The organism is Bradyrhizobium sp. CCBAU 51753, from assembly GCF_015291565.1.
GTDB classification, from domain to species: Bacteria; Pseudomonadota; Alphaproteobacteria; order Rhizobiales; family Xanthobacteraceae; genus Bradyrhizobium; species Bradyrhizobium ivorense.
This window is the reverse complement of sequence record NZ_CP030037.1, coordinates 855309-969069: the sequence shown is the minus strand read 5'-3', so window position 1 is coordinate 969069 and position 113761 is coordinate 855309. Positions and strand designations below refer to the sequence as shown.

Annotated in this window: 106 protein-coding genes (2 of these 106 only partly in view); 45 read left to right on the top strand and 61 right to left on the bottom strand. The window is 65.1% G+C overall.

Going from position 1 to position 113761, the window contains the following annotated elements; translation table 11 throughout:
* The 6 genes from XH93_RS04450 to XH93_RS04425 form a co-directional block, all read left to right on the top strand.
* A protein-coding gene (locus tag XH93_RS04450; RefSeq protein WP_194472597.1) for a branched-chain amino acid ABC transporter permease crosses the window boundary here: on the top strand, positions 1-772 show its 3' portion. It extends 248 nt beyond the left edge of the window; only the last 772 of its 1020 coding nucleotides appear in the window; the start codon falls outside the window, past its left edge; it ends in the stop codon at positions 770-772.
* A gap of 29 nt (positions 773-801) precedes the next feature.
* Positions 802-2028: an ABC transporter substrate-binding protein gene (locus tag XH93_RS04445; protein WP_194472596.1), complete on the top strand. Its 1227-nt coding sequence runs from the start codon at positions 802-804 to the stop codon at positions 2026-2028.
* A 118-nt stretch (positions 2029-2146) separates the two neighbouring features.
* Complete coding sequence (locus tag XH93_RS04440) at positions 2147-3373, top strand: ABC transporter substrate-binding protein (RefSeq protein WP_194472595.1); 1227 nt, start codon at positions 2147-2149, stop codon at positions 3371-3373.
* A 275-nt stretch (positions 3374-3648) separates the two neighbouring features.
* Positions 3649-4875: an ABC transporter substrate-binding protein gene (locus tag XH93_RS04435; RefSeq protein ID WP_194472594.1), complete on the top strand. Its 1227-nt coding sequence runs from the start codon at positions 3649-3651 to the stop codon at positions 4873-4875.
* 183 nt (positions 4876-5058) lie between these two features.
* The gene (locus tag XH93_RS04430) at positions 5059-6291 is read left to right on the top strand and encodes an ABC transporter substrate-binding protein (protein ID WP_194472593.1); all 1233 of its coding nucleotides are present in this window, start codon (positions 5059-5061) and stop codon (positions 6289-6291) included.
* A gap of 512 nt (positions 6292-6803) precedes the next feature.
* A complete protein-coding gene (locus XH93_RS04425) occupies positions 6804-8087 on the top strand; it encodes a glycerate kinase (protein WP_194472592.1) in 1284 nt (427 codons plus the stop codon).
* Between the two features lie 460 nt (positions 8088-8547).
* Here the strand turns inward: XH93_RS04425 and XH93_RS04420 are convergent, their stop codons facing one another.
* The gene (locus XH93_RS04420) at positions 8548-9078 is read right to left on the bottom strand and encodes a MarR family winged helix-turn-helix transcriptional regulator (protein WP_194472591.1); all 531 of its coding nucleotides are present in this window, start codon (positions 9076-9078) and stop codon (positions 8548-8550) included.
* 184 nt (positions 9079-9262) lie between these two features.
* Between XH93_RS04420 and XH93_RS04415 the strand changes: the two genes are divergently transcribed.
* From XH93_RS04415 to XH93_RS04405, 3 genes are read left to right on the top strand one after another with little or no spacing between them, the layout of a single operon-like run.
* The gene (locus XH93_RS04415) at positions 9263-10303 is read left to right on the top strand and encodes a branched-chain amino acid ABC transporter permease (protein WP_194472590.1); all 1041 of its coding nucleotides are present in this window, start codon (positions 9263-9265) and stop codon (positions 10301-10303) included.
* 3 nt (positions 10304-10306) lie between these two features.
* Positions 10307-12076, top strand: a complete 1770-nt coding sequence (locus XH93_RS04410; protein ID WP_194472589.1) for an ATP-binding cassette domain-containing protein — start codon at positions 10307-10309, stop codon at positions 12074-12076.
* Positions 12073-12804, top strand: a complete 732-nt coding sequence (locus tag XH93_RS04405; protein ID WP_194472588.1) for an ABC transporter ATP-binding protein — start codon at positions 12073-12075, stop codon at positions 12802-12804. Before XH93_RS04410 ends, XH93_RS04405 begins: the two co-directional genes overlap by 4 nt.
* 305 nt (positions 12805-13109) lie before the next feature.
* Here XH93_RS04405 and XH93_RS04400 read toward each other — a convergent pair whose 3' ends face one another.
* From XH93_RS04400 to XH93_RS04355, 10 genes are all read right to left on the bottom strand, one after another.
* A complete protein-coding gene (locus XH93_RS04400; protein ID WP_194472587.1) occupies positions 13110-14261 on the bottom strand; it encodes an ABC transporter substrate-binding protein in 1152 nt (383 codons plus the stop codon).
* An 86-nt stretch (positions 14262-14347) separates the two neighbouring features.
* The gene (locus XH93_RS04395) at positions 14348-14767 is read right to left on the bottom strand and encodes a thioesterase family protein (RefSeq protein WP_194472586.1); all 420 of its coding nucleotides are present in this window, start codon (positions 14765-14767) and stop codon (positions 14348-14350) included.
* Positions 14768-14985: 218 nt separating this feature from the next.
* A complete protein-coding gene (locus XH93_RS04390; protein ID WP_194472585.1) occupies positions 14986-15747 on the bottom strand; it encodes an SDR family NAD(P)-dependent oxidoreductase in 762 nt (253 codons plus the stop codon).
* A 34-nt stretch (positions 15748-15781) separates the two neighbouring features.
* Positions 15782-17653, bottom strand: a complete 1872-nt coding sequence (locus XH93_RS04385; protein ID WP_194472584.1) for a feruloyl-CoA synthase — start codon at positions 17651-17653, stop codon at positions 15782-15784.
* Positions 17650-18441, bottom strand: a complete 792-nt coding sequence (locus XH93_RS04380) for a crotonase/enoyl-CoA hydratase family protein (protein WP_194472583.1) — start codon at positions 18439-18441, stop codon at positions 17650-17652. Before XH93_RS04380 ends, XH93_RS04385 begins: the two co-directional genes overlap by 4 nt.
* Positions 18442-18767: 326 nt before the next feature.
* Entirely contained in the window at positions 18768-19121 is a 354-nt protein-coding gene (locus XH93_RS04375; protein ID WP_194472582.1) for a hypothetical protein, read from the bottom strand.
* Between the two features lie 100 nt (positions 19122-19221).
* A complete protein-coding gene (locus XH93_RS04370) occupies positions 19222-19683 on the bottom strand; it encodes a DUF3237 domain-containing protein (RefSeq protein ID WP_194472581.1) in 462 nt (153 codons plus the stop codon).
* A gap of 3 nt (positions 19684-19686) precedes the next feature.
* Positions 19687-21003, bottom strand: coding sequence for a TRAP transporter large permease (locus XH93_RS04365; RefSeq protein WP_371814924.1), 1317 nt, complete (start codon positions 21001-21003; stop codon positions 19687-19689).
* A 6-nt stretch (positions 21004-21009) separates the two neighbouring features.
* Complete coding sequence (locus tag XH93_RS04360; protein WP_194472580.1) at positions 21010-21576, bottom strand: TRAP transporter small permease; 567 nt, start codon at positions 21574-21576, stop codon at positions 21010-21012.
* A gap of 191 nt (positions 21577-21767) precedes the next feature.
* On the bottom strand, positions 21768-22802 hold the full coding sequence (locus XH93_RS04355) for a TRAP transporter substrate-binding protein (protein WP_194472579.1): 1035 nt from the start codon (positions 22800-22802) through the stop codon (positions 21768-21770).
* Between the two features lie 284 nt (positions 22803-23086).
* Here XH93_RS04355 and pobA point away from each other — a divergent pair, with 284 nt between their 5' ends.
* Positions 23087-24256 carry a 4-hydroxybenzoate 3-monooxygenase gene (gene pobA / locus XH93_RS04350; protein ID WP_194472578.1) on the top strand — a complete coding sequence of 390 codons (1170 nt, stop codon included), beginning with the start codon at positions 23087-23089 and terminating at the stop codon, positions 24254-24256.
* Positions 24257-24440: 184 nt separating this feature from the next.
* On the opposite strand, the gene XH93_RS04345 is transcribed toward pobA, so the two are convergent.
* The gene (locus XH93_RS04345) at positions 24441-24827 is read right to left on the bottom strand and encodes a DUF6632 domain-containing protein (protein ID WP_194472577.1); all 387 of its coding nucleotides are present in this window, start codon (positions 24825-24827) and stop codon (positions 24441-24443) included.
* A gap of 295 nt (positions 24828-25122) precedes the next feature.
* Here XH93_RS04345 and XH93_RS04340 point away from each other — a divergent pair, with 295 nt between their 5' ends.
* Entirely contained in the window at positions 25123-25590 is a 468-nt protein-coding gene (locus tag XH93_RS04340; RefSeq protein ID WP_139487026.1) for a PaaI family thioesterase, read from the top strand.
* Between the two features lie 63 nt (positions 25591-25653).
* Here XH93_RS04340 and XH93_RS04335 read toward each other — a convergent pair whose 3' ends face one another.
* Positions 25654-26547: a LysR family transcriptional regulator gene (locus tag XH93_RS04335; RefSeq protein ID WP_194474988.1), complete on the bottom strand. Its 894-nt coding sequence runs from the start codon at positions 26545-26547 to the stop codon at positions 25654-25656.
* Positions 26548-26667: 120 nt separating this feature from the next.
* Here XH93_RS04335 and XH93_RS04330 point away from each other — a divergent pair, with 120 nt between their 5' ends.
* Positions 26668-27297, top strand: a complete 630-nt coding sequence (locus XH93_RS04330) for a pyridoxamine 5'-phosphate oxidase family protein (RefSeq protein WP_194472576.1) — start codon at positions 26668-26670, stop codon at positions 27295-27297.
* 61 nt (positions 27298-27358) lie between these two features.
* Here the strand turns inward: XH93_RS04330 and XH93_RS04325 are convergent, their stop codons facing one another.
* Entirely contained in the window at positions 27359-28090 is a 732-nt protein-coding gene (locus XH93_RS04325) for a glutathione S-transferase family protein (RefSeq protein ID WP_139862064.1), read from the bottom strand.
* A 62-nt stretch (positions 28091-28152) separates the two neighbouring features.
* Positions 28153-28386 (bottom strand): hypothetical protein, encoded by a 234-nt coding sequence (locus XH93_RS04320; RefSeq protein WP_139487029.1) that lies wholly within the window; start codon positions 28384-28386, stop codon positions 28153-28155.
* 206 nt (positions 28387-28592) lie between these two features.
* On the opposite strand from XH93_RS04320, the gene XH93_RS04315 reads away from it, so the two are divergent.
* The 4 genes from XH93_RS04315 (at position 28593) to XH93_RS04300 (ending at position 30298) form a co-directional block, all read left to right on the top strand.
* Complete coding sequence (locus tag XH93_RS04315; protein WP_139487030.1) at positions 28593-29291, top strand: YafY family protein; 699 nt, start codon at positions 28593-28595, stop codon at positions 29289-29291.
* Entirely contained in the window at positions 29291-29608 is a 318-nt protein-coding gene (locus XH93_RS04310) for a YkgJ family cysteine cluster protein (RefSeq protein ID WP_194472575.1), read from the top strand. The genes XH93_RS04315 and XH93_RS04310 overlap by 1 nt, the downstream gene beginning before the upstream one ends.
* Before the next feature lie 157 nt (positions 29609-29765).
* Positions 29766-29909, top strand: a complete 144-nt coding sequence (locus XH93_RS04305) for a hypothetical protein (protein WP_172627190.1) — start codon at positions 29766-29768, stop codon at positions 29907-29909.
* Between the two features lie 65 nt (positions 29910-29974).
* Positions 29975-30298, top strand: coding sequence for a hypothetical protein (locus XH93_RS04300; protein ID WP_194472574.1), 324 nt, complete (start codon positions 29975-29977; stop codon positions 30296-30298).
* 40 nt (positions 30299-30338) lie between these two features.
* Here the strand turns inward: XH93_RS04300 and XH93_RS04295 are convergent, their stop codons facing one another.
* From XH93_RS04295 to XH93_RS04285, 3 genes are all read right to left on the bottom strand, one after another.
* On the bottom strand, positions 30339-31247 hold the full coding sequence (locus XH93_RS04295) for a LysR family transcriptional regulator (RefSeq protein WP_194472573.1): 909 nt from the start codon (positions 31245-31247) through the stop codon (positions 30339-30341).
* A 203-nt stretch (positions 31248-31450) separates the two neighbouring features.
* Complete coding sequence (locus XH93_RS04290) at positions 31451-31849, bottom strand: hypothetical protein (protein ID WP_139487034.1); 399 nt, start codon at positions 31847-31849, stop codon at positions 31451-31453.
* 304 nt (positions 31850-32153) lie between these two features.
* Positions 32154-32507 (bottom strand): DUF3307 domain-containing protein, encoded by a 354-nt coding sequence (locus XH93_RS04285; protein ID WP_172627191.1) that lies wholly within the window; start codon positions 32505-32507, stop codon positions 32154-32156.
* A gap of 422 nt (positions 32508-32929) precedes the next feature.
* On the opposite strand from XH93_RS04285, the gene XH93_RS04280 reads away from it, so the two are divergent.
* The 5 genes from XH93_RS04280 (at position 32930) to XH93_RS04260 (ending at position 36482) form a co-directional block, all read left to right on the top strand.
* A complete protein-coding gene (locus XH93_RS04280; RefSeq protein WP_194472572.1) occupies positions 32930-34327 on the top strand; it encodes a TAXI family TRAP transporter solute-binding subunit in 1398 nt (465 codons plus the stop codon).
* 226 nt (positions 34328-34553) lie between these two features.
* Complete coding sequence (locus XH93_RS04275) at positions 34554-34898, top strand: helix-turn-helix transcriptional regulator (RefSeq protein WP_194472571.1); 345 nt, start codon at positions 34554-34556, stop codon at positions 34896-34898.
* 11 nt (positions 34899-34909) lie between these two features.
* Positions 34910-35380, top strand: coding sequence for an ArsI/CadI family heavy metal resistance metalloenzyme (locus XH93_RS04270; protein WP_194472570.1), 471 nt, complete (start codon positions 34910-34912; stop codon positions 35378-35380).
* Positions 35381-35391: 11 nt separating this feature from the next.
* Positions 35392-35802, top strand: a complete 411-nt coding sequence (gene arsC, locus XH93_RS04265; protein WP_194472569.1) for an arsenate reductase (glutaredoxin) — start codon at positions 35392-35394, stop codon at positions 35800-35802.
* Positions 35802-36482 (top strand): MIP/aquaporin family protein, encoded by a 681-nt coding sequence (locus tag XH93_RS04260; protein ID WP_194472568.1) that lies wholly within the window; start codon positions 35802-35804, stop codon positions 36480-36482. The genes arsC and XH93_RS04260 overlap by 1 nt, the downstream gene beginning before the upstream one ends.
* A gap of 11 nt (positions 36483-36493) precedes the next feature.
* Here the strand turns inward: XH93_RS04260 and chrA are convergent, their stop codons facing one another.
* On the bottom strand, positions 36494-37693 hold the full coding sequence (gene chrA, locus XH93_RS04255; protein WP_246799481.1) for a chromate efflux transporter: 1200 nt from the start codon (positions 37691-37693) through the stop codon (positions 36494-36496).
* Between the two features lie 111 nt (positions 37694-37804).
* On the opposite strand from chrA, the gene XH93_RS04250 reads away from it, so the two are divergent.
* Entirely contained in the window at positions 37805-38620 is an 816-nt protein-coding gene (locus XH93_RS04250) for a substrate-binding domain-containing protein (RefSeq protein WP_246799480.1), read from the top strand.
* Here the strand turns inward: XH93_RS04250 and XH93_RS04245 are convergent.
* From XH93_RS04245 to XH93_RS04225, 5 genes are all read right to left on the bottom strand, one after another.
* A complete protein-coding gene (locus tag XH93_RS04245) occupies positions 38591-39289 on the bottom strand; it encodes an ABC transporter permease (protein WP_194472566.1) in 699 nt (232 codons plus the stop codon). The genes XH93_RS04250 and XH93_RS04245 overlap by 30 nt on opposite strands.
* Positions 39286-39933 (bottom strand): cysteine hydrolase family protein, encoded by a 648-nt coding sequence (locus tag XH93_RS04240; protein WP_194472565.1) that lies wholly within the window; start codon positions 39931-39933, stop codon positions 39286-39288. Before XH93_RS04240 ends, XH93_RS04245 begins: the two co-directional genes overlap by 4 nt.
* Positions 39934-40109: 176 nt before the next feature.
* On the bottom strand, positions 40110-40865 hold the full coding sequence (locus XH93_RS04235) for a Crp/Fnr family transcriptional regulator (RefSeq protein WP_194472564.1): 756 nt from the start codon (positions 40863-40865) through the stop codon (positions 40110-40112).
* 183 nt (positions 40866-41048) lie between these two features.
* On the bottom strand, positions 41049-41411 hold the full coding sequence (locus XH93_RS04230; RefSeq protein WP_139487052.1) for a PRC-barrel domain-containing protein: 363 nt from the start codon (positions 41409-41411) through the stop codon (positions 41049-41051).
* Positions 41412-41483: 72 nt separating this feature from the next.
* Positions 41484-41690 carry a hypothetical protein gene (locus XH93_RS04225; RefSeq protein WP_139858617.1) on the bottom strand — a complete coding sequence of 69 codons (207 nt, stop codon included), beginning with the start codon at positions 41688-41690 and terminating at the stop codon, positions 41484-41486.
* A 245-nt stretch (positions 41691-41935) separates the two neighbouring features.
* On the opposite strand from XH93_RS04225, the gene XH93_RS04220 reads away from it, so the two are divergent.
* Genes XH93_RS04220 through XH93_RS04210 form a run of 3 tightly spaced genes read left to right on the top strand, consistent with a single transcriptional unit; the run spans position 41936 to position 42648 of the window.
* On the top strand, positions 41936-42127 hold the full coding sequence (locus XH93_RS04220; protein WP_139858618.1) for a hypothetical protein: 192 nt from the start codon (positions 41936-41938) through the stop codon (positions 42125-42127).
* A 32-nt stretch (positions 42128-42159) separates the two neighbouring features.
* Complete coding sequence (locus tag XH93_RS04215) at positions 42160-42375, top strand: hypothetical protein (RefSeq protein ID WP_194472563.1); 216 nt, start codon at positions 42160-42162, stop codon at positions 42373-42375.
* Positions 42376-42426: 51 nt separating this feature from the next.
* Positions 42427-42648, top strand: a complete 222-nt coding sequence (locus XH93_RS04210) for a hypothetical protein (RefSeq protein ID WP_194472562.1) — start codon at positions 42427-42429, stop codon at positions 42646-42648.
* Between the two features lie 164 nt (positions 42649-42812).
* On the opposite strand, the gene XH93_RS04205 is transcribed toward XH93_RS04210, so the two are convergent.
* Together XH93_RS04205 and XH93_RS04200 are read right to left on the bottom strand one after the other, a co-directional pair.
* A complete protein-coding gene (locus XH93_RS04205; protein WP_194474986.1) occupies positions 42813-43685 on the bottom strand; it encodes a DUF6537 domain-containing protein in 873 nt (290 codons plus the stop codon).
* A gap of 31 nt (positions 43686-43716) precedes the next feature.
* Positions 43717-44385 (bottom strand): Crp/Fnr family transcriptional regulator, encoded by a 669-nt coding sequence (locus XH93_RS04200; RefSeq protein WP_139487057.1) that lies wholly within the window; start codon positions 44383-44385, stop codon positions 43717-43719.
* A 314-nt stretch (positions 44386-44699) separates the two neighbouring features.
* On the opposite strand from XH93_RS04200, the gene XH93_RS04195 reads away from it, so the two are divergent.
* Together XH93_RS04195 and XH93_RS04190 are read left to right on the top strand one after the other, a co-directional pair.
* Positions 44700-45812 carry a cyclic nucleotide-gated ion channel gene (locus XH93_RS04195; RefSeq protein WP_194472561.1) on the top strand — a complete coding sequence of 371 codons (1113 nt, stop codon included), beginning with the start codon at positions 44700-44702 and terminating at the stop codon, positions 45810-45812.
* A gap of 11 nt (positions 45813-45823) precedes the next feature.
* On the top strand, positions 45824-46609 hold the full coding sequence (locus XH93_RS04190; RefSeq protein WP_194472560.1) for an enoyl-CoA hydratase/isomerase family protein: 786 nt from the start codon (positions 45824-45826) through the stop codon (positions 46607-46609).
* A gap of 216 nt (positions 46610-46825) precedes the next feature.
* Here the strand turns inward: XH93_RS04190 and XH93_RS04185 are convergent, their stop codons facing one another.
* Together XH93_RS04185 and XH93_RS04180 are read right to left on the bottom strand one after the other, a co-directional pair.
* Positions 46826-47260, bottom strand: coding sequence for a DUF6157 family protein (locus XH93_RS04185; protein WP_139487060.1), 435 nt, complete (start codon positions 47258-47260; stop codon positions 46826-46828).
* A 12-nt stretch (positions 47261-47272) separates the two neighbouring features.
* Positions 47273-47917, bottom strand: coding sequence for a glutathione S-transferase family protein (locus tag XH93_RS04180; protein WP_194472559.1), 645 nt, complete (start codon positions 47915-47917; stop codon positions 47273-47275).
* Between the two features lie 84 nt (positions 47918-48001).
* On the opposite strand from XH93_RS04180, the gene XH93_RS04175 reads away from it, so the two are divergent.
* Positions 48002-49000, top strand: coding sequence for a YafY family protein (locus XH93_RS04175; RefSeq protein ID WP_194472558.1), 999 nt, complete (start codon positions 48002-48004; stop codon positions 48998-49000).
* Positions 49001-49188: 188 nt separating this feature from the next.
* Here XH93_RS04175 and XH93_RS04170 read toward each other — a convergent pair whose 3' ends face one another.
* From XH93_RS04170 to XH93_RS04135, 8 genes are all read right to left on the bottom strand, one after another.
* Positions 49189-49884 carry a nitroreductase gene (locus tag XH93_RS04170; protein ID WP_194472557.1) on the bottom strand — a complete coding sequence of 232 codons (696 nt, stop codon included), beginning with the start codon at positions 49882-49884 and terminating at the stop codon, positions 49189-49191.
* A gap of 2 nt (positions 49885-49886) precedes the next feature.
* Positions 49887-51131, bottom strand: coding sequence for an acyl-CoA dehydrogenase (locus XH93_RS04165; protein ID WP_194472556.1), 1245 nt, complete (start codon positions 51129-51131; stop codon positions 49887-49889).
* Positions 51132-51250: 119 nt separating this feature from the next.
* A complete protein-coding gene (locus XH93_RS04160) occupies positions 51251-52498 on the bottom strand; it encodes an acyl-CoA dehydrogenase (RefSeq protein ID WP_194472555.1) in 1248 nt (415 codons plus the stop codon).
* Positions 52499-52617: 119 nt separating this feature from the next.
* Positions 52618-53745 (bottom strand): acyl-CoA dehydrogenase family protein, encoded by a 1128-nt coding sequence (locus tag XH93_RS04155; protein ID WP_194472554.1) that lies wholly within the window; start codon positions 53743-53745, stop codon positions 52618-52620.
* 117 nt (positions 53746-53862) lie between these two features.
* The gene (locus XH93_RS04150) at positions 53863-55731 is read right to left on the bottom strand and encodes an AMP-binding protein (RefSeq protein ID WP_194472553.1); all 1869 of its coding nucleotides are present in this window, start codon (positions 55729-55731) and stop codon (positions 53863-53865) included.
* Between the two features lie 41 nt (positions 55732-55772).
* Positions 55773-56579, bottom strand: a complete 807-nt coding sequence (locus XH93_RS04145; protein ID WP_194472552.1) for an enoyl-CoA hydratase/isomerase family protein — start codon at positions 56577-56579, stop codon at positions 55773-55775.
* Positions 56580-56753: 174 nt separating this feature from the next.
* The gene (locus XH93_RS04140; protein WP_194472551.1) at positions 56754-57512 is read right to left on the bottom strand and encodes an SDR family NAD(P)-dependent oxidoreductase; all 759 of its coding nucleotides are present in this window, start codon (positions 57510-57512) and stop codon (positions 56754-56756) included.
* A 46-nt stretch (positions 57513-57558) separates the two neighbouring features.
* Entirely contained in the window at positions 57559-58224 is a 666-nt protein-coding gene (locus XH93_RS04135) for a TetR family transcriptional regulator (RefSeq protein ID WP_371814921.1), read from the bottom strand.
* Between the two features lie 157 nt (positions 58225-58381).
* Here XH93_RS04135 and XH93_RS04130 point away from each other — a divergent pair, with 157 nt between their 5' ends.
* Both XH93_RS04130 and XH93_RS04125 read left to right on the top strand, forming a co-directional pair.
* Positions 58382-59554, top strand: a complete 1173-nt coding sequence (locus tag XH93_RS04130; RefSeq protein ID WP_194472549.1) for an acetyl-CoA C-acetyltransferase — start codon at positions 58382-58384, stop codon at positions 59552-59554.
* Between the two features lie 144 nt (positions 59555-59698).
* Positions 59699-61243, top strand: a complete 1545-nt coding sequence (locus XH93_RS04125; RefSeq protein ID WP_194472548.1) for an acyl-CoA synthetase — start codon at positions 59699-59701, stop codon at positions 61241-61243.
* Between the two features lie 259 nt (positions 61244-61502).
* On the opposite strand, the gene XH93_RS04120 is transcribed toward XH93_RS04125, so the two are convergent.
* Positions 61503-62000 (bottom strand): hypothetical protein, encoded by a 498-nt coding sequence (locus XH93_RS04120; RefSeq protein ID WP_194472547.1) that lies wholly within the window; start codon positions 61998-62000, stop codon positions 61503-61505.
* Between the two features lie 169 nt (positions 62001-62169).
* Between XH93_RS04120 and XH93_RS04115 the strand changes: the two genes are divergently transcribed.
* The 4 genes from XH93_RS04115 to XH93_RS04100 all read left to right on the top strand — a co-directional run bounded on the left by XH93_RS04115 (position 62170) and on the right by XH93_RS04100 (position 66596).
* Positions 62170-63321, top strand: a complete 1152-nt coding sequence (locus tag XH93_RS04115; RefSeq protein ID WP_194472546.1) for an alpha/beta hydrolase — start codon at positions 62170-62172, stop codon at positions 63319-63321.
* Between the two features lie 70 nt (positions 63322-63391).
* A complete protein-coding gene (gene mbfA, locus XH93_RS04110; protein WP_139858638.1) occupies positions 63392-64363 on the top strand; it encodes an iron exporter MbfA in 972 nt (323 codons plus the stop codon).
* A 291-nt stretch (positions 64364-64654) separates the two neighbouring features.
* Positions 64655-66127, top strand: coding sequence for an amidase (locus tag XH93_RS04105; RefSeq protein WP_194472545.1), 1473 nt, complete (start codon positions 64655-64657; stop codon positions 66125-66127).
* Positions 66128-66242: 115 nt separating this feature from the next.
* Complete coding sequence (locus XH93_RS04100) at positions 66243-66596, top strand: nuclear transport factor 2 family protein (RefSeq protein ID WP_194472544.1); 354 nt, start codon at positions 66243-66245, stop codon at positions 66594-66596.
* Positions 66597-66859: 263 nt separating this feature from the next.
* Here the strand turns inward: XH93_RS04100 and XH93_RS04095 are convergent, their stop codons facing one another.
* On the bottom strand, positions 66860-67948 hold the full coding sequence (locus XH93_RS04095; RefSeq protein WP_194472543.1) for a Zn-dependent alcohol dehydrogenase: 1089 nt from the start codon (positions 67946-67948) through the stop codon (positions 66860-66862).
* Between the two features lie 295 nt (positions 67949-68243).
* On the bottom strand, positions 68244-70022 hold the full coding sequence (locus tag XH93_RS04090) for an acyl-CoA dehydrogenase family protein (protein WP_194472542.1): 1779 nt from the start codon (positions 70020-70022) through the stop codon (positions 68244-68246).
* 71 nt (positions 70023-70093) lie between these two features.
* Between XH93_RS04090 and XH93_RS04085 the strand changes: the two genes are divergently transcribed.
* Entirely contained in the window at positions 70094-70795 is a 702-nt protein-coding gene (locus tag XH93_RS04085; RefSeq protein WP_194472541.1) for an SDR family NAD(P)-dependent oxidoreductase, read from the top strand.
* Positions 70796-70945: 150 nt separating this feature from the next.
* The gene (locus XH93_RS04080) at positions 70946-71776 is read left to right on the top strand and encodes an enoyl-CoA hydratase (RefSeq protein ID WP_194472540.1); all 831 of its coding nucleotides are present in this window, start codon (positions 70946-70948) and stop codon (positions 71774-71776) included.
* A 324-nt stretch (positions 71777-72100) separates the two neighbouring features.
* Here the strand turns inward: XH93_RS04080 and XH93_RS04075 are convergent, their stop codons facing one another.
* Together XH93_RS04075 and XH93_RS04070 are read right to left on the bottom strand one after the other, a co-directional pair.
* Positions 72101-72724: a GNAT family N-acetyltransferase gene (locus XH93_RS04075; RefSeq protein ID WP_194472539.1), complete on the bottom strand. Its 624-nt coding sequence runs from the start codon at positions 72722-72724 to the stop codon at positions 72101-72103.
* A gap of 68 nt (positions 72725-72792) precedes the next feature.
* Positions 72793-73011 (bottom strand): DUF1127 domain-containing protein, encoded by a 219-nt coding sequence (locus XH93_RS04070; RefSeq protein WP_172627194.1) that lies wholly within the window; start codon positions 73009-73011, stop codon positions 72793-72795.
* Between the two features lie 116 nt (positions 73012-73127).
* Between XH93_RS04070 and XH93_RS04065 the strand changes: the two genes are divergently transcribed.
* From XH93_RS04065 to tcuB, 5 genes are all read left to right on the top strand, one after another.
* Entirely contained in the window at positions 73128-74027 is a 900-nt protein-coding gene (locus XH93_RS04065; protein ID WP_194472538.1) for a transcriptional regulator GcvA, read from the top strand.
* A gap of 184 nt (positions 74028-74211) precedes the next feature.
* Complete coding sequence (locus tag XH93_RS04060) at positions 74212-75522, top strand: MFS transporter (protein ID WP_194472537.1); 1311 nt, start codon at positions 74212-74214, stop codon at positions 75520-75522.
* A gap of 80 nt (positions 75523-75602) precedes the next feature.
* Positions 75603-77003, top strand: a complete 1401-nt coding sequence (gene tcuA / locus XH93_RS04055; protein ID WP_194472536.1) for an FAD-dependent tricarballylate dehydrogenase TcuA — start codon at positions 75603-75605, stop codon at positions 77001-77003.
* Between the two features lie 181 nt (positions 77004-77184).
* The gene (locus tag XH93_RS04050; protein WP_194472535.1) at positions 77185-78213 is read left to right on the top strand and encodes an esterase; all 1029 of its coding nucleotides are present in this window, start codon (positions 77185-77187) and stop codon (positions 78211-78213) included.
* Positions 78214-78229: 16 nt separating this feature from the next.
* A complete protein-coding gene (tcuB, locus tag XH93_RS04045) occupies positions 78230-79333 on the top strand; it encodes a tricarballylate utilization 4Fe-4S protein TcuB (protein ID WP_194472534.1) in 1104 nt (367 codons plus the stop codon).
* A gap of 239 nt (positions 79334-79572) precedes the next feature.
* Here tcuB and XH93_RS04040 read toward each other — a convergent pair whose 3' ends face one another.
* The 3 genes from XH93_RS04040 to XH93_RS04030 are packed head-to-tail and all read right to left on the bottom strand — an operon-like array spanning position 79573 to position 82222.
* A complete protein-coding gene (locus tag XH93_RS04040; RefSeq protein WP_139858649.1) occupies positions 79573-79986 on the bottom strand; it encodes a Rieske (2Fe-2S) protein in 414 nt (137 codons plus the stop codon).
* Positions 79987-80039: 53 nt separating this feature from the next.
* Positions 80040-81149: an amidohydrolase family protein gene (locus tag XH93_RS04035; protein ID WP_194472533.1), complete on the bottom strand. Its 1110-nt coding sequence runs from the start codon at positions 81147-81149 to the stop codon at positions 80040-80042.
* The gene (locus tag XH93_RS04030; protein WP_194472532.1) at positions 81146-82222 is read right to left on the bottom strand and encodes an amidohydrolase family protein; all 1077 of its coding nucleotides are present in this window, start codon (positions 82220-82222) and stop codon (positions 81146-81148) included. The genes XH93_RS04035 and XH93_RS04030 overlap by 4 nt, the downstream gene beginning before the upstream one ends.
* Before the next feature lie 223 nt (positions 82223-82445).
* Between XH93_RS04030 and XH93_RS04025 the strand changes: the two genes are divergently transcribed.
* Positions 82446-82928, top strand: a complete 483-nt coding sequence (locus tag XH93_RS04025; protein ID WP_194472531.1) for a CinA family protein — start codon at positions 82446-82448, stop codon at positions 82926-82928.
* Positions 82929-83380: 452 nt separating this feature from the next.
* Here XH93_RS04025 and XH93_RS04020 read toward each other — a convergent pair whose 3' ends face one another.
* The 9 genes from XH93_RS04020 to XH93_RS03980 all read right to left on the bottom strand — a co-directional run bounded on the left by XH93_RS04020 (position 83381) and on the right by XH93_RS03980 (position 94088).
* Entirely contained in the window at positions 83381-84691 is a 1311-nt protein-coding gene (locus XH93_RS04020; protein WP_194472530.1) for an HlyD family type I secretion periplasmic adaptor subunit, read from the bottom strand.
* Positions 84688-86436 (bottom strand): type I secretion system permease/ATPase, encoded by a 1749-nt coding sequence (locus XH93_RS04015; RefSeq protein WP_139487092.1) that lies wholly within the window; start codon positions 86434-86436, stop codon positions 84688-84690. The genes XH93_RS04020 and XH93_RS04015 overlap by 4 nt, the downstream gene beginning before the upstream one ends.
* A gap of 320 nt (positions 86437-86756) precedes the next feature.
* Positions 86757-87734 carry an ABC transporter ATP-binding protein gene (locus XH93_RS04010; protein WP_139487093.1) on the bottom strand — a complete coding sequence of 326 codons (978 nt, stop codon included), beginning with the start codon at positions 87732-87734 and terminating at the stop codon, positions 86757-86759.
* Between the two features lie 8 nt (positions 87735-87742).
* Positions 87743-89155 (bottom strand): amidase, encoded by a 1413-nt coding sequence (locus XH93_RS04005; protein ID WP_194472528.1) that lies wholly within the window; start codon positions 89153-89155, stop codon positions 87743-87745.
* Positions 89152-89349, bottom strand: coding sequence for a hypothetical protein (locus XH93_RS04000; protein ID WP_139487095.1), 198 nt, complete (start codon positions 89347-89349; stop codon positions 89152-89154). Before XH93_RS04000 ends, XH93_RS04005 begins: the two co-directional genes overlap by 4 nt.
* Positions 89346-90419 (bottom strand): ABC transporter ATP-binding protein, encoded by a 1074-nt coding sequence (locus tag XH93_RS03995; protein ID WP_194472526.1) that lies wholly within the window; start codon positions 90417-90419, stop codon positions 89346-89348. The genes XH93_RS04000 and XH93_RS03995 overlap by 4 nt, the downstream gene beginning before the upstream one ends.
* A 2-nt stretch (positions 90420-90421) precedes the next feature.
* Entirely contained in the window at positions 90422-91300 is an 879-nt protein-coding gene (locus XH93_RS03990; protein WP_194474985.1) for an ABC transporter permease, read from the bottom strand.
* A gap of 12 nt (positions 91301-91312) precedes the next feature.
* A complete protein-coding gene (locus XH93_RS03985) occupies positions 91313-92266 on the bottom strand; it encodes an ABC transporter permease (RefSeq protein WP_194472522.1) in 954 nt (317 codons plus the stop codon).
* Between the two features lie 199 nt (positions 92267-92465).
* A complete protein-coding gene (locus tag XH93_RS03980) occupies positions 92466-94088 on the bottom strand; it encodes an ABC transporter substrate-binding protein (protein ID WP_246799672.1) in 1623 nt (540 codons plus the stop codon).
* A gap of 238 nt (positions 94089-94326) precedes the next feature.
* Here XH93_RS03980 and XH93_RS03975 point away from each other — a divergent pair, with 238 nt between their 5' ends.
* Positions 94327-95934: an ABC transporter substrate-binding protein gene (locus tag XH93_RS03975; protein WP_194472519.1), complete on the top strand. Its 1608-nt coding sequence runs from the start codon at positions 94327-94329 to the stop codon at positions 95932-95934.
* 260 nt (positions 95935-96194) lie between these two features.
* On the opposite strand, the gene XH93_RS03970 is transcribed toward XH93_RS03975, so the two are convergent.
* Positions 96195-98423 carry a CHASE2 domain-containing protein gene (locus tag XH93_RS03970; RefSeq protein ID WP_194472517.1) on the bottom strand — a complete coding sequence of 743 codons (2229 nt, stop codon included), beginning with the start codon at positions 98421-98423 and terminating at the stop codon, positions 96195-96197.
* A 177-nt stretch (positions 98424-98600) separates the two neighbouring features.
* Here XH93_RS03970 and XH93_RS03965 point away from each other — a divergent pair, with 177 nt between their 5' ends.
* Positions 98601-99767 carry a M48 family metallopeptidase gene (locus tag XH93_RS03965; protein ID WP_194472515.1) on the top strand — a complete coding sequence of 389 codons (1167 nt, stop codon included), beginning with the start codon at positions 98601-98603 and terminating at the stop codon, positions 99765-99767.
* Positions 99768-99769: 2 nt separating this feature from the next.
* Here XH93_RS03965 and XH93_RS03960 read toward each other — a convergent pair whose 3' ends face one another.
* Positions 99770-105169 carry a VCBS domain-containing protein gene (locus tag XH93_RS03960; RefSeq protein ID WP_194472513.1) on the bottom strand — a complete coding sequence of 1800 codons (5400 nt, stop codon included), beginning with the start codon at positions 105167-105169 and terminating at the stop codon, positions 99770-99772.
* A gap of 623 nt (positions 105170-105792) precedes the next feature.
* On the opposite strand from XH93_RS03960, the gene XH93_RS03955 reads away from it, so the two are divergent.
* Positions 105793-106545: a transglutaminase-like cysteine peptidase gene (locus XH93_RS03955; protein WP_194472511.1), complete on the top strand. Its 753-nt coding sequence runs from the start codon at positions 105793-105795 to the stop codon at positions 106543-106545.
* Between the two features lie 200 nt (positions 106546-106745).
* Here XH93_RS03955 and XH93_RS03950 read toward each other — a convergent pair whose 3' ends face one another.
* The 6 genes from XH93_RS03950 to XH93_RS03925 form a co-directional block, all read right to left on the bottom strand.
* Positions 106746-107945 (bottom strand): ABC transporter substrate-binding protein, encoded by a 1200-nt coding sequence (locus XH93_RS03950; RefSeq protein ID WP_194472509.1) that lies wholly within the window; start codon positions 107943-107945, stop codon positions 106746-106748.
* A 178-nt stretch (positions 107946-108123) separates the two neighbouring features.
* Positions 108124-109962, bottom strand: coding sequence for a long-chain fatty acid--CoA ligase (locus XH93_RS03945; RefSeq protein ID WP_194472507.1), 1839 nt, complete (start codon positions 109960-109962; stop codon positions 108124-108126).
* Positions 109963-110194: 232 nt separating this feature from the next.
* Complete coding sequence (locus XH93_RS03940; protein WP_194472506.1) at positions 110195-110974, bottom strand: ABC transporter ATP-binding protein; 780 nt, start codon at positions 110972-110974, stop codon at positions 110195-110197.
* A gap of 10 nt (positions 110975-110984) precedes the next feature.
* Positions 110985-111743: an ABC transporter ATP-binding protein gene (locus tag XH93_RS03935; protein WP_194472504.1), complete on the bottom strand. Its 759-nt coding sequence runs from the start codon at positions 111741-111743 to the stop codon at positions 110985-110987.
* Positions 111740-112891 (bottom strand): branched-chain amino acid ABC transporter permease, encoded by a 1152-nt coding sequence (locus XH93_RS03930; RefSeq protein ID WP_194472502.1) that lies wholly within the window; start codon positions 112889-112891, stop codon positions 111740-111742. Before XH93_RS03930 ends, XH93_RS03935 begins: the two co-directional genes overlap by 4 nt.
* A gap of 2 nt (positions 112892-112893) precedes the next feature.
* On the bottom strand, positions 112894-113761 hold the 3' portion of the coding sequence (locus tag XH93_RS03925; RefSeq protein WP_194472500.1) for a branched-chain amino acid ABC transporter permease. 8 nt of this gene lie beyond the right edge of the window; only the last 868 of its 876 coding nucleotides appear in the window; its start codon lies off the right edge, out of view — the gene reads right to left on this strand; the stop codon is at positions 112894-112896.

The window sequence follows — 113761 nt, the reverse complement described above, 5'->3', positions numbered from 1 at the left end:
CGCGGTCGGCGCCTACACCTCGGCGATCCTGATGGAGCATGTGGGCATGAACTATGCCCTGACGCTGCCGATCGCCGGCGTCATCTGCTTCGGCTTCGGCTTCCTGTTCGGCCAGCCGGCGCTGCGGCTGTCCGGCGTCTATCTGGCGCTGGCGACCTTTGCGCTCGCCACGGCGATGCCGCAGCTTTTGAAGCTCGGCTATTTCGAGCACTGGACCGGCGGCGTGCAGGGCCTCGTGGTCACCAAGCCGGATGCGCCGTTCGGCCTGCCGATGTCGCAGGACATGTGGCTGTATTACTTCACGCTGGCCATCACCATCGCGATCTACGTCACTTCGGTGAACCTGCTGCGCTCGCGCTCGGGCCGCGCCTTCATGGCGATCCGCGACAACGAGATCGCGGCCTCCGCGATGGGCGTCGACGTCGCGCTGTACAAGACGCTGGCGTTCGGCGTCTCGGCCGGCATCACCGGCGTTGCCGGCGGTCTCGGCGCCATCGCGGTGCAGTTCGTGGCGCCCGACGGCTACACCATCCAGCTCGCGATTTCGCTGTTCCTCGGCATGGTCGTGGGCGGCGTCGGCTGGCTGCCCGGCTCGATCGTGGGAAGCGCCTTCATCATCTTCGTGCCCAACATCGCCGAAGGCATCTCCAAGGGCCTGTCCGGGGCGGTGTTCGGCGTGCTGCTGTTCCTCGTCATCTTCCTCGTGCCGCATGGCGCGAGGCAAGTTGCGATCGTTGCCCAGCAACTGGCCGCAAAGCTCAAGAAAAACTGACAATCAATAGAACAAGACCAGGAGAAATTATGCTTTCTACCCTACGGATCGCCGCGATGTCTGCGGCGATCGTCGCGGTTGCCGCGACGTCCACGACCGCTTTCGCCCAGAAGAAATACGACACCGGCGCGACCGACACCGAGATCAAGATCGGCAACATCATGCCGTATTCGGGGCCGGCATCCGCCTACGGCGTGATCGGCAAGACCGAAGAAGCCTTTTTCAAGATGATCAACGATCAGGGCGGCATCAACGGCCGCAAGGTCAATTTCGTCACCTATGACGACGCCTACTCGCCGCCGAAGGCGGTCGAGCAGGTTCGCAAGCTGGTCGAGAGCGACGAGGTGCTGCTGGTCTTCAATCCGCTCGGCACGCCGTCGAACACCGCGATCCAGAAGTATCTCAACTCCAAGAAGATCCCGCAGCTGTTCGTCGCCACCGGCGCCACCAAGTGGAACGATCCGAAGAACTTCCCGTGGACCATGGGCTGGCAGCCGAGCTACCAGAGCGAGGCGCACATCTATGCCAAGTGGCTGTTGAAGGAGAAGCCCGACGCCAAGGTCGCGATCCTCTATCAGAACGACGATTTCGGCAAAGACTACCTGAAGGGCACCAAGGACGGTTTCGGCGCCAAGGCCTCCAACATCATCATGGAGGAGAGCTATGAGGTCTCCGAGCCGTCGATCGACGGCCATATCGTCAAGATCAAGGCCGCCAATCCCGACGTGCTCTTGATCTACACCACGCCGAAGTTCGGCGCGCAGACCATCAAGAAGACCGCCGAGCTCGGCTGGAAGCCGCTGCAGATCATCACCAACGTGTCGATCTCGGTCGGCAGCGTGATGCAGCCGGCCGGCTTCGAGAACGCCCAGAACGTGCTGTCGGCCGCCTATGCCAAGGACGGCTCCGACCCGCAATGGGCCAACGATGCCGGCATGAAGAAGTGGAATGCGTTCCTCGACAAGTACATGCCGGGCGTCGACAAGACCGACAACGGCGTCGTCTACGGTTACGGCGCCGCGCAGACCCTGGCCAAGGTGCTCGAAATGTGCGGCGACGACCTCACCCGCGCCAACGTCATGAAGCAGGCGGCGAGCCTGAAGGATTTTGCGCCCGACACGCTGCTGCCCGGCGTCAAGATCAACACCTCGGCCACCGACTTCGCCCCGATCTCGCAGCTGCAGATGCAGCGCTTCAAGGGCCAGAAGTGGGAGCTGTTCGGCGAGATCATCTCGGGTGACGTCCCCACCCAGTAACGCTGCACTGCAGAAACAAAACCATGCGCCCCCGCGACTAATGTCGCGGGGGCTTTTTGTTGACGGCTCATGCCGATCGTATTGAATAGACAGACCAAAACACCGAGGTGGGGAAACCATGACGGCAGCACGCCAGTCCCTGACGGCGCTCTCGATGATGCTCGCGCTGATCGTGACAAGCTGCAATCTCGCATTGGCGCAGAAGGCCTACGACACCGGGGCCAGCGACACCGAGATCAGGATCGGCAACATCATGCCCTACAGCGGTCCCGCCTCGGCCTATGGCGTGATCGGCAAGACCGAGGCCGCCTATTTCAAGATGATCAACGCGTCCGGCGGCATCCGCGGCCGCAAGATCACCTTCATCTCCTATGACGACGCCTATTCGCCGCCGAAGACGGTGGAGCAGGCCCGCAAGCTGGTCGAAAGCGACGACGTGTTGCTGGTGTTCAACTCGCTCGGCACCGCGACCAATGTCGCGATCCGCAAATACATGAACGAGAAGCAGGTGCCGCAGCTGTTCGTCGCCTCCGGCGCTTCGAAGTGGAACGACCCGAAGGACTATCCATGGACCATGGGCTGGCAGCCGTCCTACCAGGACGAGGCGCGGGTCTACGCAAAATACATCATGAAGCACAACCCGGATGCCAAGATCGCCGTGCTCTACCAGAACGACGATTTCGGCAAGGACTACCTCAAGGGGCTGAAGGAGGCCTTCGGCGACAAGGCCGCGATGATCGTCGCCGAGGAGGCCTACGAGACGTCGGAGCCCACCATCGACAACCACATCGTCAAGCTGAAGGCCGCCGGCGCCGACACCTTCATCAGCATCACCACGCCGAAATTCGCCGCGCAGGCAATCAAGAAGGCGGCCGAGATCGCCTGGACGCCGATGCAGATCCTCACCAATGTCTCGGCCTCGGTCGGTGGCGTGATGCAGCCGGCGGGCTTCGAGAACTCGCAGGGCATCCTGTCGGCCGCCTATCTCAAGGACGGCGCCGATCCGCAATGGGACAAGGATCCCGGCATGCAGAAGTTCATCGCCTTCCTCAAGAAGGACTACCCGGAAGGCAACCGGCTCGATGGCGCCACCGCCTTCGGCTACGCCGCCGCGCAGACCCTGGTGAAGGTGCTGGAGCTGTGCGGTGACGATCTCACCCGCGCCAACGTCATGAAGCAGGCCGCAAACCTGAAGGGCTTCGTCCCCGACACCCTGCTGCCGGGCATCACGATCAACACCTCGCCGACCGATTTCGCGCCGATCAAGCAGCTCCGCCTGATGCGCTTCAAGGGCGAGAAGTGGGAGCTGTTCGGCGACATCATCTCGAGCAGCCTGAGCAACTGACCGGCGGCGCCGCGCAACTCAACGGTGCTCTTCTGATTGACCGCAATCCTTGCGGAATTCGCGCAGGCCTACGCGACACATTGATGAATGATTGAGCAGTATATTTACGGCAGCTGCCCGCCAAACTGTCGACTAAAGACGCAGCCCGTGCCGCAACGCGGCAGGGGCTTTTCATTGAGACCACCTGGGTAAGATGATAGCGTCGCCGATTAACAAAAGAGCCTTCGCAACAGAGGGCCGCGACACATCAGTCCGACAACAGGGAGAGAGACGTCATGTCCACAGGACGGCAACTGGCAGTGCTTGCCGCAGCATTGGCGATCGTCGCCACATCGGGTAGCGCGGCGCTGGCCCAAAAAAAATACGACACCGGCGCCACCGACACCGAGATCAAGGTCGGCAACATCATGCCCTACAGCGGCCCGGCATCCGCCTACGGCGTGATCGGCCGCACCGAGGCCGCCTATTTCAAGATGATCAACGATCAGGGCGGCATCAACGGCCGCAAGATCAACTTCATCTCCTATGACGACAACTACTCGCCGCCGAAGACGGTGGAGCAGGCCCGCAAGCTGGTCGAGAGCGACGAGGTGCTGCTGGTCTTCAATTCGCTCGGCACGCCGCCGAATACGGCGATCCAGAAGTACATGAACCAAAAGAAGGTGCCGCAGCTGTTCGTCGCCACCGGCGCCACCAAGTGGAATGATCCGCAGAATTTCCCCTGGACCATGGGCTGGCAGCCCAACTACCAGAGCGAGACCATCATCTACGCAAGGTACATTCTCAAGAATCATCCGAACGCCAAGATCGCGGTGCTCTATCAGAACGACGATTACGGCAAGGACTACCTGAAGGGCTTGAAGGACGGGCTCGGCGCCAAGGCCGCCTCGATGATCGTCGCCGAGGACAGCTACGAGGTGTCGGAGCCGACCATCGATTCCCACATCGTACGGCTGAAGGCCACGGGCGCCGACGTCTTCATCAACATCACCACGCCGAAATTCGCGGCGCAGGCGATCAAGAAGAACGCCGAGCTCGGCTGGAAGCCGCTGCACTTCCTCAACAACGTCTCGGGCTCGATCGGCAGCGTGATCAAGCCGGCGGGCTTCGAGAACGCTCAGGACATCATCTCGTCGCAGTATTTCAAGGATCCGACCGACGCGCAGTGGAAGAGTGACAAGGCGATGATCGCCTGGAACGAGTTTTTGGATAAGTACTATCCGGAAGCCAACCGCGCCGACGCCTCCGTGATGTACGCCTACATCGTCTCGCAGGGCCTGGTGCACGTGCTCAAGGCCTGCGGCGACAATCTGACGCGCGAGAACATCATAAAGCAGGCGGCCAGCATCCGCGATTACGAGCCCCTCGGCCTGCTGCCCGGCGTCAAGGTCAACACCTCGGCGACCGACTTCGCGCCTCTCTCGCAGCTGCAGCTGATCCGCTTCAAGGGCGAGACCTGGGAGCGCTTTGGTGAAGTCCTGAGCGGCGACGTCGGCGGTTAGCTCCGCCGCTTCCAACCGAAGAACAAAGCCCCCGCGGCCCGGCCGCGGGGGCTTTTCGTTGGCCGGGGCCTCGACCGCGTCCTGCTTACACTTTGGCCGGCGATGCGCTAGGGAGATCGGCGGCAGATCAAGAACAAGCCGACGCCTCTTTGAGGCGGCAACAACGAAGGGAGTATCAAGAAAATGCCGATGCCGATCCGACACCGCGTCGCAACCGCCCTGCTCGGCCTCACCGTCGCAGCCGCCACCGGCAGCGCCGCGCTGGCGCAGAAGAAGTACGATACCGGTGCGAGCGACACCGAGATCAAGATCGGCAACATCGTGCCCTATAGCGGCCCGGCCTCGGCCTATGGCGTGGTCGGCAAGGCGATGGCCGCGGTGTTCAAGAAGACGAACGACGAAGGCGGCATCAACGGCCGCAAGATCAACTTCATCTCCTATGACGACGCCTATTCGCCGCCGAAGGCGGTCGAGCAGGTGCGCAAGCTGGTCGAGAGCGACGAGGTGCTGCTGCTGTTCGGCACGCTCGGCACCGCCTCCAACACCGCGATCCAGAAATACCTCAACGCCAAGAAGGTGCCGCAGCTGTTCGTTGCGACCGGCGCCACCAAGTGGAACGACCCGAAGACCTTCCCGTGGACCATGGGCTGGCTGCCGAGCTATCAGAGCGAATCGCGGATCTACGCAAAATACCTGATCAAGGAGAAGCCGGCGGCCAAGGTCGCGGTGCTCTACCAGAACGACGACATGGGCAAGGACTATCTCAAGGGCCTCGAGGACGGCTTCGCCAGCGATCCCAACCGCATCGTCGCCAAGGAGAGCTACGAGGTCGCCGAGCCGACCATCGATTCGCATGTGGTGCGGCTGAAGTCCTCCAATCCCGACGTCATCGTCTTCTTCACCACGCCGAAATTCGGCGCGCAGGCGATCAAGAAGCTCGGCGAGATGAGCTGGAAGCCGGTCACCATCGTCTCCAACGTCTCGGCGTCGACCGCGACCGTGATGCGGCCGGCGGGGATGGACAACTCGCAGGGCGTGATCTCGGCGGCCTACGCCAAGGACGCCAGCGACCCGCAGTGGAAGGACGACGCCGGCATGAAGGCGTTCGACGAGCTGATCGCCAAATACATGCCCGACACCAACCGCGTCGATTCCTCGGCGATGACCGGCTACAACATGGCGACCACCATGGTCGAGGTGCTGCGCCGCTGCGGCGACGACCTGACCCGCGCCAATGTGATGAAGCAGGCGGCGAGCCTGAAGCAATTCGCGCAGGGCGGCCTCTTGCCGGGCGTGACGCTGTCGACCGGGCCTGACGACTTCCAGCCGATCGAGCAGCTGCAGCTGATGCAGTTCAAGGGCGAGCGCTGGCAGCTGTTCGGCGACGTCATCTCCGGCGAAGCCGGCGGCAATTAGGGGATGATGATTCTGCGTCGGATGGCGACGGCGCCAGCTCCCTCTCCCCGTTCTTACGGGGAGAGGGTTGGGGTGAGGGGCCCTCTTCGCGCATACGGTAACAGCTGCGCTCGCGGAGGCTCCCCCTCACCCGGAACGCATCTGACGATGCGTCATAGCCGAGGCTTTGCCTCGGCGTTCTAAACGTCGGCCGCCAAAGGCGGCCTGTGCCTCTCCCCGCAAGCGGGGCGAGGTGGGGCGGAGTGCGCCGCTCGGCTCGAAGTATTGGTGCGCCTCCGCTCCTCCTTCCCGCTTGCAGGCCTGCCGAACCAAAACCCAAAAAACAACCCCATGCAAAGTAGCCGGCGGCGGCCGGCGCTCGACAGGCGGCTTGACACGTCGGGCAAGTCAGGGATAATCTTCCAATATTCCGAAATTGCGCCCGAGCGCGCCCTCCCCCGCAAAGCGGGAAAGGGAACCCTGCAGCTCGCAATTCAGCCCTCGCCGTGCCTCCGCCTCTCGTGAGTATTGCCATGACCGACCGACGTCCCCTGCTGCGTTCGATCTTCGATGCCGCGGTTGCGGCCGCGCACCCCGATGTCGTGCTGGCGTCACGGCTGCGCCCGGTGCCGAAGGGCCGCATCATCTGCCTCGCCGCCGGCAAGGGCGCCGGCGCGATGGCGGCGGCGGCCGAGCGGCACTATCTCGACGCGCTCGGCCTCGAACCGTCGCGGCTGGTCGGCATCGCCACCACGCGCCACGGCCACGGCGTGCCGACCCGGCGCATCAAGGTGGTCGAGGCCGGCCACCCGGTGCCGGACGAGGCCGGCCTGCGCGCCGCCGACGATACGCTGCGGCTCGCCGCCGAGGCGACGCCCGACGATCTTCTGCTGGTGCTCTTGACCGGCGGCGGCTCGGCGAACTGGATCGCGCCGGTCGACGGCGTGACGTTCGCCCAGAAGCAGCAGGTCAACCGCGCGCTGCTGCGCTCCGGCGCCCCGATCGGCGAGATGAACACGGTGCGCAAGCATCTGTCGCGCATCAAGGGCGGCCGGCTGGCCCGCGCCGGCCAGCGTGCCGCCGAGATCGTCACGCTCGCGATCTCGGACGTGCCGCATGACGATCCCTCCGCGATCGCTTCGGGGCCGACGGTGCCTGATACGACCACGCTCGCCGACGCCCGCGCGCTGGTCGCCAGATACAATCTCTCGATCGACGACGCCGTCCGCCGCGCGCTCGACGATCCCGGCAATGAGAGCTGCAAGCCCGGCGACCCGGCGTTTGCGCGCGCGACCTTCGAGCTGCTGGCGAGGCCGAAGGCCTCGATCGATGCCGCGGTCAAGGTCGCGCAGGATGCGGGTTACGAGACGATCGCGCTCGGCGCCGATCTCGAAGGCGAGGCGCGCGACGTCGCCGCCGCGCACGCACGCCTCGCACTGCAGGCCCGCAGCGAAGGCCGGCGGGTCGCGATCATCTCCGGCGGCGAGCTCACCGTGACGGTGCGCGGCAACGGCCGCGGCGGCCCCAACCAGGAATACGCTTTGGCGCTCGCCGGCCTGCTCAGGGACACGCCGGACATTTCGGCGCTCGCCGCCGACACCGATGGCGCCGACGGCGGCGCCGGCAGCGCCACCGATCCCGCCGGCGCTGTCATCGACAAGGCGACATTCGCGAAGATGAAATCGCTCGGGCTGGATCCGAAGGCCTATCTGGAGAACAACGACGCCACGGGATTTTTCGCGCAGACCGGCGATTTGCTGCTGACGGGACCGACGCTGACCAACGTCAACGACGTGCGCGTGATTTTGGTGGACTGACGCGCTATCTCCACGTCATTGCGAGCAAAGCGAAGCAATCCATGCTTCCGCGCAAGCGGTGGAATGGATTGCTTCGCTGGCGCTCGCAATGACGTGGAGAGGCCTGCGCGACGCCCCGGAATGACGAGCAGATATACTTCCGTCATTGCGAGCGAAGCGAAGCAATCCATTCCACCGCATATGCGGAGCGATGGATTGCTTCGTCGGTAGAGCGTGATGAAGTTAGGTTGAGTGGAAGCCGCGTCGGAAGTTCACCTCTCCCTTGGGAGAGGTCGGCGCGCAGCGCCGGGTGAGGGGTGACGGTCTCTCGTTGGAGCTGCGGCCCCTCACCCGATTTGCTGCGCAAATCGACCTCTCCCCGTCGGGGAGAGGTGGACCGAACCCGAGGCCAATCGATTCAACCTAACTTCATCCTGCTTTGGGCCTCTCCAAAGACGTGGAAAGGCCCGCCTGCGTCGCCTCAAAACTCCTGCGCGAGCTTGGCCAGCATCTCCAGCAGCGCGGCGTGGTTGGCTGGGCCGAGCACCTCGATCAGCCGCGCCTCGTGCTTGTTGGCGACCAGCTTCTTGGCGCGCGCCAGCACCGCGCGGCCCCGGTCGGTCAGCACCAGAATGTGCGAGCGGCGGTCGTTGGCCGAGCGCATCCGCGCGCAAAGGTCGCGGCTCTCCAGCGCGTCGAGCATGGCGACGAAGTTCGGCCTGAGGATGCCGAGCGTATTGGCGATCTCGGTCTGGTTGCGGCCGGGGTTCTTGTCGAGCAGCAGCAGCACGGAGAACTGCGCCGGCGTCAGCTGCAGCGGCGCGACGCAGCGCAGAAAGTCCTCGAACACCTTGAGCTGCGCGCGCTTCAGCGAATAGCCCAGCAAGCCGGACAGTTCGCCCAGTTGCAGCATGCTCTCGTCCCCGGCAGGATCGACCGGTTCCCGGCGCAGGGAGCGCTGTGGCCGGACGGCATCGGAGGCGGTCTTGAAGCCGTTCTTGGAAACTGTCATTCGCTCGAGGCTCGCAATCCCGCTAGAAGGATTCCCCGTGCGCGACGTTTGGGGACCTTGAGATTATATTCGATAATTGTTATCAACTATACCAAATATCGGCAGCTTTCAACAGCCGATATCGGCCGGCCCGGCCGCCACAACCGGTGGCGGCGGTCCGACGCTGAAGGGGGAGCGCTCGGCCTTGAACACAACCATCATGCTGTTCCTGCTGCAGGACGGCATCACCAACGGCGCAGTCTACGCGCTGCTCGGACTGGCCCTGGTGCTGGTGTTCGCGGTCACGCGCGTGATCCTGATCCCGCAGGGCGAGTTCGTCACCTATGGCGCGCTGAGCTACGCCATGCTGGCCACCGGGCAGGTGCCCGGCACGGTGAAGCTCGCGGTGGCGATGGGCGTCGTCGCCTTCGGCCTCGACCTGTTCTTCGCGCGCAAGGCGCTGCATGCGCGGCTGGTGCTGCGCTCAGTCGCGCTCAACATCGTCTTCCCGGTCGCGCTGCTCGCCCTCACCTATGCGCTGGTTGGCCCCAAGACGCCGATCGCGGTCAACATCGCGCTGGCACTGTCGATCGTGGCGGCGATCGGGCTGTTCCTCTATCGCATCGCGTTCCAGCCGATCGCGCACACCTCGGTGCTGGTGCTGCTGATCGCCTCGGTCGGCTGCCATCTCGCGCTGCAGGGCCTTGGCCTCGTGTTCTTCGGCGCCGAAGGCCTGCGCGGCCCCGCGCTGTCGAACGCGGCGGTGTCGGCGGGTCCGCTGCGCTTCACCGGCCAGAGCCTTGCGGTGTACGGCCTGACGATCGCCTTCATCGTCGCGCTGTGGCTGTTCTTCGGCTACACCAAGACCGGCAAGGCGCTGCGCGCCACCGCGGTCAACCGCCTCGGCGCCCGCCTGGTCGGCATCCGCACCACGCTGTCGGGCCAGATCGCATTCCTGCTCGCCTCCGTCATCGGCGCGATCTCCGGCATCCTGATCGTGCCGATCACGACGCTCTATTACGACACCGGCTTTTTGATCGGCCTGAAGGGTTTTATTGCCGCCATCATCGGCGGCCTCGTCAGCTATCCCCTCACCGCGGTCGCCGCCATCCTGGTCGGCATCGTCGAGGCCTTCTCCTCGTTCTACGCCAGCAATTTCAAGGAAGTCATCGTGTTCTTCCTGATTATTCCGGTCCTGGTGCTGCGCTCGCTCGCGGCGCCCGCGGTTGAAGAAGAGAAGGACTGAGCGGTGTCGCAGCGGCTTCCTCTCATCGTCTTCACGCTCGCGATGGCGGTAATCCCGCTGATCCCGGGCATCCCGCCGTTCTGGATCGTGCTGCTCGACAATATCGGGCTTGCCGCGCTGGTCGCGATGGGGCTGGTGCTGCTCACCGGCGTCGGCGGCCTCACCTCGTTCGGCCAGGCCGCGTTCTGCGGCTTCGGCGCCTACACCACGGCGGTGTTGACCACCGCCTACGGCGTTTCGCCCTGGCTGACGCTGCCGGCCTCGCTCTTGGTCAGCGGCATCGCCGCGGTTCTGCTCGGCATCGTCACGGTGCGATTGTCCGGGCACTATCTGCCGCTCGGTACCATCGCCTGGGGCATCGGCCTGTTCTATTTGTTCAGCAAGCTCGAATTCCTCGGCCGCAACGACGGCATCTCCGGCATCCCGCCGCTCTCGATCGGCGCGTTCAAGATGCTGAGCCCGGATACGATCTACTACGCGATCTGGATCGCGGTGCTGGTCTCGGCGCTGCTGACCATGAACCTGCTGGACTCCCGCACCGGCCGCGCCATCCGCGCGCTGCGGCGCGGCCATGTCGCGGCCGAGGCGTTCGGCGTGCAGACGCCGCGCGCCAAGCTCCTGGTGTTCATCTATGCCGCGGTGCTGGCCGGCCTGTCCGGCTGGCTCTATGCGCATTTCCAGCGCGCCGCCAATCCGACGCCGTTCGGCGCCCAGGCCGGCATCGAATATCTGTTCATCGCCGTGGTCGGCGGCGCCGGCTATGTCTGGGGCGCGGTGCTCGGCGCCGGCATCGTCGTGGTGCTGAAGGAGGTGCTGCAGAGCTATCTCCCCTTCATCTTCGGCGGCCAGAGCCAGCTCGAGACCATCGTGTTCGGCATCATGCTGGTGCTGCTGCTGCAGCTCGCGCCGTCAGGCGTCTGGCCGTGGCTGATGTCGCTGCTGCCGTTCAAGCCGGCCCGCAAGACGCCCGACACCTCGCTGAAGCTGGAGCATCCGGCGCGGGCCTCCGGCTCGTCGACGGTGCTGCTGCACATCGAGAAAGCGCGAAAACAGTTCGGCGGCGTGAGCGCGGTCAACGACGTCTCGTTCGACGTCAACGCCCGCGAGATCGTCGCGCTGATCGGCCCGAACGGCGCCGGCAAGAGCACGACCTTCAACCTGATCACCGGCGTGCTGACCGCCACCAGCGGCAAGATCTCGGTGCTCGGCAAGGAGGTCGAGAACGCGCCGCCGCAGGAGGTGGTCAAGCTCGGCGTCTCCAGGACGTTCCAGCACGTCAAGCTGGTGCCCGACATGACCGTGCTGGAGAACGTCGCGATCGGCGCACATCTGCGCGGCTCGTCGGGTGCGATCTCCAGCATGCTGCGGCTCGACCGCACTGATGAGGCGCGGCTGCTGGCGGAAGCCGCGCGGCAGATCGAACGCGTCGGGCTGTCCGACCAGATCGACCAGCTCGCGGGTTCGCTCTCGCTTGGCCAGCAGCGCATCGTCGAGATCGCCCGCGCGCTGTGCGTCGACCCTCAGCTGCTGCTGCTCGACGAACCGGCCGCCGGCTTGCGCCACATGGAGAAGCAGCGGCTCGCCGCGCTGCTGCGCCAGCTCCGCGACGGCGGCATGTCGGTGCTGCTGGTCGAGCACGACATGGGGTTCGTGATGGATCTCGCCGACCGCATCGTGGTGCTCGATTTCGGCACCAAGATCGCGGAGGGCACGCCGGCCGCGATCAAGCGCAACCCCGACGTCATCAAGGCCTATCTCGGAGCCGCCGCATGAGTGCGCTGTTGTCGGTTGCCGACGTCCACATCTCCTACGGCAAGGTCGAGGCCGTCCGCGGCGTCTCGCTCGAGGTCAGCGAGAACGAGATCGTCACCATCATCGGCGCCAACGGCGCCGGCAAGACCACCTTGCTCAACGCCATCATGGGCGTACTGCCGCTGAAGGGCCGCACCAGCTTTGCCGGCATCGACATGGCGCCATCAGACATCGAGGACCGTGTCGCCACCGGGCTCAGCCTGGTGCCGGAGCATCGCGAGCTGTTCGGCACCATGAATGTCGAGGACAATCTCGAGCTCGGCGCCTTCCGCATCGCGAAGGCGGTCGCGGCGCGCTCGCTGGAGCGGGTCTACGCGCTGTTCCCGCGGCTCAAGGAGCGCCGCAAGCAGCTCGCCGGCACGCTCTCGGGCGGCGAGCAGCAGATGCTGGCGATGGGCCGTGCGCTGATGGGCGCGCCAAAACTGCTGATGCTGGACGAGCCAAGCCTCGGCCTCGCCCCGATCATCGTCGCCGACATCTTCCGCACCGTCGGCGAACTCCGCGCCGCCGGTGTCTCGGTGCTCTTGGTCGAGCAGAACGCCCAGGCCGCACTGCAGATCGCCGACCGCGCCTATGTGATGGAGCTCGGCGAGTTCGTGCTGCAAGGCTCGGCGAAGGAGATCGCGTCCAACACGCGGGTCGCCGCGAGCTATCTCGGTTTTCAGCACGAAGGCGAGAGCGCGATCTGAGCTGAGAACGATTCCGGCTGCACTCATGTGAGGAAGCCGCCGGCGGCAGGGTTCCCTCCCCCCTTGCGGGGGAGGGTTAGGGAGAGGGGTGCCGCACGGCGTGCTTTCGCGATGTGCGTTTCTACGACGCGACAAAAATTGCAAGAGCAACTCCTCCGTTGGACATCCAGCCCGGGGCTTACCCCTCTCCCCAACCCTCCCCCGCAAGGGGGGAGGGAGCCCGAACAGTGTGCTCTCCTCACTGGTGGAATTAAAAAGCCGGCCACCTTGCGGAGGCCGGCTCGTCTGTCTCGATCCGTGATCGTCTACATCGCCGGGACGTACTTCCCGTCCTTCACCGTCAGCAGGATGCGCGAGCGGTCGTCGAGGCCGTAGCGGTCTTTTTCGGTCCAGTTGTAGACGCCTTGGGTGGCGGCGATTTCCTTTTCCGAGATGAAGGCCTGGCGGATCGCCTCGCGGAATTCCGGCGTGCCGGGTTTTGCGGTCTTCAGCGCCGTCGGAACGACGCGCTTCAGCACCTCGAAGGCGTCGTAGGAATGGCCGGCGAACTGGCTGCGGCTGTTCGGGCCGTACTTCGCTTCATAGGCGGTGTTGAGCGCAAGGCCCGGCTTCTTGGTCAGCGCGCTGTCCGGCTGGGTTTCCGGCGACATCACCGGGCCCGAGGCCATGATCACGCCTTCCGCGGCCGCGCCGGCGATGCGGATGAAGTCCATGCTGGCGGCGCCGTGGGTCTGGTAGATCAGGCCCTTGTAGCCGCGCTCACGCAGCGCCGACTGCGGCAGCGCCGCGGCGGTGCCGGAGGCGCCGACCAGGATGGCGTCGGGATTGGCGGCGACCAGCTTCAGCACCTGGCCCGCGACCGAGGTGTCGGGACGCGCAAAGCGCTCCTCGTCGATCATGGTGAGGCCCATCGGCACCGCCTGCGCCTTGAAGTCGTTGACCCAGAGGTCGCCGTAGGAATCGGAGTAGCCGATATAGCCGACGGTCTTGATGTTGTGCGCCTTCATGTGCTCGTACAGCACCTTGCCCATGATCGGAATCGACTGCGGCAGGTCGACCGACCACTTCATGCGCGCCTCGTTGATCGGAAACGGCGCCAGGCCGAAATGCGGGATGCCGGCCTCGTTGGCGACCGTCGACACCGCAATGGTCGGCGGCGTGGTGCAGGAGCCCATGATGATGTCGGCCTTCGACTCGGTGACGAAGCGCCGCGCGTTGGTGGTCGCCGCGGTCGGATCGCCGCCGTCATCGAGCACGATCAGTTTTAGCGGCACGCCGCCGATCTCCTTCGGCACGAAATCGAGCGCGTTGCGCTCGGGGATGCCGAGCGCCGCGGCCGGCCCTGTGGTCGAGATCGAGATGCCGATGGTGATTTCGTTGGTCTGCGCCTTGGCGGGCGCGCCCGGCAGCGCGACGATGGCTGCGAGCGCCGCTGCGGCGAGAGTAGACTTCTTCATACATTCCTCCCTGCGGATATGTTTTTGGGTTTAAGCGGTTTTTGCGGGCCAATTCAGCCCCTTCTTTAGGTCATGAGGGGCGCGATTTATCCCTTCGTGAAGCGGTCGATCATCTCCTGCGGAAACGGTGCCGATTTCAACTTGTCGGGATCGTCGGGATGACGGCCGACCAGCACCCGCGTCTCGAATGCCTCGATCGCAAGCGCCTCGCCCTTGAACACGCGGTGCGTCACCTCGAAGCTCGAGCGCTTGATGCTCTCGATCCGCGTTTCGATGGTGATCCAGTCGCCATGGGTTGACGGGATGTGGAATTTCGCCCTTGTGTCGACCATGGGAATGCCGACCAGGCCGTATTTGTGCACGAGGTCCTGCTTCGAGAAGCCGGCGGCCTCGAACATGATCGAGGTCGAATCGTCGAACATCGCGAAATAGCGCGGGTAGTAGACGATGTTGGCGGGGTCGCAATCGCCCCACTGGATCTGCACATCGCGCCGATGAACGAACATGAGTTACCCAGCTCCGATGGTGCCGCAACGGCGGTAGGCTCCCTCTCCCATGGGGAGAGGGCTGGGGTGAGGGGGTACGGTCTTCATTGTTGAGCGTAACCCCTCACCCGGATCGCGCCGGACGATGCTGCGCATCGCCGGGGGCGATCCGACCTCTCCCAATGGGAGAGGTGGGCGCGAGTTCGCGGGACGCTCTCGATTCATACTCACGACCATAGTTACCGCGGCGCCATTCGAAGCGCGGCATCGAGCCGCACCACTTCGCCGTTCAGATAGGGGTTGTCAATCATGTGCAGCGCCAGCGAGGCAAACTCCTCGGCCTGGCCGAGCCGGCGCGGGAACGGGATCGCGGCGGCGAGCGAATCCTGCGCCTCCTGCGGCAGGCCGGCGAGCAGCGGCGTCATGAACAGGCCGGGCGCGATGGTCAGCACGCGGATACCGAACTGCGCGAGCTCGCGCGCGATCGGCAGCGTCATCGCGACGATGCCGCCCTTCGATGCCGAGTATGCCGCCTGCCCGATCTGGCCGTCATAGGCGGCAATCGAGGCGGTGCAGATCACGACGCCGCGCTCGCCGGTCGCCAGCGGCTCCAGCTTGGACATCTCGGCACTTGTCAGCCGCAGCATGTTGAACGAGCCGATCAAATTGACCTTGATCACCTTGTCGAAATCGGCGAGCGCCATCGGTCCCTCGCGGCCGATCACCCGTTTTGCCACGCCGATGCCGGCGCAATTCACCAGCACGCGCGCCGGGCCGTGTGCCTTGGCGGCCTGCGCGACCGCGGCCTCTGCCGCTGCGGCATCGGCGACGTCGCAGACCAGCGCAATGCCGCCGATCTCGGCAGCGACGCTCTCGGCAAGTTTTGCGTTGAGGTCGCAGACCGCGACCTTGGCGCCCTGTGCGGCGAGCCGGCGCGCGGTCGCAGCTCCCAATCCCGATGCGCCTCCGGTGACGATGGCGGCCTGGTCCTTCAACTGCATGACGCTCTCCTCTCAATTCGGTTCAGTTCAAATTTCAGTCCAGTGTGATCACGGATGGCGGCGGTGCCGGCGCATACAGCATCTCGACCACATCAGCGCGATGCTCCAGCACCGCGCGCTGATTGATCGAGCCCTTGTCCGTGACCTCGCCGCGGTCGATCGACAGCGGCGTGTCGAGCAGCATCGCCCGCCTGATCCGGTTCGACGAGCCGGTGGCCCCAGTGAGCACGCGCGCGAAGCGTTCGCGGAAAGCCGCGCGCACCAAGGGATCATTGGCCGCGGCGGCGATGTCGCCGGCCGGAAGCGCTGGATTGATCAGGCGGCAACCGTCGAGATCGAGGATCACGATCGCGGCGAGTTCATCGCGGTTGAGGCCCGCGATCACGACGTCGCGCACCAGCGGCGCGCAGGTGCCGACAAAGCGCGCGCGCAGCGGGCCGACGCTGACCCAGGTGCCGCTCGCCAGCTTGAAATCCTCGGCAATGCGGCCATCGAAATCGAACCCGGCGTCGAGGTCGCCGGCATTGGCGGGTTTTAGCGCGTCGCCGAACTTGTAAAAGCCCTCTTCGTCGAACGCTCTCGCGGTCAATTCGGGCTGCCGCCAGTAGCCGGGCGTGACGTTCGGCCCCCTGGCGCGCACTTCGAGCTTGCCATTGTTCGGCACCAGTTTCGCATCGTTGCCGGACACCGGCAGCCCGACATGGCCGGAGCGGCTGGTCTCGGGGCGCACCGACATGAAGAACGGCGAGGTCTCGGTGGCGCCGAGCCCGGTCAGCATGGGCACGCGATAGCCCTTCTCCTGCACCGCGAGCGCATCGAGGCTGTTCCAGATAAACGGCGATAGCGCCGCGCCGGAGAAGAACATCGCATGCAGCCGGCCGAAGAATTTTGCGCGCAAGCCTGCGTCGTCGCGCAGATAAGGCAGCAGCGATTCATAGCCTTTGGGCACGTTGAAATAGACCGTCGGCGAAATCTCCCGCAGGTTGCGCACGGTCTCCTCGATGCCGCCGGGCATCGGCTTGCCCTCGTCGAGATACATCGAGCCGCCGTTGTACAGCGTCAGCCCGATATTGTGGTTGCCGCCAAAAGTGTGATTCCACGGCAGCCAGTCGACGATGACAGGCGGCTCGTCCTTCAGGAACGCCAGCGTCTCGCGCAGCATCACCTGGTTGGCGCAGATCATGCGCTGGGTGTTGATGACCGCCTTCGGGTTGCCTGTTGACCCCGAGGTCAGCAGGAATTTGGCGATCGTGTCGGGGCCGATGCCGTCATGCACGGCATCGAGGCGCGGATGCTCCGGCGTTGCCATGAGGTCGGCGAGCCGCGTCACCGCGCGGCCAGGCACGGCGCCACGGCTGGCGGCAATCTCGACATCGGCAGCCACATTGGCGCGGAGCGCGTCGGCGAATTTGTCGGCGTCATCGGCAAACACCAGGCCCGGCGTCAGCAGCTTGATGACAAAATTGAGCTTGCCGTAGTCGCGCGACACCAGCGAATAGGCCGGCGACACCGGGCAGAACGGCACACCGGCATAGAGCGCGCCGAACGCGGCCAGCGCGTGGTCGATCGAATTGCCCGACAGGATCACCAGCGGCCGCTCGGCCGACAGGTTGCGCGCGATCAGCGCCGAGGCGATCCGCCGCGTGGTCTGCAGCAGCTGCGCGTAGCTGACCTGACGCCAGCCGCCGCCGGCGGCGCGCTCGGCCATGAACACGCGGTTGGGCTCGGCCGCCGCCCAGTGATGCAGCCGATCGGTGATGCGGACGGGATAGTCGGCGAGCTTGGTCTTCGGCCGCAGATAGATCGTGCCGTCGGCGCGGCGCTCGACCGTGACGGCGGGATTGCCGAACGAGATCGGGCGTAGCGGATGCTCGCCGGTGGCGGAGGCGGACGGCGCGGCGCTCATGTCGGCTTCACCTTGGCGGTCTTGCGGTCGAGGAAGGCGCGAATGCGCTTCTTGGCTTCCTTGTCGCTCTGCGCCACCGTCGCCATCAGCGACTCCATCAACAGGCCGGTCTGTGGATTGGCCTCGGCAATCATCGGCAGCGCCTGCAGCACCGCAAAATTCGTCAGCGGCGCGTTGGCGGCGACGCGCTCGGCGAGCTCCAGCGCCTTCGGCAGCGCGCCGCCATCGGCGGTGAGATATTGCGAGAAGCCGTAGGCCGCGCCCTCGGTGGCGGAATAGACCCGGCCGGTCAGCATCATGTCGATCATCCTGGGCACACCGATCAGCCGCGGCAGCCGCACCGATCCGCCGCCGCCGACGAAGATACCGCGCTGTCCCTCGGGCAATGCGAAGTACGCCGACGGCTCGGCGACCCTGATATGCGCGGCGCAGGCGAGCTCCAGCCCGCCGCCGATCACCGCGCCCTTCAGCGCGGCGATCACAGGCACGCGGCAATACTGCACGCGATCGAACACCCGGTGCCACATCTGGGAATGCACCAGGCCCTCGGTGGCGTCGCGCTCGCTCAGTTCGGACAGATCGAGGCCGGAGGAAAAATGGTCGCCGATGCCATGGATCACCACCGCGCCGATTTCGTCGGGAAGGTTGGAAAAGCAATCCTGCAGCGCCAGGATGATGCCGTCGTTCAGCGCATTGCGCTTGGCGGGACGGTTCAGCCCCACCATCAGCACCGCACCCCGCGTCTCGACCTGGAGCAGCGAGGCGTCACTGGCGGCGGCGTTTCCCATGGCGTTATTGCTTCCTGTTCAGAATAGTTATGTTTTATAACTATTGGGAGCAAAGTCAATACGGGCGACGCTCTCAGACCCGTCATCCCCGCGCAAAGGCTCCGCCTTTGTCGCTGGAGGCGCGAGCGCTTGCGAGCCTCGAAGGATGAATCGGCCACCAGCCGGGCCGATTCATCCTTCGAGGCTCGCCGAAGAGGCTCGCACCTCAGGATGACGGGGTCGGGATCACGCAACAGACAGGGCGTCGTCCCGGCCTTCGCCGGGACGACATCGAATTTGTTGCGCCGCTGTTCGTCCCGTTGGTCTGATTCGGATCGACGGCTCGTTCAGTGCGGCTTCTCGCACGGATACGTGTCCTGCAGCCCCCACAGCAGCAGGGAGGCGACCAGCCAGTCGCCTTTGGCCGAGCGCTTTTCGGCGGACTTGAGCATGATCTCTTCGGTCTGCTCGGTCGACAGCGCGAGGGTCTCGGGCATGCAGAACATCTGCTGGCCGCCATGGCTCTTCAGCCACGCGTTGGTGGCCATCATGCCGCCGCGTGCGCCATCCAGGTACATGTGATTGAAGATGCGGAAAGTCTCGTTCTTCGGATTGCGATAGGACTCCAGGCGCACATCGGCGGCCGCCGCGGGGGCTGCCGCCAGCGCCAGGAAGCACGCCGACACTATCCATTTGGTCATCGCAATGGTTTCCTCGCATCGTCCTTGCTGATGGCCAACAGTACACAATCTCCCCGCGACGCGGGAGAGCAGTTTCGGCGACGGACGGAAGGCTGAACGCTCACAACACCTGATGCACGTCGATCACGACGCGGTCGGCGTGGCGGGCGGCGGAGGCGATGAAGATGTGCTGCATCAGCCAGCGATAGTTTTCGGCGCCGGTCTCGAATTTCGGCACGGTGCGGAAATAGATCAGGTTCGGGTCGACCGGCTCGCCGCGCTTCAGCTTCTGCAGCAGATCCAGCGGCCCGAAGCGGATGCCGCGGTTTTCGACATAGACCACGGCGCCGTCGTCGGTCTCGAAAGCGTATTTCGCCTCGAGTTCGATCAGCTCGTTGGGCCGGATGATCTGGAAGTCCGCGCCGAACGGCAGCACCTTGCCGTTGACCCCCTCGCCCCTCACCTCGCCGCCGATGATCGGGATGATGCGGCGGACGCCGCTGCCGATGTCGCCGGCGGACGTCACCTCCGCGATGCGCGCCGTGATCGTGAAGACGTATTTCGTCTGGATCTCTGAAACCATGATCTAGCCTATCATGCGCTGCGGCAGCCAGGTCGCGAGCAGCGGGAACAGGATCAGGATCACCAGGCGGATCAGGTCGGTGATCACGAAGGGCAGCACGCCGACGAAGATCGTCGACATGTTGACGTCCTTGATCACGCTCTTGATCACGAACACGTTCATGCCGACCGGCGGATGGATCAGGCCGAGCTCGACGGTCATCACGATGATGATGCCGAACCAGATCGGGTCGAAGCCGAGCGCGGTGACCACCGGAAACACGATCGGCACGGTGAGGATCACCATCGCCATCGCATCCATCAGGCAGCCGAGCACGAGATACATCAACAGGATCAGCGCCAGCACGCCATAGGGGCCGATGCCGAGCCCGGTAAGGAACGCCGTGACGTTCTGCGGGGTCTGGGTAATGGTAAGGAAATAGCCGAAGCAGAGTGCGCCGATCAGCACGGTGAACACCGCGGCGGCGGTGCGTGTCGCCTGCAAGAGCGACTGCAAAATGCCGTCCTTGCTGAGCTTGCGGCGCAAAATGCCGATGATGAAGGCGCCGACCGCGCCGACCGCGCCGGCCTCGGTCGGGATGAAGAAGCCGCCATAGAGGCCGCCGATCACGAACAGGAACAGCAATAGCGGCGACCAGACGTCGCGCAACGCGACCAGGCGCTCGCCCCACGACGCTTTCTTGCCGGCCGGCAAAAAGCCCGGCCGCGCCACGCCGATGATGCCGATCGTGATCATGTGCATCAGGATCGCGAGCAGGCCCGGCACCACGCCGGCGATGAACAGCTTTCCGATGTCCTGCTGGGTGATGATGCCGTAGACCGCGAGCACGGTGGACGGCGGCAGCATCGCACCCAGCGTGCCGCCGACCGCGATCACGCCGGTCGCAAACGACTGCGGATAGCCGAAGCGGCGCATCTCGGGATAGGCGACCGCCGAGAAGGTCGCGGCGGTGGCCACCGAAGAGCCGGAGATCGCGGCAAAGCCGCCGCAGGCGCCGATGGTGGCGATGCCGAGCCCGCCCTTCCAGTGGCCGACAAAGGTGTTGGCGGCGCGGAACAGCTCGCGGCTGATGCCGGAGACCGACACGAACGCGCCCATCAGCAGGAACATCGGGATCACGCCGAACGAATAATCCGTCACCGTGCGCATCGTGGTCTGGCCGACCAGTTTGAGCGCCGGCGCGAAGCCGGTGAGGTAGCCGAAGCCGGTGATGCCGACGAGGCCCATCGCCATGCCGACCGGCACGCGCAGCAGCATCAACACGAACAGGCTGACGAAGCCGACGACGGCGACGGTCTCGGGGCTCAGGTCAAGACTCATCGCCGTCTACTCCGCGGTCTTGATCTTGGCATCGTGGATCTCTTCCGGATGGAAGATCAGGCGGTAGGTGCGGATCGCGATCAAGAGCACCGCTGAGACGTCGCCGATCCACGACACCAGGAAGAACGGCCAGATCGGCACACCGAGATCCATGGTGACAATGTGGCCGTTTTTGGTGTCGATCACCTTGTCGATCAGCGTGTAGGTCTGCACCGACACCACGAACAGCAGCACCAGCGTCGCAAAGATGTCGATCCAGCGCTGGTAGCGCGGCGAGGCGTTGGCCCAGACCAGGTCGACGGTGATGTGGGTGCCGCGATAGCTGGTCGCGGCGATGCCCCAGAAGATCAGGATGCCGAGCAGGAACTGGCCGAAATTGTAATAGTCGGGAATCGTCACCGCGAAGAATTTGCGCATGAACACCGCGGTGAAGGTGTTGAGCGCGACCACGCCGACGAAGAACGCCGCGACCCATTCGATCGAATCGATGAAGCGATCCATGAAATTCTTGCGCGCCGGCTCCGGTGGGCCGGTGATCACGCCGTCTTGCGAGACTTCGTCAGATTGCGTCATGTGTTGCTTCGGCGAGCCCCCTCTCCCCGCGCGCGGGGAGAGGGTTGGGGTGAGGGGGGCTATCCGCGAAACTGGTGCGAGTTGGAGAGACCTGTATCCCCCTCACCCGGATCGCGCCGGACGATGCTGCGCATCGCCGGGGCGATCCGACCTCTCCCGCAAGCGGGGAGAGGTGAAGGGAAAACGCGATATCAGATCCCCGCCTCGAACTTCTTCAGCGTGGCCTGCAGATCGGCGTCGACCTTGGCGGCGTCGCCGCCGGCCTTCTTCACCGCCTCGGCCCAGCTGTCGCGCAGCGGCTTGACTGCCTTCTTCCACTCGGCGAGCTGGTCGGCGGTGAGCTGATAGACCTCATGGCCTTCCAGCGCCTTCATCTTGGTGCGGCCATTGGCCTCGAAATCGGTCCAGGGATCGGTGACCTTGGAGGCCCATTCCGGCGAGCAATGCGCGTCGATCACCTTCTTCTGGGGGTCCGACATCGAATTGTATTTGGCGAGGTTCATGTTGTAGGTGAACACCGTCGAATACAGCGGCACGTCCATGTGGTACTTCACCACCTTGTCGATGCCGAACAGGAAGATCGAGCCCCAGGGGAAGGTGATCTCGTCGGCGACGCCGCGCTCGATCGCATCGCGCGATTCCGGCGCCGAGGCCTGCACGTTGGTGCCGCCGAACATCTTCACCATCTCGCCGATCGTGCTCTGCGCCGGGCGCACCTTGACGCCGGAGAGGTCGTTCGGCAGCACGATCTTCTTCTTGCCGTGCAGCGCGCCCGGATCGTGGATGAAGGCGAAGCACAGCTTGGTGTCCTTCATTTCGGTCGGCGCGTATTTGCGATACCATTCGTCGAGCGCCAGCGTGCCCTTCTTGCCGTCGGAGAAGGTGAACGGCAGCTGGCCCGCGGCTGCGATCGGGAAGCGGCCGGGCTGATAGCCGGGATTGACGTAGGTGACGTCGGCGATGCCATCGCGCGCCATGTCGTAATGGTCGAACGCCTTGCCGAGCTGCTCGGAGGGGAACACGGTGACCTTGATGGTGCCGCCCGAGGCCTTCTCGATGTCGGCGGCCCAGGCCTGCGTCGCCGGCACCAGCGGATGCGCCGGCGGCACCCACAGCGATACCTTCAGATTGACGGTCTTGTCCTGCGCCAAAGCCGGCGTGAAGACCGGGCCGGCGGCCGGCACGACCGAAGCGGCCACGAGCAGCGCCAACAACGATTTCCTCATCGCATCTCCTCCCTCTCCAGTGACGTCGGGCTTCGCGCCCGCTTTAGTTAGTTAACATGTTATCTAATTCGCCCGCGCGATCAAGCCGGAATCTGCCGGACGGACGCCTGGTCGCACCCCGGCCCCCGCCGACTTGCCCCCTGCATCTTGCGCTGCGGCGAACGCATTTCACCCAGCAAATGCGCCTTGCCAAAACTGTTATATGATATAGTTGCCATAGCAAGTTTGACGGTGGCGGGCGGCGGTCATCCGCCGCGAGCCTATCGCATCGGGAGGAGCGGGTATTGCGGACAAAAGTAGCAATCATCGGCGCAGGTCCGTCCGGACTGTTGCTTGGGCAACTACTTCATACTTTCGGCGTAGACAACATTATTCTGGAGCGGCAGACCCCGGATTATGTGCTGGGGCGGATTCGCGCCGGCCTGCTCGAGGAGGGCACGGTGTCGCTGCTCGACCAGGTCGGCGCCGGCGCCCGGCTGCACCAGGAGGGCCTGGTCCATCACGGCGTCGAGCTGGCGTTCGGCGGGGCGCGGCACCGCATCGACATGCATGCGGCGACCGGCAAGACGGTCACGATCTACGGCCAGACCGAGGTGACGCTCGATCTGATGAACGCCCGCAAGGCCGCCGGCCTGACCTCGGTGTATTCGGCGAGCGACGTCAAGCCGCATGATTTCGACACCGATCATCCCCGTGTCACTTATGTGAAGGACGGCGTTGCCCACGAAATCGCCTGCGATTTCATCGCCGGCTGCGACGGGTTCCACGGCGTCAGCCGCGCCAGCGTGCCGGCCTCCGCGATCACGAGCTACGAGCGGGTCTATCCGTTCGGCTGGCTCGGCATCCTCTCGGAGACGCCGCCGGTCTCGCCGGAACTGATCTACAACAACCACGAGCGCGGCTTTGCGCTCTGCACCATGCGCTCGAGCCATCGCAGCCGCTACTATGTGCAGTGCCCGCTCGACGATCATGTCGACCAGTGGTCGGACGACCGGTTCTGGGACGAATTGAAGCGCCGGCTTGACCAGAAGGCCGCCGACGAGCTCGTCACCGGCCCCTCGATCGAGAAGAGCATCGCGCCCTTGCGCAGCTTCGTCGCCGAGCCGATGCGGTTCGGCAGGATGTTCCTGGCCGGCGACGCCTCGCACATCGTGCCGCCGACCGGCGCCAAGGGGCTGAACCTCGCCGCCAGCGACGTGCATTATCTGTCGCAGGCGCTGCGCGAATATTACGACGAGAAATCATCGGCCGGGCTCGACGGCTATTCGGCCCGCGCGCTGGCGCGGGTCTGGAAGGCGGTGCGGTTCTCCTGGTGGATGACCTCGATGCTGCACAAATTCCCCGACGAAGGCGAATTCGCCGCGCGCATCCAGATCGCCGAGCTGGACTATCTGGTGAGCTCGAAGGCGGCCTCGACCTCGCTGTCGGAGAATTATGTGGGGCTGCCGTTTTAGGGTTGAGCGGCTCTGATGCCCGACCCGTCATCCCCGCGCAAAGGCTTCGCCTTTGTCGCTGGAGGTGCGAGCCTCTTCGGCGAGCCTCGAAGGATGAATCGGCCACCAGCGGGGCTGTCGACCCTTCGAGGGCCGCTGAAGAAGCGGCCACCTCAGGGTGACGGTGTCAGGAAGCGTGCCCGCTTCACGCCGCAGCCGCCGCCTGCCTCGGCATCAGCCAGCCCAGCACCAGTGCGATCAGGAACAGCGCCGGGACGTCGCCGACGAGATGGCCGCGCTCGGCGTCGTCAGTGATCGCCTGCACCGCCATGATGCCGCCATGCACGATGCTCGACCATACCGTGAACCAGATCAGGCTGCGGTGCCCGAGCGGATTGCGCGCGGCGAGCAGCAAGAACACACCGAGCGTGGCGTAGATGCCGACGATCATCATCGGGTAGTGCGAATGGCCATGCCCCCACGACCAGCCCGACGGCCAGAGCTGGAACAGCGGATAAACCGCGAAGATCATGATCAGGCCGACCGCGACCAGCGCGATGCGAAGACAGGCCAGGCGGGTCTCGGCGGACATGATCTGCTCCAAGGATACGATAGACGGGTGCAATAGACGCTGCGCGGAGGATGTCACAAACGGCGGGCGGAGCCAGTGAATTGCATCACGATTTGCGAGTGCACGGCCACCGGCCGGGCCGTCGACCCTTCGAGGCTCGCAAGGGCTCGCACCTCAGGGTGACGGTGATAGAGCGTGACGGTGATACCGTGCTTTCAAACACCCGCGCGAATCCCGTTTAAAACTTTGTAGGCGGTGAAAACGTCATCGACATCGCGTTCAATGGCAGCAACGCAACGCCATTCGTGAGATCGAGATGAGCACCGATGCACCTATCGCCGCCGACGTCCCGCAGGACGTCCCTCAAGGCTTCGAGCCGCTGTTTCGCAAGAGCCCGCTCACCGAGCCGTGGGAGCCGCTTTACGCCAGGAAGACCGACAGGGCCGTGATCATCGGCGTGCGGCTGGCGCGGCCGCACACCAACGGGCGCGGGCTGATCCATGGCGGGCTGATCGCAGCGCTTGCCGACAACGCGATGGGCTATAGCTGCGCGCAGGCAACCGGCTGGCGCACCACCTTCGTTACGATTTCGCTGGCGGTCGATTTCGTCGGCACCGCCAATATCGGGCAGTGGCTCACGGTGGAGAGCGACGTGATCAAGACCGGCAGCACGATCTGCTTTGCGCAGAGCCTGATCAAGGCCGACGACGTCACCATCGCCCGCGCCAACGGCACCTTTCGCGTGGTGCCGAAGAAGGACGTTGTCGTTCCGGGGCGCGAGTGAAACGAGCGAACCCGGAACCTCGAGATTCCGGGTTCGATGCTGCGCATCGCCCCGGAATGACACTTACCCAAAGTGCCAGTCGGTGATCTCGGTGACGAGATCGATGAAGGTGCGCACCTTGGCAGAGAGCAACCGCGTCGTCGGATAGACGATGTGGATCGGCATCGCAGGCTCCTCGAATGCGGCGAGCACGATTTGCAGCCGCCCGGCTTTCAGCGATTCGGCGGCCTGATAGGCCATCACCCGGGTCAGCCCGCCGTCCTGCTCGGCGTACTGGATCGCGGCATCCGAAGAGTTGCTGGCAAAGCGCGGCGTGCTGGCGATGCGGATCTCGCGGCCGTCCTCGACAAAGCGCCAGTCGGGCCCGGCGGCCATCGCGCCGAACTGGATCGTGTCATGATCGGCAATATCCGCCGGCCGCCGCGGCTCGCCGCGCGCCTTGAGATAGCCGGGCGAGGCCACCACGATGCGCCGCATCTCGCCGACATGGCGCGCCACCAGCGTCGAGTCGGGCAGATGGCCGATCCTGACCGCGACATCGACGCCGTCCTCGACCAAATTGATGGTGCGATCGGAGAGGCGCAGGTCGACGCCGACGCCGCCATAGCGCTTGAGATAGGCCGTCACGACCGGGCTGACATGCAACCGGCCGAAGCCGACCGGGGCCGAGATCACCAGCCGGCCCTCTGGGCGGGTGCGCTCGCCCTCGACCGCATCCTCCGCCTCCTCGACATCGGACAGGATCCGGCGCGCCCGCTCCAGATAGCGCGCGCCGGCATCGGTCAGCGTCACCTGCCGCGTGGTCCGCTGCAGCAGCCGCGCGCCCAGCCGCTCCTCCAGCGCTGCGATCAGCCGGGTCACGGCGGATGGCGAGACGCCGAGCTTGCGCGCGGCGGGGGCAAAGCCCTGCTGGTCGGCCACGGCGACGAAGGCCTGCATGGCATCGAGGCGGTCCATGGACATTATTGCATAATCGGCAACAGTGCAGTGTCAATTCACAAGATTGATTAGAGTATGGAAACGGCCATTTTAGAGACCCAAGGACGACCGTTGTGGCGCCCGGGACGGGAGGCTCAGATGTCAGACGTTCACGCCATTTCCAGCGATATCGCATTCAGCCCGACCGTGAAGGCGATCCAGAGCCGCAAGGGCTCGCGCGACGGCTATGCCGAGATGGAGGTGCGCGGCGGTTTTCGTACCGAGATCGACGAGAACCTTGGGGCTTTCCTCGCGGACGCCAACAGCTTCTATCTCGCGACCGCCTCCGCCGACGGCCAGCCCTACATCCAGCACCGCGGCGGGCCGGCGGGGTTCATCAAGATCGTCGACAAGAACACGATCGCGTTCGCCGACTATGCCGGCAACCGGCAATACATCACCCAGGGCAATCTCGCCGAGAATCCCAAGGCCTACATCTTCGTGATGGACTATGCGCACCGCCGCCGCGTCAAGCTGTGGGGCGAGGCGCGCGTGGTCGAGGACGATCCGGCGCTGACGCGCTCGCTGATGCCGCACGGTTACCGGGCGCGGCCCGAGCAGGTGATCCTGTTCAAGATCGCGGCGTGGGACACCAACTGCCCGCAGCACATTCCGCAGAAGTTCGATGCGGCCGACGTGGCTGCGGCGCTGGCGACACGCGATGCGCGCATCGCCGAGCTCGAGGCCGAGCTGGCCGCATTGAAGGGCCAGCCCGCGCCTCTTGTTTGACGCGTTTTCTTCACGCGAACCGGCATCCACTTCGCTCGAAAACGCTCTGGTCGCCAGCGAGCTAGGCTGCTTCCTGCTGCAGCGGCGCCCAGCCGAATTCCGGATAATATTGCAGCATCATCCGGTCGACATAGGCGGTGAGGTTGTCGAATTTTTCGACCCGCGCGCGCAGCGGCGAATCGAAGAACGGCGTCAAAATTCCGGCGACCGCGCCGAACGCGGTGGCGTCGGTGCCGCAGGGCGTGTTGCCCATCAGATAGGGCTTGTCGCCGAGCTGCACCGACAGCGCGAACAGCGATCGCACCGCGAGGTCGACATCCTCGTCGGGCGCATGGCGGCCGAGGCCGCTGAGCAGATAGTTCTCGGCGACGCGGAACTGGGCGTCCTCGCGCATCTTGTCGCGCAAATGATCGGGCGCACCGTCGAAGAAATGCGCCGGGCCCTTGGCGAAATTCGCATCGTCGACCCAGCGTGCGCCGACCAGCGCCCAATAGACGTGATGCTCGATCATGCGCTCGAAGGCCCAGGCCTGGGCGCGCGCCTGCAGGCTGAGCGGCGCGTCGAAATCGAAACCGTATTTGCCCTCGATATGGGCGCGGATGAAGGTCGAATCGGCGACGGTCTCGCCGTCATCGGTGATGAACGGCAGCTGGCCCTTGGGCGACGCCGGCGGCCTCGCCTGTTCCTTCCGGTAGTCGAGCCCGGCCATCTTGAGCTGAACCTCGGTCTTGGTCACGAAAGGGCTGATCTCGGGCAAGCCGAAACCCGGGCCAAAACCAAAAAGCGTAATCATTTGAAGCTCCTGATTGCCTGGTCGTGAAATGAGGCTAGCGTGCCCCTGCTGCCACCATGGTGTCAGCAGTAGTGGCATTCACTGCCATAGGCGCGGACCGGAGCGAGGCGGCGAACCGCCTCGCGAACCCGTTTCACCACCCGCGCCCGTCCGTACGCAAAGGCCGCGGCGACCGACCGTGCGAGCAGCACAACCAGGGCCCAGCGCATGTCGCCGGAGGTGGAGTAGACCGTGATCATTTGTTCCAGCGCAAAACCCTGCGCCCGCCGGAAACCGAGTTCATCAAGATTGGTCATGGACAAATTCCCTTCATTTGAGGTGTTGTCCTGGTATAGCCCCCGCCTGCTGCCAACATGCTGTCAGCAGCAGCGCGGCCGGGTGTAAAAAGGCGACGCGCCGCGAGGCCAAAAAGCCTGCCAAGAGGCTCGCCAAAGAGACCCGTCAACAGACCTGCCAGAGCTTGCTGCAAGAGCTTGCTGAAAGATTTGCGAAGAGAAATGCCATGAGACGCGCCGACCGGCTGTTTCAAATCATCCAGGTGCTTCGCCGCACCCGTAAACCTTTGACCGCGGACGCGATCGCGGCCGAGCTCGAGACCTCGAAGCGCACGATCTATCGTGACATCGCGAGCCTGATCGAGCAGCGGGTGCCGATCCGCGGCGAGGCCGGCATGGGCTACATCCTGGAAAAGGGATTCGACCTGCCGCCCTTGATGCTGACACCCGACGAGATCGAGGCCTGCGTGCTCGGCGCGCAATGGGTGGTCGGCCATGCCGACCCGGCGCTGGCGCGCGCCGCCGAAGACCTGATGGCCAAGATCGCCGAGACCGTGCCGGACCGGCTGCGGCCGTTCGTGCTGGAGCCGGCGAGCCGCGCCCGCTCGGCCTGGAATCGCGAGCCCGACCGCATCGACATGGTGAAGACGCGCAGCCAGATCCACGAGGGCAAGAAGATCACGCTGAACTACCGCGACGAGCACGGCCGCGATAGCGAACGCACGATCTGGCCGATCGCGGTCGGCTATCACGAGGCGGTGCGGCTGCTGGCGGCCTGGTGCGAGCTGCGCAAGGACTTTCGCAGCTTCCGCACCGACCGCGTGGTCGCCGCGACCTATCACGACGACAAATATCCTGAACGGCGCGACCTGCTCCGGGCGCGCTGGCGGCGCAGCCTGGTCTGGGAAGCGCCGAAGGTGACCTGATGGCGGCAGACGTGACCGAAGCCGCGGAGCCGAGCCCCTGCCAGTCCTGCGGCGCCTGCTGCAGCTATTCGGAGAACTGGCCGCGCTTCACCATCGAGGACGACGACCAGCTCGACCTGATCCCGGCGCAATTCGTCAACGCGCGGCTGTCAGGCATGCGCTGCGACGGCGACCGCTGCTCGGCGCTGTCGGGCAAGATCGGCGAGGCGACGCGCTGCGACGTCTACGCAGTGCGCCCGGAAGTGTGCCGCACCTGCATGCCCGGCGATGCCGAATGCGCGATGGCCCGGCGCCGCCATGGACTGCCGGTGATTTAAGGGCCTCGCGACCGCGCCCATCAGCCCGCCCCAAACCGGCCCCAGCCTTCCACAATTGGAAGGGAGCCTTCCGATTGCGCCTCTGTTGGCGGGCGCGCCTCGGCCCATTTTCACCGGGAAGACGCCGCATCGCGGCAGGTCACAAACGGAGGAGAACATGGGTGAGGTTGTCAGATTCATCTCAAAGGCCGAGCGCGAACGCATTCGCCTGATCCAGGAGGCGCGTGCGCACTATGACAGTGTGTTCCCGCCGTCCAATCCGACCGGCCAGCATCGGGGTCAGGACGAAGACCATTCATAGTCGCTGCGGACCGATGCTCGGCACGCGCCCGCAGCACATCCGTCGAAAAACCAGAGGAGAGTGTCATGTCTATTCGCAAGGTGGCGATCGCCACCGCGTTCATTGTTGCGTCGCTAACGGCCGCCCGTGCCGAAGGCGTGCGTCCGATCGAGGCCAAGAGCATCGGGCTCGGCGCGGTATCCGGAGTCGCCTACTACACCGCCGAGCGTGACGGGCTTCACGTCGTCACCACCCTTGCCGAGGGCAAGGACGGAATGCCAATCCGTGTCGTGTCCGTTCTCGCGCCGGGTCAGCGCGTGGTGCTCTCGACGCCGCTGACGGGTGCGGTCGAGATCAGCCGGCAAGGCGACAGCGTGGTTGTCCGCAAGGCCACCACCGCCACCAACTGAACATGCGAGGCGCGCCCGCATCGAGCGGCGTCACCAGGTGTCAGCCGCTCTCGTAGCCCAGCCGTTTCCTCAATCGCGGCACCGCGAAATCGAGAAAGGCACGCAGCTTCAGCGGAATCTGGCGTTGAGCGGGATAGATGACGCTGACCGGAATTGGCAGCGACCAATACGTCTCCAGCAGCGGCAGCAAAGCGCGCGATTTCAGCAGATCCTCGACGAGGTACGAGAACACGCGGACAATTCCGGCTCCAGCGACCGCGGCGGCAACCTCCGCCTCACTCAGGTTCAGGGTGAGACGATACGGCACCGCGACGGACTGCGTGGCCTTGTTGGCGACGAACTCCCAATCGTAGAACGTCCGCGTATGCCCCTCGTGGATGACACAGTCGTGCCTCGCCAGATCGGCCGGCGTTTTCGGCGTTCCGCGCCGCTTCAGATACGCAGGGCTGGCGCAGAGGACATGTCGAATGAGCCCGACGCGCGTTGCGATCATGCTGCTGTCGGGCAATTCGCCGACGCGCACCGCGACGTCGACTTGTTCCTCGGTCAGGCTCACCATTCGATCGGTCAGCTGCAGGCGGATGCTGACGTCCGGGAAGGCGTGCTGAAACTCCACGACGATGGGCAGAACATGGGTTCGGCCTAGCACCGCGGGAACGCTGATCGTCAGCTCGCCCTGCGGCGCGCGAAATTCACCCGACGCGGTGCGCTCGACTTCGGCGATCTCCTCGATGATCCGCCGGCACGACGTGACGTAGCCGCGCCCGGCGTCAGTCAGGACCAGCTTGCGCGGCCCTCGATGCAGCAGGCGGACGTTCAGATGCTCCTCGAGCTCGGAAATGCGGCGGCTGACCGTCGCCAGCGGAATGCGGAGATGGCGGCTGGCGGCAGAGAGGCTCCCGGTGTCCGCCGCGGTCAGCAGGATGCTCATCGCCTCTAGACGGTCCACGGGCCTTCCTTCCAGCAATGAAAGGGTTATTGCCCAAACCTACTCGATCCTTGGCCGATCTGAGAGGCCAAAATGGCGCGGCGCGTGGGTCCCCGCTCCGTGCGCAATAGCGCACCAGTCAGGGACGACGGCGATGATGTTGGAAAAGCCGGCGATGTGCGGCTGGTTAGCCGCTGCACCAATCCGGCCCGGCATCAGCTCCGTTAAACCGTCACCGCGTCGCTGACGTCCTCGTCGTCGAACTCGTCGACGATCGGCGCAAAACTCGCGAGCGGCTTGGTCGACAGCGTGATCGGCTTGCGGTGGCCATGCGAGGCGGCGGTGGTGCGGGCCGGCTCGCGCGACAATGCGTAAAGGGTCGAGCCGACGCGGCCGCCGAAATAGATCAGGTCGCGCTCGCTGCAGCTCGACGCAATCGCGAGCGCGAGCGCATGCAGGTGGCTGCGCTTGTAGCAGAACAGCGCCAGCCGCGCCCGATCGTCGGACGCGACATTGGCGACCAAGAGCGAAAGGCCGTTGGGGTTGGCGCGATACATCTGGCCGAGCAGGTCGTCGGCAACCGGGCAGGCATCGTTCTCGAAGGCGTCGCGGCTTGAAAACATTTGCAAATCCCCCTCGATCGGGAAGATGCCGCGCAATCCTCTAACGAAAGGTTAACCACGGCCTCCGGTCGTCTCCGGGGATGCTTGCGCGTTGCACGCGAATTACATTCGCGGGCGGCGGACGCTCGGTGATTCGGCGGTCTGCGTGACTGGACTGGGATCACGCGCTTCCCACCGTCATTGCGAGCGAAGCGAAGCAATCCATCTCTCCACAGCCGAGGATGGATGGATTGCTTCGCTTCGCTCGCAATGACGGGTGGAGGGGTCCCGGCCTCTCAACAGGGAGTGGCGTCCATGGACGGGTTCAGTTCGCGGCCATGTAGATCGACAGCGCAAAGCCGGTGAGGTGGTGCAGCGCCTGGTCGACGCCGATCAGCGTCCAGAACCAGGGATGGCCGGACTCCAGCGTGACGTGGAAATGCGAGGCGCAGATGCCCTTGGCGCGGTCGACGATGATGTGGATCACGAAATCGACGAAGGCGACGTACCAGAAGCGGGGCGCCACCAGGAGGATCAGCACCAATGCAACCGCGAGATGCACCAGGCAGTGCGCGAGCAGCGGCAGACCCCAGCCGGTCTTCTGGTCCTTGCCGATCGCCATCCAGGCGTTCTGCAGCATGAAGTCGGCGATGATGTGCTTGGCCGTGAGCAGCAGCATCCATCCGACCAGGGCACCAACCGACACCGACGATGACAGGGAGGGAAACAACAAGCTGACGCCCTTTGACGTGAATGAATGTGATCGCAGGAAATCCGGGTCAGGCCGTCAGCACAATCTCGCAAACCAAAGCTTGTCTCATTTATGACATCTCCGGCGGCGGATTGCACCAGCGATGCGCTGAAAATCACATGTGTGTTCGCCCCCCGATAGTGGCGATCGTCATGCGGCATCGCGGCGCAGGTCCGCCGGTTAAGGTTACGGCCGGCCGCCGGTTTGCATTCCCCCAAGGGAGGTATATCGTCATGGAACGTGCGAAATTTTCTTTCTTTTGTAGCCATTTACAAGTTCGCCGGGCAGCGCCGGTTCGGCTATGGCATACCGCATTCCCGGATGGGTGATGAGCCAAGAGTGCTTGGGCCATGAGTGCTGAAGCTCCCTCGCCTGCGCCGGCCTTGCCGCCGGCTCGCGCCACGGTTGTGAAGAACAACCGCGCCCAGATCGTGATCTTTTCCGCCCTGACCCTGCTGCTGACCGCCGCGACGGTGTGGGGCGGCCAGATCTGGCTGCGCAATTCGGAGACCCTGGTGTTCGCGGTCGGCGACCAGAACGGCCCCGAGGCGAAGTTCGCCGCCAAGCTGGCGACGGTGCTGAAGAACAACTCGTCGCGGCTGCGCCTGAAGATCGCGACCAACCCCGACAACGCCAAGGCGCTGGCGCAGTTCGACCGCCGCGACGCCAACCTCGCGATCCTGCGCACCGACGCCAAGGTGCCGCCGCGCGCCCGCGCGCTCGCTATCCTCGAGCATGACGTGGTGCTGGTGCTGAGCCCCGGCGACAAGAAGATCAAGTCGTTCGCCGAGCTGAAGAAAAAGCGGATCGCCGTGGTCGGCGACGGCGACAACAGCGTCAACTTCGTGCGCAGCGCGCTCGAGATTGCCGACAACCCCGATGCGGCGCAGCGGGTGCAGCCGGCGCCGCCGGGCACGCCGATCGACCGGCTGTTCGCGTCCGCCTTCGGCGCCGTGATCGCGATCGAGCACGCCTCCAAGTTCATCAAGGACAAGAGCTACGAGCAATTTGCGCGGCGCAGCGGCTTCACGCTGAACGCGATCGATGCCGCCAAGGCGCTCGCCCGCAAGTATCCGGCGATCTCCGAGGAGACGGTCTCCAAGGGCATGCTGTCGGCCTCGCCGGCGATTCCCGACGACGACGTCGATACCATCGGGCTGGAGTGGCTGCTGGTCGCGCAATCGCGGATGTCGAGCACGACGGCGGCCGAGCTGGCGCGCCTGATCTATGAGAACAAGTCCGAACTCGTGCTCGCCGACGGCTTCGCCTCCAAGATCGAGCCGGCGGAGACCGACAAGGACGCCTTCATCGTCGCCCATCAGGGCGCCGCCGAATACATCAATGACGACACCAAATCGTTCATGGATCGCTACAGCGACGTGCTGTATCTCGCCGCCGCCGCGCTCAGCATCATCGGCTCGATCTTCGCCGCGATCTACACCAAGATCACCCGCGTCGCGCCGAGGAAGGCCAGCGAGCTTGCGGCGGCGATCCTCGAGATCGGCGAGCGGATGCAGCACGCCACCTGCATCGACCATCTCGATCAGCTGCAGGACGAGCTCGAGGCGATCCTGCGCCGCGCCGTGGTCGGCTTGCGCGACGGCAGCGTCTCCAGCGACGGGCTCGACACCTTCAAGCTCGGCTACGAGCTGGTGCGCGACGAAATCGCGCTGCGCCGCGACCACTTCAAGCGCCACCCGCCGGCGCAGGACGACAACGTCGTGGTGGTGAAGGCGGCGAACGCGTGAACGGCCGTTTGCTGTGAACCGTCATCCCCGCGCAAAGGCTCCGCCTTTGTCGCTGGAGGAGCGCGCACTTGCGCGCGTCTCGAAGGATGAATCGGCCCGGCCGGTGGCCGTCGACCCTTCGAGGCTCGCAAGAGCTCGCACCTCAGGGTGACGGTGACGCATAGGTGCTCGCGGCGATGCCGAATGCGCCTTGACGGCCAGCCATCATTTCAATATTCGTTGAAATATGGAAAAGACAGACGCCGTCAGCGCGCTTGGCGCGCTGGCGCAGGACAATCGGCTGGACGTGTTCCGCCTGCTGGTGCAGGCCGGACCCGACGGGCTGTCCGCCGGCGCGGTGGCCGACGCATTGGGACTTGCCCCCAACAGCCTGACCTTCCATTTCGACAGGCTGCGCGCCGCCGGGCTGATCGCGGTGCGCCGCGACGGACGCTCGATGATCTACACGGCGCAATACGAGCAGATGAACGCGCTGCTCGCCTTCCTCACCGAAAACTGCTGCGGGGGCGTTTCATGCGCGCCCGCGGCCGAGTGCAAGCCCGCGCGGAAGCGCAAGAGCGAGATCGCCTGAAAGGACAGACCATGAAGCGCATGCATGTTCACGTCTCCGTCGAAGACCTGTCCCGCTCGATCGGCTTCTACTCGGCGCTGTTCGCGGCGCAGCCTGCGGTGGTAAAGGCGGACTACGCGAAATGGATGCTCGACGATCCCCGCGTGAACTTTGCGATCTCGACCCGCGGCCGGCAACCTGGCCTCGATCACCTCGGCATCCAGGTCGAGAGCGCGGACGAGTTGCACGAGGTCTATGACCGGCTACGCCAGGCCGGCGGCGAGATCATCGAGCAGGGCCAGACCACCTGCTGCTATGCCAAGTCGGAAAAATCCTGGATCGACGATCCCGCCGGGATCGCCTGGGAGACCTTTCACACCACCGGCGAAAGCACCGACTATGGCGACGGCAGCGGCGAGAACCGCGCCCGCGTCGCGCAGGAGAAGCAGAGCGCCTGCTGCGCCCCGCAGGCGGCGGCGAAGCCGTCGTCGGCGTGCTGCTGAGGCGCATGAAGATGGATGTGATCATCTACCATAATCCGGACTGCGGCACGTCGCGCAACACGCTGGCGATGATCCGCCACGCCGGCATCGAGCCGCATGTCGTCGAATATCTGAAGACGCCGCCGGCCCGCGCCATGCTGCAGCAGCTGGTCGCGCGCATGGGGATCGCGGTGCGCGATCTGCTGCGCGAAAAGGGCACGCCATACGCCGAACTCGGGCTCGCCAACACGGCCCTGACCGACGACGAACTGCTCGATGTGATGCTGGCCCATCCGATCCTGATCAACCGGCCGATCGTCGTGACGCCCAACGGCGTGCGGCTGTGCCGGCCGTCCGAGACGGTGCTGGAGCTGCTTCCCCCACAGCGCGGCGAGTTCGTCAAGGAGGACGGCGAACGGGTACGGCTGGACCGCGGCGCCTGATGCGGCCGCTCGCCCAGCGCGCGTTCGCCGAGTGGCTCGGAACGGCCTTCCTGCTGGCGGCCGTGGTCGGCTCCGGAATCATGGCCGAACGGCTCGCCGGCGGCAACGCGGCGCTGGCCCTGCTCTGCAACACGATCCCGACCGGCGCCATTCTGGTCGTGCTGATCCTGGCGCTCGGCCCGGTCTCGGGCGCGCATTTCAACCCCGCGGTCTCGCTCGCCTTCGCGATCCGCCAGCAGGCACGCTGGACCGACACCGCAGTCTACGTCGCCGCGCAGATCGCGGGGGCGATCGCCGGGGTATGGATCGCGCATCTGATGTTCGACCTTGCGGTCTGGCAGGTGTCGACGACCGCGCGCACCGGGACCGGGCAGTGGATCGCCGAAACCGTAGCGACGTTCGGCCTGCTGACGACGATCTTCGGGGTCGCGGCGCGAACGCCGCAGGCGACGGCCTATGCGGTCGGGCTCTACATCACCTCGGCCTACTGGTTCACGGCCTCGACATCGTTCGCCAATCCCGCCGTGACCATCGCCCGCGCGCTGTCCAACACCTTTGCCGGTATCGCGCCCGACGGGGTGGTGCCGTTCATTGCCGCCCAGCTTGCCGGCGCCTGCCTCGCGATCCCGGTGGCGCGCGTGCTGTGGCGGCCGCAGATCGACGCCGCGGTCAAAGCCTGAGGAAAGCTGCCTCAGCCTGAAGCGGCCAGCACGCCGGCGATCGCGCTGAACACCACCACCACGAGCGGCGGCGCGCGCCAGACCGTGAGCAGCGCGAAGCCGACCAGCGCGATGCCGAAATCGCGCGGCCCAAGCACCGTACTGGTCCACACCGGCTGATACAGCGCCGCGCCGAGAATGCCGACCACCGCCGCGTTGACGCCGCGCATCATCGCCTGGGCGCCGGCGCGCTTGCGAAACTCGTCCCAGAACGGCAGCGCCGCCAGCAGGATCAGGACGCCGGGCAGGAAGATGCCGAGCAATCCGATGATCGCCCCGGCAACGCCATGCGGCGCGATACCGACCACCGCACCGAGATAGGCTGCGAAGGTGAACAGCGGGCCGGGCACCGCTTGCGCGGCGCCGTAGCCGGTGAGGAACGCGCTGTCATTGACCCAGCCCGGAGTGACCACGGCCTCGCGCAGCAGCGGCAGCACCACATGGCCGCCGCCGAACACCAGCGCGCCGGAACGGTAGAACGCCTCGAACAGCGCGATGCCGCCATCGCCCGACAGCCGCGCCAGCACCGGCAGACCGATCAGCAGGATCGAAAAGGCGGCCAGCGCGGCAAGCCCGACGCGCCGCGACACCGGCACGGCGAAGTGGGTGGCGCCGCCGCCCTGCCCGGCGCGGCACAGCACAAGGCCGGCGAGGCCGCCGAGCAGGATGGCGCCGACCTGGACGACCGGCGAGGTGCTGAACAGGATCAGCAGCGCGGCGAGGACCGCGATCGAGGCGCGGGTCCGATCCGGGCACAGCGTGCGCGCCATGCCCCACACCGCCTGCGCGACGATCGCGACCGCGACGAGTTTCAGCCCGTGCACCAGTCCGCTGCCCACCGGACCACTGAGCGCGCTGGCGCCATAGGCAAACAGCACGAGCACGATCGCCGACGGCAACGTGAATCCGGTCCACGCCGCCAGCGCGCCGGCATAACCCGCGCGCATCAGGCCGAGCGAAAAGCCGACCTGGCTGCTCGCCGGGCCCGGCAGGAATTGGCACAACGCCACGAGATCGGCGTAGGCCTGCTCGTCGAGCCATTTGCGGCGCTCGACGAATTCATGCCGGAAGTAGCCGATATGGGCGATCGGCCCGCCGAACGAGGTCAGGCCAAGCCGCAGAAACACGCGAAACACCTCGGCGGCGCGGCCCACTGGTTGCTCGACTGTCATCATTGACCTTGCCCACGCTGTTTGCCGGCGAAAATGTCGCGGACGGCATCAGATGAATTTCACGCCCGTGTTGCAAGGGCTACACTGGCGGCGACGTCGGGGAGAAGACAAATGCGAAAATTCTTCATCGCCCTTGTGGGCATGCTGGCCTGGTGCGCGCCGGCAGCAGCGCAGGAGCGAACGATCACCGTGGCTTCGACTACGTCGACGGAGCAGTCGGGCCTGTTCGGCCATCTGCTGCCGCAATTCACCAAGGCCTCGGGAATCGGAGTCAGGGTCGTCGCCGTCGGCACCGGTCAGGCCCTCGATATCGGACGACGGGGCGATGCCGACGTGGTGTTCGTTCACGACAAGCCGGCCGAGGACAAATTCATGTCCGAGGGCCAGGGCGTGAAGCGCTTTGACGTCATGTACAACGATTTCGTCATCGTCGGACCAAAGGCCGACCCGGCGCACATCGCCGGCGACAAGGACGTCGCCGCGGCGCTGCGCAAGATCGCGGCAGCGAAGGCGCCCTTCATCTCGCGCGGCGACCGCTCCGGAACGCACCAGGCCGAGTTGCGGCTCTGGAAGGATGCCGGCATCGACCTCGCGGCGGTGAAAGGCGACTGGTATCGCGAAATCGGACAGGGCATGGGGCCGGCGCTCAACATGGCGGCGTCGACCGGCGGCTATGTGCTGTCGGATCGCGGCACCTGGCTGTCGTTCAAGAATCGCGGCGATCTGACGATCCTGACTAAAGGCGACAAGCGGCTGTTCAATCAGTACGGCGTGATGCTGGTCAACCCGGCCAACCATCCGAACGTCAAGGCACAGGACGGGCAGGCCTTCGTCGACTGGCTGATCTCGCCGGCCGGACAGCAAGCCATCGCCGGCTACAAGGTCGGCAGCGAGCAGCTATTTTTCCCCAACGCGACCCACGAGTAGGAACGCGATGGTCGAGACGGCCACACTCAGGGCCAGCAGGATCAGCCCAAGCCCGAGCGCCAAGGGCAGCTCGCCCTTGCTGGTCTCGAGCGCGATCGCCGTCGTCATAGTCCGCGTATAGCCGCGAATATTGCCGCCGACGATGATGATGGCGCCGACCTCGGCGATGGCGCGGCCGAAGGCAGCGAGAAAGGCGGTCAACAGCGACGCGCGTCCCAGCGCGAACAGCAGGGCGATGCTGCGCACATAGGACAGCCCGTCGGTCCGCGCCAGATCGCGATATTCCATCCACAGCAGCGATGACGGCCGATGCACCAGCGCAACCACGATCGGGGTGGCAAGCAGTGTCTGGGCAATCACCATGGCGGCCGGCGTGAACAGCAGGCCGGCCGGACCCAGCGGTCCGGAGCGCGACAGCAGCAGATAGAGCGCGAGACCAACCACCACCGGGGGAAGACCGAGCAGTGCATTAGTCAGCACGATGACGACCTGGCGGCCGCGAAATTTTGCAATGGCCAGCCAGGCGCCGATCGGCGCTCCGATCAGCAAGGCAAGGATGCTCGCCATCAGGCTGACGCGCAACGACAGCATGACGATGCCGAGCAGCTCGGCATCCGCATCGGCGATCAGCGACAGCGCCGCACTGACGGATCGTGCGAAATCGCTCATCCGCCGGTGCGCTGCAGCGTCCGGCAGAAGGTCTCCACATCGGTGAACACCGCGTCGCCGGCGAATTTCAGCGACTCGATGGAGCGCTGCGCCGCCTCGGCGTGTCCGCTGCCGCAGGCGTCCTCCACGATGACAGGGACGATGCCGAGATCGGCGGCGTGCCGCGCCGTCGGCTCGATCCCGATCTCCATCGCGACGCCGACCAGCGCCATCGAGGTGATGCCGCAATCGCGCAGCGCGATCGCGAGCGGCGTACCCTCCAGTGCCGACATCGTCAGCTTGTCGAAGATCGCCTCGCTCGGCCGCGGCGCCAGCTCCGGCGTGATCTGGAAGCCCGGCGAGTCCCGCAGAAACCACGGGCTGACCTGCTCCGGATCGTCGGTGCGCTGCCAGGCCATCGCCATCCGATAGCAGAACGCGCCCATCAGCTCCCGCGGCAGCGACATGTGTCGCATGAAGAAGATTCTGACGCCGGCGGCGCGGGCGGCGTCGAGCACGCGCGCCACCTTCGCCACCACAGCCTCGGGATTCTTGATCTGCTTCAGGATGCCGATCTGCATGTCGTAGACCACCAGCGCCATGCGCTGGGGGCTGCAGATCTCGTCAAGGGTGTGGGGAATATCGAGGCCGAAGACGGTTTTCATTTGCCGATACCTGCGGAGTTTGACGGGCGGGACGCGTCAGCGGGGTCAGCCGCGTCTTGCCCGCGCGCGCCGGGCGCTGACCGGCCGGCGCGACGAGCGCCGCCGCCGACCGCGGGGAGCATAGTGTGAATCCGGCAAGGAAGGTCAAGACATCAGGTCGCCGTACCGGGCAGCCGTTATCCGGCCGCGATGTCCGCGCTCCCGGCATCGAGCTGCCGTCCTTCGCGATCCATATGCAGGTAGTTCGGGTTGAACAGGCCTGCGCGCATCAGGCGTGCGAGATCGGGCACGGCAAGGGTCTTGCTCTTGAGCACGATCAGGCCCGCGGCACGCAGCTCCTGCAATATGCGGTTGACGTGCACCTTGGAGAGACCGGTGGCGTCGGCGAGATCGGCCTGGGTCAGCGGAAAATCGCAGTTATCGCCCCTGGTCAGCTCGGCCATGCTCAAGCGCAGCCAGATCTCGCAGAGCAAATGCGCGGTACGCTCCAGGGCGGTGCGCTGACCGAGGTTCATCGTCCATTCGCGCTGGATCGCAGCGTTGACCAGGGTCTCCCACCAGAACGCCGTGGCGATGCGCGGATGCCGCGCGCCGACCTCATCGAAGAACTCGCGGGAGAGATCGGCGATCGTGACCTGCGTGATGCTGCCGATCGAATGATCCATCTCGCGCAGGATGAAGCCGTTGACGTCGCAGATGTCGCCCGGCAGGAGGAACGACACCACCTGCCGCCGGCCGTCCTCGAGCTGCTTGTAGCGGCAGGCCCAGCCGGACAGGATCAGATGCACGTCCCTCGGCTTCTCGCCCTCGCGGACGAGGTCGACGCGCGGACCGAGCTTGCGCACCCGCTCGGTGGCCGCGCGATTGAGGATGGCATGCTCCGCCGGCGAGAGGCGTACGAAGTGCTCCAATTTCCGGATCAGCGATGCCAACGACAGAGGTCCCCCGCATGTTCATCGGGTAACCGCCGGGTCGGTTTCAATAACGTATGTTACATTGCACAGGTATTGGCGAATGTTCACTTGTGTACATTCACGCCAACTGATTTTGGCGGCGCCGGCCACGATGTCTCGCGGCGGACACGCGGCCGCGCCGCGAGACGGGCCGATGTCTGCTTACACGAACGGCACGCCGTAATAGTCGTTGACCGCGCGCGTGGTGCCGATGTCGGCCCAATTCCAATCGCGCTCGCTGCCGTATTTCGGCGCGCCGCGCAGCTGGGCCTCGGTCACGCCGGTGACGTAGCCGCCGAGCCGCGTATCGTATTTCAGCGATTGCCAGGGCAGCGGATAGTGGTCATTGCCAAGTCCCAAAATTCCGCCGAAGCCGAGCACGGCATAGGAGACGCGCCCGCTCTTCTTGTCGATCATGACGCGCTCGATCGAGCCGATCTTGCGCTCATCGGCGCCATAAACCGCGGTGCCCTCGACCTTGTCGCTGCCGATCAGATTTCCGATTTCCTTATCGTCGACTGTCATGCGTTGCTCCGTTCAATCCTTGCATCGGCAACCCCCGATAGAGGTCGCCGTTCCCGCGACAATGTCGCGCGCTCAGCCGGTCGGCGCGTCGCCCTTGTCGTCGGGCGCCATGCCCGATCCCGGCGTCTTGTCGGCGTCGTTCAATTTCGGATCGCGCGTCGCTTCGCGCTGATGCGATGACCCGGCCTTGGTCTTGTGCGCGGTCTGAGCGCGCTGCTTGTCGGCAGGCTGCTCCTGACCCTTGGCGTCCCTGACGATGCCCTGGTTGGAATGTGCCATTTGTCGAGCTCCTTGAAGCCTAATCTCTAAAAGTCATGCGGGCCCCGGCGATGAAATTCGCCGAGGCCCGTCACCGGAATGGTCCACTGCTCTCGGGGAGCAAAGCAGCGAACGCACCGGGCTTACGCATGGCCCGCGAGATCGTTCCTGGTTTTCGGGGCGCATTTTTTTGATCCGCCGGATGTCATGGGTTAACGACGCCCTTTAGGAACCTGCCCTAAGGTTTGGTTCCAGGGTGGAGACAGATGAGCAAGAAGAAGCGCAACAGAGGCCGGCCTGCAGGATCGTTTGAGGACCGGCTCGGGAAGTTTGCCGAGGACGCCCGCATTGCAGCACGCAAATTGCCACCGGGGCGGGAACGCGACGCGTTAATGAAGAAAGCCAGACAGACCGAGACGGTGATGGAGGTCAGCGAGTGGCTGGTACCCCGTAAATAGCCACGCCGCTGAGCCCGACAGGGAGGGCCGCGATGATCGAGGAGAGGTTCGACTCACGTACGCTCGCCAACATGAATGTGGCGCTCGACCGTGTCTGCGATGGAACCCCGCACGGCGAGGAACACCCCACCCGCAGGCGCGTTGCCCGATACATCATCAAGTGCGCGAGGAGCGGCAGGACGACGCTCACCGAGTTGACCCGGGCCGGGCAACAGGCGCTGGCCAAGGTCACCACCGCGGCGGAATAGCCATCGCACGGAGCGCCTGCGGCTCTCGGCCTTCAGCAGAGGCAGACACGCATGCGCATCGCAATCAGCGTCGGCCTGCTGACCCTTCTGCTCGCGGTCGGCGCCTACGCCTATCAGGGCCTGATGGTCCCGGACGCACCGGTGCCGACCAATGGCATTATCCTGTTCACGGTCGGACTTGCGCTGATGGTCGTTGTCGGCGTCGGCTTGATGGGCCTGCTGTTCTATTCCAGCCGCCGCGGCTACGACGAACCGCCGCATATCGAGCGGTAGCGAGCGGGGACGTAGCGCGCTCCGCCCTCAGACCCGTCATCCTGAGGTGCGAGCCCTTGCGAGCCTCGAAGGATGAATCGGCCACCAGCCGGGCCGTCGATCCTTCGAGACGCGCGCAAGAGCGCGCTCCTCAGGATGACGGGGATAGATCTGATCTCACGTCGCTACGACGCAGCCTGCGGCACCCGGGCGCGGATCTCCGCGATCTTGCGCTTCAGCGCGGCCTGGCGCGGGTCGGGCATGATGGCGGCGCGGGCCTCGGTGATGGCGGCGGCGAGATCGGGCAGCGCAAGCACGCCGTCGAAGGTCGGCTTGGCGAGCCCGTCGATGATCGCGTGCCAGTCCGCGATGCCCTGGCGATAGGGATCGCCGTAGCCGCTGATCATGGTCGCGGTCTGGATCACGGCCGTCGCCGCCGCCGGCTGCTTGGTCAGGCTGCGGTCGATCATGTGCAGCCAGCGCTCGACCCAGACCCGCTCCTTGGCATAGCGGATCGAGAACAGCCGCCAGCGCTTCAGGCCCGCCTCGATCCGCAGCCGGCGGACGCTGAAGCGGCTGTTGGCGGAAAAGCGGATCGAGACCCGACGGTGCCGCCAGCCGAACCAGTCGAGCATGCCGAGAATCGGATCGGCGATCACCGCCGGCAGCGCGTCGATCAGCTCGTCGAGCCGGAATTTCTTGACGTCGTCGGCGGAGCGCGCCGTCAACCCGCCGGCGGCATTGACCTCGCCGAGCTTGAGCTGCGCGATCCGGATCGGATCCTCATAGGCCATGCGCTGCGCCAGCAGTTGCGCGATATCCGCGAGCATCGCGTCATCGACGCCGCGGCGGCCGACGAAGCGGTTGAGCCGGTCGACATAGAGCTGGGCGTAGCTCGTGCTCTGATATTCGATCATCAGGTGGATCGCGGCGCTGACCGCGGGGCCGAGATGCGCCGGACAGGCGTCGGGCAGCACCGGCGGCCCCTCGTCCTCGTCGCCGATGATGTCGGCGAACAGGTAACGGAGCGAAGCCAGGAGACCGTCGTCATCCGGCACTGCGGCGCCTCCAGAACTGCTCACAACGCGCTCATGCCGGCTTCGGCTCCGCCACCTTCGGTGCGGTGTACTGCGCCAGCTGCTGCTCCAGCGTCGAAATGTTCTGGAACAGGCGGGCGCTGGCAAGCCGCAGGAAGTAGAAGCCGAACGCCGGGTTCTGCACGTAGAGCTGCTCGACCTGGTCGTAGGTCACCGACAGCACGGTGCCGCTCTCGACGCATTCCAGCGTCTGGGTTCGGGTGTTCGACGGCGACAGCATGCCGAACTCGCCGACCAGGGCGCCGACCGGCAACTCGATGCCCGACTCGACCAGGCGGTAACGGCCGCTGACGATGTAGAAAATGCTGTCGGCCTTTTCGTCCTTGTAGAACAGGACGTCGCCGACGTTGAATTTCCGCTCGGTCGTGAACGGCCGCAGCCAGTCCATCGACAGATCGCTATTGACCGATTTCTTCACGCTGCGGACCAGCTGCAGCATCTGGTGCAGGCGATAGGTGTTCACCGGCAGCAGCACGGCGTGCAGGATCAACACTGCGTAATTGTGGGTCGGGATCGCGGTCGCGATCAGAATGATGTTGGTCAGGATGGCGAAGACGCGCAGCGGGATCATGGTGCGCATCGACAGCGTGGCGACCACGAAGATCGATGCAAACAGGCTGCCGGCCGCTCCGGCGTGCTCCGCGAGGTGTGAGGTATCCATCGGAAACCAACCAATTCTCAAGAAGTGAACAGACCACCTTATTAGTCGCTGCAGTGCGGTCGAGGTCGCATCAGCCGGACAGCATTTGCTGATATACGGGGAAAAGGCGACGAATTGTCTGATTTCTCACATTTGCCGGGGCAAAATTGGGACAAGATGCCTAGGCTATTCGTCCAACGGTTCGACGTCATACCGCCGAACGCCTGCGCGTTGACGGCCTCAGCCGAGGCAGGCACGTTGTGGCAGCGGCCCCGCCTCCTGCAGGGCCTCCCTTGCAAACAGCGCATCAAACCCAGGCAGGCAATCCAGCTCCGATGTCCAAGCCGCTCGTTGTTCCGGCTCTGACGCGTTTCGTGTCGGCCACTGCCGGCCGCAACATGACCACGGCGGCGTATGTGGCCGTGGCCGTCGGCGTCGCCATGATGGTGCTGCTGACGGTCGAGCCGGCCTATGACGCCGTGGGGCGCTGGGTCGACGCGCTGCTGTGGGCATGCCTGTTCTATTTCGTGTTCGAATGGCTGGTGCGGCTGCGCCATATGGGGCGGCAGGGCAAGTTCTGGTTCTACGCGCTGTCGAGCGCCGGCATCGTCGACGCGATCGGCGCGCTGGCGGTGCCGGTCGCCCTGCTCGCCGGCATCGCACCGAAGACGGCGTGGCTGCTCGGCGTGCTCTGGGTGCTCAAGGTGGTGCCGGGCATTCCGGGCCTGCGCCAGTTGCGGCGCGTGCTGGTGGTCGAGTCAGGCCCGCTCGCCAGCGTGCTGGTGATCTTCCTGATGGTGGTGTTCCTCGCCTCGGTCGCCGAATACTATCTGGAGCGTGACGTGCAGCCGCAAACCTTCGGCAGCGTCCCGGCGGCGCTGTGGTGGGCGGTGGTGACGCTGACCACCACCGGCTATGGCGACGTGGTGCCGATCACCCCGCTCGGCCGCATCGTCGCGGCAATGGTGATGATCTCGGGACTCGGCGTGTTCGGGCTGTGGACCGGCATTCTCGCCACCGGCTTTGCCGCCGAGACCCGCCGCGACAATTTTCTGAAAACCTGGGAGACCGTCAGCAAGGTACCGTTCTTCGCCCATCTCGGCCCCGCCGCGATCGCCGACGTCACCCAGGTGCTGCGGACCATGGACCTGCCGCCGCGCACCATGATCATCCGCAAGGACACCAACGGCGACTGCATGTATTTCGTCGCCGCCGGCGAGGTCGAGGTCGACCTGCCCGGCCGCAAGGTGCCGCTCGGCGAAGGCTCGTTCTTCGGCGAGATGGCGCTGCTCGGCAACGCCAAGCGCGCCGCCAGCGTCGCCACCACCAAGGTGACGCGGCTGTTGGTGCTTGACCTCGTCGATTTCCGCCTGTTGATGGCACGGCATCCCGAACTCGCCGAGACCATCGACGCCGAGGCGAAGCGGCGCGAGCGCGAAAATCAATGATGGAGACCACAATGGCCGATGCGGCCGACACCGGAAGCGGACCCGTGCTCGAGATCGCAGGGCCGCGCGCCACCATCCGCCTCAACCGGCCCAAGCATCTCAACCGCCTGCAGGCCGAGGACCTCGGCGAGCTGGTGAAACTGTTCGAGCGGATCGAGGCCGATCCCGCGATCCGCGTGCTGGTGCTGACCGGGACCGGGCGCGCGTTCTCGGCCGGCTACGACCTCAACTCGGTGGCCGAGCGGGCGGTGAGCGCGAACGAGCAGCAGAGCGCGGGCTCGGCGTTCGAGGTCGTGGTCAACCGGCTCGAGGATCTCGCGGTGCCGACGATCTGCCGGCTCAATGGCGGCGTCTATGGCGGCTCGACCGACCTGGCGCTGGCCTGCGATTTCCGGATCGGCGTCGACACCGCCGAGATGTTCATGCCGGCGGCGCGGCTCGGGCTGCATTACTACACCAGCGGCATCAAGCGCTACGTGACGCGGCTCGGCGTCGACAACGCCAAGATGCTGTTTCTGACTGCGCAGAAGATCACCGCGCCGGAGATGCTGCGGATCGGCTACCTCACCGCCATGGTGCCGCTCGAAATGCTGGACGAGGAAGTCGACAAGCTCGCGGCGATCCTGGCCGGCAACGCGCCGAAAGCGATGGCCGGCATGAAGCGCGCCGTCAACGAATTCGCCCGCGGCGCCCTGAATGAGGCCGCCGCCGACGCCCGCCACCGCGACAGCATGCGCGGCGACGAGATCAAGGAAGGCATCAAGGCGTTTGCCGAGAAGCGCGCGCCAAGGTTTTAGCTGGCCGCTTCGCACCCCTCTCAGTCCCGTCACCCTGAGGTGGCCGCTTCTTCAGCGGCCCTCGAAGGGTCGACGGCCCGGCTTTCCCCCTCACGGAGGCATCGTGGCCGTGCATCCTTCGAGGCTCGCCGAAGAGGCTCGCACCTCCAGCGACAAAGGCGAAGCCTTTGCGCGGGGATGACGGGACTAACAAGTGCGCACCCTGTTTCGCCGACCTCACCCCCGCTTTGACCGCATCGCACGCGTTTGCGCGATCTCCGGGTCCGCCGCCAGCGCCTGATAGCGCTTGCTGTCGACGGCGTAGATTGCGATGCGGCCTTTCGCGTCGGCGTGAACCCCCCAGCCAAAGCGTTTGCCGAGCGGCGAGGCACGCATGCAGGCTTGGCCCTTCGAGAAGAACGCCTCGCGCGCCAGGCTGCGCTCCTGCTTCGTTGCCTTCGCATCGAGCGCACGGCCGACCGCCGACGTCGCGAACACCACGTCGTCGGAGGTGTATTTGTACGGCGCGCTTGCGAGCATCGCGTATTGCAGCGTCGCGACGGTCGGCTGGCCGCCGCGCGGCTGCGGCGCTTCACCGCCGCGCGCGGGGCAATCCTCCGCGACGCGGATCAGGGTGTTGACGACATTGGTGCTGTGCAGCGCTTTCGCCATGGCGCCGTCTTATCACACGCCGGCCGCCGCGGCATGCGCCGCAGCCATCTCCTGGTCGGCGGCCGTGACACGCTGGTAGGCCGGGCGCGACGTGATGCGTTCAGCATGGCGGACGAAGACATCCCGCTTCGGCACGATGCCGAAGGTCATGGTCCAGTTGAAGGCGATGCCCCAAAGAATATCGGCCGCCGTGATCTCGTCGCCGAACAGATAGGGTCCCTTGGCGAGTTGCGCTTCGAGCGCGCCCAGCATGGTGTCGTAATCGGCATAGGGCGACATCGTGATCGGCGCCGGCTCGCGCTTCATGAAATGGTCGATCACGGCCGGCTCGAACGAGGAACCGTAATAGGCGATCCAGCGCAGATAGGGACCGCGGCGCGGGTCGTTCAGCGCCGGGGTCAAACCGGCCCGCGGGAATAAATCGGACAGGTAGATGTAGATCGCGACCTGCTCGGTCACCAGCGCCTCGCCGTGGCGGATCGCCGGCACCTTGCCGAGCGGATTGATCGCGAGATAGGCGTCCTTGCGCTGCTCGCCGGCCTTCGCGTTGAGGACGTGCAGATCGTAGGGCGCGCCCAGTTCCTCCAGCAGCACCCGCGCGCCGGTGGCGCGGGTCTGCGGCGAGTAATACAGCGTGATGCGGTCGGTGGTGGTCATGGGGTGGCTCCTTTGCGCCATCAGGGGTCGCGGCCCCCTTATGCTCGCCTATACCTGACACCCTGTGTCAGGTATGATCGGTGCATGCGCGCAAGCCGGCTGCTTTCGATCCTCACCACCCTGCAGGCGCGGGGACGGGTCACCGCGCCTGAGTTGGCCGAGGCCTGCGAGGTCTCAGTGCGGACGATCTACCGCGACATCGATGCGCTCGCCGCCGCCGGCGTCCCCGTTTATGCCGACCGCGGCGCGGAGGGCGGCTATCGCCTGCTCGACGGCTACCGGGTGCGGCTGAACGGCTTCTCGCAGTGCGAGGCCGAGGCGCTGTTCATGACGGGGCTGCCGGGACCCGCCGCCGCGCTCGGCCTCCAGCCTGCGATGGCGGCGGCGCAGACCAAGCTGATGGCGGCACTGCCGGCGAACCTGCGCCCCAACGCCAACCGGGTACGGCAGCTCTTCCATCTCGATGCGCCAGGCTGGTTCGGCGAGGCCGAGGAGCCAAAGCACCTGCGCGCCATCGCCGGCGCGGTGCTGCGCGAAAACCTGATCGAGATCCGCTACCAGAGCTGGAAGGCCGAGAAGCGCCGCCGCGTCGCGCCGCTCGGCCTCGTGCTGAAGGGCGGCAGCTGGTACCTCGCGGGTCTCGTCGACGGCAGCGTCCGCAGCTATCGCGTCGCGCGCGTGCTCGACTGCGTAGCCCTCGACGAGGCGTTCGCGCGGCCGGCCGATTTCGACCTCGCCGCCTATTGGCGCGCCTCCACCGAACGGCTCGAGGCCGAACTGCATCCGAACCACGCCACCGTGCGGCTGTCGCCGCTCGGGCAAAAGCTGTTCGAGGTGCTGGCGCATCCCTACGTCAAGGCGCGCATGCGGTTGGCCGAGACCACCGACGCCGACGGCTGGCGGATCGCCACCATGCCGGTCGGCAAGACGGTGTGGCACGCCGCGACCGAGCTGCTGCGGCTCGGCACCGAGGCCGAGGTGCTGGAGCCGCGCGAGCTGCGCGAGAAGATGGCCGAGATGACGGCTGCCATGGCCGAGCGCTATGTGGAGGCGCCGCCGCGGCAGGTGGCGCGGAGGGCGTGAGATTCCTTACCCTCCCCTGGAGGGGGAGGGTCGGATCGCATGCAGCGCAGCGGAATGCGAGACGGGGCGGGGTGATTCTCAACACGGGCAGCGCTTAGGTGGAGAGACCGTCACCCCACCTCGCCGCTCATTTCATTCGCGTCGATCCTCCCCCTCCAGGGGAGGATGGGCGCGCCCCAGCGACTGGACTATTCGTCGACGAACGTCACCGTGTCGGCCAGCGCCGCGCGCGACGTCCGGTAGCTGTTCACCTTGTGCGCATGATCGGCATAGCCGAACGAGATGCCGCAGACGACGCGGCGATCCTCGGCGAGATCGAAATGGCGGCGGATCAGGCTGGAATGGCGCGCCAGCGCGGCCTGCGGGATGGTGCCGAGCCCGAGCGCCTGGGCCGCCAGGATGAAGTTCGAGACATAGGCGCCGCAATCGATCGCGCCGTAGATGCCGAGCGGCTCGTTGGTGTGGATCACGGCGACATGCGGCGCGCCGAAGAAATTGTAATTCTCCAGCGCCTGTTTTGCATACGCGGCCCTGTCGCCCCTGGCGATGCCAAGCGTGTTATAGAGCTGAAACCCGCTTTCGCGACGGCGCTCAAGATAAACGCCGACATATTCCCGCGGCGGCGTGAAGTCGTAATCCTCGCCGATGCCGCGCGACGCCTCGGCATAGATCGCCTTGCGAAAGCTCTCCTTCGCCTCGCCGGAGACGATCAGCACCTGCCAGGGCTGGCTGTTGCACCAGGACGCGGTGCGCTGCGCCGTGGTGAGCACGTGCTCGATGGTCTCGCGCGGCACTTCGCGCGGCAGGAAGGCGCGCACCGAATAGCGCTCGTTGAGCAGGCTTTCGAGCGCGCCGATGCGGTCTTGATTGACGATGGCGTCCATGCTCAGCGCCCCTTGGTCGGAATCTTGTTGTACGGCACGTCCTTGTCGACCCTGATGTCACCGGGCAGGCCGAGCACGCGCTCGGCGATGATGTTGCGCAAGATCTCGTCGGTGCCGCCGGCGATGCGCATCGAGGGCGACGATAGCAGCATCTGCTGGAACTGGCCGTGCACCAGCTCCTCGCTCTCTCCGGTCAACCCGCCCGAGGCGCCCTGCAGGTCCATCGCGTAGGTTGCGATATCCTGCAGCATCATGCCGGAGACCAGCTTGCCGATGGAGTTTTCCGGTCCCGGACGCTCGCCCTTCGACAGCGCCGAGATCGCGCGGTAGCTGGTGTATTTCAGCCCGCTCGATTTCACCGCCCAGCTCGCGAGTTTCGAGCGCACCGCGGGATCGTCGATCGCGAGGCCATCCTCCAGCATCAGGTTCGAGCAGAACTCGAACATTTCGGGGACGCCGGTCGCAAGCCGCGCGCCGATCGACATGCGTTCGTTCATCAGCGTGGTCAGCGACACGTTCCAGCCTTCGCCGACGGCGCCGAGACGCTGGCTGTCCGGGATCACGACGTCGGTGAAATAGACCTCGTTGAACTCCTGCATGCCGTTGGCCTGCTTGATCGGCCGCACCTCGACGCCGGGGCTCTTCATGTCGAGGAAGAACATCGTCAGCCCCTTGTGCTTGGGCACGTTCGGATCGGTGCGCGCGATCAACAGGCCGTAGTCGGAATAATGCGCGCCCGAGGTCCAGATCTTCTGGCCGTTGACGACCCAGTTGTCGCCCTGCTTCTCGGCGCGGGTGCGCAGGCCCGCGACGTCGGAGCCGGCCGACGGCTCGGAGAACAGCTGGCACCAGATCTCCTCGCCCGAGGCGAGCTTCGGCAGATAGCGGCGTTTTGCCTCTTCGCTGCCCCAGGCCATCACGGTCGGGCCGCACATGCCCTCGCCGATCTGGAACGGCTGGGTCAGCTTGCCGTAGACGCCCTCCTCCTGCTGCCAGATCACGCGGTCGATCGGCGTCGCGCCGCGGCCGCCATATTCCTTCGGCCAGTGCAGGCAGGCCCAGCCGCCCTCCGCCTTCTTCTTCTGCCAGGCCTTGCCGACATCGACCATGTCGTGCTTCGCAAGCCTGATGCGGCCGAGCGAGGACTTTGACAGCTCCGCCTCGAACTCCTTCGGCGCGTTGGCCTCGACCCATTTGCGGGCGGTGGCGCGAAACTCGGCTTCCTGCGGCGTATCGTCGAAATTCATGGCGGCTCCCTTTTTCTTTGTCATTCCGGGGCGCGCAACGCGCGAACCCGGAATCTGGAGATTTGTTACGCGGCTCGAGGTTCCGGGTTCGTCGCTTCGCAACGCCCCGGAACGACGGACTAGGCTCTTCCCTTGGTCGGGATCTGGTTGAACGGCACGTCCTTGTCGACCCTGATATCGCCGGGCAGGCCGAGCACGCGTTCGGCGATGATGTTGCGCATGATCTCGTCGGTGCCGCCCTCGACACGGGTGCCCGGCGCGCGCAGCAACATTGCCTGGAATTTGCCGGCGACCTCGGCGTCCTCAGGACCGTTCAGCGCACCGGCGGCGCCCTGCAGATCGAGCGCATAGGCTGCGACGTCCTGGATCATCGAGCCCGCCACCAGCTTGCCGATCGAATTCTCCGGCCCCGGGCGCTCGCCCTTCGACAGCGCCGAGATCGCGCGCATGCTGGTGTATTTCAGCCCGCTCGCCTTCACCGCCCAGTTCGCCAGCTTCGAGCGCACCGCGCAGTTCTCGATCGCGGGACCGTCCTCCAGCATCAGATTGTTGCAGTACTCGAACAGCTCCGGAAAGCCGGTCGAGACGCCGGCGCCGATCGACATCCGCTCGTTCATCAGCGTGGTCAGCGACACGTTCCAGCCGTCATTGACATTGCCGAGCCGCTGCGAGTCCGGAATGCGGACGTCGGTGAAATAGACCTCGTTGAAGTCGGAGGCGCCGCTCGCCTGCTTGATCGGCCGCACCTCGACACCCGGGCTCTTCATGTCCAGGAAGAACATGGTGAGGCCCTTGTGCTTCGGCACGGTCGGATCGGTGCGGGTGAGCAGAATGCCGTAATCGGAATAATGCGCGCCCGAGGTCCAGATCTTCTGGCCGTTGATCACCCACTCGTCGCCGCGCTTCTCGGCGCGGGTGCGCAGGCCGGCAACGTCGGAGCCGCCGGCCGGCTCGGAGAACAGCTGGCACCAGATCTTTTCGCCGGAAGCGAGCGGCGGCAGATAGCTGCGCTTCTGCTCCTCGCCGGCAAACGCCATCATGGTCGGGCCGCACATGCCGTGGCCGATGATGAACATCGCGCTGAGGCGGCCGAACGGGCCCTCCTCCTGCTGCCAGATCACGCGCTCGATCGGAGACGCGCCGCGGCCGCCATACTCCTTCGGCCAGTGCAGGCAAGCCCAGCCGGCGTCAGCCTTCTTCTTCTGCCAGGCCTTTGCCACTTCGAGAATGTTGGCGCCCTTGAGCTGGACGCGGCCCAGCGAGGCCTTGCGCAGCTCGTCCTCATATTGCTTCGGCGCGTTCGCCGCGATCCAGGCTTTCGCCTCGGCGCGGAATGCGGCCTCTTGCGGGGTGTCGTCGAAATTCATGGTCTCTCATCCTTCGCCGGCGTCGTAGGATGGGTAGAGCGAAGCGAAACCCATCTCTTGGACGACCCGCGTCATGATGGGTTTCGCTGCGCTCTACCCATCCTACAAATCACCAATGGCTACGCCGCGTTCTTCTTGCGCATGCGATCGATCAGCGCATCTTCCCAATAGGACAGGCTGCCGAGGCCGACCGCGACCGCGTTGGCGCGGCGGTAGTACATGTGGCAGTCGAACTCCCAGGTAAAACCCATGCCGCCGTGAACCTGGATGTTGTTCTTGGCGCAGTGCTGGAATGCCTGCGTCGCGCTGATGCGCGCGGCGGCGGCGGCCTCCCGCAGCTCACCGGCATCGGTCGAAAGCGCCCAGGCGCCGTAGTAGCAGTTGGAGCGCGCCAGCGTCGCCGAGACGTACATGTCGGCGAGCATGTGCTTGATCGCCTGGAACGAGCCGATCGGCCGGCCGAACGCGATACGGTCGAGCGCGTAATCGCGGCCCATCTCCAGCGCGCGGTCGGCGCCGCCGACCTGCTCGAACGCCATCAACACCGCGGCGCGATCGAGCACCTGGGTGATGACGCCCCAGCCTTCGCCGGCCGCACCGAGCGGCTCGCCCTTGGCGTCCTTGAAGCTGATCTCGGCCTGGCCGCGGGTCAGGTCGATATTGGTCAGCGGCTTGACCTCGACGCCGCTCCCCTTGAGGTCGACGATGAACAGTGAGATGTCGGATTCGCGGCCGCTGGAGCCGGTGCGCGCGGCAACCACGGCGAAGTCGGCGATCGCGCCGTCGGCGACCGGCTTCTTGACGCCGTTGAGCACGCCGCCATTGGCGGTGACGTTGATCGCCTTCGGCGACGGATTGCCCTTGCCCTCGAACAGCGCCAGCGTGCCGATCGCATCGCCCGCGGCGATCTTCGGCAGCCACTTCTGCTTCTGCGCGTCACTGCCGGCGATCAGGATCGCTTCGGCGGCGAGGTAGACGGTCGACGAGAACGGCACCGGCGCCAGCGCGCGGCCCATTTCCTCGGCGATCACGCAGAGCTCGAGATGGCCCGCACCCGCACCGCCGAATTTTTCGGGGATGGCGACGCCGAGAAAGCCCATCTCCGCGAGGCCCTTCCACAGCGCCTTGTCGTAGGGCGCCTTGCCATCGAGCACCTCGCGCACCGCCTTCGGCGGGCACTGTTCGCTCAGGAATTTCCGCGCCTCGTCGCGCATTTGCTTCTGTTCGTCGGAGAAATCGAAATTCATGGCGCTTACCCGCGTTGCTGTTGTTGCTTTGCTTCGTAGGATGGGTGGAGCGAAGCGATACCCATCAAGATCTTGATTACGAATGATGGGTTTCGCTGCGCTCTACCCATCCTACGGTCAGTTCAAAATGATCACCTCGTCGCAGGGCGTATCGGCGTAGAGCTTCTCGACCAGATCGGCGCGGCGCTCGAGGCCGGCGCGCTGGTTGATGTAGCCCTTGTCGGTGAGTTCGTTGCCGTCGATCGACGGCGGCTCGACCATCAGCATCGCGCGCGCGATACGCATGCTGCTGCCGGTCGCGGACGCATTGTGGGCCTGCAGACCCTTTTTGAGGCAGTCGATCACGGCCGGATGCCGGATCACGTCCTCATAGGTCGCGTTGGCGTTGCCGACGAGCTGGCGGCAGGCATGCAAATTGGGCCAGCACAACAGGCCGATCGAGCAGCGGTCCTGGCCCGCCACCAGCGCGTCGTGCACCACCGGCGTCGCGGCCGCGATCGCGTCGGTGCGCAGCGAGCCGACGTGAACAAAGGTGCCGGTGGTCAGCTTGAAGTCCTCGACCACGCGGCCGGCGAAGATGATGCCCTGGAGCGGGTCCTCGGGATCGACGAACACGCCGGCATCGCCGATGCAGTAAAACCCCTCCTCATCAAACATCTTTGCGGTGAGGTCAGGCTGGCCGAAATAGCCCGGCGTGACGTTGACGCCGCGCAGCCGCAATTCGTATTTCGCGCCGCAGGGCACCATCTTCAATTCGACGCCGGGGAACGGCAGACCGATCAGCCCGACGCGCTCGGTGTCCCAATAGGTGCCGGTCGAGGTCGGCGCGGTCTCGGTCGAGCCCCAGCCGGTGTAGAACACGACGCGCTCGCCCGTGGTCTTCACCGCCAGCGCCTGCATGCGGTCGTAGAGATCGTCGGGCAGCCGCGCGCCGCCATAAGCCATGATCGAGAGGTTCTTGAAAAAACTCCGGCAGAGCCCCTCGTCCTTCTCCATCGCCGCGGCGAGCGCGGCATAGCCAGCGGGCACGTTGGCGTAATAGGTCGGCGACACCTCGTGCAGGTTTTTGATGGTCTCCTCGAACTGGCCCGGCATCGGCCGGCCGTCGTCGATGTAAAGCGTGCCGCCGTCGACCAGCACCGGATTGAACGCGGCATTGCCGCCCATGGTGTGATTCCACGGCATCCAGTCGAGCACGGTCGAGATCGGACCGCCCGGCTCACGCGGCCGCACCTGCGTCATCATCGCCGCGTTGGCGCACATCATTTCCTGGGTGTTGATGACGGCCTTGGGCATGCCGGTCGAGCCCGACGTGAACAGCAGCTTGCCTACGGTCTTTGGCGTGATCTTCGCAATCGACTGCTCGACCGCTGAAGTCACCGGAGTCGCTGCGAGCTCGTCAAAGGATACGCTCGCGATGCCGTCGCAGGGCCGCAGCACGTGGATAACCGTGATGCCGGTGAGATCAAGCGCTTTCAGCGCCTTCTCGAAAGTCGGGCCGTCCTGCACCATCACGACGGCCGGCTTGATCAGGTTGAACAGATATTTGAGCTTGAGATGGTCCTGGCTCATCAGCGAATAGGCCGGCGACACCGGCGCGGCCGGCAGCCGCGCCTGCATCGCGGCCTGCGTCAGCAGCGCATGTTCGATCGAATTGCCGGAGAGGATTGCGACCGGTCGGCCTTCGTCGAGGCCGAGATCGAGCAGGCCCTGGGTCAGCGCATCGACGGTGCGCTTGGCTTCGCCATAGGACACTTTGCGCCACTGCCGCTCGGGGCCGCCGCGCTGCGCCAGCCAGATCCGCTCCGGCGCCTCATCAGCCCATTTCGCAAGCGAGGCCGGAATATGCGTCGCATAGGCCTGCAGCGGAATCCGCGACTTCAGCACCACCGTGCCGTCGGCGCGCCGCTCCACCGCGATGTCGCGTGCGAGCCAGTCCACCTTGCGAAAGGCCGGCTTCGTCAGCATCGCCGCGTCCCCATCCATTTTGCGTCTCCCGGAATTCTTGTCCTTTTGAGGATCTGTTCTCAGCGCCTGATATAGACAGGCTTTCGTTTCTCAAGGAAGGCCCTGATGCCTTCCTGGAAATCTTCCGAGCGGCTGCACAGCACCTGATTGCGATCCTCCATCGCAATCACCGCCTCGATCGAGCCGGCATCGACGCTCATGTTGATGCATTCCTTCGAGAGGCGGAGGCCGACCGGCGAGGCCGTCATCATCGCATCGACGTAAGGGTTCGCGGCGGCATCGAGATCGGCGGCTTCGACCACCTCGGACACGAGGCCGACGGCAAGCGCGCGCTCGGCGTTGATGAAGCGCCCGGTCAGGATCAGCTCCGAAGCGACCGACACGCCGACGAGGCGCGGCAGAAAGTAGCTGGTGCCGATGTCGCAGCCGCCGAGGCCGAGCTTGATGAAGGCGCAGTTCATCCGCGCATTTTTCGCGGCGATCCGGATGTCGGCGGCGAGCGCCAGCGCAAAGCCGCCGCCGGCCGCCGCGCCCTGCACCAGCGCGATGATCGGCTGCGGAGCGCGCCGCATCAGCATCACGATGTCGGCAATGCGGCGCTGCGAATCCAGCGACTCGGTGACGCCGGGCGGCTCGGTCTGGGTGCCGCGGCGCGCCATCGCATGCTTGAGGTCGAGCCCGGCGCAGAAATTGGCGCCGGCGCCCCTCAGCACCACGACGCGGGTGTCGCGGTTGCGCTGCAGCCCCTGGAAATAAACATTGAGTGCATCGATCAGCGACGGATCGAGTGCGTTGAGGCTGTCCGGTCGATTGAGGGTGACCCAATCGACCCCGTCGTGATGTTCGATCAGCAGCGGACTAGTCACATCATGCTCCCGCCAGTTCAGCGAACGCGACGCTCGTTGCTGCGCCCTCTCCCCTTGTGGGAGAGGGCATGTTCGCTGTTAGCCCTGCATTCGATCGGGTGAGGGGTCTGTCTCCGCGGAGAGAACCCCTCATCCGGCGCTTCGCGCCACCTTCTCCCACAAGGGGAGAAGGTACTAACGAGGCGCCATGCGGATGGCGCCGTCGAGGCGGATGGTTTCGCCGTTGAGCATCGCGTTCTCGACGATGTGCACGGCGAGCGCGCCGTATTCGTCGGGCTCGCCGAGGCGGGCCGGGTGCGGCACCTGGGCCCCTAAGCTCTTGCGGGCCTCCTCGTTCAAGCCCATCAGCAGCGGCGTGAAGAAGATGCCGGGCGCGATGGTGTTGACGCGGATCTTCAGGCTGGCGAGGTCGCGCGCCGCCGGCAGCGTGAGGCCGACGATGCCGCCCTTCGAGGCGGAGTAGGCGATCTGGCCGATCTGGCCTTCATAGGCGGCAACCGAGGCGGTGTTGATGACGACGCCGCGCTCCTCGCCGATGGTCTCGATGGTGGCGGCGCGCTCCGCGAACAGGCGCAGCGCGTTGAAGGTGCCGATCAGGTTGACGTTGATGATGCGGACGAATTTATCCAGCGGATAGACGCCGTCCTTGCCGACGACGCGCTGCGAGCCGCCGATGCCGGCGCAGTTAATCAGCACGCGCGCGACGCCGTGGGCGGCTTCCGCCTTGGCGATCGCGGCCTTCATCTGCTCCTCGCTGGTGACGTCGGCGTGCAGCGCGACGCCCTTCACCTCGGCCGCGACCTTCTCGGCGTTTTCCTTGTTCTGGTCGAGCACGCCGATCTTGGCGCCCTTGGCCGCCATGGCGCGCGCGGTCGCGGCGCCGAGGCCGGAGCCACCGCCGGTGATGAGAACGGCAACGTCTTTCAACTGCATGAGGGATACCTTTCCTTGGGCGTTTCTTCTCTAGACTTCGAACGTGTTATCCGGCGGCAATCGCCGCCGTTTCCTTTTTGGGATCGAGCACGCCGCCGAAGATCAGCGCTTCCATGTGCTTGATGTAGTCGCGGCAGACCTCGTCGGTGACCGGACCGACGCCGACCGCCCGCGACATCGCGTGGCGGCCGAAGAACAGATGGTCGCAGGCGCCGATCAGGCTGGTGTAGAACAGCACCGGATCGATCTTGCGGAACTCGCCGGCCTTGATGCCTTCGGCGAGCAGGCGGCGATGAAAATCGAGCAGCGGCGCGACGAAGAACTTTGACACCTCGTCCGCGGCCTGCGGCGAGCTCTCGTGCAGCAAATAGTGGATCAGCCGGTTCATGTAGGGGAACTGGTGATAGGCGCGGATGATGCCGCCGATGTGCAGCCGCAACTTCGCGCTCGGCGTGATCGGCTGCGCCAGCAGATATTCGAGCTGCGACATCTCGGTGGCGGCATCGCGCGCCAGCAGTGCCAGCAACAGCCCGTCCTTGTTGCCGAAATGATATTTCACCAGCGCGGCGTTGACCCCGGACTTCTGCGCGATGTCGGACAGCGACACCTCAATCGAGGCGCGCTCGATCATCAGGCCGCTTGCCGCGACCAACAGCTTGTCGGCAGTGGCGTTTTTACCCGCCTGAAGTCTCGTCGGTACGCTGGTATTCAACTGCGCTCTGGTCCCAGGCTCGAATGCGAGGCCGCACATAAGCCCATGGCGGGGCTGCACTCAAGAGTTAATTGATTGATTGACTAAATGCGGGGCCGTCCCTTAAATCCGGCCCAACTTGCAAAACCCCAATCCAGAACATCCAGGGAGATCAGACATGGCCGAGGCATATATCGTCGCCGCCGCTCGCACCGCGGGCGGGCGCAAGGGAGGGCGTCTCGCCGGCTGGCATCCGGCCGATCTGGCCGCGACCGTGCTGGATGCGCTGGTCGAGCGCTCCGGCGCCGACCCCGCGCAGATCGAGGACGTGATCATGGGCTGCGTGATGCAGACCGGCGAGCAGTCCACCAACATCGCGCGCAACGCCGTGATGGCCTCGAAACTGCCGGAGAGCGTGCCGGCGACCTCGATCGACCGCCAGTGCGGCTCCTCGCAGCAGGCGTTGCACTTCGCGGCGCAGGCGGTGATGTCCGGCACCATGGACTGCGTGATCGCCGCCGGCGTGGAATCGATGACCCGCGTGCCGATGGGCCTCGCCTCGCAGCTCCCCGCCAAGAACGGCTTCGGCCATTACAAGAGCCCGGGGATCGAGGCAAAGTACCCCAACATCATCTTCAGCCAGTTCACGGGCGCGGAGATGATGGCCGAGAAGTACGGCCTGTCGAAGGATGAGCTCGACGAATATTCCTACCAGAGCCATCAGCGCGCGATCGCGGCCACGCAAGCCGGCCACTTCAAGGACGAGATCGTGCCGGTGCAGATCACCCGCGCCGACGGCTCGACCGACACCCACTACATCGACGAAGGCATCCGCTTCGACGCCAGCCTCGACGGCATCAAGGGCGTCAAGCTGATCGCCGAGAACGGCAAGCTGACCGCGGCGAGCGCCAGCCAGATCTGCGACGGCGCCTCCGGCGTGATGGTCGTCAACGAGAAGGGCCTCAAGGCGCTCGGCGTCAAGCCGATGGCGCGCATCCATCACATGACCATGATCGGCCATGACCCCGTGATCATGCTAGAAGCCCCGCTGCCCGCCACCGCGCGCGCGCTGAAGAAGGCCGGCATGTCGATCGACGACATCGACCTGTTCGAGGTCAACGAGGCCTTCGCCTCGGTGCCGACCGCGTGGCTGAAGACCACCGGCGCCGATCCGGCCAAGCTCAACGTCAATGGCGGCGCGATCGCGCTCGGCCATCCGCTCGGCGGCAGCGGCACCAAGCTGATGACGACGCTGCTCAACGCGCTGAAGCAGCGCAACAAACGCTACGGCCTGCAGACTATGTGCGAAGGCGGCGGCATGGCCAATGTGACGATCGTCGAGCGACTGTAAAGTCGCGCGAAAAGCGACTGGCGAATAGCGAATAGAGGAAGCAACAAGGAGCCGCGGACAGCGAGTAGCGGGTGGCGAATAGAGGAACACGGAAGATGTCCCTATTCGCCATTCGCTACTCGCTATTCGCGTGCGGAGAGCCCGATGACCCATCCGTCCATCCACGCCCGCACCACGCCCAACAAGATCGCCTACCAGATGGCGGGCACCGGCAAGTCCATCACCTATCGCGAGCTCGACGAGCTCTCGAACCAGGGCGCGCATTTGTTCCGCTCGCTCGGCCTGAAGGCCGGCGACCACATTGCGCTGCTGATGGAAAACCGCCTCGCCTTCATGGAGCTGTGCTGGGCGGCGCAGCGCTCGGGGCTCTATTACACCGCGATCAGCCGCTATTTGACCGAAGAGGAGATCGCCTACATCGTCAAGGACTGCGGCGCGAAGGTGTTCATCACCACGCCGCACTGCGCCGACAAGGTGAAGGGGCTGATCAAGGGTGAGCCGGGCGAGCCGCTGTTCTACATGATGGACGAGCCCGAGCCCGGCTTTCGCTCCTACGACAAGGAAGCGGCTGCGCAGCCGACAACGCCGATCGCGGACGAGGTCGCCGGCTACGACATGCTGTACTCCTCAGGCACCACCGGTCGGCCCAAGGGCATCAAGAGGCAGTTCGAGGGCAACAGGATCGACGTGCCGAACCCATTCCTGCGGGTGCTGTGCGCCGACATGTGCGGCATGAACGCGAACACGATCTATTTGTCGCCGGCGCCGCTCTATCACGCGGCTCCGCTGCGCTTCAACATGATGGCGACCGTGCTCGGCGGCACCTCCATCATCATGGAGCATTTCGACGCCGAGGAATTCTTGAAGCAGGTCGAGAAGCACAAGGTGACGCAGTCGCAGCTGGTGCCGACCATGTTCGTGCGCATGCTGAAACTGCCCGACGAGGTCCGCACCCGCTACGACGTCTCCTCGCTGAAGGGCGCGATCCACGCCGCAGCGCCCTGCCCGGTCGACGTCAAGGCGAAGATGATCGAGTGGTGGGGACCGATCCTGATCGAGTATTACGCCGGCTCCGAAGGCAACGGCGTCACGGTCTCGACCTCGCAGCAGTGGCTGGCGCATCGCGGCACCGTCGGCCGCGCCGTGGTCGGCAAGGTCAAGATTTTGGACGAGAACGACGAGGAGGCGCCGGTTGGCCAGATCGGTCAGGTCTATTTCGCCGACGCACCTGTTTTCGCCTACCACAACGATCCGGAGAAGACCAAGAAGGCCTATAACGCCAAAGGCTGGTCGACGCTCGGCGATGTCGGCTACCTCGACGACGAGGGCTTTCTCTACCTCACCGACCGCAAGAGCTACATGATCATCTCCGGCGGGGTGAACATCTATCCGCAGGAGACCGAGGACGTGCTGATCACGCATCCCGCGGTCGCCGACGTCGCGGTATTCGGCGTGCCGAACGAGGAGATGGGTGAGGAGGTCAAGGCCGTGGTGCAGCCGCACGACATGGCCAAGGCCGGCCGGGAGCTCGAGGCCGAGCTGATCGCGTTCTGCCGCCAGCATCTGTCGCCGATCAAGTGCCCGAAGAGCATCGACTTCGAGGCCGAGCTGCCGCGGACGCCGACCGGGAAGCTGGTGAAGCGGCATTTGCGCGACAGGTATTGGCCGAAGACGCCGGCCAGAGCCTAGATGCTCGCCCTCCCCCAAAAGGAGGCGTGCAGCCAAAATGCCGAAAAACAACCCCATGCAAAGTAGCCGGCGGCGGCCGCCGTTCGACGAGGCGGCTGTCCGATCAGGCGACGACAGATCACGAGCTACTGACACTGTCCGATCAGGCCGCTTGACACGTCGGGCAACTCAGGGGTATTCTTCCAACATTCCGAAATTGCGCTGCGGCTACGGCCCTTCGGGGAGGGTTTGCAGGCCGCGCTTCCTCACATGTCCCGCGCTACAGCGACTCCGCCGGCTCGCACGCGGCCGACGACGCTGCGTGCAGATGCAATTGGCCGCGCTGGCCGGAGGCGGTGGTAATCCATTGCGCATCGATGTTTTGCAGATCATCCGACAGGTTGCCGCGATGGCTGCCGCCGGTCTCGAATGATCCGTTACCTTCCGGCGACATTTCGAAGATCTCGACCTGCAGATCGGGCTGCCTGACGAACATCCGCACCTTGATCTTGGTGACATGACGGCCGACCTGATACGCGCCGCAGCCGAACGCTTCCGCGGTCTGGTCGTTGCGAGCGCGCACCTGATCGAAGGTGATGACGACGTTCTGCACCGTGTTGTCGCCATCCCACAGGAACTCGCCGATATAGGCGCGCGGCAGCCTTTCGGTAAGGTCCTTGATGTCGGCGGCTTGGACGGCCGAGACCAGCAACAGGCTTGCCGCCGCGATCGCCAGACCGAGGCGCAAGATCAGGTTTGCGAACATGGCGTGGCGCATTGGCATGTATCCCGTGAACAAAGTTGCTATCGTCATTCGATAAGTTTGGAGCCGCTCGAACGTGCTCCGGCTTGTCCGTCGCGACAAGGCTGGCATAGGTTCATCCGGGCGCCGCGCGTTTTCAGTCAACTGCGCGGCATCTGCGATGATGTTGAATCAGGTGGTTATGATGGAAACGCTTCCCGACGTCCCGCTCCCCGCAACCATCCGCTCGCGTTATGTCGACGGCATCAACGGCCTGCGCATGCACGTGCTGGAGGCGGGTTTCGAGACCGCGGACCGGCCCTGCCTGTTGCTGCTGCACGGCTTTCCGGAGCTGGCGTTTTCCTGGCGCAAGGTGATGCCGGCGCTGGCCGCTGCCGGCTATCACGTGATCGCGCCGGACCAGCGCGGCTACGGCCGCACCACCGGATGGAACGCCGACTATGACGGCGATCTCACGCCATTCCGCCTGCCGAACATGGTCCGCGACGCGCTCGGGCTGGTGGCGGCGTTCGGCTACCGGCATGTCGATGCGGTGATCGGGCACGATGCCGGCTCGTCGGTCGCGGCGTGGTGCGCGCTGATCCGGCCCGACGTGTTCCGCGCGGTGGCGATGATGAGCGCGCCGTTCGCAGGACCGCCGCCGCTGCCGTTCAACACGGCAAACGGGCCGGCGAAGCCAAGGTCCGAAGATCCCGTGCATCGCGAGCTCGCGGCGCTGCCGCGGCCGCGCAAGCATTACCAATGGTACTATTCGACCCGCCCGGCCAATGACGACATGCATCGCGCGCCGCAGGGCGTGCACGATTTTCTGCGCGCCTACTACCACCACAAGAGCGCGGACTGGGCCGACAACAAGCCATATCCGCTGCAGTCGTGGTCGGCGGGCGAGCTGGCAAAGCTGCCGACCTATTACGTGATGGATCTCGCCAAGGACATGGCGGCGACCGTCGCCGAGGAAATGCCGTCACGCGAGGCGATCGCCGCCAACACATGGCTGCCGGATCATGAGCTCGCCTATTACAGCGCCGAGTATCAGCGCACCGGTTTTCAGGGCGGGCTGCAATGGTATCGCTGCGGCACCTCGGGCGCGTTCGTGCCGGAATTGCAGACCTGGGGCGGCCGCACCATCGATCAGCCGTCCGCCTTCATCTCCGGCAAGCAGGATTGGGGCACCTATCAGCGTCCCGGCGTGTTCGAGGCGATGCAGACCAAGGCGTGCACCAAAATGATCGACTGCCATCTGGTCGACGGCGCCGGCCATTGGGTGCAGCAGGAGCAGCCGGCCGAGGTCAGCCGCCTGCTGCTCAAATTCCTGCGCGAAGCCGGGACGAATTGATTCTTACGAGCGCGCGGCCTATAGTTTAGAACTATTCTAATTCTAAACTAGACTGTCGAAGGCGCCAGCCGTGAAGAATTTCGCCGATCTGACCGAGCGCGAAGTGCTCGCGGTCGCGATTGCCTCCGAGGAGGAGGACAGCCGCATCTACATGAGTTTCGCCGAGGACCTTGCGGCACGCTATCCGGATACCGCAAAGATCTTCGAGGAAATGGCCGAAGAGGAGCGCGGCCATCGTCACCGGCTGCTCGCGCTCTATGAACAGCGCTTCGGCCCGCACCTGCCGCCGATCCGGCGCGAGGACGTGAAGGGTTTCTTGCGCCGGCGCCCGATCTGGCTGACCAAAAACCTGCCGCTCGACACCATCCGCAAGGAAGTCGAGACCATGGAGCTGGAGGCCGAGCGGTTCTACGCCAAGGCCGCCGAGAAGGCCGAGGATGTCGGTGTGCGCCGGCTGCTCGGCGATCTCGCCGAGGAGGAGAAGCACCACGAGAACCTCGCGGTGAAGCTCACCGGCGACATCCTCAAGCCCGACGTGCGGGCGGAGGAAGACCGTACGCGGCGGCGGATGTTCGTGCTGCAATACGTGCAGCCCGGCCTCGCCGGCCTGATGGACGGTTCGGTCTCGACGCTGGCGCCGTTGTTCGCGGCTGCCTTCGCCACGCATCAGAACTGGCAGACGTTTCTCGTTGGCCTTGCCGCCTCGATCGGCGCCGGCATCAGCATGGGCTTTGCCGAGGCGCTGTCCGACGACGGCTCGCTGACCGGGCGCGGCTCGCCCTGGCTGCGCGGCCTGACCTGCGGGCTGATGACTACGCTCGGCGGCCTCGGCCACACCATTCCGTATCTCGTGCCCGATGCCTGGCCGAATGCATTCTGGATCGCGACCGCGATCGCCGGTGTCGTCGTGTTCTTCGAATTGTGGGCGATCGCCTTCATCCGCGCGCGCTACATGGATACGCCATTTTTGCAGGCGGTGTTCCAGATCGTGCTCGGCGGCGCGATCGTGCTCGGCGTCGGCATTCTGATCGGCGCGGCGTAGCTTCTCCCTCTCCCCGCTCTTCGCGGGGAGAGGGTTGGGGTGAGGGGCTCTCTCCACGCAGCAGACTCGCGGTGAGTCCCCCTCACCCGGATCACATTCCGCTTCGCTGCATGCGATCCGACCTCTCCCCGCAGGCGGGGCGAGGTAAGCGTGCGCCGCTTGCGAAAAGCAATTCCGATCAAACGCGGCCTCCTCTTTGCGACTACAACCGCGACCGCCTGCACGCGCAATGCTTGCGGGCAACAGACAAAACTGCGCATCATCATGCCAACAACAAACCGGGAGCACGCCGTGGCCAGATCGCAATGGAGTTTCAAGACCGCCGTCGAACTGTCGGAGGCGCTGCGCAAGAAGCAGGTTTCGGCGGTCGAGCTTGCGGAGGATGCGATCGGCCGCATCGAGCGGCACGACGGCAAGGTCAACGCGATCTGCGTGCGCGATTTCGAGCGCGGCCTCCAGGCCGCACGCGCTGCCGATGCCGCGATCGCGCGCGGCGAGCACCGGCCGCTCACCGGCATCCCCGTCACGGTGAAGGAATCCTACAATATTGCGGGACTGCCGACGACCTGGGGCTTTCCGCCGCACAAGGATTTTACGCCGGCCGAGGACTCGCTGCCGGTGACGCGGGTGAAGGACGCCGGCGGCGTGATCATCGGCAAGACCAACGTGCCGGTCGGGCTCGCCGACTGGCAGAGCTACAACGAGATCTACGGCACCACCAACAACCCCTACGATCTCGGCCGCACGCCGGGCGGCTCCTCCGGCGGATCGTCGGCGGCGCTGGCCGCGGGCTACGGCGCGCTGTCGCTCGGCTCCGACATCGGCGGCTCATTGCGCGTGCCGGCGTTTCATTGCGGCGTCTATGCGCACAAGCCGACCTTCGGCCTCGTGGCGTCGCGCGGCCACACCGCGCCGCCGGCGGTCCCGATCATCTACGAGCGCGACCTCGCGGTGATCGGCCCGATGGCGCGCGGCGCGGCCGACCTGTCGCTGCTGCTCGAGGTAATGGCCGGTCCCGATCCGCTCGATATGGGCAAGGCCTTCAAGCTCGAACTGCCGGCGCCGCGCCACGCCAGCCTGAAGGATTTCCGTATCCTCGTCATCGACACCGATCCGGTGCTGCCGACCGACAAGGCGGTGCGCGGCACCATCGACAAGCTCGCCAGCCATCTCGATAAGGCCGGCGCGAAAATCTCGCGCACGAGCCCGCTGTTGCCGGATTTCGCGGCGTCGTCGCGGCTCTATATGCGGATGCTGCTGTCGTTTCTCTCCGCCACGTTTCCGCCTGACGTCTATGCCGGCGCCTGCGCGGCGGCTGCCTTGCTGCCGGCTACTGACACCAGCCTGCAGGCTGAGCGGCTGCGCGGCATTGCGCTGAGCCATCGCGACTGGGTGCAGGCGACGTTCGCACGTTCGCGGCTGCGCGCGCAATGGCGCGAGTTCTTCGACTCCTTCGACGCGGTGATCTGCCCGCTCATGCCGACACCGGCCTATCCGCACGATCATGCGCCCGACCAGGAGCAGCGCCGCATCCTGATCGACGGCGAACCGCACGTCTATACCGACCAGCTGGCGTGGCCCGGCATCGCCACCCTGCCCGGCCTGCCCGCAACCGCAATCCCGACCGGCTTTGCGCCGGATGGATTGCCGGTGGGCGTGCAGATCGTCGGGCCGTGGCTCGAAGACCGCACGCCGCTAAAACTCGCGGAGCTGATTGAACACGAATTCGGCGGTTTCGTGCCGCCGAAGATGTTTGATGATTGAGTAAGGTCCCGACCGTCATTGCGAGCGAAGCGAAGCAATCCATCTATCCAATTGGCCGAACCATGGATTGCTTCGCTGCGCTCGCAATGACGCGAGGAGAAACAGGGAGAAACCAATGAGCAACGATCTCGAGGAGCTGACAAAACTCAACAAGGATTACGTCGACTCGGTGCAGAACTGCGACGTCAAGCGCTTCGACGAAATATTGGCGCAGGACTTTTACTGCAGCAATCCCGACAAGAGCCTGGTCGACCGCGCGGCCTTCCTGAAGCAGACCGCGATCCCGGTGAAGATCAAGAACCTGACGGCCGAGGACGTCAAGATCCGCATCCTCGGCGATTTCGCCATCATCCACGCCAAGACCAGCTATCTCAACGCCGACGGCGAGCAGGCCTATGGCCGCTACACCGACTGCTGGGCCAGGCAGGACGGCAAATGGCTCGCCGTGTCGGCACACGTCGCGCGGTGAGGCCTTCACCTCTCCCCGCGCTTTGCGGGGAGAGGTCGACGCCGGAGCGCAGCGCAGGCGGCGGGTGAGGGGCAAGGCACGATGCCCCCGCGGATGCGCGATATCCGGATTGTTGGAGTCGGACAGGTCGTCAACGCGGCAAAGATCGTGCCTTGCCCCTCACCCGGATCGCGCCGGACAATGCTGCGCATTGCCGGGGGCGATCCGACCTCTCCCCGCAAAGGGCGGGGAGAGGTGGAAGGGCGGGGAGAGGTGAAAGAGCGTCAGCTGTCGAACATGATAACGCTGCGCAGGGTCTTGCCGGCTTTCATGTTGGCAAAACCTTCGTTGATCTCGGACAGTTTCAGCTTGGCCGAGATCCAGTCTTCCAGATGCAGCTTGCCGCGCATGTAGAAATCGACCAGACGCGGCATGTCGACGCGGAAGTGGTTGGAGCCCATCGACGAGCCCTGAATCCTGCGCTCGCGCAGGAAGTCGAAACCGTGCAGCTCGATCTTCTGGCCGAAGGGGATCATGCCGACGATGGTCGCGGTGCCGCCCGGCGCCAGCATGCCGAACGCCTGCTCGGCAGTGTCCTTGCGGCCGAGCACCTCGAAGGAATGCTGCACGCCGCCGCCGGTGAGCTCGCGCACCTGCTGCACGACGTCGCCGCGCGCGGGATCGACGATGTCGGTGGCCCCTAACTTGGTGGCGAGTTGCAGCTTGGCCGGGTTGGTATCGATCGCGATGATGCGGCCGGCGCCGGCGATCTGCGCGCCGTTGATCGCGGCCATGCCGACGCCGCCGCAGCCGATCACCGCCACGGTCTCGCCGGCCGTCACCTTTGCGGTGTTCACCACGGCGCCATAGCCGGTGATGACGCCGCAGCCGATCAGCGCGGCGAGGTCGAGCGGCATCTCCTTCTTGATCTTCACGATGGCGTTCTCGTGCACCAGCATCTGCTCGGCGAAGGACGACAAATTGAGGAACTGATGCAGCTTCTCCGATCTGTTCCAGGACATGCGGTTGGAGGCGCCCGGCAGCATCTTCACCGTGGTGTCGGTGCACAGCACGGTGCGGCCGGTGGTGCAATTGTCGCAAGTGCCGCAGAACACGGAGAGACAAGTGACGACGTGATCGCCGGGCTTCACATAGTTGACGTTGGAGCCGACCTTCTCGACCACGCCAGCCGATTCATGGCCGAGCACCGCCGGCAGCGGGTGCGGATACAGGCCTTCCATGAAGTGCAGGTCGGAATGGCAGAGGCCGGCGACCGCGGTGCGGATCAGGACCTCGCGCGGCCCCGGATTGGGCAGGCTGACATCCTCGATCACCAGCGGCTTGTTGACTTCATGCAGGACGGCGGCCTTCATCGGGTTTCCTCTCGTGTTTATTGTTTCTCTTCGGCCTCTCCCATAGGGCCCAAGGGGTGCAGACAATCACGCGGCTGATCTTGCTCAAGCCATACGGGAGGTGGGAGGGCTCTCTCCCCCCTTGCGGGGGAGAGTTGGAGAGAGGGGTAAGCCACAGACACCGCTCGTGCGGCTTACCCCTCTCCCTAACCCTCCCCCGCAAGGGGGGAGGGAACCCACCCGTTCGTGCCTCCCTGACTTGTGCACGGTCGTGCAGATGTGCGCAAACACTCGCCCGATGGAAGAGGTAAGAAGCCTACGCTGCGATGAGCAATTCGCCAACCTCGGCCATGCCGACGGCGCGATCGCCGAGCAGGTGCTCGGTCATCGTGCGCTGAACGGAATTTTCCGTGAGCTGGAACGGATCGCCCGGCATCACGCGGTGGTCGATCACCATCCGCGACAGCAGCAGCCGGCGCGCATCGCCGCGCATCTCGTGGATGCGGCCGCCCTCCCACGCCAGCGCCACTGCGCTCGCGACATGATAGAGCAGGCTGGTGGCGCGCCGCGCATCGCCCTCATTGTCGATGCGGCTTGCGACCTCGCGCGCGAACGCGATCGCGCGATCGCTGAGGTCGCGCAAGCGGTTGCGCCAGGCTTGCGGCACATTGGCGCTGTCGTCGAGCCGCGCATGCAGGTCGGCGGCGAGCGCAGCGTCGGCACCATGGCGGCCGACCGCGCGCTTCAGCGCATCGATCGCGACGATGTTGCCGGTGCCTTCCCAGATCGAGCCGAGATGCGCATCGCGCAACAGCCGCGGCGTGACGAATTCCTCGATGTAGCCGATGCCGCCGCGCATCTCCATCGCATCGCCGCAGACTTTTCGGGCATCGCGGGTGGCGCGGAACTTCAAGGTCGGGGTCAGGATGCGGAGCAGCGCCGCGGCATCCTGGCTGCCGGCCTCGGCGCGGTCGAGCGCATCGGCGGTGAGAAAGCTCATCGACAGCGCCTGCTCGGTCGGCAGCAGGATCTTCATCAGCTGCCGCCGCGCCAGCGGCAGATCGATGATGCGCTGACCGAACACCACGCGATTTCGCGCCACCGTGATCGCATCATGCCAGGCGCGGCGCATCAGCGCGGTCGACTTCACGCCGTTGGACAGCCGCGATGAGTTCACCATTTCGGCCATCTGGACAAAGCCGCGGTCGAGCTTGCCGACGGCATAGGCGATGGCGCCGTCGAGCTTGATCTCACCCGAGGCCATCGAGCGGGTGCCGAGCTTGTCCTTCAGCCGCACGATCCGGTAGTGGTTCTGCGAACCATCGTGGAGGAAGCGCGGCATCAGGAACAGGCCGACGCCGCTTGTGCCCGGACCCGCGCCCTCGGGGCGCGCCAGCAGCATCACCACCTTGGCGTCGGCATTCGAGCAGAACCACTTTTCGCCGTAGAGCCGCCAGTGGTCGCCCTCCCGCACCGCGCGCGTGGTCAGCGTGCCGACGTCGGAGCCGCCTTCCTTCTCGGTCATGAACTGGCCGCCCTGCGTCAGCTTGCTCATGTCGGTCTGGGTCAGGCCGTCGAGATATTTTGCCTTGAGCGCCTCGCTGCCGAAATTCGCCAGCAGCTTTGCGCAGCCGTCGGTGACGTTGATCGGACAGCCCATGCCGAATTCGGTCTGGTTGAACAGGAAGGTGAAGGCGTGTTTCGCAACCACGGGATATTTGTCCGGCCAGCCCATGATGCCCTTGCGGATCGACAGCGCGTGAATGCCGAACTCGCCGAACGCCGCCTTCTCGATCTCGCGATAGGCCGGATGGTATTCGATCTGCTGGACGTCGCGGCCGAACTTGTCGCGCTGGTGCAGCACCGGCGTGTGGCGATCGGCAAGCCGCGCGCATTCGTCGAGATAGCCGCCGGCGAGGCCACCGAGCCGGTCGAGATGCGGCTCGATATGGCGGAACAAGGCGTCGGGCAGATGCAGCTTCAGCAGATCGGTCAGCGCCGGATCAGCCCGATAGAAGTTCATTCCCGTCGTGTCGGGGGCCAACAATCCCGGCTGGCTGGCCGAAGATGAAAAATCTTGCTTGAGTGGCTGCATTGAATTCCCGGCTGCGTTCCTCATGTTTTCAGACAAGACTATCCTCCCCCGGCTGAGCAAAGGAAAGCCCAATGGACATCCCAAAATACAAGATCGCCCTGATCGTCGGCGCCGGCGAAGGGCTGAGCGCCTCGCTGGCGCGGCTATTTTCGCGGGAGGGAATTCGTGTGGCGCTGGCTGCGCGCAGCATCGAGAAGCTCGGCGCGCTCTGCACCGAGACCGACGCGCGCGCCTATGCCTGCGATGCCACCAAGGCTGACGATGTCGAGCGCCTGTTCGGCCTCGTCGAGCGCGAGATCGGGACGCCCGACGTCGTGGTCTACAACGCCAGCGGCCGCTCGCGCGGGCCGTTCGTCGAGCTGGTGCCGTCGGAGGTCGAGCGGGCGATCGCGGTCTCGGCGTTCGGCGGCTTCCTGGTGGCGCAGGAGGCGGCGAAGCGCATGCTGCCCAGCAAGAAGGGCGCGATCCTGTTCACCGGCGCCTCCGCCAGCGTGAAGGGCTATGCGCAATCGGCGCCGTTCGCGATGGGCAAGTTCGCGCTGCGCGGGCTGGCCCAGAGCATGGCGCGCGAATTGTCGCCGCAAGGCATCCATGTCGCGCATTTCGTGATCGACGGCGGCATCCGTAGCGCCGCCCGCACCGAGCCCGCCGATCGGCCGGATTCGATGCTCGATCCGGACGCGATCGCGCTGAGCTACTGGAACGTGCTGCAGCAGCCGCGCAGCGCCTGGACCTGGGAGCTGGAATTGCGGCCGTGGGTCGAGAAGTTTTGAGATGACGATGATCATCCAAAAGGCGTAGGTTGCGCGAAAGGTGACCACGTTCGTCATTGCGAGCGAAGCGAAGCAATCCATCTCTCCCCGAGACGAAGCATGGATTGCTTCGCTGCGCTCGCAATGACGGGGAAACAGGGAAGGAAAAACATGACCAACGAAATCAAGATCGAAACCGGCACCGACGAACTGCTCTGCGTGATCCGCGACCGCGTCGCCATCATCACGCTGAACCGTCCCGACGCGCGCAACTCGCTGTCGGATACGCTGACGCCGGCGCTGCGGACGATGATCCGGACCTGCGGCGAGAACCCGGAGGTCGGCGTGCTGCTGCTCACTGGCGCCGGCAAGGCGTTTTGCGCCGGCGGCAACGTCAAGGGCATGGGTGCGCATCGCGACTCGAAGAAGCTCGAAATGTCCTACGAGGACAAGGTCGCCGACCTGCAGGAGCGCCAGCGCCTGCTCACCGGCGCGCTCGCCTCGGTGCGCAAGCCGACCATCGCCGCGCTGCCCGGCCCCGCGGTCGGCGCCGGGCTTGCGATCGCGATGGCCTGCGACATCAGGATCGCGGCGCAATCCGCCTTCATCTCGACCGGCTATCTGCGGGTGGCGCTGAGCGGCGATTACGGCATCGCCTGGCTCTTGACGCGCCTGGTCGGCACCTCGCGCGCCCGCGAACTGATGTTCACCTCCGAGAAGGTCGATGCTGCGAGGTGCGAGCAGATCGGCCTCGTCAACCGCGTGGTGCCGGACGAAGCGCTGCAGGACGAGGCGTTTGCGCTGGCCAAATCGATCGCCGAGGGCCCGACCCTGGCGCTGCGCTACATGAAGGACAATCTCGACGAAGCCCTGCAGTTCGACTTCGCCACCGCGCGCGACCACGAGGCCGAGCGGCTGGTCCGCCTCACCACGACCGCCGATCACAAAGAAGCGGTGCAGGCGTTCATCGACAAGCGCAAGCCGGTGTTCCGGGGGTCGTAGCCTCCTTCTCCCCGCGTGCAGGGACGAGACGAGCGAAGCTCGCTCTGGGAAGGTCGGGATGAGGGGGAGCCTCCGCGTCGTCGGTGAGAGGAGCGTATGCGGAGACTCCCCCTCACCCGGATCGCATTGACATGCGATCCGGCCTCTCCCCGCAAGCGGGGCGAGGCGAAGAGAGAGCGTAGCCCGGATGGAGCGTAGCGTAATCCGGGAAACTTCAGCGGAGAGACTGATCCCGGATTGCGCTTCGCTTCATCCGGGCTACGGGACTGAAGTTAGCAAAGAAAAAGGCCCGGTTCTGGGGAGGCCAGAACCGGGCCAGTCAAGTCAAACCGCAAGCGAGGACATCGCGGCCGAGCGGGATACGGCGGCAAGCCGCCAGCTGGCACAGGGAATGTCTTGCGGTTCGACGTGGATCTCTTTTGCGAAGCGCACCAGCTTCCAGTCGCCGGGGCTCGCGGTGAAGGCGTAGCCGGACTTGCGGGCAAGCCCGATCATGGTCGCGTTGGAACGCAGCGTGTCGCCAAAGATGCGCTCGGCTCCGAGGGACGCCGCGCGGCACTCGAGGTTCTTCAGCAGCGCCTTGCCAATGCCGAGGCCTTGCCACCGGTCATCGATCGACAGGCCGAACTCGACGCTCGACGTATCGGCATGGAAGGCGTAGCGGGCTTCGCCGACGATGGTCTCGAAGCCATCGACCAGCATCGTCGCGACCACCGTGAACCGGTCAGCCTCGCCGACATGGAGAAAACGCTCGAGCTCCGACTTCGGCAGCTCGCTCAGCGCGCCCAGGAAGCGGCTGTATCGGGACCCCGCGGAGAGCGAACGGATGTAGTTCTGCAGCTCCTCGCGGTCGCGCGGCTCGACGAAACGCACCCTGATCTCGCGGCCGTCCCTGGCGCGCAGCACGTCGGAATATTGCTTGAGATCATCGAGACGCAGCGCAGTCATGACACGCTCCTCGGGTGAAAATTAACCGGCGCCCCTCTCGGGAGGCGGGCGCCGGGATGGCGTCCTGATCAGGCCCGCCAGAACGGCTTTTCGGTTTCGAAAGCCACGTCGCTCCGGGACACCCCGATGTCGTGCAGATCGCGGTCCGACCACTGCGACAGCTCGCGGCGGCGCTCATAGCGCTCCCACCAGACGTGCAGGGTGTCGCTGACCTGGTTCAAAAGACCCGAGACATGAACATGAGGGGCATGATGATTTGTCATCGATTCATGCGTGAAAATGGACATTTGCGGCTCCTATCGGTAACCTGTTCGCGGTAATATCTGCCCGGCCAGCGCTTTCCACAAACGACACTTTGTACCGTTTCGCATGAATTAAAGTCATGAATTAGGACGCCCCGGAAATGACCAGCCGACTGCCTTCGCTGAACGGCCTGCGGGCGTTCGAGGCCGCCGCGCGGCACATGAGCTTTACGCTGGCGGCGTCCGAGCTGAACGTGACGCAGACCGCGATCAGCCATCAGATCCGCCGGCTGGAGGAAGAACTCGGCGTGCGGCTGTTCGTGCGCCAGAACCGCTCGCTGAGCCTGACGCCGGAGGCCGCCGAATACCTCCCCGGCGTCCGCGCCGCGTTCAACGACCTGCGGCTGGCGACCGACCGCCTGCTGCGCCGGGATGACGACCATGTGCTGACGGTGTCGACGCTGGCGTCGCTCGCGGCCAAATGGCTGTTGCCGCGGCTGGCCGCCTTCCAGGAAGCGCATCCCGGCATCGATGTCCGCATCACCACCTCGACCACCCTGGTCGATTTCCAGCGCGACAAGGTCGACGCCGCGATCCGCTACGGCCGCGGCCAGTGGGCCGGCTTGCGGGCCGACTGGCTGATGGCGGATGAGCTATTTCCGGTATGCAGCCCGTCGCTGCTGCAGGGAAGCAAGCCGCTGCAGACCCCGCAGGACCTGGGGGACCATGTGTTGCTGCATACCAGCGGCGCCAACAGCGACGACTGGCGGCTGTGGCTGACCGCGGCCGGATTGCCCGCCGACATTTCCAAACAGCCCGGCGTCACCTTCGACCTGCAGTTCGTGACCATTCAGGCCGCGATCGACGGAATCGGCATTGCGATGGGCCGCACCTCCTATGTGCGGGACGACATCGCCAAGGGCCGTCTCGTGGTTCCCTTTGAGATCACGATGCCGGCCGACGCCGGCTTCTACCTGGTCTCGCCCCAGGGACGGGCGGATTCGCCGAAACTTGCCGCATTCCGCGGCTGGCTCGGCAGCGCGGCGCACGCGACGTCCTGATCCGGCGCGGCGCGAGCTGCCGCGGCGCGACTTTCTCCTACGGCGTTTTTCGCATGGCTCCGGCCCAGTTTCGGGTTGGTGGCGCCGGACAGGCGTGCCAAATTGTCGCACATGGCAGGCTAACTGCCTTGGCCGGCGAGACAATTTCCGCCGGCCCGTTGCGCCACGGGGAGGAATTGACGTTATGTCGCAGTCGAGTTCATCGCAAACACCGCAAATCAAATCGCGCCTCGGCGCCATCCTGCGCGCGACCAGCGGCAATTTCCTCGAACAATTCGACTTCTTCCTGTTCGGCTTCTATGCGCCGCTGATTGCCAAGGCGTTTTTCCCCTCGGAGAACGAGACCGCGGCGCTGCTCAACGCGTTCGGCGTGTTCTGGCTCGGCGCCTTGATGCGCCCGGTCGGCGCCGTCGTGCTTGGCGCCTACATCGACAAGATCGGCCGCCGCAAGGGCCTGATCGTGACGCTATCGATCATGGCTGTCGGCACCGTGGTGATCGCGATCTGCCCGACCTATGCGACCATCGGCATTGCTGCGCCGATCATCGTGCTGATCGCCCGCCTGCTGCAGGGCTTCTCCGCCGGCGTCGAGCTCGGCGGCGTCTCGGTCTATCTCGCGGAGATCGCGACGCCCGGCAACCGCGGCTTCTACACCTCGTTCCAGTCGGCGAGCCAGCAGGTCGCGATCTTCGTCGCCTCGATTCTCGGCTTCGTGCTGAGCGAGAGCATGCCGGCCGAAACCGTCGCGGCCTGGGGCTGGCGCATCCCGTTCTTCGTCGGCTGCCTGATCATCCCGGTGATCTTCTTCCTGCGCCGCACGCTGGAGGAGACGCCGGCGTTCCTGGCGATGAAGAAGCATCCGACCGCGAGCGAGGCGTTCGCCTCGGCGCTGGCGAACTGGCGGATCATCCTCCTCGGCATGATGATCGCGGTACTGACCACGACGACCTTCTACTTCGTCACGGTGTACACGCCGACCTTCGGCAAGACCGTGCTGAAGCTGTCGACCCAGGATGCGCTGCTGGTGACGCTGCTAGTCGCGGTCACCAATTTCATCTGGAATCCGGTCGGCGGCGCGGTCTCCGACCGGCTCGGCCGCAAGCCGGTGCTGCTCGCGATCGCGGGGCTGTCCTTCGTGACGGCCTATCCGGCGCTGCACTGGCTGGTGACCAATCCGAGCTTCGGCAAGATGCTGGCGGTCGAGATGATGTTCTCGTTCTATTTCGGCGTCTACAGCGGCACCATGCTGGGCTGCCTGGTCGAGATCGTGCCGGCGCATGTCCGCACCACCAGCTTCTCGCTGGCCTTTGCGCTCGCGGCCGGGCTGTTCGGCACCTTCACGCCGTTCGCCTCGACCTGGCTGATCCAGCACACCGGCGACAAGGCCTCGCCCTGCTACTGGCTGATGTTCGGCGCCGCGCTCGGCATCGCCGCAGCGCTGATCGTCTATCGCGGCGGCCAGACCATCGAACAGCGCGAGGCGGTTGCGGCCTGATCGTCTGCATTGCAATCGGGGCAGGCCGACCGCCTGCCCCGGCATGTTGCTTTCCATGCCAACAACGATAACAAGAGCGCATGGTTGATCTGACGCGCAGGTTCGACGTGCTGGTGATCGGCGGCGGCAACGCCGCCCTTTGCGCTGCGATCTCTGCGCGCCGCGCCGGCGCTTCCGTGCTGGTGCTGGAAGGCGCGCCAAAGTTCTACCGCGGCGGCAATACCCGACATACGCGCAACATGCGCTGCGCCCATGATGCGGCGACCGAGATCCTCACCGGCCCCTACACCGAGGAGGAGTTCTGGAAGGATTTGCTGCTGGTGACCGGCGGCCAGACCGACGAGGAACTGGCCCGCTTCATGATCCATGAGTCCAAGGACATTTTGAACTGGATCGTCGAGCAGGGCGTGCGCTGGCAGCCCTCGCTCGGCGGCACGCTGAGCCTCGGTCGCACCAACTCGTTCTTCCTCGGCGGCGGCCGGGCGATGCTCAATGCGCTGTACCGCACGGCAGAGGAGTTCGGCGTCGATGTGCTCTACGATGCCGAGGTGATCGATCTCAAGATCGAGGACGGCATGTTCCTGTCGGCTGCACTGAAGCAACCGGTCGGCGGCAAGACCGAGGTGCGCGCCTCGACGCTGGTTGCAGCCGCCGGCGGCTTCGAGGCCAACATCGAGTGGCTGAAGCAATATTGGGGCGAGGCCGCCGACAATTTCCTGATCCGCGGCACACCTTATAACCGCGGCGCGATCCTCAAGATGCTGCTGGCAAAGGGCGTGCAGGAGATCGGCGATCCCACGCAGTGCCATGCGGTGGCGATCGACGCCCGCGCGCCGAAATTCGATGGCGGCATCATCACGCGCCATGACTCCGTCGTGTTCGGCATCGTCGTCAACAAGCACGCCGAGCGCTTCTACGACGAGGGCGAGGACATCTGGCCCAAGCGCTATGCGATCTGGGGCCGCCTGGTCGCGGCACAGCCGGACCAGATCGCCTACATCATCTTCGATTCCACCGTCGTGACCAGCTTCATGCCGACGCTGTTTCCGCCGATCGCCGGCGCGACCATCGCCGAGCTTGCCGGCAAGCTCGAGCTCGATGCAGGCGCGCTGGAAAAGACCATCACCGAATTCAATGCCGCGGTGCAGCCGGGCACGTTCGATCACACCATCCTCGACGACTGCGCGACCCAAGGCATCACGCCGCCGAAGACGCATTGGGCGCGCAAGATCGACACGCCGCCCTACCTCGCCTACCCGGTGCGGCCCGGCATCACCTTCACCTATCTCGGCACCCGCGTGAACAGAGAGGCGCGGATGCTGATGAAGGACGGCAAGCCGTCCGCCAACATGTTCGCCGCCGGCGAGATCATGGCCGGCAACGTGCTGGGCAAGGGCTACGCCGCCGGCATGGGCATGACCATCGGCAGCGTATTCGGCCGCGTCGCCGGTCGGGAAGCGGCGAAGAATGCGCGGAACTAAGCGCAGCGCTCACTTCACCTCGCCCCGCTTGCGGGGAGAGGTCGGATTGCGCTCGGCGATGCGAAGCATCGTCCGAAGCAATCCGGGTGAGGGGGACTCTCCAAGAGCACGGTGCTTGGAGAGCCCCCCTCATCCCGACCTTCTCCCCGCACGCGGGGAGAAGGGGAAGATCGGAGGATAGATGTCGCGCACCACAATCGCTGTCGCTGCGGCCGCTCTGATGGCCTCTGCCCACGCCGCCGAACCGATCGCGCTGCGCGACATGGGCTCGTTCCATGTCGGCGGCCGCTTCGTCGAGATCACGGGCAAGCCGGTGAAGGAGGTCACCTTCACGCCGGGCGGTGTGCCGGCCAAGGTCGATCCGAACGGCACCTACCAGGTCGAGCAGATGTACGTGCAGTACTTCCTGCCGCAAAACGAGAAGGGCGCCTATCCGCTGCTGCTGTGGCACGGCGGCGGGCTGACCGGCGTCACCTATGAGACGACGCCTGACGGACGCGAAGGCTGGCTGAACTATTTTTTGCGCAAGGGCTGGAGCGTCTACAATTCCGACGCCGTCGAGCGCGGCCGCGCCGGCTGGGCGCAGTATCCCGATATCTTCAAGGGCGAGCCGGTATTCCTCACCACCGCCAATCCGTTCGAGCGCTTTCGCATCGGCGATGGCCCCGGCTCCTACGACCCCGATCCGGCAAAGCGCCGGCTGATGCCCGGCAGCCAGTTCCCGAACGAAGGCTACGAGAATTTCGTCAAGCAGAATGTGCCGCGCTGGACCACGACCGATGACGCGGCGATCGCCGCCTACATCGCCGAGATCGACCGCGTCGGCCCCTGCATCATCCTGTTCCACAGCCAGGCCGGCAGCTTCGGCTTCAAGGTGGCACAGGCGCGCCCCGACAAGGTGAAGGCGCTGATCGCGATCGAACCGGCCGGTGTCGGCGATCCCGCCAAGGTCGAAAGCTTGAAGAACATCCCGACGCTGATGGTCTATGGCGACTACATCGAGCGCGACTCGCGCTGGCCGAAGATCCGCGCCACCGGCACAGCCTTTGCCGAGGCGATCCGCGCCGCCGGCGGCAGTGTCGATGTCGTCGACCTGCCGAAGACCGGCATCAAGGGCAATTCGCACATGATCATGATGGACAAGAACAATGCCGAGGTCGCCGGCCTGATCCAGACGTGGCTGGAAGGCAAGGGACTGACGAAGAAGTAGCGAGGCGTAGGGGTCAATGCACGGGACGAGGATCTTGCAGGAGGCCGACCGTCTGATGACGGTGTGCAATTCCTGCCGCTATTGCGAGGGCCTGTGCGCGGTGTTTCCCGCGATGGAGATGCGCCGCGCCTTCTCCGACGGCGACCTCAATTATCTCGCCAATCTCTGCCATGCCTGCGGCGCCTGCTACACCGACTGCCAGTTCTCGCCGCCGCACGAGTTCAACGTCAATGTGCCGAGGACGCTGGCGGTGGCGCGCGCCGAGTCCTACGCCGCCTATGCCTGGCCGCGGGCCTTTGCCGGCGCATTCGCACGCAACGGCCTCGTCATCAGCCTGATCGCGGCGCTCAGCGTCGCCGGCTTCATCTTCGGCTTTGCCGCGGTCAACGATCGCGGCGTGCTGTACGGCATTCACACCGGGCCCGGCGCGTTCTACAAATTGATGCCGCACAATGCGATGGCGCTGCTGTTCGGCGCCGCCCTGCTCTACGCGATCCTCGCGCTGGTGATGGGCGTGCGCGCGTTCTGGCGCGATATCGGCGAGCCCGTCGGCATGACGACGAACGCAAAATCCCTGCTGCAGGCAATCCGCGACGCCGGCGAACTGCGCTATCTCGACGGCGGCGGCGTCGGCTGCTTCAACGAGGACGACCAGCCCACCGATCGCCGCAAGCTTTATCACCACCTCACCTTCTACGGCTTTGCGCTGTGCTTTGCGGCAACCTGCGTCGGCACGCTGTACCATTATCTGCTGGCGCGGGAGGCGCCTTACGCGTGGTGGGATTTGCCGGTCGTGCTGGGCACGCTCGGCGGCATTGGCCTCGTGATCGGCCCGCTCGGCCTGCTCGCGGAGAAATCGAAGCGCGACCGCGTGCTGGTCGACGAGCAGCGCATGGGCATGGACACCGCGTTCATCGTGATGCTGTTGCTGACCAGCATCACCGGGCTCGCGCTGCTGCTCTGGCGCAACAGCGGCGCGATGGGACCGCTGCTGGCGCTGCATCTCGGCGTGGTGTTCGCGCTGTTCATCACCATGCCCTATGGAAAATTCGTGCACGGCATCTACCGCTTCGTCGCGCTGGTGCGCTACGCGCGGGAGCGGCAGATGATGGCGGAGTGAACGTAGGGTGGGTTAGCGCAGCGTAACCCACCGCGTTTGTCAGCGGCGCGAGACGGTGGGTTACGCTGCGCTAACCCACCCTACGGCATCGATGCGCGGCAAATACCTGCCCAGTCATTGCGAGCCAACGGGTCGCGCGAACGCGCGCCCGATGACAGGCTTCACGAAGTAATCCATCGCGCCACATGCGGAGATATGGATTGCTTCGTCGCGATCGCTCCTCGCAATGACGGGAACGGTTAGAGCTCCACCACCACGTAGTCGCTTTCCACCGCGACCTTGATGGTCTCGGCGACATACGGGCCCTTCACCAGATTGGTGCCCGGCTCGACATTGACCGGATAGGCGCGGACGCGGAAGCGGCGGGGATCGCAATAGGACTGGCCGGTGCGGATGTCGAACTCCCAGCCATGCCAGGGGCAACGCAGGATCTCGCCGAGTTTTGTGTACTCGATCTCGCCGGGATCGGAGGACGAGGCGAGCCCGATCAGCGGGCCCTCGCACAGCGCGGCGCCCTGGTGCGGGCAGCGGTTCAACAGGCCGAAGAACTCGCCCTTGACGTTGAAGATCGCGATCGGCCGTCCGTCGATCTCGAGGAATTTTCGCGACCCCGGCGGCAGCTCATCCACCGGAGCGATCACATGGCGCGCCATTAGTTGTTCTCACGCATGATCTGATTCGGAAAACCGGTTCCCACTTTTCCGGATCATGCGAGGCCGTACAGCTGCTTCGCATTGTCGAGATAGAACGCTTGGCGGTTGGCGTCGCTGACGCCGGCCGGCAGCACGCGCGACGGCTCGTCATAGTCCCAATGCGGGTAGTCGGTCGCGAACAGCAGCTTGTCCCAGCCGATCCATTCGATGACCTGGAACAGGTGGTCGCGGCTCTCCGGATCCTCCATCGGCTGCGTGGTCCACCAGATGTGGTCGCGGATGTATTCCGACGGCTTGCGCGTCAGATGCGGTACCTCGGCATGCAGCTTGGAAAACACCTTGTCGAGCCGCCAGGCCAGCGACGGCGCCCAGCCGAAGCCGGCCTCGACCATCACCATCTTCAATTTCGGGAAGCGCGCGAACACGCCTTCGAGCACCAGGCTTGCCAGCGCGGTCTGCTGGCACTGCGAATGGCCGACCATCTCCTCGATGTAATAGCTCGGCCAGCCCGACGCGGTGATCGGGTTGCCGCCGAAGCCGAAGGCGTGCACGCCGACCGGAAGCCCGGCCTCCTGCGCAGCCTCATAGATCGGCCAGTAGCGGCGCTGGCCGAGCGGCTCGACATTGCGGCTGAGCAGCAGCACCTGGACGAAGTTCTTGTCGCCGGCGCGCCTGCGGATTTCCGCCGCGGCCGAGACGCCATCTTCATTGGCGACGACCACCGAACCCTTCAGCCGCGCATCCTTGCTGGTCCATTTTTCGATCTGCCAGTCGTTGATCGCCGTGCAGATCGCGGCCGCCAGATCCTGGTTGCGGATGCCCTGCCCGGTGTTGAGTGGATTGAGCACGCCGAGCGCGACATTGTTGGGATCGAGATGCTGCTTCTGCATGAACGACAGCGAGGAGCCCTGCGGGCCGCCTTCAGGCGGATAGGCGTCGCGGCGCGAGGCGTTCGGTTGTGCCTTCGGGTATGGCGGGCCGCCCATCATGCCCTGATAGGGATGGACGCCGAAGGTTTCTAGATGGGCGTGCCAGCGCTTGGCGAGGAACGGATGGAGCTCGTCGTTGGTGGCGCGCGCCGGATGGATGTCGCAATCGGCGATCGCGGTCTTGATGCCGGTGGACGCAGCGGCTTGCGGGCGATCGCGAAGCTGAACGTTCATGGCGTCGTCTCCTTCACTGTCAAGCGCGGGTAGGTCGCATGCGGATTGTCGATCATGATCTTGCGCACCAGATCCGTCGACAATCCGTTGGGCAGCACCTCGTCACCGTCGAACTGCCAATGCGGATAGTCGGTCGAGAATAGGATCAATTCGTCCGACTGCATATGGTCGAACAGCTTGTTCAGCGTGTCGCCGTCCGGCGGCGCGTCGACCGGCTGCAGCGAAAACCGGATGTTGCTGCGCACAATCTCCAGCGGCGCGCGGTCGACCCACGGGGTTTCCATGCGCACACCGCGCCAGAACTTGTGTAGCCGCCACAGGAACGGCGGCAGCCAGGTGAAACCGGACTCCAGCATCACCATTTTCAGGTTCGGATGGCGCGCGAACACGCCCTCGACGATCAGGCTGGTGAGCTGGGTCTGGAATGCCTGCGCCTGCGCGACATAGTCCTCGATGTGATAGGACCCCCAGCCGACCGAGGTCGGCGGGTTGTGATAGGCGCTGCCGGCATGAATGCCGATCGGCAGCCCGAGACGCTCGGCCGCAGCATAGATCGGCCAGTAGTGGCGCTTGCCGAGCGGCATGTCGCCCATGACCAGCATCAGCACCTGCACGAAGCGCTTGTCCACAGCGCAGCGCTCGATCTCGGCGACCGCCTTCTCGATGCTCTGCGCGGGGATCACGATCGAGCCGCGCAGGCGGTCGTCCTTGTCCAGCCACTCCTTGACCAGCCAGTCGTTCAGGGCACGGCAGAATGCATTGGCCATGTCCTCGGAAAACACCATCTGCACGCCATAGAGCGGATTGCAGATGCCGTAGGCCGTGGCGAACCGGTCCAGCGCCTGTCGCTGCATGTCGGCGAGGCTGGAGCCCGGCTTGCCCTGCGCCGGACGCCAATCCGGCCGCGCCGAGATTGGCGAATTGGTCGGGTAGGACTGCGAGATCAGATCGGTCATGCCGCGCGTCGTCACCTGGTCGCGCCAGTAGTCGCTCATGTAGGGCAGCAGGCTGGTGAGATGAGGCACGGCGGGATGCAGATCGCAATCCACGCCACCCGCGATCGGCGACGTCATGGTGTTTCCTCCGCGAGAGCCTGATCCGGAAAAGTGCGAAGCGGTTTTCCGAAAAGATCATGCTCAAAGAGCGACGCTTGCCGTCCTTCGCGCCGCTTGGCTTGTTGTCACGCATTCAAGCAGGCCCGCCCCTGCGCCGCAACTCGGCAGCGGCGCGTGTGGTGTGCTAGGAAGGCAGAACGCCCCACGGGAATTTCATGGCACACAACAAGAAAGGCCGCCGATGAACGCGCTCACATCCATCGCCGCGCAGGTCGCCGCAAAACTGATCGCAAACAAGCAGACGATCGCGGTCGCGGAGTCCTCGACGGGCGGCCTGATCTCGGCGTCGCTGCTGGCGGTGCCCGGCGCATCGGCCTATTTCCTCGGCGGCGGCGTGATCTACACCCGCGATGCCCGCCGCGCGCTGATGGATATTCCGGATGACGCAATGAAGGGGATCCGCTCGGCGTCGGAACCCTATGCGCAACTGCTCGCGCGCCAAATCCGCACGCGTCTTTCGACCGACTGGGGACTGTCGGAAACCGGCGCCGCCGGGCCGACCGGCAACCGCTACGGCGACGCCGCCGGCCATAGCTGCATGGCGGTGGCCGGCCCGCAGCACGAGGTGATCACGCTGGAGACCGCCAGCAACGACCGCCCGGCGAACATGCAGGCGTTTGCAGCGGCGGCGCTGGAGCTGCTGCTGAAGAATCTGGCGCGATAGTTACCCCGCAGTCGTCCCGGCGCAGCAGGTCGTACGAATACTATCCCCGTCATCCTGAGAGGACGTGAGGCTTTGTCCTCATCTACCGTTGTCATCGCCCGGCTTGACCGGGCGATCCAGTACGCCGCGGCCTCTCGCTTCTATCACCGGCGTCTCTGGAATACTGGATCACCCGGTCAAGCCGGGTGATGACACCGAGCAAGCTGAGCCAATCCAAGTACCGTCATCCTGAGGTGCGAGCTCTTGCGAGCCTCGAAGGATGAATCGGCCCCGCTGGTGGCCGTCGATCCTTCGAGGCTCGCAAGGGCTCGCGCCTCCAGCGACAAAGGCTTCGCCTTTGCGCGGGGATGACGGGTTGAACAGCGGCGCAGCACGGTCCCGGATTTCGCTTCGCTGCATCCGGGCTACAGGCGCCTTCGCCGGGACGACGTGGGAGGGAAATCTCGCCAGCCTTACTTCTCGCGGAACGAGCGCATGAACTGATCGTGCATCGGCTTCATCAGGTAGGACATCATGGTGCGGTCGCCGGTCTGGACGAACGCTTCCACCGGCATGCCCGGGATGATCTTGACCTCGCTGCCGAGGCGCGCGACTTCCTCCGGGGGCATCGAGACGCGGATCGTGTAGTAGCTCTGCCCGGTGCGCTGGTCGGTGGTGACGTCGGCGGAGACGCGGGTGACGATGCCGTTCAGCTCCGGCGTGGTGCGCTGGTTGAAGGCGGAGAGCCGCAGCACGGTCTTCTGGCCGACCTGCAGCTTGTCGATGTCCGCAGGATTGACCTTGGCCTCGACCGAGAGATCGTCGGCCTTCGGCACGATCATCATGATGGCATCGCCGGCGGTGATGACGCCGCCGACCGTGTGCACGGTGGATTGCAGCACCACGCCGTCCTGCGGCGCGCGGATGTCGATGCGGCGCAGCTGGTCTTCGGCGGTGACCTTGCGCTCGACGAACTCGCCGATCTTGTCGTTGGTCTCGCGCAGGTCCTTGGAGACCTCCGCCAGCATGTCCTTGTCGACCTGGATGACCTGCAGCTCGGTTTCGGTGATCTTGCCCTTGGCCTGGGCGCGCGAGGCGATGTACTGCGCGCGCTCGCCGGACAGCCGCGCCGAGTCGCGCTCCAGCGTGGTCAGGCGGGTGATCTGCACCAGATGCTGCTCATAGAGCTGGCGAACGCCGACCAGCTCGGTCTTCACCAGCTCGATCTCCTTGTCCTTGGCCTTTTCCTGCGCCTGCAGTCCGGAGATTTCCTCGTTGAGCTGGGTGACGCGCTCGCGCAGCTGCGCCTTCTGGCCGGTGCGGCCGTTGACGCGAACCTCGAACAGCTTGGTTTCGTTGGTGATGATGTCGCGGACATCGGGATCATTGGCCTGATCGGTCAGCTGCTTCGGAAACACGATCTTGTCGCGGCCCTGCTGCTCGGCCTCGAGCCGGGCCTGGCGCGCGTAGAGGCCGTTCAGCGTCTTGACCACGATCGCAAGGCTCGCCTTGACCACGGTCTCGTCGAGCCGCACGACGATATCGCCCGCCTTGACGACGTCACCGTCGCGCACCCGGACCTCGCCGACCACGCCGCCGGTCGGATGCTGCACCTTCTTGACGTTGGAATCGACCACCACCGAGCCCGGCGCGATCAGCGCGCCCGAGATCGGCACCGCGGCGGCCCAGCCGCCGACGCCGCCGCCGAGAATGAGGACCACGGCGAGGCCGACAATCAGATGTTTGCGGATCGAGCTCTTCGCGTTGCGCGGTTGTTCGGTCATGACTTGGCCCCCGCATCGGCGACGATCTTGATCGGCGTGGGCACGGGCGGCGCGACGCGCTGCAGCACCTGCGCGAGCACTGTCTCCTTCGGCCCGAAGGTCTGCATGCGGCCGTCCTTCAGCACCAGCAGCTGATCGACGCCTTCGATGCCGATCGGCCGGTGCGCGACCACGATGACGACGGCGCCGCGCTCGCGGGCGCCGCGCACCGCACGGGTCAGCGCCTCGTCGCCCTCGCTGTCGAGATTGGAGTTCGGCTCGTCCAGCACGATCAGGAACGGATTGCCATAGAGCGCGCGCGCCAGCGCGACGCGCTGGGCCTGGCCGGCGGAGAGCGCGGTGCCCTGCTCGCCGACCTGGGTGTCGTAGCCCTCGCGCATCTTGATGATCATCTCGTGCACGCCGGCTTCCTTGGCCGCGGCGATGATGCCGTCGGATTTGGCCTCGGGATCGAAGCGGCAGATGTTCTGCGCCACCGTGCCGGCGAACAGTTCGACGTCCTGCGGCAAATAGCCGATATAGCGCCCGAGCACGTCGGACGACCATTGATCGAGCGCGGCGCCGTCGAGCCGTACCTTGCCGCGTGCCGGCGTCCAGACGCCGACCAGCGCGCGGATCAGCGACGACTTGCCGGAGCCGCTCGGGCCGATCACGCCGACGCCGGTGCCGGCCTCGACGGTGAAGCTGACGTCCTGCACGATGAGGCGCTGGTCGCCCGGCGCCACCATGGCGACGCCCTCGACCGAGAGCTTCTTGGTCGGCGCCTGCAGCAGAGTCTGCTCGGCCCGTGCCGGCATCTGCTGCAGCAGGCGGTTGAGGCGCTGCCAGCTCTGGCGCGCGGCGACAAAGCCCTTCCAGTGCGCGATCGCGAGATCGACCGGCGCCAGCGCCCGCGCGCTCAGGATCGAGCCGGCGATGATGATGCCGCCGGTGGCCTCCTGCTGAATCACGAGATAGGCGCCGACCGCGAGCACGGCGGACTGCAGCATCATGCGCAGCACCTTGGCGACCGCGCCTAAGCCGCCGGCGACGTCGCTCGCGTGCTGGTTGCCGGCGAGATAGTCCTCGTTGGCGCCGTTCCAGCGCTTGTTCATCCGCCCGGCCATGCCCATCGCCACCAGCACCTCGGCGTTGCGGCGGCTGGAGGCGGCGAGATCGTTGCGCCGCGCCGCGAGCGTCATCGCTTCCTTGGCGGGCGTCCGCGACAGGTATTCGGTGATCAGCGTCAGCGTCACCAGAATGATGGCGCCGACCAGCGCCGTGACGCCGAGCAGCCAATGGAACGCGAAGCAGATCGCCATGTAGAACGGCAGCCACGGCAGGTCGAAGAACGCGCCGGGTCCCATGCTGCCGAGGAAGGACCGCACATTGTCGAGATCGCGCAGCGGCTGCAGGCCCTCGCTGCGATTGCCGACCGTCAGCGGCAGGCGGATGATGGTGTCGAACACCCGCGCATTGAGGGCCTCGTCGAGCGAGGTGCCGATGCGGCCGAGGATCCGTCCGCGCAGCAGGTCGAGAAAACCCTGCGCGATATAAAGACCGGCAGCGATGACTACGAGGCCGACCAGGGTCGGAATGCTGCGGCTCGGCAGCACCCGGTCGTAGACCTGCAGCATGAACATGGAACCTGTCAGGTACAGCAGGTTGATCATGCAGCTCATGAGACCAACGCCGACAAAGGCGCTGCGGCATGCGCGCAGCGCCTCGTCCAGTTCGGATCGCCGCGCAGCGGGAACGGGTGCCATTAAAACCGATCTCTGCAGTAAAGGGTTACGTGATGGTCACGTTGTATCGACGTTTGTGACCACCGTCCATTTAAGTCGCGTTAATCTGGAGATGGTTCGCGGCTTTCGTGTAGACAGTTGACGGAATAATAATGGTCATTCGCCGTCGAACCACCCGGACTATCCCGGGGGGAGCTAAATCGAGCTCAATACGGCAATTGCAACCAAAGGCTTACCGGGAACCGCGCCAGGGAGGCATCGGGAAGCGCCTGGCCGCTGACGCCTGGGAGCAACGGCCTCGCGCAACGCTGGGTTGCGGGAGTGATCCACCCCGGGACAGGTTAGGTCGCGGCCACCGCCGGCTCCGCCAGAATGCAGCGCGCCTGGTGATCGGGCGTAACCGGAACATTGGGCGGCAGGCTTTCGCTGCAGCGCGGCTGGGCAAGGCTGCAGCGCGGCGCAAAGGAACAGCTGGCCGGGGCGCGATCGAGCGAAGGCGGTGTTCCCGGGATGGTCTCGAGCCGCGCGCCGCGCTTGGCGCCATGGATGGTCGAGGCCAACAGCCCCCTGGCATAGGGATGAACCGGCGTTCGCACGATGTCGCGCAGCGCGCCCTGTTCCACGATCTGACCGGCATACATCACCGCGACGCGGTCGCAGATTTCGATGGCGACGCCGATGTCATGGGTGACGAAAATGACGGACATGCCGAATTCGCGCTGCAGCTCGCGCAGCAGCAGCAAGATCTGGATCTGCACGGTGGCGTCCAGCGCCGTGGTCGGCTCGTCCGCCAGCAGGATCTTTGGCTTGCAGGCTAGCGCCAGCGCAATCATCGCGCGCTGGCGCATGCCGCCCGACATCTCGTGCGGATAGGACTCCAGCCGCCGTTTGGCGGACGGGATCCGCACCACCTCGAGCATCTCGAGGGCGCGCGCGGTGGCCTCGCGCTCGCTCTTGCCCTCATGGCGCATCACGGTTTCGGCGATCTGCCGGCCGATGGTGTAGACCGGATCGAGCGCCAGCGCCGGCTCCTGGAAGATCATCGAGACGGTCTGGCCGCGGAATGCGGACAGCGCCTCGTCGTCCATCGCCAGCACCTCCTGGCCCAGCACCTTGACGCTGCCGGAGATCTGCGTCCGCTTCTTCGGCAATAGCCGCATCAAGGCCCGCAGCGTCACGCTCTTGCCGGAGCCGGACTCGCCGAGCAGCCCCAACACCTCGCCCTCGCCGAGCGACAGGCTGAGACCGTTCACGGCATGGACCGTGCGATCGCCGGTGAAGCGGATGTTGAGGTTGTCGATTTCGACGAGATTGGTCATGCGAGCCTTTATCCGAGCCTTGGCACCTTGGCGTGAAAATCGGTCGCGCGCTGGAACGCGGCGCCGATCCGGAGCAGCACCGCTTCCTCGAAGGCGCGGCCAATCAGCTGCATGCCGACCGGCAGGCCTGCTTTGGTGAAGCCCGACGGGATCGAGAGCGACGGCAGGCCGAGGTAGTTCACTGGCCGAGTGAACCGCGTCAGCCGCTGGATCACCGCCTCCGCGCCCGGACCGTTGCCGACGTCGCTCTCGGCGATGGTCGGCGCAGGAACCGGGGCCGACGGCGCGATGACGGCATCGATGCCGTTCACCGCTGCGTGGTGTGCGGCCAGCGCCGGGCCACGCCAGCGCATCGCCTCCAGATACGTCACCGCCGGAATCGTGAGACCGTTCTGCAGCCGCATCAGGACCTGCGCGCCGTAATCCTGCGGCCGCTCGATCATCCAGCGCTTGTGGTAGGCCGTCGCCTCGGCGGCCAGCACCAGTTGCGAGGCCGAAGAGAGCTGGCGCTGATCGGGCAGCTCGACCTTGACGATCTCGGCGCCCTCCTTCTTCAGGGTTGCAACCGTCTCGTCGAGAATGCGGGCGACCTCGGGATCGAGGTCGTCGACATAGAACGCCGTCGGCACGCCGATCTTCAGGCCCTTCAGCGATCCCTTCGTCGCGGCCATGTAATCCGGAACCGGCTGGGTCGACGTGGTCGGATCCTCAGGATCGGCGCCGGCCATCAGGCCGAGCAGCAGCGCGCAGTCTTCCGCGGTTTGCGCCAACGGGCCGACAGTATCGAGCGACTGCGACAGCGGCATCGCACCGGCGCGGCTGACACGGCCGACCGTTGTCTTCAGTCCGGTGACGCCGCAGAAATGCGCCGGCATCCGGATCGAGCCGCCGGTGTCGGAGCCGAGCGCGGCAAAGGTCAGCCGCGCGGCGACCGCCGAGCCCGAGCCCGACGACGAGCCACCGGTGATGTGATCGACATTCCAGGGATTATGCACCGCGCCGTAATGCACATTGTGGCCGGTCGGCCCATAGGCGAACTCGACCATCTGCAGCGAGCCGAGGCGAACCTGGCCGGCATCCTTCAGCCGCTGCAATGCGGTTGCGGTCGTCTTCGGCACGAAGTCGCGGCGGATCAGCGAGCCGCAGGTCACGACCTTGCCGGCGTCGTAATACATGTCCTTGTGCGCCATCGGCACGCCATGCAGCGGACCTCGGCTCTTTCCTTTGGCGAGTTCGGCATCGGCCTCGGTCGCGGCGGCCAGCGCCTGCTCCGACTCGATCGCCATATAGGCGTTCAGCCGCGGCTGCCACTCTGCGATCCGATGCAGCACGGCGCGCGTCACCTCGTGCGAGGACAGTTTCTTCTCGGCAATCGCCTTGGCGACTGCGGCCAGCGTCATCAGGGCAGGTTCGGTGCTCATTTCGACACCTTTGCGATCTGCGCCAGCAGGAAGCTCGCGGGTTCGAGATCGAGCGGCAGCGTGCCGGAGATCGGCGCAAAGCCGTCGAAGGCGGGGCCGATCGAATTGGCGATGCGATTGGCGACCTCGTCGTCGGCGGGCACGTCGGCGACGTGCGCGATCACCTTGACATCCTTTGGCGTGGGTCTGGTCATGCCGCGTTTTCTCCCTTTGCTTTTGCCGGCGCGCGGCTATGCCCCGAGCCTGGAATGGCCATGTAGCACGCCGCCTGATGGCCCATTGTATCGAGATCGCTGAGCTTTGGCGTGTCGTTTGCGCAGAGCGGCTCCGCAAACGGGCAACGGGTGTGAAACCGGCAGCCGGACGGCGGATCGATCGGATTGGGCGGATCGCCCGAGATCGGCGGGACTTCCGTGCGCTTGTCCGGATCGGATGACGGCATCGCCGCCAGCAGCGCGCGGGTATAGGGATGCGCCGGCGCGTCCCAGACCGCATCGACCGGGCCGAGCTCGACGACCTCGCCGAGATACATCACCAGCACGCGGTCGGAGATGTAACGGACCACGTTGAGATCGTGGCTGATGAACAGATAGGTCAGCCCGAACTCGCGCTTGAGATCGGCGAGCAGATTGAGCACCTGCGCCTCGACCGACTTGTCGAGCGCGGACACCGCCTCGTCGAGGATCACCAGCCGCGGCGACAGCGCCAGCGCGCGGGCGATGTTGACGCGCTGGCGCTGGCCGCCGGAGATCTCGTGCGGATAGCGGTTGGCGAAGGTCTCCGGCCGCAGACCCACCTTGCCGAGCAGCTCGCGCGCCAGCGCGCGCGCCGCGCTGTCGGCCATGCCGTGGACCTTGGGCCCGAAGGCGATCGATTCCTCGATGGTGAGGCGCGGATTGAGCGAGGCGTAGCTGTCCTGGAACACCATCTGCATGCCGCGCCGCAGTTCGCGCAACGACAGCGACGGGCCGACCTGCAGCCCGTCATAGACGATGTCGCCACTATCGCGCGCCATCAGATGCATCAACAGCCGCGCCGTGGTCGACTTGCCGCAACCGGACTCGCCGACAATGCCGACGGTTTCGCCCTTCATCACGGCGAACGTGACGTCATCGACGGCGCGCACCGTCTTGCGCGGGCTGAACAGCCCGCCGCGCACCGGAAAGTGCTTGGTCAGTCCCTTGACCTGCAGCAGCGGCTGCGCGGCGCCGCCGATGTCGGCGACCGGCTCCAGCATGTCGGCGGCGAGATTGGCGTCGCTCATATCTAGTTCCTGATGTCCATGGCGCTGCGCATGCCGTCGCTGAGCAGATTGAAGCAGATCGAGACCGCGAAGATCATCGCGCCCGGCAGCGCCGCGACCCAGGGATTGACATAGATCGCGGTGCGCAGCGTGTTCAGCATCAAGCCCCATTCCGGCTCCGGCGGCTTGGTGCCGAGGCCGAGGAAGGACAGGCCGGCGGCGAGAATCATCGACACCGAGATCAGGCCGGTGGCATAGACGAAGATCGGGCCGAGCACATTGCCGAGCATGTGCACGCGCATGATGGTGAAGGGGCCGGCGCCGGAGGCACGCGCCGCCTCGACGAAATCCATGTTGCGCACGCCGGTGGTGACGCTTTCGGCGACGCGGGTGATCTGCGGCACGAACACGATGGTCAGCGACACGATCGAGTTGACGATGCCGGCGCCCAGTGCGCCGGAGATCGCGATCGCCAGCAACACTGATGGAAACGCGTAGAACACGTCGACGGTGCGCATGATCGCGGTGTTGAGCCGGCCGCCGACATAGCCGGCGACAAGGCCGAGCGAGGTACCGATCACGAAGGCGAGAATCACCGGCAGGATGCCGACGATCAGCGACAGCCGGCCGCCATAGATCAGGCGGGCCAGCATGTCGCGGCCGAGCTCGTCGGTGCCAAGCGGATAGCCGGGCGTGCCGATGTGGCGGAGGCGGCGGATCATCGAGCCCTGATAGGGATCGGCAAGCCCGAGCCACGGCGCCAGCAGCGCCGAGGCGAAGATCAGCACCAGGATGAAGGCGCAGGCCATGCTGACCTTGTCGCGCGTGATGCGGCGCGCGACGGTCGACCAGTAGCCACGCGCCTTTGTCGCGGGAGCGGCCTGCAGCGCGGCATCTGTCATCGTGCTCATTGATCAGCTCCGCTTGATTCGCGGATCGATCGCGGCTTGCGCGATGTCGACCAGGAGATTGAGCAGCACGAAGAACAGCGCCAGCACCAGGATCGTGCCCTGCAGCAGCGGCAGATCGCGCTGGAAGATCGCAGAGTTCAGCAGCAGGCCCGAGCCCGGCCAGGAAAACACCGTCTCGATCAGGATCGAGCCGCCGAGCATATAGCCGAGCTGAAGCCCCATCACCGCGAGCGCGGTCGGCGCCGCGTTCTTGACGACGTGGCGGAACACGTAGGTCTCGCGCAGGCCTTTTGCGCGTAGTGCCTCGACAAAATCCTGGCTCAGGATGTCGCCGGTGAGCGCCCGCACCGTGCGCGTAATGATGCCCATCGGGATCACCGACGTGGTGATCGCCGGCAGCACCAGATAGCGCAGATGCTCCCAGTCCCATGCCCAGGCGCCGGAGCCGCCAGGCCCGGCGCCGACCGCGGGCAGCCAGTTGAGCTGCACGGAGAAGATGATGACCAAGACCATGCCGAGCCAGTAATGCGGCAGCGAGACGCCGGCGATGGCGACCGACGTCGCCACCTTGTCGACCCAGGTGTCGCGGAAATAGCCGGCGATCAGCCCGAACAGCAGACCGAGCGTGAAGCCGATCATCGCCGCCGCGACCGCCAGCATCACGGTGTTGCCGACGGCGCGCATCACTTCCGACAGCACGGGGCGGCCGGTCGCAATCGAACTGCCGAGATCGCCCTGCACTGCGCGCCACAGCCAGAGCCCGAACTGCACCGGCAGCGGGCGATCGAAACCGTAAGCCGCGCGCAACTGCGCGGCGAGCTCCTGCGAGGCATCCGCCGGCAGCACCGCGACCAGGGGATCGCCGGGCGTGATGTGGACCAGCAGGAAGCACACCAGCGCAACGCTGAGTACGATCGGAATGACGTAGACGATCCGTCTGGCAGTGTAGGCGAACACGGTGCGCTCTTTCTTCCTTCTCCTCTTGTGGGAGAAGGTGGCGCGCTTCAGCGCGCCGGATGAGGGGTTCTATCCGCGGACAAAGTCATTTTAGCATGCGAGAGGGTGTCCGCGGAGACAACCCCTCACCCGGCTTCGCTCTCGCGAAGCCACCCTCTCCCACAAGGGGAGAGGGTGCACCGATCACGTGGCTAGCACCTCACGGCGCGACCGTGACGGGCGAGAAGTCGACGAACCAGCTCTTCGGCTGCACAAAGCCTTTGATCTTCGGGCTCATCGCGCGCGGTGCGACGTCGTGAGCGACGTAGAGGAAGGCCGCGTCGTCGACGGAGGCGGCGTGCAGCTCGGCGAGCGCGGCGTCGCGCGCGGCGGGATCGAAGGTCTGGCGCGCCTTCTTCACCAATTCATCGAACTTCGGATTGTTGATGAAACCCCAGTTGTTCGAGACTGGCGGCGCCATGCCCGATTGCAGGAAGCGCACCAATGCGAAGAACGGATCCATCGCCGCGTAGGTGACGTTGGTCGCGTTCGAGCCGTTGGCCGACGGATCCTTGACGCCGCGCCGCCAGTTGGTGAACAGCGTGTTCCACTCGATGACGTCGAGCTGCACATCGAAGTAGCACTCGGCCAAAGCCTGCTGCAGATATTCGTTCATCGGCAGCGGCAGCATCTGGCCCGAGCCCGACGCCGAGGTCTGGATTTTGACCGTCAGCTTCTTGTTCGGACCAAAGCCCGCCTCCTGCATCAGCTTCTGCGCGGCCGGCTTGTCATACTTGATCTGAAAGGTCGGGTTGCCGCGCCAGGGATGGCCGGGCTCGAAGGTGCCGGTGGCCGGCACCATCAGCCCTGCGAGCAGGCCGTCGCGCAATCCTTCGCGATCGACGCAGAGGTTGGCGGCCTTGCGCACGCGGATGTCGTTCCACGGCGAGCCCTCGACGCGCGAGAACTGCCAGGGCCAGACATGCGGCTCTTCGTTCGAGTAGAGCGCGAAGCCGCGCTGCTTGATCTCAGGCAGAGCATCCGGCGCCGGCGCCTCGACCCAGTTGACCTGCCCCGACAGCAGTGCTGCGGTGCGCGCATTGGCTTCCGGCATCGGCAACAGCACCATCTTGTCGGTCTTCGGCACCCGCGCCTTGTCCCAATACTTGTCGTTCTTCACCAGCTCGAGCCGCTCGCGCGGGGTGAAGCTCGACATCTTCCAGGGGCCGGTGCCCGAGGCGTCCTTGGCGAACGCCGCCCACGCGGCCTGCGACTTCGCCTTGGCGTCGGCGCCTTCGGCCTTGTCGTAGAATTGCTGCCATTTGGCCGGGCTCGCCATGAACAGGTTGGTGAGGTTGATCGGCAGAAAGCTGTCCGGCTCCTTGGTGGTCAGCTCCACGGTCATGTCGTCGATCTTGCGCGCCGAGACCAATGTCGGCATGCGCGAGGCGGTGACGCCGACCTGGCTCGGATCGAACTGCGGCGCGTCCTGCTTCAAGACCTTTTCGACGTTCCAGACCACGGCGTCGGCGTTGAACGGCGAGCCGTCGTGAAAGGTGACGCCGGGACGCAGCTTGAACACCCATTTGGTCTTGTCGGCATCGTCGACCTTCCACTCGGTGGCGAGGCCCGGGATCATCGCGCTCGCCTTGTCGGCCGAGGAGAGGTCCCACATCGTCAACCCGTCGTACATTGTAAGGCCGGTGAAGCGATTGCCCTCAAAACCCTGATCGGGCTGGCCGAGCGTGCGCGGAATATCGGCAGCCGTCATGCCAATACGCAGCACAGTCTCGGCGCCGGCAATCGCTGGCATCGCTGTGGCCAGCGCAAACGCCAGCATCATCGCTGTCGCATTGGTCTTCCTGTTACGCATCTGAGCAACCCCTTCTTATGACCCTTGTTCGGGTGATTATTTCTTGGGCAAGCGTATGCAATGCGTGTGCCAAGGGAAATAGTTTGTCACCAAATAACCGCCGGGCGCGTCAATTCTTCCCACCTCGCGCCTGGACGGCGCGATGGTGCCTATTCTGGCATCAGGCTTGCAAGCTTTGGCTCCGACTTCCCAGCAACGGAGCTTCTGTATGCGTGCGCGCAATTCGATCCTGATGGCGGCAATGGCGCTTGCCCTCGCCGCGGGCTGGCCAGCCAGGCCGGCGCAAGCGGAATCCGTTGTGCGCTACGGAATCTCGATGGCCGACATCCCGCTGACCACGGGTCAGCCCGACCGCGGCGCCGGCGCCTATCAGTTCACGGCCTACACGATCTACGATCCGCTGGTCGCCTGGGAGATGGACGTCGCGGACCGGCCGGGCAAGTTGGTGCCGGGGCTTGCCACCGAGTGGAAGGTCGATGACAACGACAAGACCAAGTGGCGCTTCACGTTGCGCAGAGGCGTGAAATTCCACGACGGCAGCGAGTTCAATGCCGATGCGGTGATCTGGAATCTCGACAAGGTGCTCAACGACAAGGCACCGCAATTCGACAAGCGGCAGAGCGCACAGGTCAAGACCCGCCTGCCCTCGGTCGCAAGCTACGCCAAGATCGACGACTTCACCGTCGAGATCACGACAAAAACGGTCGACTCGTTCTTTCCCTACCAGATGCTCTGGTTCCTGGTCTCCAGCCCCGCACAATATGAAAAGCTGGGGAGGGACTGGGACAAGTTCGCCAGCCAGCCCTCCGGCACCGGCCCGTTCAAGCTGACGAAGCTGGTGCCGCGCGAGCTCGCGGAGCTCTCGAAGAATCCGGACTATTGGGACAAGAAGCGGATCGCAAAGACCGACAAGCTGATCCTGATCCCGATGCCGGAAGCGCTGACCCGCACCAACGCGCTGCTGGCAGGCCAGGTCGATTTGATCGAGACGCCGGCGCCCGACGCCGTGCCGCAGCTCAAGGCCGCCGGCATGAAGATCGTCGACAACGTGACGCCGCATGTCTGGAATTATCACCTCAGCGTGCTGCCGGGCTCGCCCTGGACCGACATTCGCCTGCGCAAGGCGCTCAACCTCGCGATCGACCGCGACGCGGTGGTAGGCCTGATGAACGGGCTGGCCAAGCCCGCCAAGGGCCAGGTCGATCCCTCGAGCCCGTGGTTCGGCAAACCCAGCTTTGAGCTGAAATACGACGTCGCGGCGGCGAAGAAGCTGGTCGAGGAAGCCGGCTATTCAAAGGACAAGCCGCTGAAGGCGACCTTCATCATCGCGCAGGGCGGCACCGGGCAGATGCTGTCGCTGCCGATGAACGAGTTCCTGCAACAAAGCTTCAAGGAGATCGGCATCGATATCGACTTCAAGGTCGTCGAGCTCGAGACATTATATACGCACTGGCGCAAGGGCGCGGCCGACGAGATGAATGCCGGCATCACCGCCAACAACATCGCCTATGTCACGTCGGACCCGCTCTACGCCATCGTGCGCTTCTTCCACTCCGGCCAGGTGGCGCCAGTCGGCGTCAACTGGGGCGGCTACAAGAACCCGAAGGTCGACGCGCTGATCGACGAAGCCAAGCAGACGTTCGATACGGAAAAGCAGGACGCATTGCTGGCGCAGGCGCACGCGCTGATCGTCGACGACGCGGTGCTGGTGTGGGTGGTGCACGACACCAATCCGCACGCGCTGTCGCCAAAGGTGAAAAGCTTCGTGCAGGCGCAGCACTGGTTCCAGGATCTGACGCAGATCGGGCTGGAGTAGATTTCAGCCGCCTCCCCCACCGTCGTCCCGGCCTAGTGCGCAATTGCGCACTAGGCCGGGACGACGGTGGAGCGGCTGTGCCTCAATTCTATCACCGTCACACTGAGGTGGCCGCTTCTTCAGCGGCCCTCGAAGGGTCGACGGCCCGGCTGGTGGCCGATTCATCCTTCGAGGCTCGCCGAAAAGGCTCGCACCTCCAGCGACAAAGGCGAAGCCTTTGCGCGGGGATGACGGGTTTGTCAGCGATGCAGCAGTGTCGGCTACTTCGTCAACAGCGCATAGGCGCCGTCCCAATCCTCGGGCGGCGGATTTTTCTGGAAGTTGAGGATGCGCGCCTCGTAGAGCTCGTAGAGATATTTCAGCGTCTGCGCTTCGTCGGTCTTGCGGCCGCGCTCGATCGCGGCCAGCGCGCCGTCCCAGTCGCGGCTGCGGTAGCAGGCGAGCATCTCGATGGTCAGGTTGCGCAGCCGCTGGAAGCGGCCGGAATTGGCGACATCTTCACGGCCGGCGATCGCATAGATCACCTCGGGCTCCTTCTTGCCCTTGACCATGATGAAGTCGAGCTCGAGGATCGCGAACTTGTCCTTGACCGCGAGCGCGGTGTTCGATCCGACGATGATCGGAAAGCCGTATTCCTTCGACTGCCCCTCCAGCCGCGACGCCAGGTTGACGCTGTCGCCGAACACCGAATAGTCGAAGCGCACGTCGGAGCCCATGTTGCCGACCACGCAGGTGCCGGTGTTGAGGCCGACGCCGATGTTGAGCGGCACGTAGACGTGGCCGCCCTCCTGCGCTTCCTCCTCGCGCTCGCGGTTGAGCGTATCGACCCGCTCCAGCATGTCGAGCGCGGCCTCGCAGGCGTTGATGTGGTGCTCCTTGTCGTCGAGCGGCGCATTCCAGAACGCCATGATGGCGTCGCCCATATACTTGTCGATCGTGCCCTTGCGGGCGAGGATCGCGTTGGAGAGCGGCGTCAGAAACCGGTTCATCAGCGCGGTGAGGCCCTGCGGATCGCTCTTGTAGGTCTCCGAGATCGAGGTGAAGCCGCGCATGTCCGAGAACATGATGGTCATCTCGCGCTCCTCGCCGCCGAGCACGAGGCGCTCCGGCGATTGCGCCAGCTGCTCGACCAGCGCCGGTGACATGTATCGCACGAATTGCGTACGGATCTGCCGGCGCTGCTGCTGCTCGCGCACGAAGCTCGCGAAGATCAGCGTGAGGTAGATCGCCGTCGTCGACAGCAGCGGATAGGTGAAATCGACCAGCAGCCGGTAGTTGATGTAGAAGAACCAGGACGTGCCGACCAGGATCGACGCGAACAGGCCGCCGACGACCACCAGCGTCACCGGGCCGAAGCGCGGCGCGAACGCGATCACCAGCAGGCCCATGATGATCGCACCGAGAAACTCCAGCACGATGCCGTAGCCCGGCTGCTGCACCACGCCCCCGGTCAGTGCGCTCTCCAGCAGCTGGGCGTGGATCTCCACACCGGGCATGTCGGATGACGCGGGCGTGGCCTTGATGTCGTTCAATCCGACCGCCGAGGTCCCGATCAGCACAAGCTTGCCGGAAATCTTGTTGGCCGGCACCTTGCCGTCGATCACATCGGCAGCCGACACGTAGATCGACGGATCCTGGCGCGCGAAATGCACCCAGAGCCGCCCGTTGCGATCGGTCGGGATCTCCAGCCCCCTCAGGGCGATGCTCTTGACCCCGGCATCGTCGGTCTTGATCAGCACCGTCGGCGTCGTGGAAACGACCCGCAGCATTTCGAGGCTGAGCGATGGCATCAGCTTGCCCTGCGCCAGCATCACCATCGGGACCCGCCGGATGAGACCGTCCCGTTCGGTCCTGATCGTGAACAGGCCGCGCCCGGCCGCGGCGCGCTCCAGCACCGGCACGTTTCGCAGCAAGCCGGGAAACTGGTACAGGAACGGCTCGGCTTCCTTGCCCAGCGTCGCAAACCCCGTCGTCGGCAGGGTCTCGTCGAGCTCCGACTGCACGTGCGCGAGCCCGGTCTCGCCCAGCACCACGCGCGACCGGCGGATCGCGTCGGACAGGATCTGGTCGTTGGTCGGCAGCTCGCGCAGCCGTGTCCTGGTGACCTCGTCGATGAAGCGCATCTGCCCCGCAACCCTGTCCGGGTTGAGGCGGTCCGGCTCCGAGAACACCACGTCGAAACCGATCGCGACCGCGCCGAGACTGGTCAGGTTGATGATGATGTCGGCGATGGTGGTCCGCGGCCACGGCCACTGGCCGAGCTTGGCCAGGCTCTTCTCGTCAATATCGACAATGGTGACCGGACGGATGGTCTTCTTGCGGGGATCGAAGCGCTGGAAGGTGTCGAAGACCCGGACCCGCAATTCGTTGACCGGCCCCGGATCGACGACGCGCAGCGCAGCAAGACCGATCAGCAGCACCACGCAGGCCAGCCGCGCGTAGCCGAAGCGCCGCCCGAACCACCTTCGTACTGCCCTTAGCCGCTTCATGACGTCTGGATATCATGCCATGCCGGATTACGGCACCGGTTTCCAAAAACCATCGTCAATTATCCGAACCAGAATAAGGCCCGGCCCTCCGGGCAAATATCGCGTAATGACCGCCACTATTCACCACCGGGGCCGCTTCGTCTATGACATGATGCCAAACCTGGACCACGGGCACCGATGTCCACCCCCCTGAGCGGCACCCTTCCGCCTCCTGCCGGGCGCTACGACAACATTCGCGCGCTGCTGCGGGCCGGCAAGAACGACGAAGCGATCGTGCAATTGTGCGCGATGACCGTCAGTCGTCCCGACGATCTGGTCGCCAAGGAATTGCTGTTCGACGCGTTCTTTCAGAAGCGCGACTGGCAGCCGGCACTGGCGCTGGCCGAGGAGCTGAGCCGGGGTCAACCCGACAATGCGCGGCTGGAAAAGGCGCGGATTGCGACGCTGACCAATCTGAGGCGCTACGACGAGACGATCGTGCAGGCGACGCGCTATCTCGCGCGCCACGGCGACGATCTCACCGTGCTCGATACGTTGAAGGTCGCGAGCTTCTTCACCGGCAAGACCACCGACGCGGTCCGCTATGGGCAGCGCGCGCTCGACCTGCGCGACGCCGAGGCCTGCCGCAATCCGCCGCCATTTGCGCTGAACGAGCCCGACGGCCCGCCGTCGGGTGCCAACGTCATCTCGTTCTCGTTGTGGGGAGCCGCGCCGTTCTACACCTACGGCGCCATGATCAACCTGGTGCTCAGCCGCACGGTTTACCCCGGCTGGACCTGCCGGTTCTATGTCGACGCCACCGTTCCGCCGGCCTGTGTCGCGTTCCTGCAGGGCAACGGCGGTGACGTCCGCAACATCGAGGACGAATATCCGCATGTCGGCCTGTTCCAGCGCTTCCTGGTCATGAACGATCGCGCGGTCGGGCGCTTCCTGGTGCGCGACTGCGACGCGCGGCTGTCCGCGGCGGAGGCCGAGCTGGTCCAGCAATGGATCGAGAGCGGCTATCCATTTCACGCCGTGCGCGACCACGTCCTGCACAACGAGCTGATGATCGGGTGCACCTGGGCCGGCCGCACCGATTGCGGACTCGATATCGTTGAGCTGATGCGGCGCTACTTCCAGTTCGGTCCGACCGTGAAGTATGGCCACGACCAGCGCATGCTCGGCCTGATGCTGTGGCCGCTGATCCGCAGCCGCTGCCTGGTCCACGACAGGCACTACCGGCTAGAGGGCGTGCACACGTTGCCGCTCACCGAGCGCAGAGGGCACTTCGGCGCCGGCCATCAGAACCTCGCCGCGGTGCTCGCCGAGGTCGACCGGCTCGGCATCCCGCGGCTGCCCTGACATCAGGTAATCACGCCGGGATGCAGGATGAAGTCGTTGATGTGCAGGTTCGTTCGATCGACGTTCGAAAGCCTGATCGAGTCGCCTATATCGAGATGGATCAGCGTGTCGCTGCCCACCTGCTCGACCGCAGCGCTGTCGTTGATCCACGCATTGAACGATTCGGTATCGCCTGCAGTGAACGGCGTGTTGTCGAACAGATCGATCTTGTCCTGACCGGGCGTGAAATCGGTGATGGTGTCGTTGCCGGTGCCAGCCCTGAACACGAACTGGTCCGCGCCCGCGCCGCCCGTGAGCGTGTCGGTGTAGCCGGTCGCAATGATCACGTCCTTGCCGTCGGTGCCCTGCAGCGTGACGTCGCCCTCGCCCGTCACGTTAAAGATGAGATTCACGGTGTCCTTGGCGCCGAAGCCGTCGGTGACGGTCAGCGCAATCTTGTCGCTGAGCGGCAGGTTCGGGCCGGGCGCGTAAGTCAGGCCGCTATTCAGCGTGCCGTTGATGTCATCCAGCGAGCCCGTCTCATTCGAGGGCGTCACGAAGCCGCCGGCGGATTCCGCGTCGAACGTAAAGGATTCCGTGGGCCCGGCATCGGCGTCGGAAACCGACAATCCGCCGATCGTGATGGTCTGGCCTTCCTCGAAGATCTGCAGATTGTCGGTCAAGATCAGCGGCGCCTGATCGACATTCACTGTCGCATACGCTGAGCCCGTATCATGGCCATTGTGATCGACGCCGTCGCCGTCGTTGAGCGTGAACTCGATGGTACGCTGGCCGGCCACCGGATTGGCGTCGATGCTCTGGAAGCGGATCGCCTGGATCAGATGCGCGACGGCGTCGCTGGTGGCGTTTCCGTTCAAGTCGATCGCCGGGTCGATGCTGTCACTCAGCGTGCCGATCGCGACCGCCTCGCCCGAACCATCGCCGTCGGCGTCGAACATCACTGTTGTGCCGGACACCGAGATGTACTGGTCGCCGGCGATCGTGAGGAAATCGCCGTCGTGTCGGCCATCGACGATCGATGCCGACAGCGATCCGCCGTTGAAGTCGCTGCTGTCGATGTCGCTGACCGTGACATCGTTGACGAGTGGCACCGCGCCCGCGTCCGGCGCATAGATCGGCGCCAGATCCGTGGCACTCACGATGGGCGCATCGTTGGTGCCGTTGACCTCGATCGTGATGTCCTGCGTCGTGCCGTCGGCGGTCGTCACCGTCAGCGTGTCGTGCTCAATCTGGCCGGCGGCCAGCTGATCCACCCGCTCGTGAACCAGGGTATAGGTCCACTGGCCGCTGTCCGGATCGAAGGTGAAATCACCATAGGTCCCGGTCAGGTTTGCCGGGTCGACGGGCAGGAAATAGCTTTCGCCGGCGTCGGGGTCCTGCACGGTCAGCGTGCCGCTGTCGACGTCGTTCGCGATGGTCTGGCCGCTGGGAATGACCACATGGTCATCCTCGTACACGACACCGGTGCTCTTGCCTTCGATCGTCGCGGCGTGGTTGCCCGAGACGTTGACCGATGCGGTGAAGGAGCTGGAGTCGTGTCCGTTGGTGCCGCCGCCGTCATGCAGCGTGAAGGTGACGACGCGCGTGCCGGCTTCCAGCGTCGCATTGCTGCTCTCGAATTCGATCGCCTGCGCCAGCGCGGCGACCGCCGCATCATCGGCGCGGTCGTTGAGATTGATCGTCAGGCCGCCGACGCCGTCGATCAGCGTGCCGATCGAGACGGCGGCGCCGCTGCCGTCGCCATCGGCGTCGAACATCACGTTGTTGCTGGCATCGACCGAGATATAGGGGTTACCCACGATCGTCAGCGTATCGCCGTCGTGACCACCGCTCGTCACCGCCGCCGTCAGCGACCCGCCGTCGTAATTGGCGCTGTCGACGTCCTGCACCGTGATGCCGTCGGCCAACGCAACCGGGCCGCTGCCGCTCTGATAACTGGACGCGAGGTCGTGGCCGGTGAATGTCGGCGCATCATTGATGCCGGTTACCGCGACCGTGAGGTGCCCGTAGGTTCCGAGCGCGCCGTCGGACGCCGTGTAGGTGAACTGCTCCAGCCCGCTGTCGCCCTCCGGCAAGGCGGCGACCGCCGCAGCCTGCGCTGCGGTGACGCCGAGCGTATAGGTATAGGTGCCGGTCACGGGATCGACGACGAGCTCGCCATAGATGCCCTCGACCGTGAACTGCCCGGGCGTCGCATTGTCGGTTCCGACACCGGCAATCGAGAGCACATCGTGTTCGGCGTCGCTATCATTGGCCAGCAGGTTGGCCGTCACGCTGCCGGTGTTGCCGGCGATCGAAACCGCGTCGACGGTCGTGATCGGCGCATCGTTGGCGCCGGTCACGTCGATCGTCAGCGTCGCCGTCCCGACCGCGCCATGCGCATCGATGGTCTCGACGGTGAACGTATCGGCATAGCTGCCCGCGGCCAGCGCGTTGATCGCCGCCGCGTTGGGAACGTAGCTATAGGTGCCGTCCGCGTTCACCGTGAGCGAGCCGTAGAGACCCGCGACCGCGGTGTTGACCGGAAGATGGTCGGCGTCGAGCACGGCATAGGTCAGGGTCGCGGTCTCGCCATCGTCGACGTCGTGCCCCTGCAGGGGGCCGGCGAGCGCGCCGAAGCTGTCATTATCGGCGGTGTCGGTGAGCGTGCCGGCGTTGACGTCACCCAGCGTCGGCGCGTCGTTGGAGCCGTTGATCGTGATGGTGATCGGCGCGGTGACCACCCCGCCGTGATGGTCGACCAGCTGGACCGTATAGGTCAGCGTCAGCGTCTCGCCGTCGGCGAGATAGTCAAAGTTCTTGTCCGCGGCCGAGAACGTCCAGCCGTTCGATCCGGCGACCCCGCCGGTCGAATCGGTCAGCGCGCCCAGCGACAGCCAGCTCAGCACCGTCGCCGCGTCGGCAAGGCCGCCGGTCGCGCCCGATTCGGAAACGCCGGTGATGGTCAGGCTGTGGGTGTCGCTGCGGTCGACATCGGCGAACGTCACCGTACCCGAGGCGACGTCCGGCTGATCCGAACCGGTGGTGCCGCTGGCTTCGGGGATCACTTCGGCCTGCGGCGCGGACGTGATGACGGGCGTGTCGTTGGTGCCGGTGATCGTGATCGTCACCGGCTGCGTCACGACACCGCCGTGATGGTCGTCGACCTCAATCGTGTAGGTCAGCGTCAGCGTCTCGCCGACGGCGAGATAGTCGAAATTGTTGTCGGCGGCGGAAAATGTCCAATCGCGTGCCCCGGTCACGCCGCCGGTCGAATCGGACAGCGCGCCGAGCGACAGCCAGCTCAGCACCGTCGCCTCATCGGGAAGCCCGCTGGTGACGCCGGTTTCGGTCACGCCTGATATCGTGACGCTGTGGGTGTCGCTCAGATCGACGTCGGTGAAAGTCACCGTGCCGGATGCCGTATCGGGGTCCGCCGAACCGGTCGCCGCGTTGGCTTCGGTGAGTGCGGCCGACTGCGTCGACGAGGTGATCACCGGCGTGTCGTCGGTGCCGGCGATCGTGATCGTGACCGGCAGGGTGACCACACCACCCTGATGGTCGTCGATCTCGACGGTGTAGGTGAGCGTCAGCGTCTCGCCGGCGGCGAGATAATCGAAGGTGTTGTCGGCGGCCGAGAACGTCCAGGACCTCGATCCCGTCACGCCGTCGGTCGAATCGGTCAGGTCGCCCAGCGACAGCCAGCCCAGCACGGTCGCGTGGTCAGCCAGGCCCGTGGTGACGCCGGACTCGGTGACGCCGGCGATGACGACCGTGTGGGTATCGGTCAGGTCGGTATCGCTGAAGGTGATCGTGCCGCTCGCCGTGTCCGGGTCGCTCGAGTGCGTCGTCTCCGCGATCTCCGTGATCCCGGCCGTCTGTACCGCCGAGGTCACCACCGGCGCATCATTGGTGCCGGTGATCGTGATGGTGAAAGTCTTGAACGCGGTCTCGTTGCTCGGCGCGAAATTGTTGTCGACACGCGCCGTGTAGGTCAGCGTCAGGGTTTCGCCGGCCGCCAGGAAGTCGAACGCGCCGTCGGGAAGGCTATAGGTCCAGGTCGCCGAACCGAAGTTCCGGTTCGCCGGATTGTGCTCGAGCAGCAGCGGGATCTCGACCGCATGGATGGCCGCAAGCTGTGTGGCCGTCAGCGACGAGGTGACGTCGTCATTCTGGGCGTTCTGGTAGGTGAACGAGGTGAAGCTCACCATCGCGCTCGGAACATCGCCGGGATTGGGATCCGCCCATCGGATCACATTCGATGCCGTGTCGAGCTGCGTGCCATGAGTCTGCCCGGCCCGCTCGGTAAACGCCGCGTTGAACGTCACGGTTTCCGGCGGACCGGGGACGTGGTCGATCCCTCGGTTGCCGATCGCCTCCGGACTGGCGTTGCCGGAGGTCACCACGAAGACCGCTTGCGCGACGATGTCGCCGCTGGCGAACTTGAAGCCGGTCGTCATCGGGACGACCGTGTCGGTGTAGTTCGTCGTCAGCTTGGTGTTCGGATTGGTGTTGTCGGTGAACTTCAGCGCGAACACGTCGGAGATCAGCTTCTGCGCATCGGCCGACAGTTGCGGCGATGAGAGGAAGCTGACCGTGCCCTGGCTGTTGACGATGGTCTGGGTACCGGCCTGATTGACGGTCGCGATCGGATTGAGCGTCGTCTTGTCGAACAGGATGTAGGAGCCGGTGGTGCCGTCCGGCTCGACCAGCACCTGGAATTTGGCCGGCGGCACGGCGCCGGTGCCCTGCACATCGAAGTCGATCTCGACCAGCACCGCGGTGCCGCGAATGCCCATGGTCGCAACCGGCGTATCGACCTTCATGTCGCCATGCTTGGCAGTCGCGCCGGCGACGAACGAGATCGTGCCCTGGACCAGGCTCATGAACGAGGCATTGCTCGACCCGTTCGGGTCGTAGACCATTTCGTTCAGCACCATCTTCGCGTTGGGCCCGAGGCCGAACACGGTGCCGTCGATGAAGGTGATGCCGAGCGTCGAGTCGGCGCCGGATTGCACCACGTCGCCCTTGTAGACATTGTCGCCCTGGTTCAGCACCACCGGCACGCCGTTGCGAACTGCAGTGGCGCTGCCGGTCAGCTTGGTGACGTGGCCGATGACCTTGGGCGGATCCGCGGCGCCGCCGGCCTGGGCATACTGGGTATATCCAGTGAGCGCGTTGACGAGATCGCCGGTCAGGTGCGCGCCGTCGGGCGAAGCTAGCGCCGCGCGCTTTTCACCCTTGAAGTAGTCATGCAGCATCAGCTCGCGGTCGGCGTTCGACAGAACCAGGTCGAGACCGGCGCGCTTGAAGTCCGCGGTGAATAGGAAATGACCGTCTTCAACGACGATCGCGCCGGCTGGCGCATGCGTGGAAATGCTTTCAACATGGGCCGCTCCACCATGAGCGTCCAGCTTCGGCAAAGACCCGCCAAATTTATCGACAAAGTTCACCGCGGGTCACCGCACCCCAATTTCAATTCCAATTTCAAAGAAAGAATATGCAAACGACTATGCTTGCATATCATCGTATTGCGCGAGTCGAAACCCATTCAGTGCTTGCGTGACGCGCTCACATAACCTGCGATTGAGCACCGCTCCCTGTCATTCTCCTTCTGTTTTACGTAGTTTGCAGGTAACTGAGGGTGGATGTTGAAGCCAAGATACGTATTGATCCACGTATTCGTGGTATTGATTGGCATTTTTCTACTTACCTTTATTTCCCCTCGGCCCCGTGGCGGGATTAGAACCCAATTTTCCGGCTAAAGCTGTGACTTAGCTTACAAATCGTAAAGTTCCCGCGCGGCTTGGTCGTGTTAACCAGAAAGCAAGCATGAGACGGAGCCAAGCGGCAAAAGGTTCGATTCCGCGTTCACAAAACCGATAAAGTTTTCGAGACCCCGACCAGAAGGCCTTTAGCGTCTCTCCTGCTTTCCCCACATCTTAAGCGGATTCAAATCGCCTTCTGCCATCCTGGCGGCATTGAAACGATCCGGTCACGTGCGCGGTGCAGAATTCGCCCGCCGATGCCCGGGCAGGGGTGTCATATGGGAATCTGGGTTCACTTTCGGACGCTGGGCGTTGCCATACTGGCCTGCGGATCAGTGTGGCTTGCGACGGCTACCGAGCTCAACGCCGCGTCGCTGCTGTCGCCTGGTCCGGCGGCGCTGATGAGGAAATCGGCCGAGCCGTTCGGGCTGCCGACCGCCCTGCTCGCCGATGGCGGGCTGCACGACAAATGGCTCGGCGTGCAGCACCGGCTCGCCGACGAGCTGGTGCAGCTTGCGATCTGCGACGGCGACCGCGAAGGGTGCGCGTCGCCGGAAGCGCTGCGCTTCCTTGCGATCATCGATGCGGGGCGGGCGCGTGACGGCCGCGCCAGGCTGGGCGTGATCAACCGCGCCATCAACCTCGCGATCCGTCCGGGCAGCGACCTTGCGCTCCATGGCGAGGCCGACGTCTGGACCTCGCCGCTCGCCACCTTCGCGCTCGGCAGTGGCGACTGCGAGGACTATGCGATCGCGAAATTCGTCGCGCTGCGCAAGGCCGGCGTCGCGCCCGAGGATCTGCGGATCGTCGTGATGCATGACGTCATCAGTGGTGAGGATCACGCCGTCGTCACTGCGCGGCTGGACGGCCACTGGCTGACGCTCGACAACCGCCGCATGGCGATGATCGAGGATTCCGACGTCCGGAGCCTTCGGCCGACCTTCGTGATCGATCAGCACGGCGTCAGCAAATTCATCGATCCCGCGCCTGTTATCGCCGAGGCCGCGCTGCGGCCGGCGCGGGTGAATTAAAGGACAAAGGCGACCGCGACACGCTCCGTCATTGCGAGGAGCTAAGCGACGACTTGTCCGCCGAAGCCCTTGGCGAAGGCGGAAGCAATCCACCTATCCGCAGGTGGCGGGATGGATTGCTTCGCGGAGCCTGTCATCGGGGGCGCATTCGCGCGACCCGTTGGCTCGCAATGACGGCGTGGATGCCGTGAGCCAATCGCTCAGAACATCAGATTGTCCTTCACCAGAACCCAGCGGCCGCCCTTGACCTGCTGCACCTGGGTGATGGTGTTGGCGAGGTGGTCGGTCTTGGAGAACTTGGTCGGCGGCGAGTTGAAGATGTCGAGGAACTTGTCACCCGACTCCAGCGCATCGAGCATCTTCTGGCCGGAGAGGTCCTTGCCTGCCTTCTGCGCGTAGAAGGCAAAGGTCATCACCGCGTTGTAGCCGATGATCGCCTGGGTATTGGCGTCGCTGTTGAACATCTTCTTGTAGTTGGTGAGCCAATCCTTCACCTTGCCCTTGGCCGTATCCTCGTAGGGAATCTCGAACCCTGACGCGGCGTACAGCCCTTCGACCGCTTCCTTGCCCAGCGCCGGCACCTCGAGCACGTTGGTCGGCGTGGCGCCGAGGAAGGTCACGTCCCAGCCGAGCTTCTTCGCCTCGCTCATCGCGCCGATGGTCTCGCGGATCACGGTGCCGAGCACGACCAGATCGCAGCCATCGGCCTTCATCTTGGCGACCTGCGCCGAGAAATCGGAGGCGCCGCGCTTGTAGCTCGTGACCGAAGCCGGCTGCACCTTCATCGCCGTGAGCTGCTGGGTGAAGCCGTCGAGCACGTTCTTTCCGTACTCGTCATCCTGATGCATGATGCAGGGCTTCTTGAAGTTCTTCCAATCCATCATGTATTTGAGCGCGGCGCGGGTGCTCTCGACATAGGGCAGCAGGTTGTTGAACTTGAGCCGCTCCTGCGGCTTGCTGGGATCGAACTTGAAGGTGAACTCCGCGGCGGTGAGCGGGAACAGCTGCAGCACGCCGGCGTCGAACAGCACGTCCTGCGCGGCGAGCACGGTCGGCGAGCCCATCGGGCCGATCATCGCGAAGACCTTGTCGCGCTCGACCATCTTCTGCGACGCCAGCACGGCCTTCTTCGGATCATAGCCGTTGTCTTCCAGGATCATCTTGATCTTGCGGCCGTTGATGCCGCCGCTCGCATTGATCTCCTCCACCGCCATCTTCATGCCGTTGGACACCGGAACGCCCCAGACCTTGATCGGGCCCGAAAGGTCCTGATGGGTGCCGATCACGATCTCGGTCGGCGAGATGCCCTCATTGGTCACCTTGGTCTGGGCAGTGGCCGGCAGGCAGGTCAGCGCCAGAGCGCTCACCGCAAGGCCCAGCGCTTTCAGCGATTTCGACATTGCAGTCTCCTCCTTCAGTGGCCCTTGTTGAGCGAAGGGTCGGGCCCTCTCAAGCCTTCGCCGTTTTCCGCGAGCGCGATGTTGCTATTCATCGCGCCTCCTTTTGTTTGAGCACGATCCTCTCGAAAAACCGCCGCGCACTTTGCGTTAATGCGGCCCTCCGGGTCCGGATCATGCTTTAGGCGACCGCGCGCGCCCCATACATGGCGTCGATCTCGGCCGCGTAGCGCTTGTTCACGAAGCTGCGCTTCAGCTTCATGGTCGGCGTCAGCTCCTCGTCCTCCGGCGTGAGCTGGCGCTCGATCAGATAGAACTTCTTGATGGTCTCGACGCGCGCGAATTTGGTGTTGACCGCCTCGACCTCGCGCTGGATCAGGTCCTGGATTTCGCGGGCGCGGCACAAGCTCGCGTAATTGGTGAAGGGGATGTCGTGGTCCTGGGCGAACTTCTCGACGTTCTCCTGGTCGATCATGATCAGGCAGGTGAGATAGGGCCGCTTGTCGCCGATCACGACCGCGTCCGAGACGTAGGGCGAGAACTTGAGCTGGTTCTCGATCTCCGACGGAGTGACGTTCTTGCCGCCCGATGTGATGATGATGTCCTTCATCCGGTCGGTGATCCTGACATAGCCCTCATTGTCGATCGTGCCGACATCGCCGGTGTGCAGCCAGCCCTTGGCGTCGATGGTCTCGGCGGTTCTCTCCGGCTGATTGAGATAGCCCATGAACAGGAAGTCGCCCTTGATCAGGATCTCGCCCTTGGGGCAGATCATCACCTCGCCCCACGGCGCGGCCTTGCCGACCGAGCCGAGCTTGATCCGCTCCGTCGGCATGATGGTGGCGACGCCGCAATTCTCGGTCTGGCCATAGACCTCGCGCATGTCGAGGCCGAGCGCGAGATACCAGCGGATCAGGTCGGGCGAGATCGGAGCCGCGCCGGTGAGCGCGATCCGGCAGCGGTCGAGCCCGAGCATGCGGCGGATATTGCGGAACACCAGCCAGTAGGCGGCGCGGTTGGCGAGCCGCAGCGACAATGGCGGCGTCTCGCCCTCGAGCCGGCACTCGGTCATGCGGTTGCCGATCGCGAGCGCGCGGCCATACATCCAGTTCTGGAACGGGGTCGCGTCCTTCAGCGCTATGGTGATGCCCGAATAGAACTTCTCCCAAACCCTGGGCACCGCGAGGAACGCGGTCGGCTGCACCTCGCGCAGGTTGTCGGGCACGGTCTCCGGGCTCTCGGCGAAATTCATCACCGAACCCAGCGCGATCGAGATGTAGTAGCCGCCGACCCGCTCGGCGACATGGCAGAGCGGCAGGAACACCAGCCGCTCCTCGCTGTCGGTCGACGGGAACAGATCGTTGGCGTGGCGCATCTGGTGCGTCACGCTGCGGTTGGAATGCATCGCGCCCTTGGGCGGGCCTGTCGTGCCCGAGGTGTAGACCAGGATCGCAAGGTCGGACGCGGTGCGGCTGCCGGTCATCTCGTCCCACAAGGCCGCGTTGCCATGGGCGTGGTTGCGGCCGAGCGCCGCGAACTCGGCAAACGACAGCACCATCGGATCGGAGAAGCCGCTCAGGCCCTCCATGTCGAACACGACGATCTTTTCCAGCGTCGGACAGCGCGCCCGGCAGGCCAGCACCTTGTCGAGCTGCTCCTCGTCCTCGACGAACACGATTTTGGTGCGGGAATCGTTGACGAGATATTCGACCTGCGCCGTCGAGTCGGTCGGATAGATGCCCGAGGACACCCCGCCCGCGCACAGGATGCCCATGTCGGCATAGACCCATTCCGGCACCGCGTTGGCGATGATCGAGGCGACGTCGCCGGGACGGAAACCGGTCGCATGCAGGCCGTGGGCGATGTCCTTTGAAATCTGCAGCCATTCGCGCCAGCTGGTCGGCTGCCAGATGCCGAACTTCTTCTCGCGGATCGCGGGCCTGTCGCCACGCGTCTGCACCGCGAGCAGAAAGCTCCTCGCGATCGTATCGGCCACCGTCAGCACCGCCGGTCCTGCCATGCGCGTCCCTCCTCTGCCGCTTGCCTCGCGCCGGGTCTTGCTGCCCTCTCGTTCGCGAAACCGGCCTGAAATCTAGCTTCAAGTCCCTCGCAACGCCAATCTTCCTCTACGCCAGCCCGGCGCGGCGCTATCGCCAAATCTGCTAACGCCAGGTCTTCCAGCGCCAGGTCTTCTAGCGTCAGGTCTTCTAGCGTCAGGTCTTCTAGCGTCAGGTCTTCTAGCGCCAAGTCTTCTAGCGCCACGTCTTCTTCTTTTTCCAGCGCCGTTCGCCCCGCGCGCCGGCTTCCTTGGCGCCGAGATAGAACTCCTGGATGTCAGGTGAATTCATCAGCCGCTCGCAGGTGTCGTTCATGACGACGCGGCCGATTTCCAGCACATAGCCGTAATGCGCCGTCTCCAGCGCGATCTTGGCATTCTGTTCGACCAGCAGGATCGACATGCCCTGCTCCTCGTTGACGCGGCGGATGATAGTGAAGATCTCCTTCACCAGGATCGGCGACAGGCCCAGCGACGGCTCGTCGAGCAGCAGCAAGGTCGGGCGGTTCATCAGCGCGCGCCCGATCGCGAGCATCTGCTGCTCGCCGCCGGAGAGCTGCCCGGCCGGCTGGTCCAGCCGCTCCTTCAACCGTGGAAAATAGCCGTAAACCCGCTCGAGGTCCTGCGCCACGCCGTCGCGGTCCTTGCGCGGATAGGCGCCCATCATCAGGTTCTCGCGCACCGACAGGAACGGGAACACCTCGCGCCCCTCCGGCACGTGGCTCAGGCCCAGCCGCACGATCTTGTCGGCCTCCATGCGCTGGATCGGCTTGCCCAGGAATTCGATCGAGCCCTTCTGCGGGTCGAGGATGCCGGAGATCGTCTTCAGCACCGTGGTCTTCCCGGCGCCGTTGGCCCCGAGCAGCGTCACGATTTGGCCGCGCGGCACTTCGAGGCTGATGCCGCGGATCGCCATGATCGGCCCGTAATAGCTCTCGATGTTGCTGAGCTTGAGGATGATGTCCGGTGCGCTCATGGCATCATCCTCATGCACCCAGATAGGCCGCGACGACGTCGGGATGGTGCTGCACCTCCGACGGCGAGCCCATCGCCAGCACGCGGCCGTAGTTCAGCGCGATCACTCGGTCGGATACCCGGTTGACCAGCGTCATGTCGTGCTCGACCATCAGCACGGTGATGCCGAGCTCGCTCTTCATGTCGCGGATCCAGAACGACATGTCGTCGGTCTCCTCGACATTGAGGCCGGAGGACGGCTCGTCGAGCAGGATCAGCTTCGGCTCCGAGCACAGCGCCCGCGCCAGCTCGATCACCTTGCGCACGCCATAGGGCAGGCCCGAGATCAGCTTGTCGCGGTAGGGTTCGAGGTCGAGGAATTCGATCACCTGCTCGACCCTGCGGCGGTGCAGCTTCTCGCTGGCACGCACGCTCGGCAAATACAGCAATTCCTGCCACAGCTGCGTCGTGGAATGGCGGTGGCGGCCGACCAGGAGATTGCTCAGCACGGTCGCATTCTCGAACAGCTCGATGTTCTGGAAGGTGCGGGCGATGCCGAGCCTTGCGATGTCGTAAGGGGGCTCTTGGGTGATGTCCTGATCCTCGAAGAAGATCCGGCCCGAGGTCGGCGGATAGATCCGCGAGATCAGGTTGAAGATCGAGCTCTTGCCGGCGCCGTTGGGCCCGATGATCGAGAGGATCTCGCCCTTCTCGACCGCGAAGCTGACGGCATCGACCGCTTTCAGGCCGCCGAAATGCAGGGACAGGTTCTCGGCGCGGAAATAGCTCATCTGTTCCGCTCCGATTTCACATAGATCTTCTGCCGCTTGAAGGTCGCGCGCTTGTACAGCGGGAACAGCTGGAAGAAGAGCTTGATCTTGAGCCAGCGGCCATAAAGCCCCAAAGGCTCAAAGAGCACGAACAACACGATGATGACGCCGTAGATCGCGCCCTTCAATCCGTTGGCGGAGGCGAAGGCGGCGACCGCATCCTGGATATGGCCGGCACGCTCCGTGCCGGCGCCCAGCGTCGCGGCAACGCCGGCGATCACGCCGGGCATGTCGTCCTTCAGATAGGTGAGGAACGGATCGATCATGACCAGGAAGATCGCGCCGAGCACCGCGCCATGCAGGCTGAAGGTGCCGCCGATCAGGATCACGATGATGAACTCGATCGAGAGCTGCAGCGTGAACATCTCCGGCGAGATGAAGGAGAGCTTGTGCGCGAACAGCACCCCGGCAAAGCCGGTGATCGCCGCCGAGATCGCGAACGACTTCACCTTGTAGAGTGCGACATTGATGCCCATGCTGCGCGCCGCGGTCTCGCTGTCGCGGATCGCGACAAAGGCGCGGCCGGTCGGCGAGCGCAGCAGATTGAGCGTGCCTACGATGGTCAGGACCAGAACCGCGAGACAGAGGTAATAGAAGGTCGGACCATCGCGCGACACCGTGGTGCCGAGCAACTCGATAGTCTTGACCCGCATGCCCTCGTTGCCATGGGTCACGCTCTCCCAGCGAGCTAGAATCTCCTCGACGATGAAGGCAAAGGAAATCGTCGCGATGACGAGATAGATGCCCTGCAGCCGCAGCGCCGGAAAGCCGACCAGCGCGCCGACCACGCCGGTCAAGAGCCCCGCCGCGAGGAAGTAGACCGGAAACGGCACGTTGAATTGCTGCAGATAGGCCGCGGTGTAGGCGCCGATCGCCAGGAACGCGGCGTGGCCAAGCGAGGCCTGCCCGGTAAAACCGGTCAGGATCAACAGCCCGACGCCAACGGTCGCATAGATGCAGACGAAGACGAGCTGGCTCATCAGATAGCTGGACAGCAAATACGGCGCGATCAGCAGCACCGCGAGCAGCAGGCCGTAGGACCAGACGTAGCCCGAATGCGGGAACAGCTTGATGTCGTCCTCGTAGTCGGTCTTGAAGAGGAATCGCATGCTCAGACTTTCTTGCGCACGTGGAGGCCGAACAGGCCCTCGGGCTTCAGCAAGAGCACCGCGAGCAGCACGAGGTACGGCGCGACGTCCTTCCAGCCCTGCGGCAGATAGAAGCCGGCCATGCTCTCGATCACGCCGATCAGGACGCCGCCGACCACGGCGCCGGGGATCGATCCGAAGCCGCCGAGCACCGCGGCGGGAAACGCCTTCAGCCCGAGCACCAGTCCGACATTGGAGTGGATGAAGGTGATCGGCGCCAGCAGCACGCCGGCGCAGGTCGCGACCGCCGCCGAGATCGCCCAGACGATCGACACCACGCGCTTGACCGGAATGCCCATGTAATAGGCAGCCAGCATGTTCTCGGAACTCGCACGCATCGCAGTGCCGAGCGTGGTCCGGTTGAAGAACAGATAGAGCAGGGCGCACAGAATGACGGTCGCGGCGATCACCGACAGCTTGTCATAGGCCAGCACCAGACTACCGATCCGCAGCACGCCCTGGCTGAACGGCGTCTCGATCTTGAAATCGTCGGTGCCCCAGATCATGCCGGAGACCGAGCGCAGGAAATAGCCGAGCCCGATGGTCGCCATGATGATGGAGAATTGCGGATAGCCGAGGATCGGCCGCACCACTAGCCGCTCGGCCAGCATGCCGAACAGCGCCATGCAGATCACGGCGCCGGCAAAGCCGATCCAGTAATTCAGCCCGAGGATGCCGATGAAGGTGAAGGCGAAGAAGCCGCCGAGCATCATCAAATCGCCTTGGGCGAAATTGACGACCTCGGTTGCCTTGTAGACCAGCACGAAGCCGAGCGCGATCAGGCCGTAAACGCAGCCGAGCGCGATGCCGCTGACGAGCTGCTGAACGAAG

Excerpts from the sequence above, each read along its gene's own strand:
- XH93_RS04445 (WP_194472596.1), top strand. The coding sequence starts at position 802 with ATGCTTTCTACCCTACGGATCGCCGCGATGTCTGCGGCGATCGTCGCG.
- XH93_RS04440 (WP_194472595.1), top strand. The coding sequence starts at position 2,147 with ATGACGGCAGCACGCCAGTCCCTGACGGCGCTCTCGATGATGCTCGCG.
- XH93_RS04435 (WP_194472594.1), top strand. The coding sequence starts at position 3,649 with ATGTCCACAGGACGGCAACTGGCAGTGCTTGCCGCAGCATTGGCGATC.
- XH93_RS04430 (WP_194472593.1), top strand. The coding sequence starts at position 5,059 with ATGCCGATGCCGATCCGACACCGCGTCGCAACCGCCCTGCTCGGCCTC.
- XH93_RS04425 (WP_194472592.1), top strand. The coding sequence starts at position 6,804 with ATGACCGACCGACGTCCCCTGCTGCGTTCGATCTTCGATGCCGCGGTT.
- XH93_RS04420 (WP_194472591.1), bottom strand. The coding sequence starts at position 9,078 with ATGACAGTTTCCAAGAACGGCTTCAAGACCGCCTCCGATGCCGTCCGG.
- XH93_RS04405 (WP_194472588.1), top strand. The coding sequence starts at position 12,073 with ATGAGTGCGCTGTTGTCGGTTGCCGACGTCCACATCTCCTACGGCAAG.
- XH93_RS04400 (WP_194472587.1), bottom strand. The coding sequence starts at position 14,261 with ATGAAGAAGTCTACTCTCGCCGCAGCGGCGCTCGCAGCCATCGTCGCG.
- XH93_RS04395 (WP_194472586.1), bottom strand. The coding sequence starts at position 14,767 with ATGTTCGTTCATCGGCGCGATGTGCAGATCCAGTGGGGCGATTGCGAC.
- XH93_RS04390 (WP_194472585.1), bottom strand. The coding sequence starts at position 15,747 with ATGCAGTTGAAGGACCAGGCCGCCATCGTCACCGGAGGCGCATCGGGA.
- XH93_RS04385 (WP_194472584.1), bottom strand. The coding sequence starts at position 17,653 with ATGAGCGCCGCGCCGTCCGCCTCCGCCACCGGCGAGCATCCGCTACGC.
- XH93_RS04380 (WP_194472583.1), bottom strand. The coding sequence starts at position 18,441 with ATGGGAAACGCCGCCGCCAGTGACGCCTCGCTGCTCCAGGTCGAGACG.
- XH93_RS04375 (WP_194472582.1), bottom strand. The coding sequence starts at position 19,121 with ATGACCAAATGGATAGTGTCGGCGTGCTTCCTGGCGCTGGCGGCAGCC.
- XH93_RS04370 (WP_194472581.1), bottom strand. The coding sequence starts at position 19,683 with ATGGTTTCAGAGATCCAGACGAAATACGTCTTCACGATCACGGCGCGC.
- XH93_RS04365 (WP_371814924.1), bottom strand. The coding sequence starts at position 21,003 with ATGAGTCTTGACCTGAGCCCCGAGACCGTCGCCGTCGTCGGCTTCGTC.
- XH93_RS04360 (WP_194472580.1), bottom strand. The coding sequence starts at position 21,576 with ATGACGCAATCTGACGAAGTCTCGCAAGACGGCGTGATCACCGGCCCA.
- XH93_RS04355 (WP_194472579.1), bottom strand. The coding sequence starts at position 22,802 with ATGAGGAAATCGTTGTTGGCGCTGCTCGTGGCCGCTTCGGTCGTGCCG.
- XH93_RS04345 (WP_194472577.1), bottom strand. The coding sequence starts at position 24,827 with ATGTCCGCCGAGACCCGCCTGGCCTGTCTTCGCATCGCGCTGGTCGCG.
- XH93_RS04340 (WP_139487026.1), top strand. The coding sequence starts at position 25,123 with ATGAGCACCGATGCACCTATCGCCGCCGACGTCCCGCAGGACGTCCCT.
- XH93_RS04335 (WP_194474988.1), bottom strand. The coding sequence starts at position 26,547 with ATGGACCGCCTCGATGCCATGCAGGCCTTCGTCGCCGTGGCCGACCAG.
- XH93_RS04330 (WP_194472576.1), top strand. The coding sequence starts at position 26,668 with ATGTCAGACGTTCACGCCATTTCCAGCGATATCGCATTCAGCCCGACC.
- XH93_RS04325 (WP_139862064.1), bottom strand. The coding sequence starts at position 28,090 with ATGATTACGCTTTTTGGTTTTGGCCCGGGTTTCGGCTTGCCCGAGATC.
- XH93_RS04320 (WP_139487029.1), bottom strand. The coding sequence starts at position 28,386 with ATGACCAATCTTGATGAACTCGGTTTCCGGCGGGCGCAGGGTTTTGCG.
- XH93_RS04315 (WP_139487030.1), top strand. The coding sequence starts at position 28,593 with ATGAGACGCGCCGACCGGCTGTTTCAAATCATCCAGGTGCTTCGCCGC.
- XH93_RS04310 (WP_194472575.1), top strand. The coding sequence starts at position 29,291 with ATGGCGGCAGACGTGACCGAAGCCGCGGAGCCGAGCCCCTGCCAGTCC.
- XH93_RS04305 (WP_172627190.1), top strand. The coding sequence starts at position 29,766 with ATGGGTGAGGTTGTCAGATTCATCTCAAAGGCCGAGCGCGAACGCATT.
- XH93_RS04300 (WP_194472574.1), top strand. The coding sequence starts at position 29,975 with ATGTCTATTCGCAAGGTGGCGATCGCCACCGCGTTCATTGTTGCGTCG.
- XH93_RS04290 (WP_139487034.1), bottom strand. The coding sequence starts at position 31,849 with ATGTTTTCAAGCCGCGACGCCTTCGAGAACGATGCCTGCCCGGTTGCC.
- XH93_RS04285 (WP_172627191.1), bottom strand. The coding sequence starts at position 32,507 with ATGCTGCTGCTCACGGCCAAGCACATCATCGCCGACTTCATGCTGCAG.
- XH93_RS04280 (WP_194472572.1), top strand. The coding sequence starts at position 32,930 with ATGAGTGCTGAAGCTCCCTCGCCTGCGCCGGCCTTGCCGCCGGCTCGC.
- XH93_RS04275 (WP_194472571.1), top strand. The coding sequence starts at position 34,554 with ATGGAAAAGACAGACGCCGTCAGCGCGCTTGGCGCGCTGGCGCAGGAC.
- XH93_RS04270 (WP_194472570.1), top strand. The coding sequence starts at position 34,910 with ATGAAGCGCATGCATGTTCACGTCTCCGTCGAAGACCTGTCCCGCTCG.
- arsC (WP_194472569.1), top strand. The coding sequence starts at position 35,392 with ATGGATGTGATCATCTACCATAATCCGGACTGCGGCACGTCGCGCAAC.
- XH93_RS04260 (WP_194472568.1), top strand. The coding sequence starts at position 35,802 with ATGCGGCCGCTCGCCCAGCGCGCGTTCGCCGAGTGGCTCGGAACGGCC.
- chrA (WP_246799481.1), bottom strand. The coding sequence starts at position 37,693 with ATGACAGTCGAGCAACCAGTGGGCCGCGCCGCCGAGGTGTTTCGCGTG.
- XH93_RS04250 (WP_246799480.1), top strand. The coding sequence starts at position 37,805 with ATGCGAAAATTCTTCATCGCCCTTGTGGGCATGCTGGCCTGGTGCGCG.
- XH93_RS04245 (WP_194472566.1), bottom strand. The coding sequence starts at position 39,289 with ATGAGCGATTTCGCACGATCCGTCAGTGCGGCGCTGTCGCTGATCGCC.
- XH93_RS04240 (WP_194472565.1), bottom strand. The coding sequence starts at position 39,933 with ATGAAAACCGTCTTCGGCCTCGATATTCCCCACACCCTTGACGAGATC.
- XH93_RS04230 (WP_139487052.1), bottom strand. The coding sequence starts at position 41,411 with ATGACAGTCGACGATAAGGAAATCGGAAATCTGATCGGCAGCGACAAG.
- XH93_RS04225 (WP_139858617.1), bottom strand. The coding sequence starts at position 41,690 with ATGGCACATTCCAACCAGGGCATCGTCAGGGACGCCAAGGGTCAGGAG.
- XH93_RS04220 (WP_139858618.1), top strand. The coding sequence starts at position 41,936 with ATGAGCAAGAAGAAGCGCAACAGAGGCCGGCCTGCAGGATCGTTTGAG.
- XH93_RS04215 (WP_194472563.1), top strand. The coding sequence starts at position 42,160 with ATGATCGAGGAGAGGTTCGACTCACGTACGCTCGCCAACATGAATGTG.
- XH93_RS04210 (WP_194472562.1), top strand. The coding sequence starts at position 42,427 with ATGCGCATCGCAATCAGCGTCGGCCTGCTGACCCTTCTGCTCGCGGTC.
- XH93_RS04200 (WP_139487057.1), bottom strand. The coding sequence starts at position 44,385 with ATGGATACCTCACACCTCGCGGAGCACGCCGGAGCGGCCGGCAGCCTG.
- XH93_RS04195 (WP_194472561.1), top strand. The coding sequence starts at position 44,700 with ATGTCCAAGCCGCTCGTTGTTCCGGCTCTGACGCGTTTCGTGTCGGCC.
- XH93_RS04190 (WP_194472560.1), top strand. The coding sequence starts at position 45,824 with ATGGCCGATGCGGCCGACACCGGAAGCGGACCCGTGCTCGAGATCGCA.
- XH93_RS04185 (WP_139487060.1), bottom strand. The coding sequence starts at position 47,260 with ATGGCGAAAGCGCTGCACAGCACCAATGTCGTCAACACCCTGATCCGC.
- XH93_RS04180 (WP_194472559.1), bottom strand. The coding sequence starts at position 47,917 with ATGACCACCACCGACCGCATCACGCTGTATTACTCGCCGCAGACCCGC.
- XH93_RS04175 (WP_194472558.1), top strand. The coding sequence starts at position 48,002 with ATGCGCGCAAGCCGGCTGCTTTCGATCCTCACCACCCTGCAGGCGCGG.
- XH93_RS04170 (WP_194472557.1), bottom strand. The coding sequence starts at position 49,884 with ATGGACGCCATCGTCAATCAAGACCGCATCGGCGCGCTCGAAAGCCTG.
- XH93_RS04165 (WP_194472556.1), bottom strand. The coding sequence starts at position 51,131 with ATGAATTTCGACGATACGCCGCAGGAAGCCGAGTTTCGCGCCACCGCC.
- XH93_RS04160 (WP_194472555.1), bottom strand. The coding sequence starts at position 52,498 with ATGAATTTCGACGACACCCCGCAAGAGGCCGCATTCCGCGCCGAGGCG.
- XH93_RS04155 (WP_194472554.1), bottom strand. The coding sequence starts at position 53,745 with ATGAATTTCGATTTCTCCGACGAACAGAAGCAAATGCGCGACGAGGCG.
- XH93_RS04150 (WP_194472553.1), bottom strand. The coding sequence starts at position 55,731 with ATGGATGGGGACGCGGCGATGCTGACGAAGCCGGCCTTTCGCAAGGTG.
- XH93_RS04140 (WP_194472551.1), bottom strand. The coding sequence starts at position 57,512 with ATGCAGTTGAAAGACGTTGCCGTTCTCATCACCGGCGGTGGCTCCGGC.
- XH93_RS04130 (WP_194472549.1), top strand. The coding sequence starts at position 58,382 with ATGGCCGAGGCATATATCGTCGCCGCCGCTCGCACCGCGGGCGGGCGC.
- XH93_RS04125 (WP_194472548.1), top strand. The coding sequence starts at position 59,699 with ATGACCCATCCGTCCATCCACGCCCGCACCACGCCCAACAAGATCGCC.
- XH93_RS04120 (WP_194472547.1), bottom strand. The coding sequence starts at position 62,000 with ATGCGCCACGCCATGTTCGCAAACCTGATCTTGCGCCTCGGTCTGGCG.
- XH93_RS04115 (WP_194472546.1), top strand. The coding sequence starts at position 62,170 with ATGGAAACGCTTCCCGACGTCCCGCTCCCCGCAACCATCCGCTCGCGT.
- XH93_RS04100 (WP_194472544.1), top strand. The coding sequence starts at position 66,243 with ATGAGCAACGATCTCGAGGAGCTGACAAAACTCAACAAGGATTACGTC.
- XH93_RS04095 (WP_194472543.1), bottom strand. The coding sequence starts at position 67,948 with ATGAAGGCCGCCGTCCTGCATGAAGTCAACAAGCCGCTGGTGATCGAG.
- XH93_RS04090 (WP_194472542.1), bottom strand. The coding sequence starts at position 70,022 with ATGCAGCCACTCAAGCAAGATTTTTCATCTTCGGCCAGCCAGCCGGGA.
- XH93_RS04085 (WP_194472541.1), top strand. The coding sequence starts at position 70,094 with ATGGACATCCCAAAATACAAGATCGCCCTGATCGTCGGCGCCGGCGAA.
- XH93_RS04080 (WP_194472540.1), top strand. The coding sequence starts at position 70,946 with ATGACCAACGAAATCAAGATCGAAACCGGCACCGACGAACTGCTCTGC.
- XH93_RS04075 (WP_194472539.1), bottom strand. The coding sequence starts at position 72,724 with ATGACTGCGCTGCGTCTCGATGATCTCAAGCAATATTCCGACGTGCTG.
- XH93_RS04070 (WP_172627194.1), bottom strand. The coding sequence starts at position 73,011 with ATGTCCATTTTCACGCATGAATCGATGACAAATCATCATGCCCCTCAT.
- XH93_RS04065 (WP_194472538.1), top strand. The coding sequence starts at position 73,128 with ATGACCAGCCGACTGCCTTCGCTGAACGGCCTGCGGGCGTTCGAGGCC.
- XH93_RS04060 (WP_194472537.1), top strand. The coding sequence starts at position 74,212 with ATGTCGCAGTCGAGTTCATCGCAAACACCGCAAATCAAATCGCGCCTC.
- tcuA (WP_194472536.1), top strand. The coding sequence starts at position 75,603 with ATGGTTGATCTGACGCGCAGGTTCGACGTGCTGGTGATCGGCGGCGGC.
- XH93_RS04050 (WP_194472535.1), top strand. The coding sequence starts at position 77,185 with ATGTCGCGCACCACAATCGCTGTCGCTGCGGCCGCTCTGATGGCCTCT.
- tcuB (WP_194472534.1), top strand. The coding sequence starts at position 78,230 with ATGCACGGGACGAGGATCTTGCAGGAGGCCGACCGTCTGATGACGGTG.
- XH93_RS04040 (WP_139858649.1), bottom strand. The coding sequence starts at position 79,986 with ATGGCGCGCCATGTGATCGCTCCGGTGGATGAGCTGCCGCCGGGGTCG.
- XH93_RS04035 (WP_194472533.1), bottom strand. The coding sequence starts at position 81,149 with ATGAACGTTCAGCTTCGCGATCGCCCGCAAGCCGCTGCGTCCACCGGC.
- XH93_RS04030 (WP_194472532.1), bottom strand. The coding sequence starts at position 82,222 with ATGACGTCGCCGATCGCGGGTGGCGTGGATTGCGATCTGCATCCCGCC.
- XH93_RS04025 (WP_194472531.1), top strand. The coding sequence starts at position 82,446 with ATGAACGCGCTCACATCCATCGCCGCGCAGGTCGCCGCAAAACTGATC.
- XH93_RS04020 (WP_194472530.1), bottom strand. The coding sequence starts at position 84,691 with ATGACCGAACAACCGCGCAACGCGAAGAGCTCGATCCGCAAACATCTG.
- XH93_RS04015 (WP_139487092.1), bottom strand. The coding sequence starts at position 86,436 with ATGGCACCCGTTCCCGCTGCGCGGCGATCCGAACTGGACGAGGCGCTG.
- XH93_RS04010 (WP_139487093.1), bottom strand. The coding sequence starts at position 87,734 with ATGACCAATCTCGTCGAAATCGACAACCTCAACATCCGCTTCACCGGC.
- XH93_RS04005 (WP_194472528.1), bottom strand. The coding sequence starts at position 89,155 with ATGAGCACCGAACCTGCCCTGATGACGCTGGCCGCAGTCGCCAAGGCG.
- XH93_RS04000 (WP_139487095.1), bottom strand. The coding sequence starts at position 89,349 with ATGACCAGACCCACGCCAAAGGATGTCAAGGTGATCGCGCACGTCGCC.
- XH93_RS03995 (WP_194472526.1), bottom strand. The coding sequence starts at position 90,419 with ATGAGCGACGCCAATCTCGCCGCCGACATGCTGGAGCCGGTCGCCGAC.
- XH93_RS03990 (WP_194474985.1), bottom strand. The coding sequence starts at position 91,300 with ATGACAGATGCCGCGCTGCAGGCCGCTCCCGCGACAAAGGCGCGTGGC.
- XH93_RS03980 (WP_246799672.1), bottom strand. The coding sequence starts at position 94,088 with ATGATGCTGGCGTTTGCGCTGGCCACAGCGATGCCAGCGATTGCCGGC.
- XH93_RS03975 (WP_194472519.1), top strand. The coding sequence starts at position 94,327 with ATGCGTGCGCGCAATTCGATCCTGATGGCGGCAATGGCGCTTGCCCTC.
- XH93_RS03970 (WP_194472517.1), bottom strand. The coding sequence starts at position 98,423 with ATGAAGCGGCTAAGGGCAGTACGAAGGTGGTTCGGGCGGCGCTTCGGC.
- XH93_RS03965 (WP_194472515.1), top strand. The coding sequence starts at position 98,601 with ATGTCCACCCCCCTGAGCGGCACCCTTCCGCCTCCTGCCGGGCGCTAC.
- XH93_RS03955 (WP_194472511.1), top strand. The coding sequence starts at position 105,793 with ATGGGAATCTGGGTTCACTTTCGGACGCTGGGCGTTGCCATACTGGCC.
- XH93_RS03950 (WP_194472509.1), bottom strand. The coding sequence starts at position 107,945 with ATGTCGAAATCGCTGAAAGCGCTGGGCCTTGCGGTGAGCGCTCTGGCG.
- XH93_RS03945 (WP_194472507.1), bottom strand. The coding sequence starts at position 109,962 with ATGGCAGGACCGGCGGTGCTGACGGTGGCCGATACGATCGCGAGGAGC.
- XH93_RS03940 (WP_194472506.1), bottom strand. The coding sequence starts at position 110,974 with ATGAGCGCACCGGACATCATCCTCAAGCTCAGCAACATCGAGAGCTAT.
- XH93_RS03935 (WP_194472504.1), bottom strand. The coding sequence starts at position 111,743 with ATGAGCTATTTCCGCGCCGAGAACCTGTCCCTGCATTTCGGCGGCCTG.
- XH93_RS03930 (WP_194472502.1), bottom strand. The coding sequence starts at position 112,891 with ATGCGATTCCTCTTCAAGACCGACTACGAGGACGACATCAAGCTGTTC.